This window comes from Geomesophilobacter sediminis, from assembly GCF_016458275.1.
Taxonomy (GTDB): Bacteria; Desulfobacterota; Desulfuromonadia; order Geobacterales; family Geobacteraceae; genus Geomesophilobacter; species Geomesophilobacter sediminis.
This window is the reverse complement of sequence record NZ_JAEMHM010000024.1, coordinates 1-101401: the sequence shown is the minus strand read 5'-3', so window position 1 is coordinate 101401 and position 101401 is coordinate 1. Positions and strand designations below refer to the sequence as shown.

Annotated in this window: 83 protein-coding genes; 14 read left to right on the top strand and 69 right to left on the bottom strand. The window is 61.2% G+C overall.

All coding sequences use genetic code 11. From position 1 onward, the window contains the following. Positions 1-47 precede the first annotated feature (47 nt). The 4 genes from JFN93_RS22600 to JFN93_RS22585 form a co-directional block, all read right to left on the bottom strand. Positions 48-305 carry a hypothetical protein gene (locus JFN93_RS22600; protein WP_199386650.1) on the bottom strand — a complete coding sequence of 86 codons (258 nt, stop codon included), beginning with the start codon at positions 303-305 and terminating at the stop codon, positions 48-50. 87 nt (positions 306-392) lie between these two features. Continuing rightward, positions 393-1193 (bottom strand): DUF2971 domain-containing protein, encoded by an 801-nt coding sequence (locus JFN93_RS22595; RefSeq protein WP_199386649.1) that lies wholly within the window; start codon positions 1191-1193, stop codon positions 393-395. Between the two features lie 85 nt (positions 1194-1278). Continuing rightward, positions 1279-1869 carry a hypothetical protein gene (locus JFN93_RS22590; RefSeq protein WP_199386648.1) on the bottom strand — a complete coding sequence of 197 codons (591 nt, stop codon included), beginning with the start codon at positions 1867-1869 and terminating at the stop codon, positions 1279-1281. Between the two features lie 49 nt (positions 1870-1918). Next, a complete protein-coding gene (locus JFN93_RS22585; RefSeq protein ID WP_199386647.1) occupies positions 1919-2848 on the bottom strand; it encodes a hypothetical protein in 930 nt (309 codons plus the stop codon). Positions 2849-3204: 356 nt separating this feature from the next. Between JFN93_RS22585 and JFN93_RS22580 the strand changes: the two genes are divergently transcribed. Next, complete coding sequence (locus tag JFN93_RS22580; RefSeq protein ID WP_236021913.1) at positions 3205-4233, top strand: transposase; 1029 nt, start codon at positions 3205-3207, stop codon at positions 4231-4233. Positions 4234-4371: 138 nt separating this feature from the next. Continuing rightward, positions 4372-4659, top strand: coding sequence for a hypothetical protein (locus tag JFN93_RS22575; RefSeq protein ID WP_199386646.1), 288 nt, complete (start codon positions 4372-4374; stop codon positions 4657-4659). Positions 4660-5653: 994 nt separating this feature from the next. Here JFN93_RS22575 and JFN93_RS22570 read toward each other — a convergent pair. From JFN93_RS22570 to JFN93_RS22560, 3 genes are all read right to left on the bottom strand, one after another. After that, positions 5654-6325 carry a fibronectin type III domain-containing protein gene (locus JFN93_RS22570; protein WP_199386645.1) on the bottom strand — a complete coding sequence of 224 codons (672 nt, stop codon included), beginning with the start codon at positions 6323-6325 and terminating at the stop codon, positions 5654-5656. Positions 6326-6477: 152 nt separating this feature from the next. Then, positions 6478-9009 carry a bifunctional aconitate hydratase 2/2-methylisocitrate dehydratase gene (gene acnB, locus JFN93_RS22565; protein WP_199386644.1) on the bottom strand — a complete coding sequence of 844 codons (2532 nt, stop codon included), beginning with the start codon at positions 9007-9009 and terminating at the stop codon, positions 6478-6480. A 246-nt stretch (positions 9010-9255) separates the two neighbouring features. Continuing rightward, positions 9256-9543, bottom strand: coding sequence for a hypothetical protein (locus JFN93_RS22560; RefSeq protein ID WP_199386643.1), 288 nt, complete (start codon positions 9541-9543; stop codon positions 9256-9258). Between the two features lie 309 nt (positions 9544-9852). Here JFN93_RS22560 and JFN93_RS22555 point away from each other — a divergent pair, with 309 nt between their 5' ends. Then, the gene (locus JFN93_RS22555) at positions 9853-10779 is read left to right on the top strand and encodes a pirin family protein (RefSeq protein ID WP_199386642.1); all 927 of its coding nucleotides are present in this window, start codon (positions 9853-9855) and stop codon (positions 10777-10779) included. A 132-nt stretch (positions 10780-10911) separates the two neighbouring features. Here the strand turns inward: JFN93_RS22555 and JFN93_RS22550 are convergent, their stop codons facing one another. The 3 genes from JFN93_RS22550 to JFN93_RS22540 form a co-directional block, all read right to left on the bottom strand. Beyond that, positions 10912-11229 (bottom strand): carboxymuconolactone decarboxylase family protein, encoded by a 318-nt coding sequence (locus JFN93_RS22550; RefSeq protein ID WP_199386641.1) that lies wholly within the window; start codon positions 11227-11229, stop codon positions 10912-10914. 193 nt (positions 11230-11422) lie between these two features. After that, positions 11423-13861, bottom strand: a complete 2439-nt coding sequence (gene ppk1 / locus JFN93_RS22545; protein ID WP_236021912.1) for a polyphosphate kinase 1 — start codon at positions 13859-13861, stop codon at positions 11423-11425. A 359-nt stretch (positions 13862-14220) separates the two neighbouring features. Further along, positions 14221-15852, bottom strand: coding sequence for a methyl-accepting chemotaxis protein (locus tag JFN93_RS22540; protein WP_236021911.1), 1632 nt, complete (start codon positions 15850-15852; stop codon positions 14221-14223). Positions 15853-16200: 348 nt separating this feature from the next. On the opposite strand from JFN93_RS22540, the gene JFN93_RS22535 reads away from it, so the two are divergent. Next, positions 16201-16362: a hypothetical protein gene (locus JFN93_RS22535; RefSeq protein ID WP_199386640.1), complete on the top strand. Its 162-nt coding sequence runs from the start codon at positions 16201-16203 to the stop codon at positions 16360-16362. A gap of 178 nt (positions 16363-16540) precedes the next feature. On the opposite strand, the gene JFN93_RS22530 is transcribed toward JFN93_RS22535, so the two are convergent. From JFN93_RS22530 to JFN93_RS22465, 14 genes are all read right to left on the bottom strand, one after another. Next, the gene (locus JFN93_RS22530; RefSeq protein WP_199386639.1) at positions 16541-16825 is read right to left on the bottom strand and encodes a hypothetical protein; all 285 of its coding nucleotides are present in this window, start codon (positions 16823-16825) and stop codon (positions 16541-16543) included. 19 nt (positions 16826-16844) lie between these two features. Then, the gene (locus JFN93_RS22525) at positions 16845-17564 is read right to left on the bottom strand and encodes a pyridoxine 5'-phosphate synthase (RefSeq protein WP_199386638.1); all 720 of its coding nucleotides are present in this window, start codon (positions 17562-17564) and stop codon (positions 16845-16847) included. Then, entirely contained in the window at positions 17564-18922 is a 1359-nt protein-coding gene (gene glmM, locus JFN93_RS22520; RefSeq protein ID WP_199386637.1) for a phosphoglucosamine mutase, read from the bottom strand. Before glmM ends, JFN93_RS22525 begins: the two co-directional genes overlap by 1 nt. A 183-nt stretch (positions 18923-19105) precedes the next feature. Next, the gene (locus JFN93_RS22515; RefSeq protein WP_199386636.1) at positions 19106-19498 is read right to left on the bottom strand and encodes a CdaR family protein; all 393 of its coding nucleotides are present in this window, start codon (positions 19496-19498) and stop codon (positions 19106-19108) included. Then, on the bottom strand, positions 19495-20253 hold the full coding sequence (gene cdaA, locus JFN93_RS22510) for a diadenylate cyclase CdaA (protein WP_199386635.1): 759 nt from the start codon (positions 20251-20253) through the stop codon (positions 19495-19497). The genes JFN93_RS22515 and cdaA overlap by 4 nt, the downstream gene beginning before the upstream one ends. 11 nt (positions 20254-20264) lie before the next feature. Beyond that, entirely contained in the window at positions 20265-21134 is an 870-nt protein-coding gene (gene folP / locus JFN93_RS22505; protein WP_199386634.1) for a dihydropteroate synthase, read from the bottom strand. Next, a complete protein-coding gene (gene ftsH, locus JFN93_RS22500; protein WP_236021910.1) occupies positions 21131-22969 on the bottom strand; it encodes an ATP-dependent zinc metalloprotease FtsH in 1839 nt (612 codons plus the stop codon). The genes folP and ftsH overlap by 4 nt, the downstream gene beginning before the upstream one ends. Positions 22970-23141: 172 nt before the next feature. Then, positions 23142-24704: a tRNA lysidine(34) synthetase TilS gene (gene tilS, locus JFN93_RS22495; RefSeq protein ID WP_199386632.1), complete on the bottom strand. Its 1563-nt coding sequence runs from the start codon at positions 24702-24704 to the stop codon at positions 23142-23144. Then, entirely contained in the window at positions 24640-25539 is a 900-nt protein-coding gene (locus JFN93_RS22490; protein ID WP_199386631.1) for an ATP-binding protein, read from the bottom strand. Before JFN93_RS22490 ends, tilS begins: the two co-directional genes overlap by 65 nt. Further along, complete coding sequence (locus tag JFN93_RS22485) at positions 25532-26047, bottom strand: hypothetical protein (protein ID WP_199386630.1); 516 nt, start codon at positions 26045-26047, stop codon at positions 25532-25534. Before JFN93_RS22485 ends, JFN93_RS22490 begins: the two co-directional genes overlap by 8 nt. A 25-nt stretch (positions 26048-26072) precedes the next feature. Next, on the bottom strand, positions 26073-26915 hold the full coding sequence (gene opp4C / locus JFN93_RS22480; protein WP_199386629.1) for an oligopeptide ABC transporter permease: 843 nt from the start codon (positions 26913-26915) through the stop codon (positions 26073-26075). Positions 26916-27000: 85 nt separating this feature from the next. After that, the gene (locus JFN93_RS22475) at positions 27001-27981 is read right to left on the bottom strand and encodes an ABC transporter permease (RefSeq protein WP_199386628.1); all 981 of its coding nucleotides are present in this window, start codon (positions 27979-27981) and stop codon (positions 27001-27003) included. Positions 27982-28255: 274 nt separating this feature from the next. Continuing rightward, positions 28256-29872: a peptide-binding protein gene (locus JFN93_RS22470; protein WP_199386627.1), complete on the bottom strand. Its 1617-nt coding sequence runs from the start codon at positions 29870-29872 to the stop codon at positions 28256-28258. Further along, a complete protein-coding gene (locus JFN93_RS22465) occupies positions 29869-31614 on the bottom strand; it encodes a tetratricopeptide repeat protein (protein ID WP_328754559.1) in 1746 nt (581 codons plus the stop codon). The genes JFN93_RS22470 and JFN93_RS22465 overlap by 4 nt, the downstream gene beginning before the upstream one ends. Positions 31615-31820: 206 nt before the next feature. Between JFN93_RS22465 and JFN93_RS22460 the strand changes: the two genes are divergently transcribed. The 5 genes from JFN93_RS22460 (at position 31821) to JFN93_RS22440 (ending at position 37729) form a co-directional block, all read left to right on the top strand. Next, complete coding sequence (locus tag JFN93_RS22460) at positions 31821-33371, top strand: bifunctional aminoglycoside phosphotransferase/ATP-binding protein (protein WP_199386626.1); 1551 nt, start codon at positions 31821-31823, stop codon at positions 33369-33371. Continuing rightward, a complete protein-coding gene (locus JFN93_RS22455) occupies positions 33368-33619 on the top strand; it encodes a hypothetical protein (protein ID WP_199386625.1) in 252 nt (83 codons plus the stop codon). The genes JFN93_RS22460 and JFN93_RS22455 overlap by 4 nt, the downstream gene beginning before the upstream one ends. Next, positions 33619-36867, top strand: coding sequence for a SpoIIE family protein phosphatase (locus JFN93_RS22450; RefSeq protein ID WP_199386624.1), 3249 nt, complete (start codon positions 33619-33621; stop codon positions 36865-36867). The genes JFN93_RS22455 and JFN93_RS22450 overlap by 1 nt, the downstream gene beginning before the upstream one ends. Positions 36868-36952: 85 nt before the next feature. Continuing rightward, on the top strand, positions 36953-37291 hold the full coding sequence (locus JFN93_RS22445; RefSeq protein WP_199386623.1) for an STAS domain-containing protein: 339 nt from the start codon (positions 36953-36955) through the stop codon (positions 37289-37291). A gap of 12 nt (positions 37292-37303) precedes the next feature. Continuing rightward, positions 37304-37729, top strand: coding sequence for an ATP-binding protein (locus JFN93_RS22440; protein WP_199386622.1), 426 nt, complete (start codon positions 37304-37306; stop codon positions 37727-37729). Here the strand turns inward: JFN93_RS22440 and lgt are convergent. From lgt to JFN93_RS22415, 5 genes are all read right to left on the bottom strand, one after another. Further along, positions 37722-38507 (bottom strand): prolipoprotein diacylglyceryl transferase, encoded by a 786-nt coding sequence (gene lgt, locus JFN93_RS22435; RefSeq protein ID WP_199386621.1) that lies wholly within the window; start codon positions 38505-38507, stop codon positions 37722-37724. The two genes, JFN93_RS22440 and lgt, sit on opposite strands and share 8 nt — an antisense overlap. Positions 38508-38779: 272 nt before the next feature. Next, a complete protein-coding gene (locus tag JFN93_RS22430) occupies positions 38780-39289 on the bottom strand; it encodes a DUF4124 domain-containing protein (protein ID WP_199386620.1) in 510 nt (169 codons plus the stop codon). A gap of 45 nt (positions 39290-39334) precedes the next feature. After that, positions 39335-39676, bottom strand: coding sequence for a histidine triad nucleotide-binding protein (locus tag JFN93_RS22425; RefSeq protein WP_199386619.1), 342 nt, complete (start codon positions 39674-39676; stop codon positions 39335-39337). A gap of 156 nt (positions 39677-39832) precedes the next feature. Further along, complete coding sequence (locus JFN93_RS22420; RefSeq protein WP_199386618.1) at positions 39833-40603, bottom strand: TlyA family RNA methyltransferase; 771 nt, start codon at positions 40601-40603, stop codon at positions 39833-39835. 1 nt (position 40604) lies between these two features. Further along, a complete protein-coding gene (locus JFN93_RS22415; protein ID WP_199386617.1) occupies positions 40605-42443 on the bottom strand; it encodes a UbiD family decarboxylase in 1839 nt (612 codons plus the stop codon). A gap of 429 nt (positions 42444-42872) precedes the next feature. Here JFN93_RS22415 and JFN93_RS22410 point away from each other — a divergent pair, with 429 nt between their 5' ends. Beyond that, positions 42873-45368 (top strand): PAS domain-containing sensor histidine kinase, encoded by a 2496-nt coding sequence (locus JFN93_RS22410; protein ID WP_199386616.1) that lies wholly within the window; start codon positions 42873-42875, stop codon positions 45366-45368. Between the two features lie 207 nt (positions 45369-45575). Next, on the top strand, positions 45576-46955 hold the full coding sequence (locus JFN93_RS22405; protein WP_199386615.1) for a sigma-54-dependent transcriptional regulator: 1380 nt from the start codon (positions 45576-45578) through the stop codon (positions 46953-46955). 236 nt (positions 46956-47191) lie between these two features. Here the strand turns inward: JFN93_RS22405 and JFN93_RS22400 are convergent, their stop codons facing one another. The 4 genes from JFN93_RS22400 to JFN93_RS22385 all read right to left on the bottom strand — a co-directional run bounded on the left by JFN93_RS22400 (position 47192) and on the right by JFN93_RS22385 (position 50662). Continuing rightward, positions 47192-47512, bottom strand: coding sequence for a hypothetical protein (locus JFN93_RS22400; protein WP_199386614.1), 321 nt, complete (start codon positions 47510-47512; stop codon positions 47192-47194). A gap of 34 nt (positions 47513-47546) precedes the next feature. Next, positions 47547-48902: a TRAP transporter large permease gene (locus JFN93_RS22395; RefSeq protein ID WP_236021909.1), complete on the bottom strand. Its 1356-nt coding sequence runs from the start codon at positions 48900-48902 to the stop codon at positions 47547-47549. 32 nt (positions 48903-48934) lie between these two features. Then, positions 48935-49585, bottom strand: coding sequence for a TRAP transporter small permease (locus tag JFN93_RS22390; protein ID WP_199386612.1), 651 nt, complete (start codon positions 49583-49585; stop codon positions 48935-48937). An 81-nt stretch (positions 49586-49666) separates the two neighbouring features. Beyond that, the gene (locus JFN93_RS22385; protein WP_199386611.1) at positions 49667-50662 is read right to left on the bottom strand and encodes a TRAP transporter substrate-binding protein; all 996 of its coding nucleotides are present in this window, start codon (positions 50660-50662) and stop codon (positions 49667-49669) included. 351 nt (positions 50663-51013) lie between these two features. Between JFN93_RS22385 and JFN93_RS22380 the strand changes: the two genes are divergently transcribed. Further along, positions 51014-52045, top strand: coding sequence for an aldo/keto reductase (locus tag JFN93_RS22380; protein WP_236021907.1), 1032 nt, complete (start codon positions 51014-51016; stop codon positions 52043-52045). 91 nt (positions 52046-52136) lie between these two features. On the opposite strand, the gene nifS is transcribed toward JFN93_RS22380, so the two are convergent. The 3 genes from nifS to JFN93_RS22365 form a co-directional block, all read right to left on the bottom strand. Then, positions 52137-53309, bottom strand: coding sequence for a cysteine desulfurase NifS (gene nifS, locus JFN93_RS22375; RefSeq protein ID WP_199386610.1), 1173 nt, complete (start codon positions 53307-53309; stop codon positions 52137-52139). Beyond that, the gene (nifU, locus tag JFN93_RS22370; protein ID WP_199386609.1) at positions 53306-54163 is read right to left on the bottom strand and encodes a Fe-S cluster assembly protein NifU; all 858 of its coding nucleotides are present in this window, start codon (positions 54161-54163) and stop codon (positions 53306-53308) included. The genes nifS and nifU overlap by 4 nt, the downstream gene beginning before the upstream one ends. A 676-nt stretch (positions 54164-54839) precedes the next feature. Further along, complete coding sequence (locus JFN93_RS22365) at positions 54840-56258, bottom strand: phosphoglucomutase/phosphomannomutase family protein (protein WP_199386608.1); 1419 nt, start codon at positions 56256-56258, stop codon at positions 54840-54842. Between the two features lie 243 nt (positions 56259-56501). Between JFN93_RS22365 and JFN93_RS22360 the strand changes: the two genes are divergently transcribed. Further along, complete coding sequence (locus tag JFN93_RS22360) at positions 56502-56795, top strand: PxxKW family cysteine-rich protein (RefSeq protein WP_199386607.1); 294 nt, start codon at positions 56502-56504, stop codon at positions 56793-56795. 216 nt (positions 56796-57011) lie between these two features. Further along, the gene (locus JFN93_RS22355) at positions 57012-57458 is read left to right on the top strand and encodes an NUDIX domain-containing protein (RefSeq protein WP_199386606.1); all 447 of its coding nucleotides are present in this window, start codon (positions 57012-57014) and stop codon (positions 57456-57458) included. A gap of 271 nt (positions 57459-57729) precedes the next feature. Here the strand turns inward: JFN93_RS22355 and JFN93_RS22350 are convergent, their stop codons facing one another. From JFN93_RS22350 to JFN93_RS22190, 33 genes are all read right to left on the bottom strand, one after another. After that, positions 57730-58557 (bottom strand): menaquinone biosynthetic enzyme MqnA/MqnD family protein, encoded by an 828-nt coding sequence (locus JFN93_RS22350; protein ID WP_199386605.1) that lies wholly within the window; start codon positions 58555-58557, stop codon positions 57730-57732. A gap of 77 nt (positions 58558-58634) precedes the next feature. Beyond that, positions 58635-59030 (bottom strand): glycine cleavage system protein GcvH, encoded by a 396-nt coding sequence (gene gcvH / locus JFN93_RS22345; protein ID WP_199386604.1) that lies wholly within the window; start codon positions 59028-59030, stop codon positions 58635-58637. A 2-nt stretch (positions 59031-59032) separates the two neighbouring features. Next, a complete protein-coding gene (gene accC / locus JFN93_RS22340) occupies positions 59033-60373 on the bottom strand; it encodes an acetyl-CoA carboxylase biotin carboxylase subunit (RefSeq protein WP_199386603.1) in 1341 nt (446 codons plus the stop codon). Positions 60374-60402: 29 nt separating this feature from the next. Beyond that, positions 60403-60879, bottom strand: coding sequence for an acetyl-CoA carboxylase biotin carboxyl carrier protein (gene accB, locus JFN93_RS22335; protein ID WP_199386602.1), 477 nt, complete (start codon positions 60877-60879; stop codon positions 60403-60405). A gap of 23 nt (positions 60880-60902) precedes the next feature. Continuing rightward, positions 60903-61970 carry a M24 family metallopeptidase gene (locus JFN93_RS22330; RefSeq protein WP_199386601.1) on the bottom strand — a complete coding sequence of 356 codons (1068 nt, stop codon included), beginning with the start codon at positions 61968-61970 and terminating at the stop codon, positions 60903-60905. A gap of 163 nt (positions 61971-62133) precedes the next feature. Continuing rightward, complete coding sequence (locus JFN93_RS22325) at positions 62134-62496, bottom strand: roadblock/LC7 domain-containing protein (RefSeq protein ID WP_199386600.1); 363 nt, start codon at positions 62494-62496, stop codon at positions 62134-62136. Further along, positions 62486-63487 carry a tetratricopeptide repeat protein gene (locus tag JFN93_RS22320; protein ID WP_199386599.1) on the bottom strand — a complete coding sequence of 334 codons (1002 nt, stop codon included), beginning with the start codon at positions 63485-63487 and terminating at the stop codon, positions 62486-62488. The genes JFN93_RS22325 and JFN93_RS22320 overlap by 11 nt, the downstream gene beginning before the upstream one ends. A 197-nt stretch (positions 63488-63684) precedes the next feature. Further along, the gene (gene aroB / locus JFN93_RS22315) at positions 63685-64770 is read right to left on the bottom strand and encodes a 3-dehydroquinate synthase (RefSeq protein WP_199386598.1); all 1086 of its coding nucleotides are present in this window, start codon (positions 64768-64770) and stop codon (positions 63685-63687) included. Between the two features lie 228 nt (positions 64771-64998). Beyond that, a complete protein-coding gene (gene aroC / locus JFN93_RS22310) occupies positions 64999-66183 on the bottom strand; it encodes a chorismate synthase (RefSeq protein WP_199386597.1) in 1185 nt (394 codons plus the stop codon). 274 nt (positions 66184-66457) lie between these two features. Next, entirely contained in the window at positions 66458-66760 is a 303-nt protein-coding gene (locus tag JFN93_RS22305) for a disulfide isomerase DsbC N-terminal domain-containing protein (RefSeq protein ID WP_199386596.1), read from the bottom strand. Positions 66761-66798: 38 nt separating this feature from the next. Then, positions 66799-72228 carry a beta strand repeat-containing protein gene (locus JFN93_RS22300; protein ID WP_199386595.1) on the bottom strand — a complete coding sequence of 1810 codons (5430 nt, stop codon included), beginning with the start codon at positions 72226-72228 and terminating at the stop codon, positions 66799-66801. Positions 72229-72313: 85 nt separating this feature from the next. Then, positions 72314-72865, bottom strand: coding sequence for a hypothetical protein (locus tag JFN93_RS22295; protein ID WP_199386594.1), 552 nt, complete (start codon positions 72863-72865; stop codon positions 72314-72316). Between the two features lie 15 nt (positions 72866-72880). Next, on the bottom strand, positions 72881-75889 hold the full coding sequence (gene pilQ, locus JFN93_RS22290; RefSeq protein ID WP_199386593.1) for a type IV pilus secretin family protein: 3009 nt from the start codon (positions 75887-75889) through the stop codon (positions 72881-72883). Positions 75890-75901: 12 nt separating this feature from the next. Beyond that, entirely contained in the window at positions 75902-76576 is a 675-nt protein-coding gene (locus JFN93_RS22285) for a pilus assembly protein PilP (protein ID WP_199386592.1), read from the bottom strand. Further along, entirely contained in the window at positions 76551-77156 is a 606-nt protein-coding gene (locus JFN93_RS22280; protein ID WP_199386591.1) for a type IV pilus inner membrane component PilO, read from the bottom strand. Before JFN93_RS22280 ends, JFN93_RS22285 begins: the two co-directional genes overlap by 26 nt. Before the next feature lie 17 nt (positions 77157-77173). Further along, positions 77174-77779 carry a PilN domain-containing protein gene (locus tag JFN93_RS22275; RefSeq protein WP_199386590.1) on the bottom strand — a complete coding sequence of 202 codons (606 nt, stop codon included), beginning with the start codon at positions 77777-77779 and terminating at the stop codon, positions 77174-77176. Then, a complete protein-coding gene (pilM, locus tag JFN93_RS22270; protein ID WP_199386589.1) occupies positions 77776-78828 on the bottom strand; it encodes a type IV pilus biogenesis protein PilM in 1053 nt (350 codons plus the stop codon). Before pilM ends, JFN93_RS22275 begins: the two co-directional genes overlap by 4 nt. A gap of 21 nt (positions 78829-78849) precedes the next feature. Continuing rightward, positions 78850-79056, bottom strand: a complete 207-nt coding sequence (locus tag JFN93_RS22265) for a helix-turn-helix transcriptional regulator (protein WP_199386588.1) — start codon at positions 79054-79056, stop codon at positions 78850-78852. Between the two features lie 217 nt (positions 79057-79273). Continuing rightward, positions 79274-79918 (bottom strand): pilus assembly PilX N-terminal domain-containing protein, encoded by a 645-nt coding sequence (locus tag JFN93_RS22260; protein WP_199386587.1) that lies wholly within the window; start codon positions 79916-79918, stop codon positions 79274-79276. An 8-nt stretch (positions 79919-79926) separates the two neighbouring features. Beyond that, positions 79927-81114: a prepilin-type N-terminal cleavage/methylation domain-containing protein gene (locus tag JFN93_RS22255; RefSeq protein ID WP_199386586.1), complete on the bottom strand. Its 1188-nt coding sequence runs from the start codon at positions 81112-81114 to the stop codon at positions 79927-79929. Further along, on the bottom strand, positions 81111-81509 hold the full coding sequence (locus JFN93_RS22250; RefSeq protein ID WP_199386585.1) for a type IV pilus modification PilV family protein: 399 nt from the start codon (positions 81507-81509) through the stop codon (positions 81111-81113). Before JFN93_RS22250 ends, JFN93_RS22255 begins: the two co-directional genes overlap by 4 nt. Then, positions 81484-81960, bottom strand: a complete 477-nt coding sequence (locus tag JFN93_RS22245) for a pilus assembly FimT family protein (RefSeq protein ID WP_199386584.1) — start codon at positions 81958-81960, stop codon at positions 81484-81486. Before JFN93_RS22245 ends, JFN93_RS22250 begins: the two co-directional genes overlap by 26 nt. Before the next feature lies 1 nt (position 81961). Continuing rightward, positions 81962-87499 (bottom strand): pilus assembly protein, encoded by a 5538-nt coding sequence (locus tag JFN93_RS22240; RefSeq protein ID WP_199386583.1) that lies wholly within the window; start codon positions 87497-87499, stop codon positions 81962-81964. Between the two features lie 282 nt (positions 87500-87781). Then, positions 87782-88399, bottom strand: a complete 618-nt coding sequence (locus tag JFN93_RS22235) for a pilus assembly protein PilX (RefSeq protein WP_199386582.1) — start codon at positions 88397-88399, stop codon at positions 87782-87784. A gap of 18 nt (positions 88400-88417) precedes the next feature. Further along, positions 88418-89689, bottom strand: a complete 1272-nt coding sequence (locus JFN93_RS22230; RefSeq protein ID WP_199386581.1) for a prepilin-type N-terminal cleavage/methylation domain-containing protein — start codon at positions 89687-89689, stop codon at positions 88418-88420. A gap of 2 nt (positions 89690-89691) precedes the next feature. Next, the gene (locus JFN93_RS22225; protein ID WP_328754558.1) at positions 89692-90105 is read right to left on the bottom strand and encodes a prepilin-type N-terminal cleavage/methylation domain-containing protein; all 414 of its coding nucleotides are present in this window, start codon (positions 90103-90105) and stop codon (positions 89692-89694) included. Continuing rightward, positions 90083-90562: a pilus assembly FimT family protein gene (locus JFN93_RS22220; protein ID WP_199386579.1), complete on the bottom strand. Its 480-nt coding sequence runs from the start codon at positions 90560-90562 to the stop codon at positions 90083-90085. Before JFN93_RS22220 ends, JFN93_RS22225 begins: the two co-directional genes overlap by 23 nt. Before the next feature lie 102 nt (positions 90563-90664). Next, complete coding sequence (locus JFN93_RS22215) at positions 90665-95461, bottom strand: Ig-like domain-containing protein (protein ID WP_199386578.1); 4797 nt, start codon at positions 95459-95461, stop codon at positions 90665-90667. Continuing rightward, positions 95458-95760, bottom strand: coding sequence for a hypothetical protein (locus JFN93_RS22210; RefSeq protein WP_199386577.1), 303 nt, complete (start codon positions 95758-95760; stop codon positions 95458-95460). Before JFN93_RS22210 ends, JFN93_RS22215 begins: the two co-directional genes overlap by 4 nt. Positions 95761-95773: 13 nt before the next feature. Continuing rightward, the gene (locus JFN93_RS22205; RefSeq protein ID WP_199386576.1) at positions 95774-96553 is read right to left on the bottom strand and encodes a DsbC family protein; all 780 of its coding nucleotides are present in this window, start codon (positions 96551-96553) and stop codon (positions 95774-95776) included. 248 nt (positions 96554-96801) lie between these two features. Next, positions 96802-98166, bottom strand: coding sequence for a sigma-54-dependent transcriptional regulator (locus tag JFN93_RS22200; RefSeq protein WP_199386575.1), 1365 nt, complete (start codon positions 98164-98166; stop codon positions 96802-96804). Positions 98167-98567: 401 nt separating this feature from the next. Further along, positions 98568-100061, bottom strand: coding sequence for a sensor histidine kinase (locus JFN93_RS22195; RefSeq protein ID WP_199386574.1), 1494 nt, complete (start codon positions 100059-100061; stop codon positions 98568-98570). 173 nt (positions 100062-100234) lie between these two features. Further along, the gene (locus JFN93_RS22190; RefSeq protein ID WP_215907839.1) at positions 100235-101014 is read right to left on the bottom strand and encodes a prepilin peptidase; all 780 of its coding nucleotides are present in this window, start codon (positions 101012-101014) and stop codon (positions 100235-100237) included. Positions 101015-101401 lie beyond the last annotated feature (387 nt).

Here is a 101401-nt window from a genome sequence, read left to right as displayed (position 1 = left end):
GCGGGATGCTCTATTTTGGGGGCGCTGCTCACCCCTATGCGAACGCCTCAGTTACCCACACATTCTGCGGAAGAACCAAAAAAAGTGGCTAGAGAAGACGCTACGAGGTGGCTATAGGCAGCGTCGCAGTATACGGTTGTGTAGACGTCCTCTCCGTACATCATTTCACCCAACTCGCCATACGCTGAGTAGTCCGTGGTTTTCAAAACATCAGATTTTTCCGCTGTGAAATTACTAGCGTTTTTCAAAAGCAATGATATGGCCTTGATATGCCCCATTGGGTCGTACGCGTGGTATTCGGTCATCATCCTCTCCTGATACTTAATGCCTGACGTGGCTCAGTACGGACAGGGCAAATCCGGTGCCACCCAAAGGGTCAATTCTTCCCAATACTAATCTTCGTCCAAAGCAACCCGTTTTAAGCTCCAGCTAGAGTCGCTAATGCTGCAACCAAAAACCCTGGTACCAGGTTGGTATCCAGTGACCATTGACACAAAGTTATCGCAGTGCTCCTCGCTTTCAAAGACATTTGTACGCAGTCCGGCATATACTTCTTTAATGGCACCATGCGGAAGTTTTAGGAGATAAAGGGGTCTTCCACACACATCGAGCTCGCTGAAAGACCCACTTAAAATGTTCTTATTTTTCTCAATTCCTTTCAGGCACTTTACAACTCTTACTTCCTCCTCATATGACCAACACATAGGCTTAAAAAGAAAGAGACGCTGTAGCCGCTCAAGATGTTCAGGTTGAAAATGAAAAGTTCCGCCTACTTCAAGAGTACTTTTTGGCTTACTCAATAATAAATTGGTTGGCTTTTTGTCTGTGTAAATTACACTGCCATATTGAACAGGAATGGTATTAATTTCTTCGGATGCAAATTCATTTATAGCTGAATCTATACCTATGACCATACCGGTATGGTTACCACAGTAATGTGCCCACATAAGTGGATTAAGTGGCTGCCTTGTTAAAGACAAGATACCGGTATTTCGCTTCCAGGTCATTTTCTTCCCCCAGATCTGGAGTCCATAAAATATGGAATGAATGGGGTCATTAGCCTTCTTTTCAGATGGATAAGCAGCTTCCAGCTCGAATGGATCATTAAAGTGATTCGGCTGCGAGAACCCGATTGAGTTATTTTGTAGGATTTTCAATCCGGACTCATACGACAGGTATTTATATAAAATCATAGACTCTCCGAGAAAAACGTCTGCCTGGTCGGCGGCTAGGGTCAGAGGCCCGCCCCTGTCACGCTTGGATTGCAAACGGGGCCTTTTATCCACCATATGGAGTTTTGAGAACCAAAAACTGAATCAGTGCAATTAAACAATAAACTGTGGCGCTCAGACTAACTAGCACCAGCAGACGAGCGAGGTTAATCTTCCACAAGCAGACATAGCGGGTCCACATCAGAGGCACATTCTGAGCTGTGCACTCAGCGCTGCGCACAACGAGCAATGCAGGTAGTTCCGCATTGATAGACATAACTTCTAGCCCGATTTCTTCTTTAGGTGACAGATTTTCAAAAATCAGCATGTGGCGACCATCCTGATCGTTCTTATGTTCATAATGACGGACCGGCCACAAATTAATATATTGAGGTTTCCAGTTGAAAACTAGCTCAACTTTATTGGCTGTCTCTCTCCCAGTATTTATGACTCTAATCGAAGCAGTGCAGACAGTTTGTGTTTGTTTCAGTATATGTTCTTGTGTATCAACTATAGGCTCTTGAACCAAAAAAGTAAATGAGTGCGGGCTAGCCCATATCAGTTTCGCCCTGGCTTTAATCCCTACATTGAGAAACCATGTTATGAATGGGACTAACAGCGAAACAATTTCTTTGCCGTATGTACGAATAAACTCCATTAGCTCTCCTTCTAGGTAATGTTTCCTAAAAGTAAGGTTCAATAAATAGTTATTCCTCGCCACCACCGTTTCTTTTCCACTTAGGTAGTGAACCGAAACGTTCTGCAACAAGGTCGCCCAGCAGTGCTCCGTAACTAGTTAAAATTCGAACGATATGGTCATATCTTTGAAGTAATATACTGTCATTCTTGCCTTTATCATTTTCCAGATCGGCGAGAAGAACCGAATGCTCCTCCTCGCCTGGAGCAATGACAAGATACGTTCTCAATTCAGCCCTGACATGCTCATTTGTTGCGATACCTGCTTTCTTACATAGCCTTTCTGTAAATAATTCAAAAAGGGTGCGCCCCTTTCTGTGCACTATGATGTGACGTAACAGCGCAATAAGAAGCAGCTCAAATTGCAACTTGAAGTTGCGGGGGTTGTTTCTTTCTATCTCGCTCAGAACGGGAAGTACACGCCGTAACTGCCTTATGGTTTCTTCTGCTTCAAAGGTTCTTGATACCTGCTTGAACCAATCAAGACTCTTACCGGCTACGTCACCAAGCGGTATCTTTCCATAATCTGAACATCTCCAACAGCCATTTTCATACTTTCCCAAAAGGGCGTACACTTCTTTAACGAAAACTTCGAATAGTTCGTAGACATTTACAATTTGCCAGCACACATGATAATTGAAGTTTTGACTTAGAGTAGTGAGTTGTCCCCTCCCAATACAAACGGCTCCGCTGAGTAAAAGACTAGCGGGATTATCAGTCCGCAAATCAACAGCAAGTAGATTTACTGCATTGAAAAAATGAGGAAAGGCTTCGCGACCACCATTCAATCTATCAAGAGCCTGTGCTGTCTCATTGTGGGCCTGGCGATAAGTGGTTGCCAGTTGCCTGACCTCCAAATCAGCCATAGCCGCCCCATTAAAAAAAGCTGACGTGATTTCATCTAATTCCTGCACAGCAGGGTGTAGTTTTTCTCCACCCACGACCATATCCCCCTTTAGAGTGGAACGCATTAGCAACCCATGTGCACCTGGGGCCTACCTTACCTCCATTACGAGGGACCCAGTCGATGCAATCATGCCGCTGACTCAAGAGCGTAAGGCATCAGAGGGGGTAAGCCCAAAGGCTCCCCAAAGGTGAATCTTGGCGCCATACATAAAAAGTCATCATCGGGCCACAGACCCCGCAACGGCACCCTGAGGCTTACCCCATGCCGGACTCTTCACCGCCCCGCACTCAGGAGCGCCAATGATACTCATGGCACTGAACAGGGTAAAAGGGCAGAGGGGGACGCTGGTTAGTTCGTTGAGTTACTCACCATGTATGGCATAATTAGACAATGCCAAGACTAGCCCGCCTAGATATCCCTGGGATCCTCCAGCACGTCATGGTCCGTGGAATCGAGAAAAGGGAAATTTTCATCGATGACCGCGACCGAACAGCTTTCGTAGACCGTCTCTCCCGCCTGCTTCTAAAGACAGGTACTGATTGCCTCGCCTGGAGCCTCCTTTCCAACCATGTCCACCTTCTTCTCCGTCCAACCAAGTTAAAGCTGGCCGACATGATGCGGCGGCTACTCACTGGCTACGCCGTTGTCTTCAACCTCCGACACCACCGCAGCGGTCATCTCTTCCAAAACCGTTACAAGTCAATCGTCTGCGATGAAGACACCTACCTTCTTGAATTGGTTCGGTACATACATCTCAATCCACTTCGTGCCGGCCTCGTCTCTTCAATGCGTCAGTTGGATGCCTACCAATGGAGCGGGCATTCAGTCATCCTCGGTCACAGTAAGCTTCTAGGCCAAGTGTCCGACGAGATCTTAGCCATGTTCGGCGCGCAAAAAGGGCGAGCCCGAAAGTTGTACCGCGCCTTTGTCGCCGATGGGATCGCCCTTGGGAGAAGGGACGAACTGGTTGGCGGAGGCTTGAAACGCCTTCTCAAACTTTCCGCCATGAACGGCTTCGAGACGTACGACGAAAGAATCCTAGGCAGCGGCGGCTTTGTTGAAGGAATCTGGCATGAATCCGAACCACCCCATACTGACGAACCCCTTTTGGCGCCCCCTATCCACGAGATTATAGAAAGGGTTGCGACCGTATTCGGAGTGGAATCGTCATCGCTTTGTCACGGAAGCAAGCAAACACGGATCTCCAAGGCCAGGTCACTTATCTGCTTCATCGCCCTCAAAAGGTTCGGGTACCGCGGCGTTGATATCTCAAAAATACTGGGCATCTCTCGGTCTGCAGTAATACTTGCCGCAGAAAGAGAGAGCACTCTCTCAACGACCATTAAGGCCGCCTTCGATCTATTTCCCGAAATGTATGACAAGGCCGCAGTTGCGAAATCCGAGACGGAAGGGAGTTGAACCGGTTCTCCTCAGACCAAGGGCGGCGCTGCTTTGATGATCATGGAGTTTCTCAAGCAACTTAACGAACTAACCAACGTCCCCCTCCCCTGAAGTGTCATAACTCCCCATGCCATAAAGTGACTGCTGGAGGCACCAATGCGCAGTGAATTCAATAAGGCGGAATTAAATGTCCTGAACAATTTGAAACAATACCGATACATTTCCATTGTTTGCATGATTGCATTCACAACAGGAATAATGTTTGCCATTTATTTTTCATTGTGTCCAGAAGCAACCTATGAATCAAGACACATAAACATGATAAGACTCAATGGCATGGTTATAATGCTTGGCTTATCATTTTTTCTTTTTACATGTATTAGAACCATAGAGAAACTTGAATCAGTTAATAAATCAGAAAAACATTCTCCGGAACCAGAATGAGGTCTAACAAGGCGGCAGCACGCAGCGCTTAGCTGGTGCGCCCCAACGACGTTAAAAAAGGAGGCATACCTTGCGACTATAGAAGACCTCGGTCGCCTTCGCCGGAACGCTGGTCGGATTCACAGCGGAATGGTGGTTGCAATCACGTCACTTCCTTCGGTCGGTTTCGCCTGTGTCTGGTCTTGACATATCAGCTTCATAAATCTTGTATTGAAGACATGGGACTATTCCACTCTTGCCGCCTTATAGCACAAAACAAATCATAATGAAATCAGCATGTTAATTGGTCAACATTATGGAACACTTACATAACAACAAGCACTGAGGACAGGGCCCAACGGGGTTCCTGGTTCCGGGCTCCTGGTAAAAGAAAAGGGGAAAGCCTGCTTCTCAGAAGCAGCCTATCCCCTTCTTTTCTTTGATATGGCGCGCCAGAAGAGATTCGAACCACAGATGCAATCTTGCGGGGGGGGAAATGACATCGTGCCGGGGAAGATGTCGTCTTGCAGGGGAGACATGACATCGGGCCAGGGGGAGACGTCATCTTGGTGGGCAGACATGACATCGGGCCGGGGCAAGATGTCATCTTTTGAGGAAAACATGACATCCGGCCGGGGGAAGACGTCATCTTGGTGGGCAGACATGATGCCGGGCCAGGGGAAGACGTCATCTTGTGGCGGAGACATGACATCGTGCCGGGGGAAGACGTCATCTCGGTGGGGAGACATTACCTCGGACCGGGGGAAGATGTCGTATTGCAGGGGAGACATGACATCGTGCCGCGGAAATACGTCATCTGCCCGGACAGACGATTACCTTGTGAAGGGCCGCCCCATCGTTGCAGTGACTTTGCATTTTGCCGTGGAGACGTCGCTTTGCTTGGAGGGAACCCGGCGAAAGCACGCAAGAACGCACCGGGAAGAGCCGAGCCCAGAAGAGGCCCTGACCAATGGTTCAGGGCCTCTTCCTCTACCAACGGAGCTGAAGACGCAACTCAGGGAGCTCTAAAGGTTATGATTGCCGACCAGGGGCTCTGCAGGTTTCCGGCGATACACATGACCCTGAAAAAGTAGAGGGTACCGGAGTCCAGACCGGAAACTTCCATATTTCGACAGTGATCGTAGGGTCCGACGAGCCACCAGTTGGCATCCACCGACGGGTCTCCTTTACAGACGCCCACCTGATAGATGTGGCTTTTGGGTACCTTGTTGGTGGTGATCAGGACGCAACCTGGTTTTCCGTTCTTCGCCGAAGGATTCTGCGGGGCGTAAAGTTCCGTCGTCACGGCACTGCTTCGGAGCCCCTTCTTTTTGGGCGGCAATCCGAGTCCCTCAAGGAGTGAGGGATCGTTCTCGACCACGGACCGGATCACGGCCCAGCGAATAATCGCGACGGGGTGCAACTCCGTGATCGGACGCAGCGCGTCTCGTTCGCTGATTTTGCCCCGGTCGCCACCTTCGGCCGCCTTGGTCGCGGCAATGTGGTTGAGGCCAATCTGCCTGAGTTCGGGCGGCTTGAGCAGTGGATACGGAATCGTACCCTCATCTTGATACTTCGGATGGACCTCCAGCGCATCGGCCAAGTTCACCACGAAATAGCCCAGTTCCAGGTGGGGCATTACCCGGACGTTTACCTGCGTGATATCGAGTTGCGGGTGATAGGGCATGGCGTACCTCCAGTCATGAAAAGGAAGGGTGGCGGCTCCGGAAAACGCACATTATTAAATACCAATCCTATCCCGTGTCAAGAAAGCAAAAAGCAAAAAGGCCCGCCGGGTTTTCCCGACGGGCCTTTTTGCTATGTATCTGCTGCTATCGGCTACTTGTACTCGGCCATCTCGTCGAACTGGAGGTACTTGTAGACGTTGGCCGCGTTGGGAGCGACCTTCTCCTGGTAGATGGCAAGGTACTCGGCCGGGGTCGGGAGCTTGCCGATGTTGGCAGCCACCGCGCCCAGTTCGGCGGAGCCGAGGAATACCTTGGCGCCGTTGCCGATACGGTCGTCGAAGTTACGGGTCGAGGTGGAGAACATGTTGACCCCGTCGGGCACGCGAGCCTGGTTACCCATGCAGAGCGAGCAGCCGGCGATCTCGATGCGGGCGCCGAAGGCGCTGTAGACCGAGAAGTACGCCTCGTCCTTGAGCTGCTGCTGGTCCATGCGGGTCGGCGGGCAGATCCAGGTGCGGACGTTCGGGTTGAACTTGCTCCCTTTCCAGATTTCGCCGGCGGCGCGGAAGTGGCCGATGTTGGTCATGCAGGAACCGAGGAAGACGTCGTTGATCGGGGTGCCGGCAACCTCGGAGAGGAGCTTGACGTCGTCCGGGTCGTTCGGGCAGGCCAGGATCGGCTCGGTGATTTCGGCGAGGTCGATCTCGATCACCGCGGCGTACTCGGCGTTGGCGTCGGCCGCGAGGAGTTTCGGGTTCTTCAGCCACTCGTTGACCGCATCGATGCGGTTCTGGAGGGTCTCGGCGTCCTGGTAGCCGTCGGCGATCATCTTCTTCATCAGCGCGACGTTGGAGCGGAGGTAGGTCGCAACGGACTTCTCGGAGAGCTTGATGCAGCCGGCGGCGGCGGAGCGCTCGGCGGCGGCGTCGGTCAGCTCGAAGGCCTGCTCGACGGAGAGTTCGGGGAGACCTTCCATCTCGAGGATGCGGCCGTTGAAGATGTTGACCTTGTTCTTCTTGGGCACGGTGAGGAGCCCCTGCTTGATGGCCCAGTAGGGGATCGCGTTCACGGCGTCACGCAGGGTGATGCCCGGGTTGAACTTCCCTTTGAAGCGGACCAGGACCGATTCCGGCATGTCGAGCGGCATGAAGCCGAGCGCACCGGCGAAGGCAACCAGACCGGAACCGGCCGGGAAGGAGATACCGATCGGGAAACGGGTGTGGGAGTCGCCGCCGGTCCCGACGGTGTCGGGGACGAGAAGGCGGTTCAGCCAGGAGTGGATGACGCCGTCGCCCGGCTTGAGCGGCACCCCGGCGCGCTCGATCATGAACTGCGGCAGGGTCTTGTGCATCTTCACGTCGGCCGGCTTCGGATAGGCGGCGGTGTGGCAGAAGGACTGCATGAACATCGGAGCCTGGAAGCGCAGGCAGGCGAGTTCCTTCAGCTCATCGGCGGTCATCGGGCCGGTGGTGTCCTGGGAACCGACGGTGGTCATCTTCGGCTCGCACGCGGTGCCCGGGAGGATACCGGCAACGCCGCAGGCCTGACCGACCATCTTCTGGGCCAGCGAGTAGCCCTGGCCCGCCTTGGGTACCGGGTTCACCGGGAGGGTGAAGACGGTGCTGGGAGCCAGACCGAGGGCCTTACGGGCACGATCGGTGAGGGCGCGGCCGATGATCAGCGGAATGCGGCCGCCGGCGCGGAACTCGTCGGACAGGGTGTTCGGGGCGATGGTGAAGGTGGAGAGCACCTCGCCCCCCTCGCTCTTGATCTCGCCCTTCTTGGTATCGATGACGATGACGTCGCCGGTCTTCATCTTGGTGACGTCGGTCTTGATCGGGAATGCCCCGGAGTCCTGCGCGGTATTGAAGAAGATCGGGGCGATGACGCCGCCGATGATGATGCCGTCGCGACGCTTGTTGGGGACCGCCGGGATGTCCTGGCCGATGTGCCAAAGGACGGAGTTGCAGGCGGACTTACGGGAAGAACCGGTGCCGACGACGTCGCCAACGAAGGCAACCTGGAACCCTTCGGCGCGGAACTTGGCGATGGTCGCGTTGCCGTCCGGGAAGCGGGTCTTGCCCATGGCGAGAGCGTGCAGCGGGATGTCCGGACGGCTCCAGGCGTCGCCCGCCGGGGAGAAGTCGTCGGTGTTGATCTCGCCGTCGACCTTGTAGACCTTGACCTTCACGGTCTCGGCGATGCCGGCGCGGGAGGTGAACCACTCGGCGTTGGCCCAGGACTCGACGACCTTCTTGGCCGAAGCGTTGGACTTGGAGAGTTCGAGGACGTCGTCGAAGGCGTCATAGACGAGGGTGGTGCCGGAGAGGGCCTTGACGGCCTCATCGGCCAGTTCGGCGTCTTTGAGCGCGGCGACGAGCGGAGCGACGTTGTAGCCGCCCAGCATGGTGCCGAGGATCTGGACCGCCTCTTTCTTGGAGACGAGCGGGGACTTCTTCTTGCCGGTGGTGATCTCGGCAAGGAAAGCAGCCTTTACTTCGGCGGCCGGATCGACGCCCGGGGAAACGCGCTCCTTGAGGAGCTCAAGAAGGAAGGCTTCTTTCCCGGCGGGGGGAGCCTCCAAAAGTTTGCAAAGGCCGGCGGTCTGCTCCGGATCGAGCGGCTTGGCGGGAATGCCCAGCGCTTTTCTTTCCGCTTCTTGTTTCAGATATGCTTCGATCATGTCCCCTCCTCGAGATTTTTTCCTGCTATTTGAGATAGTTATCAAGCAACCACTAAGGTAACCGCTCTCATTTAAACGGATACTGTATACAATTTTTGCCTTGACTTGTCAATGAAGATCGCGGGGGCGCCCAAGGGGCAAAAAAACAGACGGCGCCAGGAATATGGCGCCGTTTCTCACCTGGGGTGAGGCTGCTGCGGGCGTAGGTCCGGTTCCAGAGCGGGGAAAGGGAACCGGGGCAATCGGTCACTGCCCCAGTTTTTCCTTTTTTACGGTGGAATCGACGCTCCCGCAGATGATCTTCTTGCTCCCTTGCATGTCGGAATAGTGGTAGCCGGTGCCCAGGGTGGTCGGAGCACAGACGTACTCCGGGGCGTTGGCGTTCACCAGGCAGATGGCACAGGTCACCGTGGGGTGGTCGGTGACCTGCTCAACCGTCTTCGTCAGTCCCTTGCTGTGCAGACAGCAGACGTGCTGCTCGTGCTTTTCCGGGCTGGTGCACGTTTTGTCCGTTTCCGGTTTTACTGGGGTCATAGTCCTGTTCCCTCCTCATGCACAAATTGCAGCCTGGAGAACCCCGGCAGCGCTTCGCTCGCTGATCGCGCCAGCAATGGCGCTCCCACCGGGGAGGCGCTCGAGGGGACTGGCTCCGCAGGTGCCTGTCCCCCTTCTCCTCGGCGGTCCTCAAACTACCTTTCTGCCACCGTCCACTCTCATGCTAGACCTTTTGCGTTTTCATGTCACCTCTACCTAACCCGTTTCTGGCGCCCGATCCGCTTTCGGCTATACTATGCCGATCGTTTCTTTCCCGGTTTATTCATATCTCTGGTGGAGGATCTCAGGATGGACAGCAACAACGGCACCGTGCGCAGGATCAAGAAAGTCTGGCAAAGCAAACCGACCGTCGAGGGGGCCGGCGTGCACCTGAGAAGGGTCTTCGGCTACTACCAGGTCCCGGAACTGGATCCGTTCCTGCTTTTGGACGACTTCCATTCCTCCGACCCGGACGAGTACCTGGCCGGTTTCCCCTGGCATCCGCACCGCGGGATGGAAACCATCACCTACGTGCTGCACGGCGACGTCGAACACGGCGACAGCATGGGAAACCAGGGGGTGATCGCCACCGGCGACGTGCAGTGGATGACGGCCGGAAGCGGGATCATCCACCAGGAGATGCCCAAAGGGGACGAGACCGGCCTGATGTGGGGCTTTCAGCTGTGGGCGAACCTGCCGGCGTCGCACAAGATGATGGAACCGCGCTACCGCGGCATCATGAGCGAGCAGATTCCGGAGGTGCGCTTCGCCACCGGGGTGAGCGTCAAGGTCATCTGCGGGGAGGTCGGCGGCGTGAAGGGGCCGGTGCGGGACATCGTCACCGATCCGGAATACCTCGACGTGACCATTCCGGCGGAAACGACCTTCACCCATCCGATCCCCCGGGGCCACAAGGCTTTCGCCTACGTGTTCCAGGGGCACGGCTACTTCGACGCGGGGCGCGACCCTTTCGCCTACGAAGAGATCGGTCCGCGCTGGCTGGAGCTCAACAAAGACTGCCGGGTCCGGGCCCAGCATCTGGTGCTGTTCGACGACGGAGACCGGGTCCAGGTAACGACGGAGAACGAACCGGTCCGGTTCCTGCTGGTGTCGGGGCGCCCCATCGAGGAACCGGTGGCGTGGTACGGCCCGATCGTGATGAATACCCAGGAGGAGCTGCGCGAGGCGTTCGAGGAATACCGGGCCGGGACCTTCATCAAGCACCAAAGGGAATGACGGAAAGGGATCTCGTACGGATAACGGCACAACAAAACGGATAAAACCGCGTCGACGCCAAGGGTTTTCCCCTTAGAAACGACGAAGGTTTTATCCGTTTTTTTTCGGTGAAAATCGGTGGAGAGATACCGCCTAGGTCCTTTCGATCTCCTCGTCCACCCAGGAAAGGGCCGCGGCCATGATGGGAAAACCGACCGTGCCGGTGAGGGCGATTACCGCATGGCGGACCTCATCGGCGGTGGCCCCGGCCTCCAAGGCCCGGGCGGTATGGCTGTGCACCGAACCGTGGGAGCCGATGGCAGCGGCGGCGGCCAGTTGGATCAGGTGGATGGTTTTGTCGTTGAGAGGCCCCGCGCTGCGCGCCGCCGAATCCATCGCTTCGACCGCACCGATCAGCCCGGTATAACGTTCCTTGAGGTTCAAATAAAGCTGCGCCGGCATTTTCGCCATGGCCTACCTCCCTCATCCTGGAGTCCGTATCCGCCCGGAAAACGGCTTCAGGGAGTTTACCAAAGACCAAGGCGTCGCACACGGATAACGGTAAAAAGAACGAATAAAACCTCGTCGCTGCAGGGAGGGGGTCCCCTGAAACGACGAGGTTTTATCCGTTTTTCCGTGGGCCTCCGGGTGAGACGCCTTTTAGTTACTTCACCTTCTTTTTCTGCTTGAGCGACTCCTTCAGCCGCTTCTCCGCCTGCCCGATCAGGATCTGGTGGGTCCCCTCGGCGCTTTCGCCCTCGGCCGGCACCCGCTGCCGGTACGAGCCATCGGGAAGCATGTCCCACGCGGAGCGGCGGTCGGCGTCGTGAGCCTCGAAGATCCCCGCCAACTCCGCGCGCAATTCCGGGGCCGCCACCGGGCACAGGATCTCCACCCGCGCTTCGAGGTTCCGTTTCATGGCGTCGGCGGAGGAAATGAAGTACTCCTCGTCGCCGCCGTTTCTAAAGTAGTAGATCCGGGCATGCTCCAGAAACCGCCCCACCACGCTCACCACGCTGATGTTCTCGGAGAGCTTCGGGATCCCGGGCCGCAGCCGGCAGGTGTCGCGCACGTAGAGGCGCACCCGGACCCCGGCGATCGAGGCGCGGTAGAGTGCCTTCACGATGTCGCCATCCTCCAGCGCGTTCATCTTGAACCGGATCACCCCGCCCCCCCCTTGCTGCTGCAGCGCGATCTCCCGCTCGATCTTTTCCAGGAGGGCCTTTTTCAAAAAGCGCGGCGCGGTAACCAGGCACTGGTACTTGCGCTTGGCCATGAAGCCGGTGGTGAGGTAGTTGAAGAGTTCGGTGACGTCCTGTCCGACCGTCTCGTCGCTGGTCAGGATGCCGACATCGCTGTAGATCCGGGCCGTCTCGGCGTGGTAGTTCCCGGTCCCGATGTGGACGTAGCGGCGGATGCCGCGGTAGTCCTGCCGGACCACGAGGATCACCTTGCAATGCGTCTTCAGCCCGACCACCCCGTAGGTGACGTGGATCCCGGCTTCCTCCATCCTTTCGGCGAGCCGGATGTTGGTTGCCTCGTCGAACCGGGCCTTCAGTTCCACGACGACCGCCACCTGCTTGCCGTTTTGCGCCGCCAGGATCAGCGACTCGATGATCCGGCTCTGGCTGGAGGTCCGGTACAGGGTCATCTTGATGGCGCGCACCTTGGGATCGGTGGCCGCCTCGCGCAAAAACCGCTCCACCGAGGTGGAAAAGGAGACGTAGGGGTGCTGCAGCAAGATCGCCCCGGCGTCCCGGATGGTGTGGAAGATGTTGCGCGTGGTGAGGAGTTCGGGATGGTCGATCGGATGGTGCGGCGGTTCGTGCAGCCTCGGATAGTCGAGCCGGGCCAGCTCGAACAGGTCGCGCATGGCGAGCATCCCCGGCACCTCGAAGACGTCGTTTTCGTTGTCGAGCTCGAGCTCCGCGGCAAGCCGTCCCCGGTGCAGGTACTCCATCCCCGCGGCGACTTCCAGGCGGACGATGGGGGCGAATTTCCGCTCCTTGAGCTCGGACTCGATCATCGCCATCAGATCGTCCGCCTCCTCCTCGTCCTTTTCGGTATTGGCATTGCGGGTCACCCGGAAGATCTCGCAGGTGACGATGTGCATCCCCGGGAAGAGCATGTCGAGGTTGTGCATCATCACCTCTTCCAGGGGGACGAAACGGTCCCCCTTGCCGACCCGCAAAAACCGCGGCGTCCCCAGCCCCACCGGGACCTTGACCCGGGCCAGGGAGACCTCGCGGGCCTTGGGATAACGCAGCGAAACCAGCAGGTTGAGCGAGAGATTCGAAATGAACGGGAAGGGGTGCGCCGGGTCGATCGACTGCGGGGTGACCAGGGGGAAGATGTTCACATAGTAATAGTCCCGAAGCGCCTTCTTCTCTTTGGGGGTGAGGTCGGGGTAGCTCTCGATCACGATCCCCTTCGGCTCGAGAAGGGCCCGCAGCTTCGCGAAGATCTCCCGTTCCCGGAGGTGGATCTCCTTGATCTCGGCGTAGCACTCGGTCACCTGCTGGCGCGGCGAGCGGCCGTCCAGGGTGAGTTCGTTGAGACCGGCGCCGATCTGCTGTTTGAGGCCCCCGATCCGTTTCATGACGAACTCGTCGGAGTTGGCCCCGACGATGGCCAGAAATTTCAGCCGTTCCAAAAGCGGGGTCCGCTCGTCTTCGGCCTCGTGGAGCACGCGCCGGTTGAATTCGAGCCAGGTCAGCTCCCGGTTCAGATACCATTGATGCTCGTTCAGGTCCAATTCTTCGGCAGAGGGGGCCCCCTTCGTCACCTTGACCGCTTTGCGCCCGGGGAGTTTTCCTTTTGGCGCAGCCTTCTCCTTCTTCCCTTTTTGGGGGGTCCGACCGGCAGCAGGCACGATCTTGGCCGGGAGTACCACCGCGGCATCGGCAGCACCGGATTCAGGTACCTTCAAGTTGAATGCTTCCGTCTTTTCCATATCCACCACGAGGATGCCACTTTCGATCAGTATATTGGCAGGGTCGTTCTCACCGGCGGCATCGGCGGAGCCGGTACCCTCATTATCCGCACCGGCGGACGCACATTCTATCACGGCAAGGATACTCTTCGGCAGATTCGGTTCTATCATGAGTGTCCCCCAAACTATTTCAAAACAGATGTGATTATCCCACGACATCAGAATTGTGCAATTGGTCGATCCGTCTCTCTGTCTGAGAGACAACCGTTGAGGTGGCACAGTTACTGGATGTTATGCGTCAGAGTAACAGTGATCGCTTTAACTCATTGCATCATCGTTTTAATGATAGACCGGAATCCCGAGGTGCAGCAAGAAGGACTTTCCGGGAGGCACCAGATTTTACACGGTTGTAACAATGCAACCGGGTCCACGTAGCTACGGGCTTCCGGACAAAACAGGGCGGAAGGAAAGCCATCCCTCCCGCCCCGGTACACGCCGGCTGAAGCCGTCGCTTGCCAGCTACCGATCCCCTAGGTGAGCCGGAACTTGCTGACCAGCTGCCGCAGCTGCTCCGATTCGCGCGACAAGACGGAGGAAGCCTGCGCCGTCTCCGCAGCGCTTTGGGTGGTGACCTGAACCACCTGGGTGATCTGCTGGATGTTGGTCGTGATCTCGCTGGTGGTCGCCGTCTGCTGCTCCGCGGCGGTGGCGATCTGGTTCACCTGGGCGGTCACGTCCTCGATCTGGGTCAGGATCAGTTGCAGCGCGTCGCTGGAACGAAGCGACGACGCTGCCCCCCGTTCGACCTCGCTCACCCCCTCTTCCATCGCGGCCACGGCGTCCTTGGTCTGCTGCTGGATGGCCTTGATCATTTCGCCGATCTCCCGGGTGGCGCGGGTCGTCCTTTCCGCCAGGGCCCGCACCTCGTCGGCGACGACGGCAAAACCGCGTCCCTGCTCGCCGGCCCGGGCCGCCTCGATGGCCGCATTGAGCGCAAGGAGGTTGGTCTGGTCCGCGATGTCTTCGATGGTCCCGATGATGGCCCCGATCTGGTCGGAACGGGCTCCGAGGCTTTCCACGCTCTTGGCGACCACCCGCACCTGTTCGGCGATCCGTTCCATGCCGCTGATGGTCTCCTGCACCACCACGACCCCGGAACGCGCGGTTTCGCTGGCACGGTTGGAGGTCTCCGCCGCCATCAGGCAGTTCTGGGCGATGTCGCCGGAGGTTGCCGCCATCTCCTCGCTCGCGGTGGCCACCGTGCCGGTCTGGGAGGCGACCTCCCCCGCCCCGGCCGAGATCTGGTCGGCGGTCACGCTGAGCTGTTCCGATGAGGCGGCCACCCGGGTTGAGGTGTCGCTGATCCGGGAGATGGTCTCCCGCAGCCGTTCCGCCATCCTCCCGAAGGCGGTGGCAAGATGGGCGATTTCGTCGCGGCCGTTACTTTGGAAGGAGACGGTGAGATTCCCGTCGGCCAGCGCGTCCGCCTGCTGGGTCAACTGCTGCACCGGCGCGATGATGGAGCGGGAAATGGCGTAGCAGATCCCCAGCCCGGCGCCGCAGGTCAGGACCAGCAAGATGGCCAGGGTGATGATGATGTTCCTTCCCCGACCGGCCGCTTCGGAAACCAGTTGTTCGACGTCCTTGCGGTTTTTATCGGCGAGTTCGGTTGCCGCGGCCTCGGCAGCGTGCGAGGCGGGGTTCACACTCTCCAACTGGGCATTGGCAGCCTCGGTGTTGGCGATCTCCCCGCGTTCGATACGATGCAGCACCAGGTTGAAGCCGCTGTTGTATTCCTCGGAGTTTCGGGTGATGTTCCCATAAAGTTCCTTCTCCTTGGCGTCGGTGCAAAGCGGCGCCAGCTCGTCCAGCCCTTTGCGGTACTGCGCCAGACTTTCACCGTACTTGGTCCGATACGACCGCACCTTCTCCGGAGACTGCAGGTTCATCAGGATGTCCTTCTCGAAGCGCCGCAACAGGTTGAGGTTGGCCCGCGCCCGTTGCGAGGCCTCGACCGTTGCATACCCCTGCCCCACCGAGGCGTTTTGCCCCGACAGTTGCATAAGTCCCACGATCCCCCCGATACCCACCAGCAGCAGCAACACCAGCACCGTTCCGAACCCACCGAGCAACCGCGTCATGATCTTGAACTTGGAAAGCATGGTCCGTCCTCCTTTAGCCGATGATTGGATCAGCAAATGCCTGGTTTGTGCGTCGGGTCTCCCCCGAGAAAAACAATGGTGGGATTCTATCAGAGTTTTCTAATTTTTGTCCTATTGGGTCCCCGCTCCCTCCTCCTAAAGGCGTCGCGGTGGCGGGAGATTCTTTCGAGCTCGGTATGTGTTATATTCATGAGTAACAACGACATTGGGCAATAATCTGGAGGGTCCCGCGCGGGCCGTCAGAGCCCTGGCCACGGGGAAGGTTGCGTATCGTTTCTCAGCGCGACCTGGGGACCGTCAGCACTCGGGATCATGCGGGAAAGCCCGGGGAAACGAAGAGGTGCTCGAATGGGAAAAGAAGGAAAGACCCTCTGCAAGTGGGATAAGGACGACATCAAGGACGACTTCAAGGAGCTGAAGAAACTGGTGGCCGAGCCGCGGTATGTCTGTCGCAAGTGCGCCCGGGCGGCCAAAACCGACAAGGTGCTCTGCAAGCCGGAGGAACTGTAGCCTCCGCCCCGACCTCCCCAGCGGGGACTGGCTCCGCAGCTGCCTGTCCTCCCCGCTGAGGCGCACTACGTCGCGTTTGGTACCGCAACGCGACCTGCCCATTACCCAGCGGTTGAAACACAAAGAAGGCGGGAGCCAATGCCCCCGCCTTCCTTTTTTTCAGCAAAACGGAACCGTCTCAGCGGTCGGTGGACCCGCCCGATTCCTTGCGTTTTTTCTCTTCGGCCATCCGCTGTTCGTAGTTCTGGCGGATCCGCTGCTGTTCGGCCCAGTGCTTCTCCCAGTCCTTCTTCTTGACCAGGTGGAGGACGATGCTGCCAAGCATGATGCAGATCCCGTAGAAGATCGGCATGGTCATCCCGTCGACGATCCCCTCGATGATGCAGCCGACCCCGACCAGCAAGATAAAGGTCTCGACCCGGAATACCTTCGAAGCCAGCGACTTGTTCCCTTCCTCTTTCATCGACACCCCTTCGCCCTTTTCAGGCGTATCTTACCAGTTCGGACATGTCGCGGACCGCGCGGTCCAGCCCGACCAGGATGGCGCGGGACATGATCGAATGCCCGATGTTGAACTCTTCGATATCCCCGATTGCGGCGACCTTCTTCACGTTCACGTAGTTCAGACCGTGGCCGGCGTTGACGCCGAGATCGAGTTTGCGCGCCAGCTTCACCGCGTTCTCGATCTTGATCAGTTCCTGCTCCTCGGTCTTCCAGTCTTTGGCCTCGGAGAAGGCGCCGGTGTGGATCTCGATGTAATCGGCCCCTACCTTGTTGGCGGCCTTGATCTGGTCCGGATCGGGATCGATGAAGAGACTGACGATGATCCCGCCGTCCTGCAGCCTTTCCACCGCCTGCTTCACCGTCTCCATGTTGAGCCGCACGTCGAGCCCCCCTTCGGTGGTCAGCTCGGCCCGCTTCTCCGGAACCAGGGTGCAGCACTCCGGCTTCACCGAAAGCGCGATGTTCACCATCTCGTCGGTCGCCGCCATCTCCAGGTTGAGCTTGGTCTGCACGGTCTGGCGCAGGATCTTCAGGTCCCGGTCCTGGATGTGGCGCCGGTCCTCGCGCAGGTGGATGGTGATCCCGTCCGCCCCGGCCAGTTCCGCGATCGCGGCCGCGGCGACCGGGTCCGGCTCGGTCCCGCCGCGGGCCTGCCGCAGGGTCGCCACATGGTCGATGTTCACTCCCAGACGCGCCATTACTCGTTTCCTCCCAGGGCTCCGGAGACGGTGGAGGCGATCTGGTTGGCCCAGTCGTTGATCAGCCGCTCGTCCGGCCCCTCCAGCATGATGCGGAGCAGCGGTTCGGTGCCGGAATAGCGGATCAGCACCCTCCCCTCCCCTTTGAGCTTCTCTTCGACGTCGCGCACCAGCGAGGCGATCTCGGGAACCTGCATGATGTCGCTTCGCTGCGCCAGACGCACGTTGACCAGCACCTGCGGCAGCGGCGTCATCACCATGGCAAGCTCGGAGAGCCGCTTGTCGTACCGCTGCATGATGGCCAGGACCTGCAGCGCGGAGAGGATGCCGTCCCCGGTGGTGTTGTGGTCCAGGAAGATCATGTGACCGGACTGCTCGCCGCCCAGGTTGTAGCCGTTTTTCTGCATCTCCTCGACCACGTAGCGGTCGCCGACCGCGGTCCGGACCACGTGCCCGCCGGCCCGGTTCAGGGCGATTTCGAGCCCCATGTTGCTCATGACGGTCGCGACGAGGGTGTTCTGGTTCAGGATTCCCTGCTTCATCATGTGGGTGGCACAGATGGCCATGATGCGGTCTCCGTCCACCACGCTGCCGTACTCGTCGACGAAGATGACCCGATCGGCGTCACCGTCGAGCGCGATACCGAGGTCGGCGCCGTACTCCTTGACCGCGGCGCTCATCACCTCCGGGTGCAGCGAGCCGCAACCGGCATTGATGTTGGTACCGTTGGGCTTCACCCCGATGGCGATCACTTCGGCGCCCAACTCCTCGAACACGGCCGGGGCCACCTTGTAAGCGGCGCCGTTGGCGCAATCCAGGACGATCTTCAGACCGGAAAGGTCGAGGTCCTTCGGGAAGGCCCCTTTCAAAAAGACCACGTAGCGGCCGGCGGCGTCGTCGATGCGGTACGCCTTGCCGACTTCCTTGGCGGTGGGGCGGAAGTCGTCGATCCGCTTGGAGAAGATGAGCTCCTCCATCATCAACTCGACGTCGTCGGGAAGCTTGAACCCGTCCCGGGAGAAGAACTTGATCCCGTTGTCTTCGAAGGGGTTGTGGGAGGCGGAGATGACCACCCCCGCATCGGCGCGCATCGAGGAGGTGATGTTGGCGATCCCCGGGGTGGGGAGCGGGCCGACCTGGAGGACGTCCACCCCCATGGAACAGATGCCGGCAACCAGCGCATTCTCCAGCATGTAGCCGGAAAGGCGGGTGTCCTTGCCGATGACGATCCGGTGGCGGCGCTTGCCGTTACGGAAGATGTACGCGGCGGCACGGCCGATCTGCATCGCCATTTCCGCAGTCATGGGATAGACGTTGGCGATGCCTCGCACCCCGTCGGTTCCGAACAGTTTCTTCATATGGGCTCCTTCCAGGAAAAAATCTATGTATATGGTGCGACAGTAATATCGCCTGCGTGTTGCGGGGCGATGACATCTTTGTAAACCTGATCGTCCTGAGGCCCGGCTGATTCGGCAGGGGTGACATTCCGGCGGGGATCAAGATCTTTCGATAAGCAACGTAAGCCGCCCCCCTGTTGGCGCTCACTTCGTGGCTTGCGTTTGCAGCGTCACCGAAAACGACCCCGGGAATACCGTCTCAACCGTCAACTCGGGATCCAGTTTTACCAGGCGTTCCGGAGCCGCAAAGGTGGTCACGCCGGCGCCGGAGCGGGACAAATCGACCCTGTATACCGGGGCTTCGCCCAGCCTCGCGCGCAAGAGCACAATCCGCGGTCCGGAGACCTTCATCTCCAGGGTTTTGGGCGGCGGCGATCCCAGCGTCAATCCCGGTGCTATCCCTTCGACCTGTACCGGCACGGTAAGGGAAAGCTCGTCATGGCGTTCCAGCACCAGGGAAAACCAGAGCAGAAACGCCAAGACGACGCTCAACGCCCGCACCAGCAGGGTGTGGCTCTCTTTTCCGGACCGGCTCATTTAAGCCACCTCGGCTCGACGAGCCGCCGCAAAAGCTTCCCCAGCGCCGGCGGATCGAGGTTGTCGGTCTTTTTCCCCCCCACCACCAGCGATACGGTGCCGCTCTCTTCCGAGGCGACCACCACGACGGCGTCCACCAGCTCGGAAAGCCCCAGCGCCGCGCGGTGCCGCGTGCCCAGGTTCTTGTTCACCTCCGGGTTCTGGGTGAGCGGCAAAAAGCACCCGGCCTTGGTCAGTTTCCCCCGCTGGATGATCACCGCGCCGTCGTGGATCGGCGAGTACGGGAGGAAGATGGAGGAAATCAACTCGCTGGTGACCTTGGCATCGATGTCGGTACCCACGGCGAGGTAGGTATCGACCGGGATGCTCCGCTCGATGACGATCAGAGCGCCGATCCGTTTCTGGGCCAGGCTCGCCACCGCGAAGACCAGCTCGTCGATGACATCGGACATCGTTTCGTTCTTTTCGTGCTGGTGACGGGTCAGCACGGTGAAGGCCCGGCGGATATCGGTCTGGAAGATGACGGCAAGGACGACGACGGAGGAGGCGAGGAGCGCGTCGATCAGCAGGCGGGCGGCACTGAGGGCGAAAAACCGGGTCAGGAGGTGTCCGAGGAAGAGCAGGCAAAGAACGCCCAGGATGCGCTGCGCCATGACCCCCTTGACCAGGCGCGAGAGCCGGTAAACGACAAAAGCCGTCAAGGCCAGGTCCAGAAGGTCCTGCAACAAACCCCTATTTTGCAGGAGCTCCGTCATCGGCACCAGGGTCAGTCATTTCTCAGAGGTTCGGAAAGGGGGAGAATTGCCCGGGTCATGTCCGCCACGTCCCGCATCGCCCCGACGTCGTGCACCCGCACGATCGAAGCGCCGTTCATGATGGAGACGGCGACTACCGCGGCGGTTCCCATCACGCGATCATCGACCTTCTTGCCGGTAACCGTCCCGATGAATCCCTTGCGGGAGGGGCCGATCAGGATCGGGCACCCGAGGTCGAGAAACTCGCGAAGCCGGCGGATCAGCTCGAGGTTCCCCGCGCGATCCTTGGCAAAGCCGATCCCCGGGTCGACGACGATCCTTTTTCGGGGAAGCCCCGCGGCCACGGCGGTCTCGATGGACCGCCCCAGATATGCTTTCACCTCCCCGATCAGATCATCGTAGGAGGTGTCGCGCTGCATCTTATCTGGGGTACCGCGGGTGTGCATGACCACGAGCCCGGCATCGGCCTTCGCCACGGCCTGGGCCATGGCGGGATCGAAGGCGAGCCCGCTGACGTCGTTGACGATCTCGGCTCCGGCGGCGCAGGCGGCACGGGCCACCGCCCCCTTGTAGGTATCGACCGAAATGGGGACTTTGAGCCGGCCGGAAAGTGCCTCGACCACCGGGATCACCCGGTCCAGTTCCTCGGCCTCGCCCAAGGCGGGGGATCCGGGTCGGGTGCTCTCACCACCGATGTCGATGATGTCGGCACCCTCCCCTTCCATTTCCAAGGCCCGCTCCACGGCCCGCTCGATGGAAAAGAAGCGGTTCCCGTCCGAAAAGGAGTCCGGGGTGATGTTGAGGATACCCATCACCAGGGGGCGATCCAGCGGCAGGGTGCGCCGGGAAAGCTCCCAGGTGGGGGTGATCACGTGGGTCATGCCTCGGCGTGCCCTTCCGGGGCGAGATCGGTGCCGGCGATGATCCGGTCGACTTCATCGCCGGTCAGGTTCTCCTTCTCGATCAGGGCGAGGGAGATCTTGTGCAGGGAGTCGAGGTTGGACCTCAGCAGGTCGAGCACCCGAGCGTAGTTCTGCTCGACGATGCGGCGGATTTCGCCGTCGATCTCGACCGCGGTCTGCTCGCTGTAGTTCTTGTGGGTGGCCATCTCGCGGCCGAGGAAGATCTGCTCGTCCTTCTTGCCGAAGCTGACCGGACCGAGCTTCTCGCTCATCCCCCACTCGCAGACCATCTTGCGGGCGATCTCGGTGGCGCGCTCGATGTCGTTGCCGGCGCCGGTGGTCATGGAGTTGAAGATGATCTCTTCGGCGGCGCGGCCCCCCATGAGGACGGCGATCCGGTCCAGAAGCGAGGTCTTGGTGTAGCTGTGCTTGTCCTCGATCGGAAGCTGCATGGTCACGCCGAGGGCGCGGCCGCGCGGGATGATGGAGACCTTGTGCACCGGGTCGGTGCCCGGGATGAGCTTCGCGACGAGGGTGTGGCCCGCCTCGTGGTAGGCGGTGTTCTTCTTCTCCTCGTCGGAGATGACCATGGAGCGGCGCTCGACCCCCATGAGGACCTTGTCCTTGGCATCGTCGAAGTCGATCATCTCGACGAAGTTCTTCTCCTTGCGCGCGGCAAGGAGCGCCGCCTCGTTGACCACGTTGGAGAGGTCCGCACCGGAGAACCCGGGGGTCCCGCGGGCGACGACGCCGAGGTCGACGTCGGGGGAAAGCGGGGTCTTCTTGGCGTGCACCCGGAGGATCATCTCGCGCCCCTTCACGTCGGGACGGGGCACCACGACCTGGCGGTCGAAGCGGCCCGGACGGAGCAGCGCGGGGTCGAGGACGTCGGGGCGGTTGGTGGCCGCGATCAGGATGACCCCCTCGTTGGACTCGAAGCCGTCCATCTCGACCAGGAGCTGGTTCAGGGTCTGCTCGCGCTCGTCGTGACCGCCGCCCAGGCCGGCGCCGCGGTGACGGCCGACGGCGTCGATCTCGTCGATGAAGATGATGCAGGGCGCGCTCTTCTTGCCCTGGACGAACAGGTCGCGGACGCGGCTTGCGCCGACGCCGACGAACATTTCGACGAAGTCGGAACCGGAAATGGAGAAGAAGGGAACCCCGGCCTCGCCGGCGATGGCGCGGGCCAGAAGGGTTTTACCGGTACCCGGAGGGCCCATGAGGAGCACCCCTTTCGGGATCCGGCCACCCAGCTTGGTGAACTTCTTGGGGTCCTTCAAAAAGGCGATGATCTCTTCGAGCTCTTCCTTGGCCTCCTCGATGCCGGCCACGTCCTCGAAGGTCACCTTCCCCTGCGCCTCGGTCAGAAGCTTCGCGCGGCTCTTGCCGAAGGCCATCGCCTTGCCGCCGCCACCCTGCATCTGGCGCATGAAGAAGATCCAGACCGCCACCAGGAAGATGATCGGGAACCAGGAAACCAGCAGCGAGAACCAGGAGAAACGCTCCTCTTCCGGGCGCGCCGAAACCGCGATGTGCTTGGCGAGAAGGCGGTCGGTCAGGTTGGCGTCGGAGGGTTTGTAGGTCCTGAATTCCTTGCCGTCGGTGAACTTACCTATGATCTCGTTACCCTGGATGGTGACGGAACTGATAGGACGGGGCGTCTGTTTGACCTTGCCCGTATCAACCGCTTCAATGAAGTCACTGTAATCAAGCTTCTCCTGCGTCGGTTTCGGCTTGTTGAAGAGGTTGAACAGAAGGATCATCATCAAACTGATCACCAACCAGAGCGCCAGGTTTTTATAGAATTGGTTCAAGAGACCTCCCCTTTTAGTATCTAGCAACCTCGACATAGCGGCGTCTTTGTAACGCGCTGTCGGGGGCCTAAGCCTGGATTTTCCAATGCCGGATGGCAGTGCGAACGGCGCAGATGCAGCTTTTCGAATGGACTAAAAGCATTACCACAAAGGTGCCACCTTGACAAGTTCTTTAAGGATTCAAAGTTAATAACTCGACACGCACTACATCGCCCGTTTCCCCGGCAATTCGCGCGGTTTCTCCGAGCCGGATCCCCCCCACCCAGACGAGGTCGGCGCCGCTGAAAAGCAGGGGAACCAGGGGGCGCTCGCTGCGGGGGATTTTCCGGTCAATGAAAAGATCCTTCACCTTCTGCTCACCCTGCATTCCCAAGGGGCGGAAGCGGTCCCCGGGGCGAAATCCGCGCACTACCAGAGGAAATGGTACACCCTCCGGACTCATGAAAGCAATGTTGGCCGAAGGGGGGACCAGAGTGCCAGGGTGCGGCACGCGCTGCACCAGGAGGACCCGGCCGCCGGGAAGGGGGTAGCGACCTTCGGCAGGGACGGGGATGGACCAGGGAGAGAGGGGGGGGCTCCCCTGGGCTCTTCCTTTTGGCGTGGGCAGGTGGTGCCGGCGGTGTGCTTGCCATTCAGGGAGACCTTGGACAGGAACCCCATCCTCACCCGGTCCCTCCCCTTGAAGATGAGGGGACGCAGAGCCGACCGCGTCGCTGAAAAACCAAAGATCGGCGTAGCGACGGGTGGCGGTGATGCCGTCGGGAAGGTCGAGGCGGGCGCTCGGGGAAGGAGCGGTGAGCAGATTATCCACCGACTCCAGGTGGGTCAGGGCGATTCTGGAGAGATCGCCCTTCACGACGGCGATCGCGTGCCGGTAGAGCCGCAGCCGCAGGCCGCGCGGCTCGCGGGCTACCTCATCACCTTTCAGGACAACGCCTTCAGGGCATGCCGAGCCGTAGGCGGCGAACGCCCTTTCGGTCATCTGCTGCAACAGTTCCTCGTCCGCGGCGAGGATATCGGCGGTCGCGCAGAGGCGGTCGCAGACGGCCGGGTTGTAGCGCCGCAGCATGGGGATCAACTCGTGGCGGATGCTGTTTCTCAGATAGGCGGTGTCGTCGTTACTCTCGTCGTTACGCCAACTCAGCCCGCGGGCCTGAAGGTAGCGTTCCAGTTCCTCGCGCGAGATGCGGAGCAGGGGGCGCTTCAGGATTCCCTGGGCGACCGGGCGCATGGCGGTCAACCCGCTCCCCCCGGCCCCGCGCAGAAGCCGCATCAGCACCGTCTCGGCCTGGTCGTCGCGGTGGTGGGCCAAGGCGATACTGGTCGCGCCGTGGTCGGCGGCGACTTGTCGGAAGAAACCGTAGCGGACCTCGCGTCCGGCATCCTCCAGGGAGAGGCGCTGGTCGCGGGAAAAGCCGGCCACGTCGACGCGTTGGGCAATGAAGGGGAGACGGTAGGATGCGGCAAGGTCGGCGACGAAGGACTCGTCGCCGTCGGAGGCGGCGCCGCGCAGGGAGTGGTTGAGATGGGCTACGACGAGGGAGAGCGCGGGGCGGCGGCACCTGCTGAGCAGGTCGAGCAGGGCGACCGAATCGGCGCCGCCGGAAACCGCCGCAACGACGGTCTCACCCTCCCGGAAAAGGGAGCGATCGAGCTTCTTCAGGAGCGCCTCAGTCAGCGTTCCCTCCCAGAAGATGACGCCCGGCGAGATCGTCCACGAACTGCTTCGCGGCACGGCCGGAGCGCTGCCCCTTTTCGAGGGCCCAGATGATCGCCTGCTTGCGCAGGGTTTCCGGGTCGATGTCGAGCCCGGCGGCCTCGGCATAGCGCTCTACGATCATCAGGTAGGTCTGCTGATTGAACGGAGTGAAGGAGAGGTTCAGGCCGAAACGGTCGGCCAGAGCCAGCTTGTCGGAGACCGCCTCCTCGGGATGGATCTCGGCGCCCGGCTCGTTTCTCAGGTTGTCGGTCATCCGCTCCGGCATGAGGTGACGGCGGTTGGACGTCGCGTAGACCACGAGGTGATCGGGACGCGCCTCGAGCCCTCCATCCAGAAGGACCTTGAGTTCCTGGTACGAGGTGTCGCCTTCGGCAAAGGAGAGATCGTCGCAGAAGAGGATGAAACGGTAACCGGCGTGGCGGACCTGCGCCATGATCAGCGGCAGGTGCTTCAGATCGCTGCGCTGCACCTCGATGATGCGCAGCCCCTTGGCGCCGAACCGGGGGAGGAGCCCCTTGATGCAGGAGGACTTGCCGGTCCCCCGCTCCCCCCAAAGGAGCACGTTGTTCGCCGGGAACCCGGCGACGAACTGGGCGGTATTGCGCACCAGCGCTTCCTTGGCGTAGTCGACGCCGACCAGGGTGTCGAGGTCGAAAAGGTGCGGGTGGGTAATGGGAATCAGCGCGCCGCCCCTGCCCCGCCCTTCCCAGCGGAAGGCATAGTAGCGGTCGAAGATGACCGGATCGGGTGCGGTAACGGGGTCGACCCCGTCCAGGAGGTGCTCCACCCGCTGCAGGACCCGATCCAGGCGTTCAATGGTATAGGTAAAAGCCTGCGGCAACTCACTCATCTTTAAGGCTGCACTCCTTTTCCCAGGCATGATAGCCGTCGCCGGTGATGTCCCAGTACGATTCGATCCGCTCCGCGTAGTACGAGAGGTCGTTGCACTCATTTTCGATAGCCTGGAGGAACTTGAGGGAGATCAGCTGGTGCCCGTGCAGGAAACGGTAGAAAGCCCTGATTCCGGCGAGATACCCTTCGATCTCCGAGGCGAGCGGCTCCATGGTATTGGCGATGTACCAGTTGCCGGCGAACTGCCGGACGATGCCGGGGCGCTCGTCGAAGATGGAGCGCATCTTGATCGACACCACGAAGTCGCGGACGAAGAAATCCGCGGCGCCGGCGAGCTTGGTCGCCTCCTCGGGCGTCAGGCCGGCTTCCTGGCTTTCGGTATAGAAACGGTGTAAAAGATCGCTGCACAGCTTGTCCACCCGCAGTTCATCGTCGAGCGTGACCGGAACGAAGTCCCGCTTGTCAATCTTCAACTGATCGAATCCCTCTTCGCAAAACTCGCCCATGTAATATCACCTGCCTGTAATGTAGTTATTTTTTCTGTCTCGGATCCAGTGCGTCCCGAATCCCCTCCCCCACCAGGTTATAGGAAAGGACCGTCACCAGGATGGCCAGACCCGGGAAAAGGGAGAGCCACCAGGCGAACTCGATGTAGTCTTTGCCGGCGGTGAGGATGTTGCCCCAACTCGGCGTCGGCGGCTGTACCCCGATCCCCAAAAAGGAGAGCGCCGATTCGGTGAGGATGGCCCCGGCCACGCCGAGGGTTGCCGAAACCAGCACCGGGGAAAGCGCATTGGGGAGGATGTGCCGGAAGATGATCCTCAGGTCGGATGCCCCCAGCACCCGTGCGGCGAGGACGAAGTCCCGCCCCTTCAGCGAAAGGACCTCCGCCCGTACCAGGCGGGCCACCCCCATCCACCCGGTGAGGCCGATGATCATCATGATGTACCAGATGGACGGCTCCAGCATGGCGATGACCGCCAGGATCAGGAAGAAGGTCGGGAAGCAGAGCATGATATCGACCAGCCGCATCAGCAGGGAGTCGACCCACCCGCCGTAGAAACCGGCAACCAGCCCGATCACCGTTCCGACCACGACCGCGATCCCGACGGCGACAAAGCCTACCTTCAGCGAAACCTGGGCGCCGAAGACCACCCGGGTGAAGACGTCGCGCCCCAGTTCGTCGGTGCCGAACCAGTGGGTTCCCGAGGGGGGAAGGAGCACGTGCCAGGCATCGATCCGGTCCGGATTGAAGGGGGTAATCCACGGCGCGAACACGGAGAGCACGAACAGGACGATGACGAGCAAAAGCCCCGCCGCCGCCAGCCGGTTGTTCAGGAAACGCCTCCAGAAGTCTTTGTAGTATCCGCTCATAGTGAAGTCACTGTTGTTTGCGCCGGGGCCGATCGGACCGCCAATGGAAGGGGACTGGCTCCGCCAGCTGCCGGTCCCCCTTTCCTTACCCTTTCCCGTGCCTGATCCGCGGGTCGGCCACCGCGTAGCCCAGGTCGGCCAAAAGGTTCCCGACCAGGGTGAGGCAGGCGCCGATGACCAGGATCCCCAATACCAGCGGGTAGTCGCGCGCCATGACGCCTTGATAGAAAAGCTGCCCCATCCCCGGGATGGCAAAGATGGTCTCGAAGATGACGCTCCCCCCGATCAGCCCCGGCAGGGAAAACCCGAGCAGGGTGATGACCGGAAGGAGGGCGTTTTTCAGCGCATGCTTGTAAATGACCACCCGCTCCTTCACCCCTTTGGCGCGGGCGGTGGTGATGTAATCCTGGGAAAGGACCTCGACCATCGTGGAGCGCATGTAACGGGAAAGGCCGGCCAGGCTGCCGAAGGTGGCGATGGAGATCGGCAGGACCAGGTGCCGGGCCAGGTCGGCAAACCGGCCGAACCCGGAGAGCTTCTCGCTCCCCAGCGAATGGAGCCCGGATATCGGGAGCACCGGATGCAACACGCCGAAGAAGTACATGCAGAGCAGGGCCAGCCAGAAGGTCGGCACGGCAAAGCCGAGGAAGACGAACACGGAGATACCCCGATCCACCAGGGTGTCGCGGTGCACCGCGGCGATGATGCCGATCGGCAGCGCCAGCCCGAACTCCAGAATCAGCGCGATGACGTTGAGCGACAGGGTGATCGGAATCCGCTCGGAAATCTTGTCGATGACCGGCCGGTTGTCCGGCGCAAAGGAGCGTCCGAAGTCGAGCTTGGCCAGGTGGGATAGCCAACGGCCGTACTGGACGTAGAGCGGCTTGTCGAGCCCGTAGAACTCCCGCAGCCGCTGCCGCGCGGCCGCGGACACCTTCGGGTTCATCGCCGACTGCATCTCCACCGGTTCCCCCGGGGCCAGATGAATCACCACGAAGGTGATCAGCGTGATCCCGAGAAAGAGGGGGAAGAGCATCAGTATGCGTTTTACGAGGTACTGGAACATAAAACCCCGGGGCTCGGGACTGGGGGCTAGGGGCTAGGCTAACCCGCGATATTGATTCCCGAAATGGTGAAAGCGTCAGTATAGAACGAAATGCGGCAAAGGCCCAACTACATTTCACCGCGGAAAGGCAAATCCCCCCACCCCCCCTTTGCCAAAGGGGGGTGATGCGGGACCGAACAAGTCCCCCTTGGCAAGGGGGGGTGGTGCAGGACCGAACAAGTCCCCCTTTGCAAAGGGGGATTTAGGGGGATTTGCCTTGGTCCCTCCGCCAGCCTCAGTACCGCTGTTCCGCCTTGGGAACCCACCACTTGATCAGGTTGTGCATGATCCCGGCCGGGGCGGGCTCGATGCCACGGAAACGGGAGGATACCGCCGGCAGCGCGTCCGGTACGTACAAAAAGGTGTACGGCTGCTCGAAAGCCAGGATGTCCTGGATCTTGTAGTAGCATTCCCGCCGCTTGTTCTGGTCGAAGGTTCCCCTTCCCTCCACGATCAGCCGGTCGACTTCCGGATTTTTGAACCGGATGAAGTTCAGCTCCTTGGGCCCGGTCTTGGATGAGTGCCACACGTCGTAGAGGTCGGGATCCTGCCCGATGGTCCAGCCGAGCAGCACCGCCTCGAACCTTCCGGTGTCGATGAAGTTGGTCAGAAACGACGCCCATTCCAGCACCCGGATCTTCACGTCGATCCCGACCGCCTTCAGACGCTGCTGCATGATCTGGGCGGCCTTGATGCGCTGGTCGTTCCCCTGGTTGGTCAGGATCGTGAAGCTGAACCGCTTCCCGTCTTTCACCAGGATGCCGTCTTTCCCCATCACCCAACCGGCCTCCCGCAGAAGCTGCATCGCCCGCGCCGGGTTGTAGTCGAAATCGCGGATGTTCGGGTTCCAGGCCCAGGTCCCCGGCTTGTACGGCCCGCGGGCGACCTGCCCCATCCCGAAAAGCACCCCCTGGATGATCTCCTGCTTGTTGATCGCCGAGGTGATTGCCTGGCGCACCCGGCGGTCCTGGAACAGCGGGAGCCGCAGGTTATAGCCGAGATAGGTGTAGGCCGAGGCGGGATACCGGTACTTGTTGAAGCGGCTCAGGAATTCCGGCGTGTTGGTCTGGCGCTGGTACTGCACCGGCGACAGCCCCATCATGTCCAGGGTCCCCCCCTTGAGCTCCATGTACATCGTCGAGTTGTCGGGGATGATCCGGTAGATGTAGCGGTCGAGGTAGGGAGCCCCCTCCCAGTAGTCAGGGTTGGCATCGAGGGTGACCTTCTGCCCCGGGATCCACTCCTTGAAGATGAAAGGACCGGTCCCCACCGGTTTCCGCGAAAGCGGGCTCTTGGTGATGTCCTTTCCTTCCAGAAGATGGGCGGGGAGAACCGGCATCCCCCAGGAAGCCAGCGCCGGGGCGAACGGCTTGTCGTAGACCACCCGGAAGGTGTACGGATCGGGGGCCGACGCGCTTTTGACCTGTTTGAAGTCTTCGGCGTAGGCGGTGGGGGTTTTCGGGTCGATGGTGACCCGGTAGGTGTACATGACGTCGCGGGAGGTGAACGGGGCGCCGTCGTGCCACTTCACCCCCTTGCGCAGATGGAACGTGATGGTGAGGCCGTCCGGGGCTACCTCCCAGGACTGGGCCAGGTCCCCTTCCAGATTCAGGTTCTTGTCGTAGCGCACCAGACCGTCGTAGACCAGACCGCTGATGTCGCTTGAGGCACTGTCCGAGGAGAGGATCGGGATCAGGTTGGAGGGCTCGCCGATGCTCCCGGTCACCAGGGCATCGCCGTGGACCGGGGTGCCGGCCTGGGGCCGGGGTTTTACTACCGCGGCCGGCTCACGTTCCGTGCAGCCGGCCGAAAGGAGGAGGATCAGGAGGAAAAACCACCGGAATTGTTTCATTTATCGGCAGCCTCGATCCGGCAGCGGCGGATCTTGTCGGCAAGGTCTTTACGCTCGGGCTCCATCTGCTGCAGTCGTTTGTAGAGCGGGAGCGCCTTTTTGTAAGAGTGCTGGGCACAGTACGCGTCGGCCAGGTGCCCCAGGACCGTCGCATCGTCGTCGATGATCTCTACGGCCTTTTCCAGCTGATAGACCGCCTCTTCGTAGCGCTTCTGCTTGTAATAGGTCCACCCGAGGCTGTCGATGATGAATCCGTCGTCCGGGCGCAGCGCCACCGCCTTTTTGAGGTAGGCCTCCGCCTCGTCCAGGTTGATCCCCATCTCGGCATAGGTGTAGCCGATGTAGTTGAGCGCCTGCGGGTCGTCCGGGGTCGCCTCGAGCACCTTTTTCATCATGGCGATGGAGGTCTCGCGCATCCCGATCTTGTCGTAGAGAACGCCGAGCCGGAAGTTCACCCGCGGATCGGCCTGGAGCGACTTGTCGATGCCGGTGAGGACCTGGATCCCGTCGGAGTAGCGCTCCATCGACTCGTAGAGGCCGGCCAGCTGCAGGTAAGGCTCCGGCTTGAGCGGGTTGGCCGCAACCTCGTTCTTCAGCAGGGTGATGGCGCGCGCCGAGTCCCCCTTGTCCTTGTAAAGAAAGGCGAGATGGCCCACCGCGTCGGCATAGTAGCTGGAATCCTTGGGGATCTGGGAGAAGGTCTCGATGGCATGGGTGGCGTCACCCATCTCCTCGTAGGCGGAGCCCAGGTAGAAGCGGACCTGCTGCGCACCCGGCTCGTTTTTCAGGATCTCCTGGAAGGTGTCCACCGCCTCGTCGTAGCGCTCCAGCTCCAAAAGGAGCAGGCCGATCTTCCGGGAGTTCTCGACGCTCTCGGTCCCCTCCTGCTGCAGGAGCTCCAGCGCATCTTCCAGCTTTTTCTGCTGGATGTAGAGCTGGGCCAGATGCTGCACCACGGAGTTGTTGCCGGGGTTGTTCTCCAAAAGGGCCTTGTAGGTCTCGATGGCGTCGTCGATCAGCCCCTGGTTTTCCTGGGAAACCCCCATCTCGATCAGCGCCTGCTCGAAATCCGGCTTGAGCTCGACCGCCTTCTTGTAATAGCCGAGCGCCTCGCGCGGCAGCCGCATCTGGTCGTAGGTCTTGGCGAGGTAGTAGTAGCCGAGCGGCGAATCCGGGACCGCCTTCACCATCGCCTTGAGCGTATTGACCGCCTGCTCGTAATCGAAGATCTTGAGGTAATAGATGGCAACGTGGAGATAGACCTCCTCGCGGGTCGGGTCGAGCTCCATGACCTTCTTGAAATAAGGGATCGCCTCCTTCTCCTTCTGGGCGGCGATCAGGATGTTGCCGGCGAGCAGTTGGGCCTGCAGAAACTTCGGATCCAGCCTTATCGCCGTCTCGCACTCGGCGAGCGCTTCATCGGTCCGGTTCAGCTGGGCGTAAATCTGCGCGGCGGCCGTGTGCAGGAACGGGGAGGCGGGATCGGCGTCGATCGCACTTTTCAAAAGCGAGAGCGCCCCCTCGGCGTCGCCGGAGACGGCGCGCAGGTGCGACTCGGCGAAAAGGCTCATGGTGCGGGCTTCGGCAGAGACAGGGACCGGTTGAGCGAGATGCGGCGCATCCTCACTGGACACCGGCGTCGTGACATTGAGCGCACGATCGGTGGCACAGGCGGGAAGTACTGCAAACAACATGAGTAGGGGGAGATACTTCTTGATCATGGGGGTCCTGTCACTGCGCATTTACATTCCTTAACTAGCGGCGGCAAAGCCTAAAAAATCGCGACATCGCGAGGGTGTTATATCCCGCGAGATGACGCGATTTGGACAGCAGAAAAGCTAGCATAAATAGGTTACAGCGTCAAACAACATTTATCCGCTATGGCTGTTGCACCGCAATTGGGCTATGATAGTATTCTCAAGTGATATCGTCAGCTTAAAGGTACGCTATGACGCCCGAGCTTATCAAGGCACTCTTAAAACCCGCCGCTTACCTGGAGTCGACCGGGTCCGTCGTCCTGCGTCAAACCCATGTGTCATATCTGTTCCTGACCGACAGCTTCGTTTACAAAGTCAAAAAGCCCGTTAATTTCGGCTTTCTCAACTTTTCCACCGTGGACCGACGCCGCTTCTACTGTGAGGAGGAAGTCAGACTCAACAGCCGCCTTTCTCCTGAGCTTTACCTCGGCGTCGTCGAACTGAGGCAGGCCCCGGAGGGGGGCGCCTTCCACGGCAGCGGCGCGGTGATCGACTATGCGGTCAAGATGAAGCGGCTTCCGGAGGAGCGGATGCTGGCGCGCCTTCTGGAAGAAGGTGCGGTGGGCGCGGCGGACCTGGAGGCGATCGCCCGCACCCTCGGCGCGTTCCATCTGGAAGCGCGCCGCGGGCCGGAAATCGATGCCTGCGGGACCGTCGCCGCGGTCACCCGCAACTGGGAAGAGAACTTCCGCGAGGCGGCCCCCTTCGTCGGCACCACGCTGCCGCAAGGCGACCTCGCCGTGGTGCGCGGTTACGTGGACCGGTTCCTGCACGAAAGCGGCGCCCTGATCCAGGACCGCCTGCAGAAAGGGTTCGTCCGCGAATGCGACGGCGACGTCCACAGCGCCAACATCTGCCTCGCCGAACGGGTCTACATCTTCGACTGCATCGAGTTCAACGAGCGTTTTCGCTACAGCGACACCGCCGCCGACACCGCCTTTCTCCTGATGGACCTGGAGTTCTCCGGCCGCGCCGAGCTCGGGGCCCCCTTTCTCGCCACCTACCGCACGGTGACCGGCGACGACGTGCCGCCCCGGCTCCTCGACTTCTACCGCGCCTACCGTGCCTTCGTGCGGGGCAAGGTGGAGAGCCTGGAGGCCGGCGACCCCCAGGTGCCGCAGGCGCAGCGGGAAGAAGCGCGCTCCCGGGCCGAGCGTTATTTCCGTCTCTGCCGGGGGTATGCCCTGCGCAGCGCCCTCTCCCCCACCCTGGTCTTGACCTGCGGACTCATGGGGAGCGGCAAGAGCACCTTTGCGGCCGAGCTGGCCTTTGAGCTTGGCTGCGCGCTCTACCGGGGCGACGTCGTCCGCAAGGAGCTCTTTACCCCGAGGCGCGCCCCCGAGGCCTACGACGGCGGCATCTACACGCCGGAGTGCAACCGGGCCACCTACCGGGAACTCCTCAGCCGGGCGGAGCAGGCTCTCGCCCAAGGGCGTTCCGTTGTGGTAGACTCGACCTTCCGCCGCAAAAGCGACCGGCACACCTTCGCCGAACTGGCAAAGCGGCACGGGGCGCGCTGCGTCGTGGTGGAACTCACCTGCGACACCGAGACGGTGCGCCAGCGGCTTCTCGCCCGGGAAGGCAACCCCGACGAGGTCTCCGACGGTCGATGGGAGCTCTTCGCGGCGCAGCAGGCTGAATACGAAGCGCCGGAAACCGGCGAAGCGATTGCCGTCGACGGGGCGCTGCCGGTCCGCCAGGTGGTGGATGCCGCGCTCAGGAAAATGGGGCTGCTGCCATGATACGACGGCAACTGCGGGAACATATCAAACGCCAGCTGCGCCTCAAGGACACCTGGGTGATCCTTTTCGTGCTCGGCTTCATCATGATGAACTACCCGTTTCTGAGCATCTTCAACAAGCCGGTCCTGGTCCTGGACATCCCGCTTCTCTACCTCTATCTCACCCTGGGTTGGGTGATTTCCATCACCATCGCCTATCTTTTTGCACGCAGCATTGCCCACCGAAGCGACGACGAGGACCGTCACTGATGCTGAGCGTCGACCTCGTCTGGGGAACCGCCCTCCTCTACGTCGCCCTGTTGTTCCTGGTCGCCTACTATGCCACGGTGCGCCAGCGGGAGGGGCGCAGCATCACCCGCGGCGCCGGCATCTATTCCCTCTCCATCGCCGTCTATGCCACCTCCTGGACCTTCTACGGCGGGGTCGGCAAGGCCGCGACCACCGGCCTCGACTTCCTCCCCATCTACCTGGGCCCCACCCTCACCGCGTTTTCCTGGTGGTTTTTGCTGCGCAAGATGGTCCGCATCTCGAAAGAAAACAACATCACCTCCATCGCCGACTTCATCAGCTCCCGCTACGGACGCTCCCAATGGCTCGGGGGGCTGATCACCCTGATCACGGTCATCGGGATCATGCCGTACATCGCCCTGCAACTGCGGGCGGTCTCCACCTCGTTCACCATCATCACCGGCTACCGCGACTTCCACGTGGGGCTCATGGACCAGATCCTGCTACCCCTTCCCCACCCGGGGCTCTACTCGGCGCTGCTGCTGGGGGTCTTCGCGATGCTGTTCGGGGCGCGGCACCTGATCTCCGCCGAACGCCACGAGGGTCTTTTGGCGGCGATCGCGGTGGAATCGGTGGTGAAGCTCGCCGCACTGATCACGGTCGGCTTCTTCGTGACCTACGGGATCTTCGACGGGGTAGGCGACATCTTCACCCGGCTGCAACAAAAAGATCCCCTCCTTTTGCACCGGCTCACCACCTTGGGCTCCGACGGAACCAACTACGGCACCATGTTCACCATGCTCACCCTTTCCATGTGCGCGATCATGCTCCTGCCGCGCCAGTTCCAGGTGATGGTGCTGGAAAACGCCGACGAAAACCACGTCAACTCCGCCTCCTGGCAGTTCCCGGCCTACCTCTTCGCGATCAACTTCTTCGTGATGCCGATCGCCCTGGGGGGGCTCCTCTATACCGGGAAAAGCGCCGGCTCCGACTACTTCGTGCTCACCATCCCGCTCGAGGCCGGGCATCCTTGGCTCGCCCTGGTGGCCTTCCTCGGAGGGCTTTCCGCTTCGGCGGGGATGGTGATGGTGGAGTCGGTCGCGGTGGCGACCATGGTCTTAAACCACGTGGTGACCCCGATCGTGATCCGGTTCAAGCCGCGCAGCTTCTTCCCGGCCCTGCTCATCAACCTGAAGCGGGGCGGCATCTTCATGGTGGTCCTTTTGGGCTACTTCTACCAGTCCACCGTGGGCGAGAGCTTCATGCTGGCCAACATGGGGCTGATCTCCTTTTCCGCGGCCTCGCTCTTCGCGCCGGCGCTTCTGGGGGGGCTCTACTGGCCGCGCGGCAACAAGATCGGCGCCATCACCGGGCTCACCCTGGGATTTGCCGTCTGGTTCTACACGCTGCTCCTCCCCTCCCTGGTGCACGCCGGCTGGTGGGAATCGGAAATCCTCCTCTACGGTCCGTTCCACCTCACCTTCCTGAAACCGAACGCCCTGTTCGGTCTCTCCGGCCTGGACCCGCTCACCCACACCCTTTTTTGGAGCATGTTCCTGAACCTCACCGCCTACCTGGGACTTTCCATCGTCTTCGGGCAGAGCGAAAAGGAAAAGGAACAGGTGGAGCGCTTCGTGCGGGTGTTCGCCCCCACTCACGACCAGCCGCTTCATTTCGAGACCAAGCGTCTTTCCAAGCCGGTCACCATCATGCAGTTTGTGAACCTGATGTCGAAGTTCATCGGCGAGACCCCGGCGCACGCGGCGATTGCGGATTACCTGGGGGAAAAGGAGATCGACAGCCAGGGCGGGGTCTCCGAGTTCGAGCTGCCCAACCTGAAGCGCTTCGTGGAGAAGACCCTGGCCGCTTCGCTTGGGGGGGCCGCGGCGGGGGCGGTGGTGGAGAGCTACCTCTCCGACCTGGGGTCCAAGATGGAATCGGTGTACGACATCTTCTCGACGGTCCGCACCTCGCGCGACCAGAGCCGCGAGGCGCTTTTCGTGCGGCTGCGCGCCTCGGAGATCATGAACCGCTCGCTTGAGCTCGACATCATCATGGACGACCTGCTGGCCCTGCTCCTGAGGGAATTCAAGCTCGACCTCTGCGTGATCCGGCTCTTAAACGACGACGGGGTGCTCAAGGTGCGTGCCTACAAGGGGGAGACGGCGACCCGCATCACCACCGAGGACCGGCTCCTGGAGATCGACACCCACGTCGGCGAGGCCTTTTTGGGGAAGCGGAGCGAGATCGTCAACGACGCCTCCTTCATCACCAAGCCGACCTCGCGCGAGATCCTGGACCGGGAGGGGATCAAGTCCTTTGCCCACATCCCGATCGCCAGCGAGGGGATCCCCCCGGTCGGCATCCTCTCGGTCTTCTCCCGTTCCCTGGTGGGGCTTTTCACCGAGCAGTTCGTGGAACTTCTGGAAAGCCTCGCCGGGCAGCTCGCCCAGGCGGTGCGGATCGTGGCGGAGCGCGATGCCCGGGAGCGCGAGCGGCGCCAGAAGGAAGAAGCACTGTTGCAAAACGCCCGGGTGACCCGCGAGCTGGAGCTCGCCAAGCAGATCCAGCTCTCCCTGCTCCCGGAGGCGCCGCCGGACGTCCCGGGAGTGAGGCTTGCCTGCCGCTGCGTCCCGGCCACCCACGTCGGGGGGGATTACTACGATTTCTTCCCCGCCTCAAGCGGGGCGCTGGACTTGGTGATCGCGGACGTCTCCGGGCACAGCGTCGGGGCCGCGCTGATCATGGTAGAGACCCGCAGCGTGCTGCGCGCCCAGGTGCAGTCGGGAAAAACCAAGTCGCCGGCGGACACCCTCGCCCTGCTGAACCAGTTCCTCTACGACGACCTGAACCGGGCCGAGCTCTTCATCACCATGTTCTGTTGCCATTATCATCCGGAAACCCGGATCCTGAGCTATGCCAACGCCGGGCACACCCGTCCCATCCTCTTCAGGAAAGGGAGGATGCAGGAGCTGGATGCGGAGGGTCTGATTCTGGGGATCGAACACGAGGTGGTGTTTGAGGAGAAGCGGATGACGTTGGAGCCGGGAGACCTGGTGTTCATCTACACCGACGGCATCATCGAGGCGGAGGAGAAATCCGGCGAGCTTTTCGGGATCCCGAGGCTGAGCGCCCTGCTCTCCGGCATGGTTGACCGGGAGCCTCAGGAGATTGTGGATCGGGTCCTGTCCGAAGTTAACGCCTTTTCCGGCGGTCCTTTACAGGACGATGTTTCCATGATAGTCATGAAGGTGGCCAAATCGGGGTGAGACGATTTGGGTTAAAGGTTGATAATAGCGACTACTTCATGCACAATACTGGTAGCGCATCTTTTTAATTATAAAGGAGACGGCTATGAACCTTCAGAATGAAACCAGAAACGACGTCGTCATCATCTATGTCAAGGAGGAGCGTCTCGACGCACACAACTCTTCCGAATTAAAGAGCGCGGTGCAGAAACTTTTCGAAGATGGAAAGAAAAATGTGCTGGTCGACCTGAGGGACGTCCGGTTCATTGACAGTTCGGGACTCGGTGCGCTGGTCTCCGGATTCAAGAATGCCATCTCGCATCAGGGAAACCTGAAGCTCTCTTCGCTGCAGTCCCAGGTCAAGTCCATGTTCGAGCTGACCAGACTGCACCGGGTGTTCGAGATCTTTCCGTCGACCTCCGAAGCGATCGACAACTTTCAGTAAGCGAGGCGCTCGATGGCTGGAAACTCGATCGAGTTCGACATCAAGGTTCCGAACAAGACCCGGTACCTGAGCCTCATCGGCAAGATCGGCGAGGACATTGCGCGGGAGCTGGACCGTTACGGCGGCGACCGCGACACCCTCGCCTACCACTTGAATCTCGTCCTCACCGAGGCGATGGTGAATGCCATCAAGCACGCCGGGCCCAATGAGCCGGAAAAGCTGGTCCGGATCGTCATCTCCATCATCTCCGACGAGATGACCATCCGGGTCTACGACGACGGCCAGGGCTTCGACATCAACGAGATCCCGCCCCCCAATTTCGACGAGTTGGAAGACCGCGGCCGCGGCATCTTCCTGATCCGCTCCCTCATGGACTCCGTCTGCTACTGGAAAAGCCATCGGGAGAACGTCCTGGAAATGAAGAAGAAGCTTATCTAGGCTCCTCCCCCCGCTTCAGCCGATACAGCACCATTCCCAATCCGAGCACGAACATGGGGAGGCTCAAAAGCTGCCCCATGGAAAGCCCGTCCCACAGATAGCCGAGCTGCGCATCCGGCTCGCGCACGAACTCCACCAGAAAACGGAATAACCCATAACAGGCGATGAAGGCCCAGAACACCACCCCTTCCCGCTTCACGGTGCGCGAGATGGTGAAAAGCACCAGGAACATCACCGGCCCTTCCAGAAACGCTTCGTAGAGCTGGGAAGGATGGCGCGGCAGCGGGCCTCCGTTCGGGAACACCATCCCCCAGGGGACGTCGGTCACCCGGCCGTAGAGCTCGCCGTTGATGAAATTGCCGATCCGCCCCAGGAAAAGGCCGACCGGCCCGGCGACGAAGCCGACGTCGGCGATCTGGTAGAAGCGGATCTGGTGTTTCCGGATGTAGTAAAGGCCGGCGATGATCACCCCGGTGAGGCCGCCGTGAAACGACATCCCCCCCTCCCAGACCGCGAAGAGTTTCCCGGGATGGGCGATGTAGTAATCGAAGTTGTAGAAGAGGATGTAGCCGAGCCTGCCGCCGAGGATGACGCCGAGCGCCTCGATGAAGACCAGGTCCGCCACGTCGTCCTTGCTGAGTTTGATCCCCTTGCGCCGTACGCCGGAAAGGATGATGAAATAGGCAGAGATAAAGCCGAGGATATACATCAGGCCGTACCAGCGGAATTCGAGGGGCCCCAGCTTAAGGAAGACGGGGTTGATCTGAGGATAGGTCATGCGGACACGCTCCGGAAAAAGGATCACCTAACCTAGCAGCAAACGCCAGGGGTGTCAATTCAGTGGAAAGGAGACAGTGAACAGGAGACACAAAGAAGATGAGCTGATCAAACTGGCACCGGCTAAATCGCTCCCCCAACGGCCCCTCCCCTTCAAGCGGAGGGACAGGGTGAGGATGGGGTTTAGACCGATAGTGAATAAATCGAGACGGCCCGTGGAATTCCTTCCACGGGCCGTCTCGTTCCAGTTACGAGTTTTCTACGAAAAGCCTTTTACTGCCTGAAGTCCGCCGGCACCCCGGCCGCATCGGCCTCGGCGGTCAGCTCGTCCAGCCTTTTGCGCTTCCCCTGCATCCGGGCTTCGTCCTGTCTCAAGGAGTTCTGCAGGGTCAGGTACTCGGTCCGGCTCATCTTGGAGATGTCCTTCATCCGGGTCCCAATCTCGCGGACATCCTGCTCGGCAACCTTCAGCTCGCCCCTGGCCTGGGCGAAGTCGGCACGCCAGGTCTTTTCGTCCTTGCCGCCGTACAGCGTTTTCCTCTCCGGCTGCCGCTCGGAGGCCTTGGTGACGGGCGCTCCCTTGCCGGTGGATTCGGTAGTCTCGGTAATCTGCGGCGCACCGGTCTCGTCACCGATGACCCGCACCTTTTTCCGGTATTTCTTGGGGACCTTGCCGAGGTCTTCGGTGAAATTCACCGTTCCCTTGCTGTCGACCCATTCGTAGGTCGTGGCATAAACGGTGGCCGGAAGAAGAAGTAGCGGAATCAACAGGAGTTTTTTCATATCTCACCTCGCGAAGTGCTATGTTAGCGACCGCGCCGACAGGTGTCAACCCGGAGGCCAGGCAAAATGTCTGCCGCCGAGCAGATGAAAATGGATGTGCCACACCGATTGGCCGGCATTGGCGTTGTTGTTGTTCACGATCCTAAAGCCCCCTTCGGCGATGCCGCGCTCCCGGGCCAGCGTTGCGGCAGCGCGGTAGACGGCGCCCATGAGCAGGTCGTCCTCCGGGGTGAGATCCAGGGAATTCACCAGGTGCTTTCTGGGGATGACCAGGATGTGGGTCGGCGCCTGGGGATTGATGTCCTCGATGGCGAAGACGAGTTCGTCTTCGTAGACCTTCTTCACCGGGATCTCGCCCCTTTCCATCTTGCAGAAAAGACAATCCATTCGAACCTCCGTGATTACATGTTCTTACCGATGAATTTTCAGCGCCCCTCTTACCATTGCCAAGCCGGAGCTTTGGATGGGCGGATACGTTTCCAAGGTGGAGCTGGGGAACGAGTAGGAATTTTTTGAGATCGTTGCCCTGACGTCCCCTCCCCTTCAGGGGGAGGGACAGGGTGAGGATGGGTTTGCCGGTTTCCGCAGATGGATCAGGAACTCCTTGTTCCCCTTGGGTCCGGTGATCGGCGATTCGCAGACGCCGAGCACCTCCAGCCCCAGGCCGCGGGCCAGTTCGCTCACCGAGTCCACCACCTCGGCGTGCTTCTTCTCGTCCCGCACCACGCCCCCCTTCCCTACCTGCCCCCGTCCCACCTCGAACTGCGGCTTGATCAGGGCAACCACCTCGCCGCCGTCGCGGATCAGGCGCAGGGTCGGCGGCAGCACCTTGTCCAGCGAGATGAAAGAGGCATCGATCACCGCCAGGTCGGGGATCTCCGGCAAGGTCTCCGGCTCCAGGTAGCGGATGTTGGTTTTTTCCAGGTTCACCACCCGCGGGTCTTCCCGCAGCTTCCAGGCGAGCTGCCCGTAGCCGACGTCCACGGCGATGACCCCGCGTGCTCCGTTTTGCAGAAGGCAATCGGTGAAGCCGCCGGTCGAGGCTCCCACGTCCATGGCAAGCCGCCCGCTCACGTCGACCCCGAACGCCTCAAGCCCCTTGGCAAGCTTCAGGCCGCCCCGGCTGACATAGGGAAGCACCTCCCCCTTCAGGCGGATCTCCGCGGTCACCGGCACCATCAGCCCGGCCTTGTCGGCCAGGTGGTCATCCACCACCACCTGCCCCGCCATGATGAGCGCCTTCGCCTTCTCCCGGGAGGGAGCCAGCCCCCGCTCGAAAAGCAGCTTGTCGAGTCTGTCTTTCTCTGCCGCCATGCTAGATGATCCCGTGCAGCGGTCCGCCCGCGGCACCAAGCTGGTCGATCCGGCGCTCCACGTCCGGGTCCTCGATCAGCGGCGGGGCGTGGTGGGGCTTGATCCGCGCGTCGATGATCAGGGGTCCGGTGCAGCCCCATTTCTTGTCCTGGAAGCGTTCCCCGACCCCGTAAATGTCGCTGGCGGGGTCGGAACGGGTGAAGGTGACCCAGAGGAAGTTGTTGAGCGACGCGGCGGTGAAGCGGCTGTCGTCGCAGACGACCACGATCGGGAAGGCATCGAGTCCCGGCACCCCTTGCAGCGCCTCGCAGAGCCGCCCCATCACCTCGTTGTCGTCCTTGCGGCTCAGGCATTGGGGCCCCTTCACGGCGATGACCCCGGGGAGACAGATCGCCGGGGCGGAGAACCCTTCCGCCAGGCGCAGTCCGGCGGGAAGCTCCGTCCCCAGGGTGCGGCGTTTCGGTCCCACGGCGGCGAAGACCACCTTGGATCCTTCGTTGATGGTGCCCCCGGTGTAATCGAGGGTGTCCATGGTGGTCGCGGTCTGGAAATGCAGGTCGCGACGCAGGTCGATCCGCTCCAGAACATGGGCGAGGAAGGCCGGGATATCGTGGACATCGAGGTTGGGGGAATCCTCGTGCGCCGAAATCATCAGGTACTTGGCCAGGGAGAGCTGCCCCTGCCCGAGGATCGCGTTGGCAATGGTCAGAAGCTCCTGCGGCCGGCGCCGCTCCCCGTAGGGAACGTAACGCTCGCTGCCGATCGCCAGCAAAAGCGGGTGGACCCCGGCGGCATCGACGGCGTGCACCGCCTTGACCCCGGAGATGACCGTCGGGATGAGGGGACCGGTGAGCTCGTGGATGAACTCGCCGAAGGAGGTGTCCTCCTGGGGAGGCCGACCCACGGTGGTAAAGGGCCAGATGGCGCCTTCGCGATGGAAGACCTCTTCTACTTTCAGGACCGGGAATTGATGGGCCAGGCTGTAGTAGCCGAGGTGATCGCCAAAGGGGCCCTCCGGGAGGGTCTTGGACGGATCGACGGTCCCGCAGATGCAGAAATCGGCCTCGGCGGGGATCGGCAGGGCATCGCCCCGCTCCACCATCTCGATCCGGTGCCCCCCGAGCAGCCCGGCAAAGGAGAGCTCGGGCATCCCCTCGGGAAGCGGCATCACGGCGGCCACGGTCATCGACGGAGCCCCGCCGACGAAGACGTTGACCCGGAAAGGAGCGCCGGTGTCGATCGCCTCGGCGTGGTGAAAGCCGATCCCGCGGTGGATCTGGTAGTGCAGCCCGACCTCCTCGTTGGGGGAATACTCGCCGCCGGAAATCTGCACCCGGTACATCCCCAAGTTGGAATGGCGCACCCCGGGACGGTGCACGCTCTCGGAGTAAACCTGCGGCAAGGTGATGAAGGCACCGCCGTCATCGGGCCACGATTTCAACTGGGGAAGCTGGTCCAGCGTGGTGCGGTGGGCCAGGACGGGGCCGTCGCCGACCATCTTCGGGAGAAGATGCAGCGCGGCCGGAACTACCGAAAAGATGGCGGCCGGATCCTTCAAAAGATAGCGCGGGTCGATCTTGAGTTGCACCAGGCGCTCCACCGCCCGCAAGGTATCGCGGAAGATGTACCGGGTCCGCTCCAGGGTACCGAAAAGGTTCCCCAGCATCGGAAACGAGCCCCCTTTGACGCGGGTGAACAGCAGGGCCGGCCCACCGGCCTGGTAGACCCGGCGCTGGATCGAGCCGATCTCAAGCTCCGGCGAGAGCTCCTCATCGATCCGGATCAGCCTCCCCTGCCGTTCCAGGTCGGCTACGCACTGTTGTAAGTTCCTGTATCCCAAGAGGTTCCCCCCAAATTCATTTCGTCGCAGCCGGTGGCGGCCTGCGGGGCCGGACCGGCGTCGTAACGACCGATTATTCCTAACGCACGGACCGGGTCAAGTCAATCATAAAAGCGGCCGTAACATCAGCCGACCAACGGGGGACGGGCACCGCAGGTGCCTCTCCCCCTCTTCACGGGGTAGTTTGCCAAGAGCACGGGAAGCCTCAGGTTTCGCTTCTCAACGCGACCTGCGCAGCTGCCGTCAATCACGCCAATAACGGCGCGCCCACAAGAGCCGGCACGGTTCACTGTTATTTCCTGACTCCGTCCTGTATCAGCGTCTCCGAAATCAGTACCGTATATGAAATGAAAACTTGACCCTCTGTAACAATTCAGTGTACTCACACCTATGACTATGTTTGCTAACTGTCGGTAATCCAGGTACTCCATGCCGCGTCTGACCATCTTCAAGAAGATCCTGATCATCACGCTGCTTCTATCGCTGCTGCCGCTGCTGATCTCGTCGGCCGTGCTCCTCATCAACCTCCGGACGACCAATACGCACCTGTCGGCCGAGATCGCCGCCACCGACGACCTGCAAGCGTCGGAAACGCTTCAGATGCGGGCGCGGCAGGTGGCCCAGGACGTTGCGGACTTCCTGCATCAAAGCGAAAGCGACCTCCTCTTTCTATCCCGGTCCCATTTGGACCAACAATCCCTGTTGAACTTCTACGAAACCCGCCGCGCCGAAGTCTGGCAGCGCAACGGCAGCGCCTCGGCGACCCGGGAAAAGCGGGAGCTCGTCCCGATCTACAGCTCCATCGCCCTCATCGACCGCAACGGTCGGGAACGGGTGGTGATCCGGGCGGGGCGGTTCGTACCGGAAGCGCAGCTGCGCAACGTAGCCGACCCGCGCCAGACCGAATACCTGAGCGAGGACTACTTCGACCGGATCCGCCGGCTCAAGCGCGGTGCGATCTACGTCTCGCACCTCACCGGCTTCCATGTCTCCAAACAGGAGCAGCTGGCCGGGGCTTCCGACCCGGAAAACGCCTACGACGGCACCATCTACCGTGGCGTGATCCGTTTCGGCTCCCCCCTGTTCGACCGCAGGGGGGCCTTCGCCGGCATGGTGGTCCTCTCCCTGGACCACCGGCACCTCATGGAATTTACCCAGCACGTGGATCCCGGGCGCGGCTTCTCCACCATCTTCCCATCTTACAAAAGCGGCAACTACGCCTTTCTCTTCGACGACGAGGGGTGGATCATCACCCATCCCAAGTTCTGGGACATCCGCGGGGTGGACCGAAACGGCGTCCCCGTTCCCCCTTACACCGAGCACTCAAGCACCGTCGACATCGAAACCGGCCGCATCCCGTACAACCTCGACTATGCCGGATTCATCCACCCGAGCTACCCCAGGGTCGCCGACGCGGTGCGCCACCACCGGACCGGGTTTGTCGACATCACCAACGTGGGCGGCGCCAAGAAGATCATGGCGTACGCGCCGATCAACTACGATACCGGCGACTACCGTAAATATGGCGTCTTCGGCGGAGTCACCATCGGGTTCCAGGTGGACCAGTTCCACGACGCGGCACGCCGCGGCAGCCGCGTCATCGACAAGCAGCTCGGCAAGCATCGCACCACCAGCGCGATCATCATCTTCCTGTCCGCCCTGCTCTCCGGATTGTCCGCCTGGGCGCTTTCCCGTGGCATCAGCCGTCCGCTGCGCCAGTTGACCGAAGGGGCCCACCGGTTGGCCGCCGGGGACAGTCACGAACGCGTTTCGGTCACCTCCAACGACGAGATCGGCGAACTGGCGCAGACCTTCAACATGATGGCGGACGAACTGGAGCTCCGGAAGGAAAGCCTGCTGGCCACCCTCGAAGAGCTGCGGACCTCGCGCCAGGAGATCCTGGACGAGCGGAACTTCAAGACCAGCATCCTGGAGAGTATTTCCAGCTCCATCGTCACCTTCTCTCCCGACGGCGGCCTCACCTCGATCAACCGGACCGGGCGCAACTTTTTTGGGGCGGAGATCCCGTTGGATACGAATTTCCGTGCGGTCTTCGCCGGTTGGGGAAACCTGGGGGACCGGGTCGCGCATGCGCTGGAGACCCGTTCCGGCTATGGCCGCACGCCGCTCATGATCGAGCGCGGCGCCGAGATGATGTATTTCGAGCTCGGGCTCTTCCCGATCGGCGCCGATGGCACCCAAGGGCTCACCGTCACCATGCGCAACGAGACCGAACGCGAGAAGCTGCGCGAGGAGATGACCCGCCTGGACCGCCTGGCCTCCCTCGGCAAGCTCTCCGCCGGCATCGCCCACGAGGTGCGCAACCCGCTCACGGGGATCCTCCTTTTGCTCGACGATCTTCACGACCGCGCCGTCTCGGGCTCGCCGGACCAGGAGCTCCTGAAACGAGCCCTGGCGGAAATCGAGCGGGTGGAGCGGTTGGTGAACGCGCTTTTGAACTACTCTTCGCCGCCGCGGGCCGAACTGCGCCAGGCCGACCTGAACCTGGTGCTGAACGACACCCTGCTCCTGATGCGGCGTCAGTGCGAGCGCCAAAAGGTGCGGCTCTTCTTCGCCGAGACCCCGCTTCCCACCTTCCGTTTCGACCCGGAAAAGATCAAGCAGGCGGTAATGAATATCATCCGAAACGCGCAGGAGGTGCTTCCCAACGGGGGCGAGATCCGCATGGCCGCCGCTGCTGAGGAAGGATGCGTGCGGGTGGAAATCACCGACAACGGTCCGGGCATCGATGCGGCGGACCTGCCGCTCATCTTCGAACCGTTCTTCACCCGCAAAGGGGTGGGAACCGGGCTCGGCCTCTCCATCACCCAGCGGATCGTGGAGGAGCACCGCGGCACCATAGCGGTCAGCAGCACCCCGGGCGAGGGAACCCGCTTCACCATCCGCCTGCCGCTGCAGGAGTAGAGATCCGCCGAAGGTCAGGCGCCGGGAATGCCCCTCCACCAAGAGAGCGCCGAATTGCCTTCGCGCCAGGCATGGCGCTCCCACAGCGTTGGGGTCAGCCCGGACTTTTCGGCACCACGTTTGCATCTATTTTCCACCGTTTCCAACTACTTTCCGGGTTCCATCCCGCCACCACTTCCGGCTTTGCTTCTCAGCAGAAAGGAACGCATGGAAAAGATTCTCATCGTCGACGACGAAGCCTTCATCCGCGAGAACGTGGAGCGGATCCTGGGGGACGAAGGATTCCAGGTTTGCAGCGCCGCCACCGGCAGCGAGGCCCGCGACATCGTCGCCTCTGAAGAGATCGACCTGGCGCTGCTCGACCTGAACCTCGGCAACGAGGACGGTCTGGAGCTCCTCAAGTCGCTCAAGGAGATCGATCCCGAGCTCCTGGTGATCATCATCACCGGGTACGGATCGGTGGAAAGCGCCGTGGAATCCCTCAAGATGGGGGCCTTCCACTACATGAAGAAGCCCTTCAAATCCGACGCGCTCCGGCTCATCGTGAAGCTGGCGCTCAAGACCCAGACCCTTCGGCGGGAAGTCCGCAACCTGCGCCGCGCCGACGGTTTCCTCCCCGGGAGCGACCCGTTCATCGGTCGCAGCAAGGCATTTGAGGAGGTTGTCGCCCAGGTCCGGGAAATCGCCCGCATCCCCTCGACGGTGCTCATTACCGGCGAGTCGGGAACCGGCAAGGAACTGGTCGCCCGCGCCGTCCACAACCTGTCCGACCGCAAGGACGCGCCCTTCATCGCCATCAACTGCGCCTCCATGCCGGCGACCCTTTTGGAGAGCGAGCTTTTCGGCCATGAAAAAGGAGCCTTCACCGGTGCGATGAACCGGAAGTCCGGGCTGTTGGAGGAGGCGCAGCACGGCACGGTATTTCTGGATGAAATCGGCGAGATGGACATGGCGATGCAGGCGAAACTCTTGCGGGTGCTGCAGGAGCGGACCATCCGCCGGGTCGGGGGGGTGAAAGACCTCCCGATCGACGTCCGGGTCATCGCCGCTACCAACCGGAACCTGAAACGGCGCATCGAGGAAGGGAGTTTCCGCGAGGACCTTTTCTACCGGCTGAACGTCTTCCCGATCCACATCCCTCCGCTTCGGGACCGGATCGAGGACATCGCGCCGTTGGCGATGTTCTTCCTGGACCACTTCAGCCGCGCGTTCGGCCGCAATTTCCGTGAGGTTTCTCCGGAAGCCGCGACCCTGATGGTGCGCTACAGCTGGCCGGGAAACATCCGCGAGCTGCGCAACGCGATGGAACGGATCTGCATCATGCGTCCCGGTCCCACGCTGCTCCCGGAACACCTCCCCCAGGAGCTGCGGGAAACGGTCGCCGCCGAGCCGCCCCAGAGCGCCGAAGCGGCCCCCCTTGCCGCGCTTTCTCCGGAAATGGGTCTGGAGGAGGCGGTCTGCGCCCTGGAAAAAAACCTCATCATGCAGGCGCTCCAGAAAACCGGCGGCAACGTGTTGCAGACCGCGATCAACCTGAAGGTCCCCCGCGGCACGCTGCGTTACAAGATGGACAAGTACGGGCTGTGACCCGTCGGCCCCCTCCAGCGAGACTGGCGGATTTCCGCCACGAAGATGCCCGCTGAAACTGAAAATTGGTAGGCCCTAAAACTCCCCCCTTTGAAAAAAGGGGAGCGGGGGGGATTTGCTTCTAGCCATCTCGATGGGAAAGGCAATTCCCCCTGAGCCTTTCCAAAATTGTCACAAAGGAAAAGGGGTTGAGCCTTTGGGCCCAACCCCTTTTCATGTCTGAATCTCTTAACGTCTTACTGCTGAGCCGCGAGAACCGGCTCCTTCTTCCGGGAAAGCACCGCGGCCGCGGTCACCCCCCAGGGCCCTCCGATCAAAAGCATGCTGGCCAGGCTGGTGAAGATCCGCTCGATCCCGACCTGTTCCGCCAGATGGGCATGCAGGATGCCGGTAGCGACACCCAGCCGGACCGCCAGGGCAACGGCAGCCGGGACGCCGACCGTCGCCAGGCAGAAACGCCATTTACTCCCCCGCTCCAGCTTCAAGCGCCAGATCAGTATTGCGTGGCAGGCCGCGTTGAGTGCCACGATCAGGTAGATGAAGAGATGATTGGACATGATAAACCTCGTGCCGGCCGCAACGCGAACCGGCCTACATCATCCCCATGATCTTGGGGAGCCAGATGGAAAGCGACGGCCAGTAGGTGACGATGATCAGGAAGACGACCATCGTCCCCAACCAGGGTAGGACGGCCACCGTCAGTTCCGTGATGCTCAATTTGGAGATGCCGCTGGCGACGTACAGGTTCAGGCCGACCGGCGGGTGACACAGCCCGACCTCCATGTTGGCGTCGATGAGGATGCCGAAGTGAACCGGGTCGATCCCGAGCTTCATGGCCGCCGGGAAGAGGATCGGCGCGAAGATCAGGATGATCGAGGACGGCTCCATGACGTTACCGGCCAGCAGCAGCACCAGGTTGACGAAGATCAGAAACGTCACCACGCCCAGGTCCTTGCCCAGGATCCAGTCCGCCATCGCCTGCGGGATGTTCTCGTGCGACATGAGGAACGAGAAGAGCACCGCGTTGGTGATGATGTAGAGGAGCATCGCGCTCAGGTTGGCGGAAGCGAGCAGGACGCGGGGCACGTCCTTCATGCCGAGGTCCTTGTAGATGAAGACCGAGATGAAGAAGGCATACACCGCCGACATCGCGGCCGCCTCGGTGGCGGTAAAGATGCCGGAGTAGATCCCGCCGACGATGATGACGACGAGCATGAGACCCCAGACGCTGTCGCGGAACGCCTTGGCCCGCTGCCCCCAGGTGGCCTTCTCGAGACGGATGTAGTTACGTTTTTTGGAGATGTACCAGGTGACGATGCAGAGCATGATGGTGAGCAGGATCCCCGGGACCAGACCGGCGACGAACAGGGCGCCGATCGAGGTGTTGGTCGAGATCGCATAGATGACCTTGGGGATCGACGGCAGCATCAGGATCCCCAGCGAGCCGGCACAGACGATGACCCCGGCGCCGAACCGCATCGGGTAGCCGTGGCGCACCATGGCCGGCAGGATGATGGAGCCGATGGCGACGACGGTGGCGACGCTCGACCCGCAGACCAGGGCGAACATGGCACAGGCAAGAATCCCGGCCAGGGCCAGGCCGCCGTGCCAGTGCCCGATCATGCTGGTGGCGAAGTTGATCATCCGGCGGGCGACCCCGCCATGGGTCAGGAAGTTGCCGGCCAGGATGAAAAACGGGATCGCCATGATCTCGAACTTCTCGATCCCGGTGAAGAGCTTCAGGGCGACCGCCTCGATCGGGACGTTGGTCAGGAGATACAGGAAGGTGAGAACGGTAAGGCCCAGCGCGATGGAAACCGGAACGCCGGTCAGCATCAGGGTAAGCAACAGGGCGAAGACGATCCCGACGTTGCCGTAGTATACGGCGATGCCGCCGAACAGCATCCCCAGGCCGATCAACCATCCGGCGGCCTTGGGTTTACTCATCGGAGGTACGACATGAATTGCTTCCACGTGGCTCATTTTCCGGCACCTCCGGCAACGAGTTCGACTTCCGCCTTGGCGGTTACAGCTTCGGTCTCTTCCTCGAGACCTTCGACGTGGGCCTCGTTATGGCGCGGCAGCTCCCCGGTCCGGATGAAACGCCAGCCGACCTGCAGGAAACGGAAGCACATCAGGTACGAGCCGAGAGGTACGGCGGAGTAGACCACCCAGGTCGGCCATTCGAGGTCCGGGGTGATCGGTCCTTCCGGCAGCTCCCCGGTCGGGAGGCCGAAGCGGTGGAACACGGCGTAGTGCATGCCGTTTTCCCAGACGAAACGCCATCCAAGGGTCCCGATGATACCGGTGAAGAAGGCGCCGCAGACGATCGCCACCATCACCCCTTTCTTGCGCCAATCCACCGGGAGCCGGTTCACCAGCACGTCGACCCCGACGTGAATCCCGGAGCGGACCCCGTAGGCGGCGCCGAACTTCGCCATCCAGACGAACATGTAGATACAGAGTTCCTGGGCCCAGCTCAGGTTCAGGTTGATCAGCCAATCCTGAACCACGGGAATGGGAAATCCGGCGGCATAGCGATGGACGATCGAAACGAAAATGATGAGGGTTGCTGCCCCCATGAGGAAGGTGATGATCGCTTCCTCCAGATGATCGAGATACTTCATCATGGCGTCTTCTCCCGAAGGATTTTTTCTTGAAAAGGGGCCGCGGCATCGACGGCCGCGGCCCCTGCTTGCAACTTGGGACCGTTAGGGCTTGTAACCGGTATCTGCGTAAACTTCGCGGACGATGTCGGCACCGATGCGGGCCTGGTTTTCCCTGTGGGCCTTGTCCATCGCCTTTTTCCAGGCGGCGCGCTCCTGCGCGGTGAGGTAGATGATCTGGGAGCGGCCGGATTTCTTCACGCCGGCCAGTGCCTCGTCGTTATCCTTCTTGGCGACGTCGTTGGCGAACTTGGTGGCGTCCCTCATGCACCCTTCGAGGATGGTGCGGATGTCCTTCGGCAGGCTTTCCCAAAATTTCTTGTTCACGATGACGGCATAGCCGAGATAGCCGTGGTTGGAAACGGTTACGTACTTCTGAACCTCGTGCATTTTCTGGGTGTAGAGGTTGGAGGGGGGGTTCTCGGTGCCGTTCACGACGCCGGTCTGCAGCGCCTGGTAAACCTCGGAGAAGGCGAGGACCTGCGGAATGGAGCCTACGGCGCGCATCTGGGCGTCGAGCACCTTGGAGGACTGGATGCGCATCTTCAGGCCGCGGAAATCAGCTACGGTCCGGAGCGGCTTGTTGGCGCTCATCACCTTGAAGCCGTTGTCCCAGTAAGCAAGGCCCAGGATCCCCTTGGGCTCCAGTTTCTTGAGGAGCTTGGCGCCGACCGGCCCCTGAGTGACCTTGTGGAGGTCCTGGTAGTCGTTGAAGATGAACGGGAGGTCGAACACCTCGAATTCCTTCACTCCGAGCGGGGCGAACTTGGCCAGCGAGGGGGCGAGCATCTGGACGGCGCCCAGCTGCAGCGCTTCCATCTCTTCCTTGTCCTTGTAGAGCTGGCTGTTCGGATAAACCTCGATCTTTACCCTCCCTTTGGTGCGCTGCTCAGCAAGTTTCTTGAAGTAGTCGGCGGCCTGCCCTTTCGGGGTGTTCTGCGCCACGACGTGGCTGAACTTGATGACGATCGGCCCGGCGGCCAGCGCACTCGACGCGAAGGCGACCAAAAGGACTGCAGCAAGCAAAGCTTTCAGTTTCATGTTTCTCTCCTTTAGTGAATGATGGTGAGCCTTCCGGTAAGACATAATTTTAAGATGATGTTTTACGAGCAGGGAACGTGCCAACCAAGGTGCGGCGGCAGCGCCCCGAAATTCAATGAAAACCGCTTATCCCAAGAAGATATGCCGCCCGCTATTGGCCAAAATCAGCCAATCGTGTGGCGGTTTACCGCCACTCAAGATTAAGAACGAACGTCGTTATTCGTTACAGGTTCGGCGCGCGGCAGGATGCCTCAAACGATGTCCCACTCTTGACACATCAGTGCACGTTGTTAGCATCGACTAATTGTCCAGACCGACACTGCCTATTTCTCCTACTCAAAGGGAGGCGCCATGAACCATCCGATCCGCTACACTCGCCGCCAAGTTCTGACCACCGCCGCAGCGTTGACGGTCGTTTCGATGATCCCGAAGGGGGTGCTGGCCGCACTGCCCAAACGATCCATTCCGTACCGGATGCTTGGGAGCACCGGCGAGAAGGTATCCGCCATCGGTATCGGTGGCTACCACATCGGGCTGCCGACCGACGAAAAAGAAAGCATTGCCATCGTAAGGACCGCATTGGACAACGGGATCAACTTCCTGGACAACTGCTGGGATTACAACGGGGGAAAAAGCGAAGAGAGAATGGGAAAGGCGTTACGGGACGGTTACCGGAAAAAAGCCTTTTTGATGACCAAAATCGACGGCAGGGACAAGGCGACGGCAGCAAAACAGATCAACGACTCGTTGCGACGCCTGCAGACCGACCACATCGACCTTTTGCAGTTCCACGAGATCATCCGGATGCCCGATCCGGAGCGGATCTTTGCTCCCGGCGGAGCGCTGGAAGCCGTGTTGGAAGCGAAGCGGGCCGGTAAGGTCCGCTACATCGGTTTCACGGGGCACAAGAGTCCCGACATTCATCTGAAGATGTTGCACACGGCGGAGAAGCACAACTTCCGCTTCGACACCGTTCAGATGCCGCTCAACGTCATGGATTCCCACTATCACAGCTTCGAGAAGAAGGTCCTCCCGGTGTTGGTAAAGCAGCGGATCGGGGTGTTGGGGATGAAACCGATGGGGGCCGGGATCATTCTGAAGAGCAAGATGGTCACCCCGGTAGAGTGCCTGCACTACGCGATGAGCCTCCCCACCAGCGTGGTGATCACCGGATGCGACTCATTGGCGGTAGTGAAGCAGGCGATCGAGGCGGGGAGGAGCTTCCGCAAGTTGTCCCACGGGGAAATGGCTTCTCTTTTGACCCGGACCGCCAAGGTGGCGGCCGACGGGGAGTATGAAATGTACAAGACCAGCCACGACTTCGACGGCACCTACCACTCCCCCGAATGGCTGGGCCCGGGAGTATCCGGCGAGACCGGGTGAGGATGGGGTTTTCCTACCGCTAAACAAGAAAGGGGTTGAGCAAATTGCTCAACCCCTTTCTCATTTCATCCTATGTCTCGAACAGCCGTCGCTACTTCTTATCCAGGAACTCCCGCCCAAACGGGGACATCTCGCGCAGACGGCGGATGATCGGCGGCAGTTCGCGGACCACGGCGTCGATCTCTTCATCGGTGGTGAAACGCGAGAGGGAGAAGCGGATCGAGCCGTGGGCGCAGGTGAACGGTACCCCCATGGCGCGCAGCACGTGGGAGGGCTCCAGCGACCCGGAGGTGCAGGCGCTGCCGGAAGAAGCACAGATGCCCTTCTCGGAAAGGAGCAGAAGCACCCCCTCCCCTTCCACGAATTCCATCGCGATGGAAAGGGTGTTCGGGAGACGACTCGTCCCGCCGCCGTTGATCCTGGTGTTGGGAATTGCCGCGGTAAGCTCGGCCTGCAGACGATCCCTCATGGCGAGCACGCGGGTGTTCTCGTCATCCATGTGCTTCTGGGCGAGTTCACATGCCTTGCCCATCGCGATGATGGATGCGGTGTTCTCGGTCCCGGCCCGGCGGCCGCGCTCCTGGTGCCCGCCAACCAGCAGCGGACGGAACGGGGTTCCCCGTCTGACATACAGGACGCCGACGCCTTTCGGGGCGTGCAGTTTGTGCCCGGAGATCGAAAGCAGATCGATCGCCGACTCCGCCATGTTCAGCGGGATCTTGCCCACCGCCTGCACCGCATCGGTATGGAAGATCGCCCCCTTCGCCTTGACCATCTTCGCCGCTTCCTCGACCGGGAAAATGACGCCGGTCTCGTTGTTGGCATACATGATGGAGACAATCGCGGTGTCATCGTCCAGCGCGGCTTCGAGTTCCTTGAGGTCGAGCTGTCCCTCGCCGTCCACGTTCAATTCCGTCACGCGGTAGCCGCGGCGCGAGAGGTTACGGCACTGGGTCAGGACCGCCGGATGCTCCACCCGGGTGGTGATGATGTGCCGCTTCTCCGGGAAAACCTCCAGGGCGGAGCGGATGGCAGCATTATCGCTCTCGGTGCCGCAGGCGGTGAAGACGATTTCGTCGGGGAGCGCCCCCAAAAGCGAAGCCACACGGGCCCGCGCCTCGTCCACCTTTTTCTGCACCTGCCCACCGAAGAAGTGCATGGAACTCGGGTTGCCGTACAGGTCGCAAAAGTACGGACGCATCTCCTCGAAAACCAGCTCGTCTACCTTGGTGGTGGCGTTGTTGTCGAGATAGATTTCCTTCATCCCTGGACCTCCTGCACAACGATGTCTTCCGACACCATCTCGCGGAGTTTCTCCTGGACGAATTTCGCCGTGTGCCCCGAAGAGGCGCAGCCGGCGCAGGCTTTGCGGAAGGCGACCTGAACGGTGGCCCCGTCGATATCGATCAGCTCGAGGTCGCCGCCGTCAGCCCACAGCTGCGGCCGGATCTCGTTTTCCAGAGTTTCCTGGATGAGCTGCATCTTCTTCAGGTTGGTAAGCTTCGACGGACGCTGGGTGGCAACCGCCTTCTTCTCTTCGCCCATCACCTCGGCGATCAATTCCTTGATGCGCGGGATGCAGCCGCCGCAGGCGCCGCCGGCCTTGGTGAAATGGGTGACCTGCTCGGCGGTGTGCAGCTTGTTCGACGCGATGACCTTTTTGAGGAAGACGTCGGTCAGCCCGAAACACTTGCAGACGAGCTCACCTTCCATCGCCTCGTGATCATGGCCGTGCACCGGAGCGTCCACGCCGCGGTATTTGGCGATGGCAACTTCCAGCGCCTCCTGTCCCATGACCGAGCAGTGCATCTTTTCTTCGGGAAGACCGCCAAGGAAATCGGCGATCTGCTGATTGGTGACCTGAAGTGCCTCGTCGAGAGTCTTCCCTTTCACCATCTCAGTCAAAGCCGAGGAAGAGGCGATCGCAGAGCCGCAGCCGAAGGTCTGGAACTTCGCATCGACGATCCGCTCTTTCTTCTCATCCAGCTTGATGAAAAGCTTCAGAGCATCGCCGCACGCCAAGCTGCCGACCTCGCCGACCGCATCCGCATCAACTATCTCGCCAACATTCCTCGGGTTGAGGAAGTGTTCTTTCACCTTATCGGTATAGTCCCACATAGACCCTCCTGTAGATTTGTCCGCTTATCTTAGCGCAACGATTGTAGAAAGAGAACCCCCAACTTGCAAAAAACCCAAGCGCGGCAGTCAGCAAAGCACATTCAACGCTGAGACACCGACGTTGGATGCCCATGCTTAACCGCCGGTGGATCCTGGCACCCGCGGTGGATCCTTCCTTAACTGGTGCCTGGCACCGGCGATGGATTAACTGGTGCCTGGCACCGGCGGTGGTCCCCGCCTCCCCTTCCCGCCTTTCTGCAAACTCCGGTCCGCAGCCGAAAATTCGCGTCCTCATCAAACGTTACGATGACGAGAACCAAGCGGAATTGCATGAGTTTTTACTTCCGAATAAACCTGAAGCCGAGGCAAAACTACCGCCGCTGTCCGCTCAGGTTCGCTGGAGGGGCTCTTCGGCAAACGAAGGCCAAGTGCAAATATTAAGCAATTGGACAAAAATTATCCATAAAAAAAACCCGCGGCGTTTACCGGCAGTTCATGAATGCCTGCCGGTAAACGCCACGGGCTGTCTCTCGCCATTCAAAGGGAGGTAAGCTCCCTCTCCCTCCGGGAGAGGGGTGGGGTGAGGGAAGCAGCGACATCCGGTGCACCGGCCCTCACCCGGCCTCCGGCCACCCTCTCCCAGGGGAGAGGGGACTCCCGCTGTTAAACCGCGTTCCTACCCGACGATGAACTCCCGGCCTGCGGCGATCAGCGCCTCCAGGCGGTTTTCGCTGGAGGCCTCGCAGTAAAGCCGCACCACCGGCTCGGTTCCCGACTTGCGGAAAAGGAGCCAGCTGCCGTCTTCGAGGATGAACTTGTTGCCGTCGATGGTGATCTTCTCCTTAACCGGAACGCCGGCGAAACTCGACGGAGTCGCCGCGATCTTCTGCGGGAAGGCCGCCTCCAGTTGCTCGGACAGGGTGATGTTCACCCGCTTGGTAAGATACCGCCCTACCTGCTCGTAGAGACGCTCCAGGAGGGCCTTGACCGACATCCCTTCGTTGGCGACCATCTCTGCTACCAGCAGACAGGCCAGGATGCCGTCTTTTTCCGGCACGTGCCCCTGAATGCTGAGCCCGGCGCTCTCCTCGCCGCCGATAATGATTTTCCCCTGGCTGATCAGTTCGCCGATGTACTTGAATCCGACCGGGGTCTCGAACACCTCGATGCCGTGGTGCTTGGCGACGGCGTCGATGAGGTGGGAGGTGGCGACGCTGCGCCCGACCCCTCCTTTCATGCCGCGCACCCGGACCAGGTAATCGAGGAGCAGTGCAATGATATAGTTCGGCTCGATGAAGCTCCCGTCGCCGTCGACGATCCCGAAGCGGTCCGCGTCGCCGTCGGTGGCGATCCCGAGACGGATCTCCGGGTTCTCCTTGACGAGCTTGATGAAGTCCTGGATGTACTTCTCGGAGGGCTCGGGGGGAAAACCGCCGAAGTACGGGTCGCGGCGGTCGTTGATCTGGACCACCTTCACCCCGTGGGCCTCCAGCGGTTCGGCGAGATAGCCGCGGGCGGTTCCGTAGAGCGGATTTACCGCAAGGGTGCCGAGCTTCGCGATCGCCTTGAAATCCACCTTGTTGGCCAGATCGGCAAGGTAGGTCTCCATCGGGTCGATCTCTTCCAGGAGGCCGGTCTTGAAAGCCTCGTCCAGGGAGAGCTCCCGGTAGCAGACCTCGCCCATCATCTCGTTGGCGCGGCGCTCGATGTCGTTGGTGGTTTCCGGGAGGGCAGGACCGCCCCAGGATGGGGAAAATTTAATGCCGTTGTATTGTGGCGGGTTGTGACTCGCAGTAAAATTGATCGCTCCGGCCGTTTTCCGGCGCAGAATCTCGAAGGAAATCACCGGCGTAGGCGTGTCGCGGACACAGATGAAGGTCTTGATACCGGCCCCGGTTAGAACGCGGGCGCACTCCCGAGCGAACTGTTCCCCCATGAAACGGGAGTCATACCCGACAATAACCCCTTTGGAGGCTTCGCCAGAGGCCTTGAGATTGTCAGCAATCGCCTGGGTGACGACTTTGACGTTGTCAAAAATGAAGTCCTCACACAGAATGCCGCGCCAGCCAGAGGTGCCAAACGTAATTCGTTGCATAGTAACCCTCCTGAGAGATAGAAGTTGCCGCATTAAAGGGGAAAACGTGCTTTCTGCGCCGTGCCGGACGGAACATTTCCCTCAGAGCAGGCGTGGAAAATAATTAACAGAGGGTAATGCAAAGGGCTCTGAGAGTCAAGTGGAAGACTAAAAGAAAGGAGGTTTTTAGGTGTTGACTTTTTTCTTTCGAAATTGGTAGAGTGACTTGTATTCAGCAATTACGGGGAATTTAGAGGAGGTTTTATGCAGTGTCAAACAGTTCTTCCTGGTGCCGAGTGTACCTTCTGGGGAAAACAGGGTTGTGCGTTTACTGAGGGCTCTTGCCAGCCGATCGTCGAGAACTGTGAAGGTTGTGACAGGATCGTCGAGAGCAGCATCGGGAAGGTCTGTGGGGCCTATCCGGCTCCTGAGAAGAAGTGGGCTGCCGGTATCTGCAACTTTGCTACCCACGTCAAGGTCGACATCAAGACCGACGACGCGAAGATCAACCCGCTCAAGGCATCCAAGAAAGCCGCGGGCGCCAAGAAGAAAAAGTAGTCAAACCCCAAGTCTCACAGAGAAGGGAGGATGTTTCATCCTCCCTTTTTTGTTATCTGGACCCTTCTTCGGTAAAATCCCCTCCTTATAGTGTTGTGGGAGCGCCTATCCCTGCCGGGATTTGAATCGCGCCTGGAAAGGCGCTCCCACCGGTATTCACCACTCTACCTGAGTCAGTTCCCCAGCTTTATATCGTGAAATTCAAGGAGGCTTTCGATGCCATTTGAGTACATCGCCTGTCCCAACTGCGGCAGCAAGGTAAAGGAATACCGGAATCCCCTCCCCACCGTGGACATCATCATCGAGGTAGCGGGAGGCATCGTGCTGATCGAGAGGAAAAACGAGCCGTACGGGTGGGCCATACCGGGTGGGTTCGTCGACTACGGGGAGACGCTGGAAGCGGCGGCAACCCGGGAAAGCCAGGAGGAGACGGCACTGGAGGTGACAAACCTCAGGCTGCTGGGCTGCTACTCAGATCCCAAGCGCGACAAGCGCTGCCACACCATCTCGACCGTTTTTGTGGCCCAGGCCGACGGTACCCCCCAGGCGGGCGACGACGCCGCCGGTCTCGGCGTCTTCCCGATCGACGCCCTCCCCTCCCCGCTTTGCTTCGATCACGCGAAGATACTTGCCGACTATGCCGCAACAAAGAAGCGAGCCTAACACTGTAGGAGCGACATTCTTGTCGCGATTATCGGCCTGCCGGGCGCAGCATGCTGCGCCCCTACCTGCAACGAGCAGGTTCGTGGCATAAACAGGCGCCCCCGCCTCGCCCCCTGGTTCCCAAGCTAGAGTTCGGGAACCTTCCCACAAAAAAACAAAGCTCCAGCTTTGCACTATGCACAAGCTGGAACTCATTGAGAGATTACGTTCCCAAGGTAGACCTTGGGAACGAGCTGTTTTCATTGTTTCATTGTTCCATTGTCTCATTGTTTCATTGATCAAAGAACCTGATCTCCGGCTCGGCGGGTATCAGACCTAGTTCAAAAGCGTAGCGGAAGAAGGTCCGGGCGCCCTCCAGATGGGCCGTGGTCAGATCGTAGGAAATCGTCCGCCAGTAGTCCTCCAGCACCGCCGGCTCCATCCATTCGCGCTCTCCGCAATTCTCCGCAATCTCCCGATAATGGGCGTAGGCATATTCCTTGGCCCGCACCAGGTCCCCCGCCAGTTGGGCCAGATCCGCCGGCAGCCGTCGCACCGCCTCCCGTCTCACAATCCACAGCGCAAAGACAAAAGGAAGGCCGGTAAACTCGTACCAGAGCTCCCCCAGGTCGTACACCAGGTTCGAGCCGCGGCTGGCCGCCGCCTTCAGCGCGGCGTCGCCGATCACGCAGAGTGCCGGATACTGCTGCAGCGCATCGTCCGGGATGAGGCTGGTCCGTTCGAACGTGTTGGAGAACCCGTATTTCTTGGCCAGCAGCACCTTCAGGAGCCGTACCGAGGTATCGGACTCGGCGGTCAGACCGATGCAGGAACCATCAAGGGTTTCAATGGGGACCCGGGAATAGAGAAAGACGCTTTTCACCGCACCGATCGAGCTGATAGAGAGATTGGGGAGCAGGGAGTAATCCTGGTGGGAAAGCGCGTACTCGATGGAGGACGAGGGACTCAGATCGATTTCACCGGCACGGAGCATGGCATTGAGCCGAGACGGAACGCCGGTAACGAAATCGTACCGACTGCAATCGAAGTGCCCTTTGAGGGCGCTGAAAATCGGAGTGCAGTTGGCATAGTGAATGTGTCCGATCCGCAGGTGCTGCATTACAAATCCCCTTTCCCCAAAGCAAAAGGCGAGATTTACTCTCGCCTTTTGTCTGGTGCGACTTCTCAGGTTTTCGGTTAGTCTTCTTCGTCGGCGACCGACACGTATTCCTCGTAGGCGTCCGACGCCATCAGGAGGTTCAGCTCCTCCGGGTCGGCCATCTCCAGGACCACGAGCCACCCGGCATCATACGGGTCGTCGTTCACGAATTCGGGGGCATTCCCCAATTCGTGGTTCACCTCGAGCACCGTCCCGGACAGGGGCGCATACAACTCCGCTACGGTCTTTCTCGCTTCGATGGACCCGAAGGAGTCGTCCTGCTCCAGTTCGTCCCCGGTTTCGGGGAGCTCCACCGAGGAGATATTCCCCAGCTCGGCCTGTGCGTAATCGGTGATCCCGATGACGGCACGCTCGCCTTCAACCCGTACCCAGAAATGTTCCTTGCTGTACTTGAGCTCTTCAGGAAATTCCATAGCTACTCCAGAACCAGTCGTTCGATGAAGCCGGTATCGATGTTCCCTTCAATGAAGTCCTTGTTGGCCATGATCCGCTTGTGGAACGGGATGGTGGTCTTGATCCCGTCGACGATGTACTCGTCCAGCGCCCGGGCCATCCGCTTGATCGCCTCGTCGCGGGTGTCGGCGTGGACGATCAGCTTGGCGATCAGGGAGTCGTAGTGCGGCAACACACTGTAATTGGTGTAGACGAAAGAGTCAACCCTTACGCCGAGCCCGCCGGGGGTGTGGTAGTCGGTGATCTTGCCCGGAGACGGGGTGAACTTCACCGAGTCCTCGGCGTTGATCCGGCACTCGATGGCGTGCCCCTTGATCTGGATATCGTCCTGGGTGTAGCGGAGCTTGAGGCCGTAGGCGGAGCGGATCTGCTCCTTGACCACGTCGACGCCGGTCACCATTTCGGTTACCGGATGCTCGACCTGAACCCTGGTGTTCATCTCCATGAAGTAGAAGTTGTTGTTCTTGTCGACCAGAAACTCCATGGTGCCGACCGAGGAGTAGTTCACGGCCTTGGCGGCGGCAACCGCGGCGTCCCCCATCGCCTTGCGCAGCTCCGGGGTGGTGACGGTGGAGGGGGCCTCCTCGATCACCTTCTGGTGGCGGCGCTGGATCGAGCAGTCGCGCTCGCCCAAGTGGATCACGTTGCCGTGCTTGTCGGCCAGGATCTGGATCTCGACGTGGCGCGGCGATTCGCAGTAGCGCTCGATGTAGACCTCGGGGTTGCCGAAGCCGCTCTGGGCCTCGGCGCGGGCGGTGGCGAAGGCGTTGGGGAGCGCCGCCGGGGAGTGGACGATCTTCATTCCGCGCCCGCCGCCGCCGGCGGTCGCCTTGATGATGACCGGGAACCCGATCTCCTTGGCGACCTTGATCGCCTCGTTGACGTCGTGCACCCCCTCCTTGGTACCGGGGAGGATGGGGACGCCGACCTTGATCACCGCCTGGCGGGCGCTGATCTTGTCCCCCATGATCCGCATGCTTTCTGCGGTGGGGCCGATGAAGGTGATGCCGCAGTTCTCGCAGATCTCGGCGAACTGGGCGTTCTCGGAGAGAAAGCCGTAGCCGGGATGGATCGCCTCCGCGTCGGTCAGCTCGGCGGCGGAGATGATGGCGTTGATGTTCAGGTAGCTGGAGAGGCTCGGCGCGGGGCCGATGCAGACGCTCTCGTCGGCGAGCTTCACGTGGAGCGATTCGCTGTCCGGCTTGGAGTAGACGGCGACCGTCTTGATCCCCATCTCCTTGCAGGTCCTGATGATCCGGAGGGCGATCTCCCCCCGGTTGGCGATAAGTATTTTATGGAACATTTGGTCTCCGATGAAGGGGATTCGGGCTCCTAGCCCAGTTTTTCCACCACGAAGAGCGCGTCGCCGTACTCGACCGGCTCGGCGTTCTCCTTGCAGATCTTGACGATCTTGCAGCGGAACTCGGCTTCGATCTCATTCATGAGCTTCATCGCCTCGACGATGCAGAGGACTTCGCCCTTCTCGACCACCTTGCCGATCTCGACATACGGAGCGGCATCGGGAGCAGGAGCGCGATAGAAGGTACCGACGATCGGGGAGGTGATGACGTCACCTTCCTCTTTGGCCGCAGCCGGTGCTGCTGCCGCCGGAGCTGCAGCGGCCGCGGGAGCCACCGGCGCCGCCGGGGCGTAGGAGAACGGAACCGGCTGCTGCACCTGGAACTGCGGTGCCGCCACGGTGGTGCCACGCTTGATGACGATCTTGTCCTCAGCGTTCTCCAGCTCGAACTCGGTGATGTCGGTCTCGGTTACCATCTTGATCAGCGTCTTAAGGTCTTTTATATCCACCCTGCTCTCCTTTTTCCCTTTGATTAAAGTACCATGAGTTCCTTGGGAACCCTGGTAATGCGGCGCGCTTTGCCGCCTTCCACAACAACGGTGTCTTCGATGCGAACGCCCCCGAACCCGGGAATGTAGATCCCCGGCTCGATGGTGAAGACCATCCCCTCCTCCACCTTCGCGGTGGAGCGGAAAGAGACGGTCGGCGGTTCGTGTATGTCCAGGCCCACGCCGTGGCCGAGGCCGTGCCCGAAATATTTCCCGTAACCTTTTTCGTCGATGTAGCCGCGGGCCACCTCGTCGAGCTCCTTGAAGGTAAGCCCCGGCCGCACCGCGTCGATCGCCTTGTACTGGGCGGTGCGCACCACCTCATAGATCTCCCGCTGGCGGGGATCCGGCTCGCCGACGCAGACGGTGTGGGTCTCGTCGGAGCAGTAGCCGCGGTACATGGCACCGTAATCGAGGGTGACCAGCTCCCCTTTTTGGATCAGCTTTTCCGAGGCCTTGCCGTGCGGCAGCGCGCCGCGCTCGCCGGAGGCGACGATGAAGTCGAAGGATTTCCCCTCGGCCCCGCCGCGGCGCATGGCGCACTCAAGCGCCCAGGCCACGTCGCTTTCGCGCGCCCCGGGCTTCACCTCGGCTAACGTTTCCGTAAGTGCCGTCGAGGCAATCTGGGCCACCTTTTCCAGAAGCACCAGTTCCGCCGCGTCCTTGACACTCCGCAAACTGACCAGTTCCTTGTCCGCAGGGAGGAACCGGACCCCCGGCATCTTCTTGCCCATCTCCCTGTAGGTGGCGACGGTGGTGTGCACCGCCTCGAAGGCAACCTTCTTCGCCCCGCTCCCCAAAACGATCTCGCTCGCGCTGTCGAGCTTGATCGAGAACTCGACCACCCGAGCTCCGGATACTTCCTCGCCGGCTTGGGATGTGTAGCGGGAATCGGTGAGGAACCAACCTTCATTTTTGGAGAGGATCAGCAGGCCCTCGCTGCCGGTGAAACCACAAAGGTATCTGACGTTGCTGAGGTTTGAAACGATCAGAAGGTCGGCGCCTAAACGCTCGAGGCACCTCCTGGCCGCGGAGATTCTGTGTTCTAACATAAATACCGTCCCCATGACAATCAAATTTTCCAATGAGTGAAAGGAGCGTTCGCAGTAAGAATTTACAGTGGTTACGCTGTTTTTACTATCTATGAAACGATGGTTTCAGAAGACGGAATTTCTGTCAACAGGTCCGGAACATTTAGTCAACCGCGTCAAACGCCTAGTCCAGTTCTTCCCTCATTTTAATGGCAGCGCATTGCAGCAGATACCGTCCTTTTCCGACGTTTCCCGCGCCATCCAGGAGCAGGGCCACGAAGTAATCCTCATCCACCCGCCGCAGGACCACCCGCGACAGGTCGGTCGCTACCGTCACCTCCTGCAGGTTTCCCTCCTTGAGCGCCCCGACCGTCTCGTCCAAATCCTTGAGCAGCGCCCCGTACTCGGCCGAGATCTGCTGCAGGTCCAGGTTCGCCCCCTCGGCAAGATACTCGTCGACGGTGATCCCGTCAAAGCCCAGCATCACCGCGGCACGTGCGCCGCTGCATTTCTCAACCACCTCACGCAGGATATCTTTAAATGCCATGGCGCCTGCTCCTTATGTTGTCGAGCCACTGGGTAAGACGGTTGACGATCTCCTGGGTGGAACCCTGGTCCGTGGCGGGCGGTACGGCGGCCTCCCGGGCGCGGATCTCGATGATTTCCGCGGAACGCGAGAGGTACTTGGGGTTGCCGGGATCGGCAGCCAGAAGGTCGCGATAGACGTCGAGGGCCTTTTCGAGCAGCCCCTGCGTGACGTAGAGCTCCGCCATGGTCACGGTGGAAAGAGGATTTCTCGGCGCGGCAGGTGAAATCGAGGCGGCGGTTTTGCGGGTCGGGGACGGCTCGCGGGGAGCCTCGATCCCTTCGGTTACCGCGGCAGCGGGCTCGACCACGTGTTCATGCAACCCGGCCGGCTCCAGGTGAGCCCCCTTCTCCTCCAACTGCTCGAGGTCAAAGAGCCCCTCCAGTTCTTCCAGATCGTCGAGTGCGTCGATCACTTCGACCTCCTCCAATTCGACCAACTCCTCGACCAGGTCCAGGTCCTCAAACGAGCCGATCGGCTCCGACAACTCCTCCACCGGCTCTTCCGGCGCCACCGGTTGCGATCCCTTCGGCGGCGCGGCATCCAAAGATGCGAGCAGGAAGGAGACCTCGGGGTCGTCGGGAGCCTGCAGCAGCGCCCGTTCCAGCATTTGCTGCGCCTTTTCGATCTCGGCGTCGGCGGCGTAAATCCTCCCCAAAAGCTTCAGCGCCGTCACGTTTTCCGGCTCGACGGCCAGCACCCGCTCGAGCGCAGGTCGGGCCTCATCGACCAGCCCCCGGTCGTGCGCCACCTCCCCCAATACCAGGAGAGCCTCAACGGAATCGGGATGCCGGGCGCTCCCTTTCTGGGCCACCGAAACGGCATCGTCCAAAAGCCCGAGCCTCCGGTACACCTCGGCAAGTTTCAAAAAACACATCGAGGAGGGATTGGCGCTCAGTTCGTCCTCGTAGCGCTTGATATCGGTCCAGAAGGAAAGGCTGTCATCGACCATCTGTCGTTCTCCGTCGGTTCTGGATCATACCGGGCATTGCTGCCCCGAACCCGTCTCTTGAATGCGCGCGGTGGCTGCCTACTCTGGGGGCGCGCCTTTCCAGGCGCGAATCAACCGCAACCGTTGTTACCGCCTTCGGCGGATCGCCCCTGGAAAGGCGCTCCTATAGAACTCCACAACCGGCGCCGATCGACCTGTTACTGGATACCGCAGACCCTCAAAAGCGCCCCGATGTCCCGCACCCGCTCCATCTTGTAATGGCCGATCCCGGCATTGCAGATGAAGAGCAGCCCGCTCTGGCGCACCTTCTTGTCGTGCGACAGCACCTCCAGATAGGAGTCGGCCGGATAGACCGGAAGCTGGCGCGGCAGCCCCAGCCGGGTAACCAGCGCCTCGATACGGGCGCAATCGTCGTCGTTGCAAAACCCGAACTCGCGGGAAATCCGCGCGGCCTGGATCATCCCGATGGCAACGGCCTCGCCGTGCAGGAACGCGCCGTACCCGGTGAGCGTTTCCACCGCATGGCCCAGGGTATGGCCGTAATTCAATACCGCGCGCACGCCCCCTTCCCGCTCGTCCTCGGAGACCACCCGCGCCTTGATGGCACAGGAACAGGCAACGGCACGAATCAGGGCCGCCTTGTCCCGGTCCAGCAGGGGACCGGCGTTTTCCTCAAGAAAGGTGAAAAATTCCCCGTCGAGCACCGCGCCGTACTTGATGATTTCGCCCAAACCACTCAGGTATTCCCGCTCCGGAAGCGTGTCCAGGGTGGCGACGTCGATCAGGACCGCCTTCGGCTGGTAGAAGGCCCCGATCAGGTTCTTGCCCCGTTCGTGGTTGATCCCGGTCTTGCCGCCGACGCTGGAGTCGACCTGGGAAAGGAGCGTAGTCGGGACCTGGACGAAGGGAATGCCCCGCAGATAGGTAGCCGCGGCGTAACCGGCCATGTCGCCGATCACCCCGCCCCCCAAGGCGATGAGGAACGAGCCGCGGTCGAGGCCGCCTTCAATGAGGCCGTCGTAGATGAGGTTGAGGGTGGCGCTGTTCTTATACGATTCCCCATCGGGAAGTTCGATCAGAAGCGGGCGGAAGCCGGCAGCCTGCAGGGAAACCCGCACCCGGTCATAGTAAAGGGGAGCGACCGTGGAGTTGGAAACAACGGCGACGGTTCCGGAAAGCCCGAGGCTTTGGCAAAGCTCGCCGATGGTATCAAGGATATTGGCGCCCAGGGTGATCTTATAGCTGCGGTCACCAAGAGCTACATCGATGGTTTCTACAGTCACTGGTACCTCTTCTTTCATAAAAAAGGCCTCAACTACGAGGCCGGAGAATATCATACACCATGCTTTGAATCAATTACCGATCATGTGAAGGTGTTTACGGTAGTTAGTTGCCTCTCTGTGGATGCCTTGTCCTCTTACCCGTCAATGTCGCTCCTACCGGCAATTCCCCGAATCGGCCACCTATAGCTGGCAGGTCGCGTTCAGAAACGAAACGCGACGTCCATCCTTTTAATATTCCCTCAGATACTCCAGATAGGATGCGTAGTTCCGGGAGGTCTCCGCGATGGAGTCGCCACCGAACTTCTCCATGAAGGCGTTGGCAATCTCGATGGCAACCACGGTTTCGGCAACGACGGATGCCGCCGGCACCGCACAGACGTCGGAGCGCTCCACGGTCGCCTCGTACGCTTCCTTGGTCACGATGTCCACCGACTTGAGCGGCGTGTAGAGCGTCGGGATCGGTTTCATGGCGCCGCGCACCACGAGCTCCTCGCCGTTGCTGATCCCCCCTTCGAGCCCGCCGGCGTTGTTGCCGGTCCGGTAGAAGCCGGTCGGATTCCCCGGCGTCCCCTTCCGCGCCGCATCGTAGAAGATCTCGTCGTGGACCTTGGAACCGGGAGTGCGGGCGGCCTCGAAACCGGCGCCGATCTCCACCCCCTTGAAGGCCTGGATACTCATCACCGCGGCGGCAAGACGTGCGTCGAGCCGGCGGTCCCACTGGACGTGGCTTCCCAGGCCGATGGGAACGCCGGTAACCCGGACTTCGACGACACCGCCCAGAGTGTTCCCCTCGGAGTGGGCCCAGTCGATCATGGCGATCATGTCCTTTTCGGCGGCCGGATCATAGGTATAAAGCGGGGACGCCGCCACCAGCTTTTTCAGCTCTTCGGCGGAAACGTTCGGGCGCGTGGCCTTTACCCCACCGAGTTCGACGACGCAGCCGTCGACGCGGATCCCGAAAGCGGCGAGGTAGGCCTTGGCAAGGGCGCCGACCGCCACCCGGACGCCGGTCTCGCGGGCGCTGGAGCGCTCCAGGATGTTGCGGACGTCGCGGTGATTGTATTTGAGAGCGCCGGGAAGATCGGCATGACCGGGGCGGGCGCGGGTTACCGCGATGCTCTCGTCGCGATGCTCCTCGTACGGCGACATCTTCTCATCCCAGTTCGCCCAGTCGTGGTTTTCCACCACGAGCGTGATCGGGGACCCCAGCGTCTCACCCCAGCGGACCCCGGAAAGAAGCCGGACCCGGTCGGTCTCGATCTTCATCCGGTCGCCCCTGCCGTAGCCACCCTGTCTCCGGATCAGATCCTGGTTGATCTGCTCTTCGGTCAATTTGAGACCCGCCGGGATCCCTTCCACTATCGCGGTCAATTGCGGTCCGTGCGACTCCCCCGCAGTCAGATATCTGAACATGCCCTCTCCTTATCTTGCTTGACTTACATTGAAACGACACCCATCACCGCCCGGTAACCCTGTCAGCACAAGAGCCGCGAGGCCGGCAACAGGCATCGCCGGATAATAACAGCATTTTTCCCGGTAGGCAAAAAATATCGCAGGGGGAAAAGCAATGCCAGCCTGGGGCGGTTAATCCCGCGATTACCTACCTCTTCGAGGGACCCAAACCCACAAAAAGCAAAAGCCAGGATTTACCTGGCTTTTGCTTTCGAACTAACTGCCGGAAGTGGCCCTATTTCGTTTGATACTTGGTGACCGTCTCCCTAGTAAGGTTTTTCTTGGTGTCCACTTCCATCAGGCTTCCCGAAAGGACGTACTTGGCCTTTTTGTCCATGTAGATCACCATCGGCTGGTTGCCGGCTTTGATTACCACCTCGACAAGCCCGGGGACCTGGCTGACCGCACGCACGTCAACCACCTGAAAATCTACTGGAATCAGCTTTTTCATCGACTCCTTGACCTGCTCCTTGGAAGGAGCGGAGGAGCATCCAGCCAGCAAAACAAACACCAGCATTGCAAGGTACTTCTTGGTCATAACATCGACTCCTTTTCGGGAAGATGGGCCACCACTGCTCAGGCGGTCACCCTCTGGTCCCGGACGGCTGCCCTGGCGCGCCGTTTCATCCTAAGGAAGGCATAGATCGGAAGCGCAAGCAGGGCCAACGGATACTTCACAGCGACGATGAGCGGCGTCAGCGCCCAGCGGGTCAGGAGCCGGAGCACGGGGTGCTCGTAGATGAAATCGGCGATCGGCGGGCTGTTCCGGTAGTAGAAGGCAACAAAGGCACGGCCCGGAGCCGATTTCAGAAGAACGTGGTCGCGGAAGTCGCGCAGCACCTTGACGTGCGGGTCCAGGTAGCTCCCGAAAGCCGCGGTCGCGATGAAGCAGCCACTCTTGCCGCCGGCCGAGGGAACCGTGGTGGTCGTGGTGCCACCGTTGCCGGGGGTGACGGTGGAGGTGGTGCCCACGACAATCGGATCCTGGATCGATCCGGCGGTCGGGTCGGAATCCCAGGTGTCATTGTCGGTCACGGCGAAGGTAACCGTGTTGCCGCTGCTGGAAACCGGGGTGACCTGGGTCCAGGTGTTGTTGACCACGCGGTAATAAACCGGGTTGGCAGGGAGAGCCTGGAAGGTGATGTCGACGTTGACCGTCCCGCCCGGGGTTACGTTGTCGACCCGGAAGGAGACTGCGTTGGTTGAGGTGAACCCGCTCGGTTTGGTCGAGGTGTTCAGGAGCGGTGCGGTAGTGGCCATGGTTGAGGAGGAGACGCTGCCCGTGTAACCGGTAGACATCGCGGCCGTCGCGGTGGAACCGGTCCCAACTACCGGGAAAGTGTATTTGGCCCCGCTCAGCGTGTTGATCGTGAGCGTCCCGCTGTAGGCCTGGTTTGCCGTCGGGGAGAACGATATCGGAAGCAGGAGGTTCGCGCCGACGCCGAGCGAGTACTGGGTCGGAATGGGCGCGGTGAAGCCTGGATCGCTGAAACTGTAGTCGGTGATGGTTATGGACGAGGTGCCGCCGTTGTGCAGATAGACGGTACGCATCGTCTTCGAGCCGCCGGTCAGGACACTCCCGAAGCTGAGGTAATTGACCTGGTTGGTCCCGTCGGTGAAGGTGACCGAACCGGTGTTGGTGGTCGTGGTGTTAACAAAGATGTCCAGCAGCTTGGTAGCGGTGAGGTGGTTGGCGTCGGTAACTTGAGCGACAAAGTAGTAATCACCGGCCCCACTGGCGGATCCGCTGATGATGCCGGTAGCCGAATCAAGAGCGAGCCCCGGGGGGAGCGAACCGGAGGCGATGGACCAGACATACGGCTTGCTCCCGCCACCGGCCTGGAGGGTGTAGGTGTAGCTTGCGCCCCCCGTTGCAGCATCCGGGGCAGTCGTGGTGATGGTCGGGGTAGTAGAGGTGGTCACGTTGATGGTATACGGCTGCGACGCGGTCTGGCCCTGGTGGTCGGTGACCAAAACGGTGAAGTTTGAGACCCCCTGGGTATCGGGGGTACCGGTAATAGCACCGGTCACCGGGTCGATCGTGAGGCCGTGCGGCAACGAGCCGGTGGATACCGTCCAGACGAAAGGTCCGGTGCCGCCGGTAATGGTTGGGGAGACGGAATAGGCGGTGTTGACCACGGCGGCAGGAAGTCCGGTGGTCTGGAAGGACATTGGGGAGAGAACTTTCAGATTGAAGAGCTTCTTCGCGGTGAGCCCGTTGGAATCGGTGACCTGGACTACGAAACTGTAATTGCCGGCGCCGGTCGGTGTACCGGAGATGGTGCCGCCACCGGAGAAGGTGCTGCTGGTGGCGTCGAGCCCGGCAGGGACGGTGCCGCTGGTTATCGACCAGGTGTACGGTGCGACGCCGCCGGTCTCATCGAGGGTGACCGTCACCGGGGTGTTGACGGTCATGTTGGCGATGGATGAGGTGCTGATTTTGAAATCGGTGGTGGCACCCTGGAGGTTGATGGTTTGGGCCCCGTTGGTGGCATCGCTGGTCACGTTGAAGCTGGAAGTGAAGGTCCCGGTGTCGGTTGCGGAGGGTGCGAAGGTCACCAGCACCTGAAGGCTTGCGTTCGGCAGCAGGGTAATCGGGGTCGCCCCGATGAAAACGGGGGTGAACTGGGTGACCGCCGGCAGCGAGATATTGGAGATCGTCAGCTTGGAATTGCCGGTGTTGGTGAGGGTAACCGACAAGGTCTTGCTACTGCCGGAGGCGATCAGTCCGAAGTCCAACGCGCCCGGCGAGACGGTGAGAACGCCGCCGGCTCCGACGCCGGTGAGGTTGACGACCTGGGTGCCGCCGTTGGTCTGGATGGTCAGGGTGCCGGTATAGGTTGCAAGAGCGGTGGGCGCAAAGCGAACAGTAACCGTGGCTTTACCACCCGCCGTGACCGTTTGCACCGGCGGGCCCTGGACGGAAAATGCCGAGGATCCGCCTATGGTGAAGCTGTTGACGGTTAAGTCCGTGTTTCCGCTGTTGCCCAAGGTGAAGGTCAGATCCTTGGTGCCGTTAGGAATTGCCACCGCCCCGAAATCGAGCGTAGATGTTGAAACAGTGGCATTGGGCTGGATGCCGGTGCCGGTCAGGTCGACGACGGCATTCCAGGAACTGTTGTTGGTGATGATGTTGATCTGTGAGTTGATTCCGGAGAAGCTGCCAGCCTGGGTCGGGGAGAAGCGCACCCCGAGGGTCATCGAATCGCCAGGCTGGAGGGTAGTCGGGAGGGACGGCCCCGAAACGATGCTGTAGGGTGCCGCGAATCCGGAGAGGCTGCTGATGGTGATCGGCGCGGTTCCGGTGTTCGACACCGTCATGAACTGATCACTGTTGCTCCCTACCGGTACGTTGCCGAAAGCCAGGGAGGAGTGCCCGGGGGCAGTCTGGGAGCTCAAGGTCAACTGTCCGGAAACCGCAACAGCATTGAGGCTGATGATCTTGGTGGACTCGGCATCGGAGCTCACCGTGAAACTGGAGTTGAAGGTAAGGCTCGTCGCACTGCCGAGATCGGCAGTGGTCGGATGGAAAAGTACCGTGTACACGACCTCCCCGCCCGGCGGCAGCACTGCGGAGTTTTGCGGCGTGACACTGAACGAGCCAAGGGTCGGCGAAGAGACGTTGGTGATGGTAAGGGTGGTATCACCGGTGTTCTTGATCTTGAACGATTTGGACGCGTAGGTCCCGACCGTGACGGTGCCGAAATCCAAAACCGGCGGGATCAGCGGCGAGTTGTCCAGGTACAGCACGGTCAGCTGCGGCTGGCCGAGGCTGAAGAGCTGGCCGTAGAGGTCGGAGCCGGTGACGGCGGTGTTGCGCGCGTCTTTCCAGATGGCGAGGAACTGGTGCAGGTCGTTGTCGTAGGCGACCGAGGGATTCAACTGGCTGCCCGGCGCCACGGTGATGGCGTAGTTTGCGCCGCGCAACGACCCCTCAGTGTCGACGAACTGCCCGAAGATGTCGAGGTTTTCCGTGGAGGTCTGGCTGTTGCGCCCGTCCTGCCAGGCGACGAAGTGGCGCTGGTTGACGGCGTCATAGCTGACCGCTGGGCTGGTCTGGTTAGTGGCGGCCACGTTCGCGTCGAGGGTGCCGTCTCCGTTGTAATCCTGGTAGCCGACGAAGATGTTGTTGCCGTAGAGGCCGGCACCGGAACTCACCAGCTGGCCCCATATCTTGTGCGTCTTTCCGTCGCGCATGTCCTCCCACACGGTCAGGAACCGTTTGGCGATCGGGTCAAAACCGATCGACGGGTTGTTTGACTGTGCCGTAGTGTTTCCGTTGTCGAGGTATTTGGAGTAGATGACCCCCTGTGGCACTTCCTTTTCAAACAGGGCATAGGCGTGAGACTGGCCGTTTTCGTAATTGGCTTCACTGTGGGTGAACTTCACCTGCTCGCCGGCGTCACAGTTGAAGTTACTGTTGGAATCGGTACAGGCGACGCTCAAGGTCGCCTTTCTCCGGATACCGTCCCAGGCCATCAGGATCTCCGGCGAGGTGGAATCGGCAGCGAGGGCTATATTGGTGACCTGAATGAAAAACTCGTATTCGGCAGAACCAATTGTGGTGCTGGACTTATCCTCACTGATGGTTCGGTTGGTCGAGGTCAGCTGGTTTCGGATGATGTCCGCGCCGGTGAGCCCGGTTTCGCTCGTGGTAAAGGCGAGATCGGTCCCCTGCAGCACCGCGTAAGCCGGATAGGTATTATCCCCGACGTAAGTCCTGATGAAGCCGTTCGCGTTACGCGGCCCCGGGAAGAAAAGCTCATCGTAGAAGTTTTGCAGCAGCCGCGACTCTACCCAGGCGATCCAGAAGCGATCCCGCACCGGATCGTAAACCACCTTGGGTCCTTTGCGTGAGAGCAGCCCATCGGTGGGATCGGGGATCACGGCGGAGTCGTAAGTCGTGTCGACGTAGGTCCACGTGGCGATGATTTGGGCGTTTTTCGCCGGAGCGGCATCGTACGTCAGCGAGACAATGCCGGACGTATAGTCGATGGAGCCATGCCCGCCGGCGAAGCCCGGTGCCTGCAGCGCTCCGGAGCCGTTGTCGGTCAGGGTCACCCCACCCAGCCCGACCGTCACGATAACCGTGCCGGACGTCACCGCCGGGGTAATGAACCCAGTGAAGGTGGCGGTAGTACCGTCACCGGTACCAAGCAGCTTGGTGGCACCGGCGTGCGTGGTGTACGTGGGAACGACGGCGTGGGTCGAGGGAAAGTTGAAGTTGATGGGGGTACCGTCGGAAGGGGCCTGGGGCGTGTAACTGTTATCGGTGCTGGCCGGGATCTTCGTGTTGGGGATCGTCGCGAAGTAGACGTATCCGTAATTGACAGAAGCGACCACCTGGGAGCTGTACTTCATCACCGAGCCGAAGGTTACCGACAGGGCACCGGTAGCGTAGTTGATGGTACCAGTCGCCCCGTTGGGGCCACTCAGGTTGCCGGCCCCGTCATCGGTAACAGCAACGTCACCGGTAACCGTGAGGTAGCCGGGGTGAGCCTGCAGACCGGCCAGGACGGCGCCGGTAAGGGTCCCGGTAAAGGTCTTGTGATCGGCAGTGGTAGTGATCGCCTGCGACGCGCTGGTTCCCCGGGCGTCCTGCCAGGTGATCACCAGCTTGTGATCGGTCCCGTTCGTGGCCGGATCGTGCCGGTAAGCGACCTGCGGCACCGTCTGGTTCTGCTGTGCCTGGGTGATGGGGAAGGCAGCGCCCAGCGCGGAACCGTCCGGTTTGAGAAATTGCCCGTAGATGTCGGACCCGCTGGTGAGCCGGTTACGGTAATCCTCCCAGACGCTGAAGTACACCTTCTTGTCCGGTATGTAGATGACCTGGGGATTCTGCTGATCATCCGTGGCATTGGAAACGATCAACGCAGAGGAGATCGTCTTGAAGGTCCTCTTGCCGGGACCGGAACCGGTAGCCTGGTCCGGACGGCCGGTACAACCGGCAAAGACAGAAAGCAGGAGCGCCAAGACGGCGAGGACGCCAACTGCACGGTTTTTCATGCTAAACCTCCGAAACAGGTGCAAAGCTCTTTGCAAAGCTAAAAAACAGGTTCCAGCCGATCGAAACGGGCGGGAGAGGCGGACGTTAGAGACCGTTGGTGTAGGTCACATTGGTGCGGGCCTGGAAGCTGCCGTTGGTTCCCCCAAACTCGGTACCGAAGAAGGTGACGATTGCTTCGTAACTGTAGCTATTGGGGGTGCCACTCTGCATCTTGGCATCGGCCTTCTCGATCGCGGTTGTGGTCGGGGAAGTAAGATAGATCTGCGCTGGCTGGGTCCCCCCCCCGGCAGGCAACAACAGCGCCAGACCTCCTCCGGAGGGGTCGGTGATGGCGGGGCCCCCGTTGAGGGGCACGTAGGTGACGGTGTAGCCGGTAATGGAGATAGGCTGTGCGGTAATCGTAGTCGAGGTCGGACTGGTGAGCGGGGTCGAGGTGATGGTCACCGAAAGTGCGACATCGGTGGGCAGCGGCGACTGTAAGACGTTGACAGGAACCAGCGGGGTGAGGATGGACGCGCTCACCGTGGCCGTCTTGAAAACGGCGACGCTGGGTCCGGGGTTGGTGTCACCGCAGGAAGCAAGCATGACAAGAGCTGCCAGGCAGGAAGCAGCGCGCAGGAGTTTTTTTATATTCACAGGGGAGCTCCTCGACTAGCTTACGATCTTCGGGGTGATGAAGATCAAAAGCTCGGTCTTTGACTTGATCTTGGTATTGGACTTGAACAGCCACCCCAGAAGCGGGATGTCCATGAGGAACGGGACGCCGGTGTCGGTTTCGGTGTCGCTGTCCTGGTAGATGCCGCCGATGACGGTGGTCTCGCCGTTGGCGACCAGAAGCTCGGTGGTCGCTTCCTTCTTGTTGATCGGCGGCGGGGTCCCGGTTCCCGGGGAGTTGTTGCTCGCCTTGATCTTCATGCTGACGGCGCCATCGGAGGTGATGTGCGGCGTGACCTCCAGGGTGAGCGCTGCCTCGACGAATTCGGTCTTGGTACCTTCGGCGGAGGTGGTCTGGTAGGGGATCGACTGCCCCTGGGAGATCTTCGCCGCCTTGTTGTTGAGGGTGACCACCTTCGGTGTCGAGATGACCTTCACCTGCCCGACCGTCGCCGCGGCGGAAAGCCGCATGTCAAGCTGCACGTTGCTGGTGAGCTTGCCGAACGACATCCCCAGGGCGATGCCGCCGGTGCCGGTGGCGCCGGGAGGAGAAGTGGAGACGACGCCGCCAAAGCCGGTATCGACGGTGTTGATGTTGGCAAAGGGCGCGTTGGCATCGCGGTAGCGCAGCCCCCACTGAACCCCGAGATCCCGGGTGAAGGTCGAGCTCGCCTCGACGATGCGCGCCTCGATCATGACCTGTTTCTCGGGGAGGTCGATGTTTTTGAGCAGGTTACGCATGTCGTCCAGGGCGGGCTGGATGTCCTTCACGATGAGCCGGCTGGTCCGCTCGTCGACCGAGATCTTGCCGCGCGCGGTCTTCACCGACTCGAACTGCTTCTGCACGTCGCCCACCGAGGCGTAGTTCACCTCGAAGACCATGGTCTTGAGCTCCATGGCGCTCTCCGCGGCCGCCTTGGCGGCCCGCTCTTCCTCGGCCTGGTTCTTCATCCGGGAGCGCGGCTTGATCTGGACGATGTTCCCCTCGCGCTGCATCCCGAGATCCTTGGCGTCGAGGATGACGTCGAGCGCCTGGTCCCACGGGACGTTGACCAGCTTCAGGCTGATGGTCCCGGTGACGTCGTCGGAGATGAGGAAATTCAGGTTACTCACCTCGGCGATGAGTTGGAAGATCTTGCGCACGTCGGCATCGGAGAATTCGAGGGTGACCCGCCGTCCCTTGTAGAGCTTTTTCGGGGTTTGCGACGAAGGGAGCTCGATGATCCCCTCTTCCGGACGCGGGACGATCTCTTCATCAATGGCCGTGGCACCGGGGGCCGCCTTGGCGGCAGCAGCGCGGCCGACGGTGCCCGAGGCGATGCGGGGCGCGGCGACCGGGGGCGCGATCGGGCGGGGAACTTCGCGGTTCTTGATGTCCCACACCAGGAGGTCACCCTCGCGGCGCAAGGTGGAGGGCGGATTTCCCTTCACCTTCACCAGGAACTTGGCCACGTAGCCCCCCTTGGTCTTCACCTGGTAAGGGGTGACCGAGACGACCTGGGAGCCGAACGCGGAGGTGTCGAGGGCCCGCTGCAGCTTCTTGGGGAGCTGGCAGTTGCGGACCGAAAGGGAAAGCCCCTGGGGACCGTGCACCGGCTTGCCGGGCAGGCACTCGGGATCGAGCTTCATCAAGATGCGGGAGAAACCGTCGACGACCTTGAAATCGACCGACTCCAGCATTCCGCGGGAACGGGAGGCGGGGCGGGCCCGTTCTTTGACGGGCGCCGGTTCCGGAACCGCAGCCGGTTCCGATACGGCGGGAGCGGCGGCAGCGGCGGCAAGCTTGGAGGAGACGGCGGCCTGGGCCGCCTCGGCGGCAGCGGGCTGGGTGGAGGCGGTGGCCACTGCGGCCGGAGGGAGCGCGGCATTGGTCGATACGCTCACCTCGGCGGCCGGGGCGGCAGCGGCGGCAACCGGAGGGGTTACCGGTGCCGGCTTGGTCCCCACCCCTTTGAGGCGGATCTTCAACCCGTTTTCGGTCTTCACCACGTCGTACGGGGGGAGGGTTTCCTGGGAGGCGTCGAGCACGACCCTAAGCTTGTCCGGTGTGGTACCGATGCGGGCATTGGCGACGCCCAGCTCCCCGATGGGAACGACCTTGCCGCCGACGGCGTTGCGGGTCCCGAAGACATCGAGGACGATCCGGTCCGGCTTGGTGAGCTTGAAGCTGTTGAAAGTCTCCGGGTGCCCCTGAAAGGTGAGTTCCACACCGTCGGAAACCGGAGTGACCATGGTGAGGGCGCGTCCCTGGGCCGGTTCGGGCTTTGCCTCCGGCTCGGGTTTCGCCTCCGCTTTGGGCGCCGGTTCCGGCTTTGCTTCCGGCTGGGGCTGTTGGGCAACCGCCTCGGCCTTGGGCGCATTCGCCTCGGCAGCCGCCGGAGCAGCCGCGGGAACGGCCGTTTCGGCCGGTTTCGCCTCCTCAACAGCCTTGGCCTGCGCCTCGGCAGCTTTCGGTGCGGCGGGGACCTCAGCCTTGGCTTCCGGCGCCGCCGGTGCGGCAGCCGCCGCGGCCGGTGCCGGGGATGCCTGGGGAGCGGCCGTCTTCACCTCCCCTTCCGGCTTATTCAGCGAGATGAAGAGCGCCATCTTGTCCGCGGGATCGGTGCTGACCGCAAACTCGGTGTCCTTGTTCAGGGAGAGCTCCACCCGGGTCAACACCCCGCCACCGACTTCCTGACGGCTGACGTCGACCTTCTTGATGTTGCCGGAGGGGGAGAGGACCGGGGAGCCGACCGAACCGGGCTCGGTCTGGGAAAGGTCCACCACCACCCGCGGCGGGTCCGCCTCCTTGTAGGAGGTGTAGGTGAACGGTTTGTCGCTGGTCAGTACGATCCGGGTGCGGGTGTCCTCATCGAGAACCCGCAGGGATTGCAGGGTGGCGCGGGGCGAGGTCATCTGAGCGGATTCGCCGACCGGGGACATCCTCTTCACGCAGCCGGGAACGATCGCCAGCAGGAAGATCAGGGCGATGGCCTGACGGAGGGATTTGCTCGGGCTTATTCTCATCTGAAACGCTCCTTACCTTTTCTTGGCCAGCGTAAGCACGATTTTTCGCTTCTTCACGTGACCCCTTCCTTCTTTGAACGATTCCACGACCTCGACCCCCGAGGCGCTGATCCTTGTGATACGCCCTTCGTTGCTCCCCAGCGGCATCCCCACCTGGACCACGTACCCTTTCCCGGCCGGGTCCACCACCAGCGCCTTGTTTTCCCTGAGTCCCGCGATGATCCCGACTACCCGGAACTTGCTCACGTCGTAGCTTTGGATCGGAAGGAGGTCACCTTCCCTTCTCGGGGCGGTCTGGGGAGTCGCCTGCTCCACCTTGGCCTGCGGCGGCGGTTCCACCATGAAGGGTTTGAAAGGGTCGACGCGGTTTTTGAAGCTGAGCTGGGTCCCCGCGACCGGGTGGCGCACCGCGGAACTCGCCTGTCCCTGCAGGGCGGCTGGTGCGGGAGTGGTCGCGGCGCTGGGTGCGGACGCAGCCCCTGGAGCAGCCCCGGGCGCAGTTTGCGGCGCGGTAACGGGCGGGACCGCCGGCTGAGGCGAACGGGGCGCGCTCGCCTGGGGCGGCCGGTGCGGCATCGGGGTGAGCTGCTTGGGCTCCTCCTTCTTCTTGCACCCGGCAGTCGCCGCAACGGCAAGCGCCAAAGCAAGCAGCAGGACCGTGCTATTTCGGAGCGGGTTTCTTTTCATCCTTGGTCTCTTTTTTATCCAGGAAGCGGAAGGTCGTGGCCAGGCAAGTAACCTTCAACGTGGTTTTTCCCCCGCTGCTCTTGATGTCGGAGAAGTTCACGTTGTTGATGTTGACAATCCTGGGGAGATTGGACACGGCGACGAAGAAGTCGGCGACGCTGTAAAAGTTCCCCGAAACGGAGATGTCCACCGGTACCGCGGCATAGAACTCCTTGGGCTCCTCGGGACGCGGCTTGAAAAGGAGAAAGTCGAGTCCCGCCCCTTTGCCGAGGCTGGAGATGCTGGTCAAAAGCGACGGGATCTCCTTGGAGTTGGGAAGTTCGGTAAGCGCGCTGTCCAGGTCTTTCTTGAGCTGGTCGAACTCGCGCTTGTAACGGGGCAGGTTGTTGGCGATCTCCCGGTTTTTCTGGATCTGCTTGTCAAGGTCTTCCAGCTTCCCCTTGAGCTGACTCAGCTCTTCCATGCGCGGCTTGTAGAAAAGGTAAAAGAAGAGCGCCCCCTCGAGAATGAGGATCAGCACCAGCAGGGCAACCTTCTGCCGGGTCGGGAGCTTGAGGATTTTCTCTATCTGCGGGTCCATTACATCCCTCGCTCGGGTTACGGCTTGCCGGCGTTACCCTCGGGCTTGCCGGCCCCCTCGGGTTTCCCGTTGGTGTCGGGCTTTTTCGTGGCGATGACGAAGGAAAGATCGAACTTCTTCCCCTTGACCCCGCCGAATTCCGCCTGTTCCGACACCTGCAGCTCCACGTTGCTGAAGGCGCCGGAGTTCTGCAGGTTGCGCATGAACTGGGCGATCAGGTCCTCGCTGAAGGCCATGCCGGAAACGGTGACGTTCGGGCCGTTCTCGGTGTACCGGGTCAGCCACAGCTTTTCGGGAACCGCGTCGGAGAGGGCCGCCAGGCGGTTGGCCGGTCCGATCTTCTCCTTGCGCAGCTGGTTTAGGACGTCGAGCTTCTTCTTCACCTCGGCCTGCAGCTTCTTCAGGTTGTCGATCGCCCCGATCTTCGACTTGAGCGCCTTGAGTTCGTTCTCGTCGCTGTCGATCTGCTGCTTGGCGGTGGCGATCTTGGTGACGGTCAGAAAGTACAGGGCGCCGGCGACGACCAGAACCCCGACCACCGAGAGGACCAGGATGGAGATCTGCTGCCGTACCGTCTCTTTCTTCTTGGAAGCCCGCAGGGGCAAGAGGTTGATGCGTATCATTTGTCCCCGGCCCTCCTCGTCGCGAGCCCCGTGGCAACCGCCACCAGGGGACCGATCTCCCTGAGGTAGTCGGGGTCGAAGTCTTTCTCGTTCGCGGTGACCTTGTGGAACGGGTTGAGGATCTCCACGGGGAGGGCGAGTTTTTGCTGCACGGTCTCCACCAAAAGGGCGGCCTTGGCGGTCCCGCCGCTCAGGTAGACCTTGGCGATCCGCTCCTCGCCGGCGGTGGAGTTGTAAAACTCGAGCGAGCGGCGCATCTCCTGGGCCAGCGAGTCGTTCACCCGCTGGAAGACCCCCACCAGGCGCTCATCGTTGGAGTTGGCCGCGGTGAGCTTGAGGTGCTCGGCCTCCTCGCGATTGAGGGCGAACTGCTTCTGGATCTCCTCGGTGTAGAGGTTTCCGCCCATCTGCACGTCGCGGGTGAAAAGCGAGACCCCACCCTTCACGATGTTGAGGTTCATGATGCTCGCGCCGACGTTCACCAGCGCGACCACCTCGGCGGGGTCCGGCTCATAATTGGTTTCGAAGGCGTTTTGCACGGCGAAGGAGTCGACGTCGACCACGACGAGCTTCAGCCCCGCCTCGGCGAAGACCGAGAGGTAGTCGTTGATGATCTCCTTCTTGCTGGCCACCAAAAGGACGTTCATCTTCGAGGGATCCTGCTCGTCGGGGGAGAGGATCTCGAAGTCGACGTTGACGTCGTTGATGTCGAAGGGGATGTACTGCTCCGCCTCCCAGTGAATCTGGTCCTCGAGCTCCTCGGCCCCCATCAGGGGAAGCGAGATCTTGCGGATGATGACCGCGTTGCCCGAGATGGAGCAGACGGCGTCCTTGGCGCGCACCCCGAGGCTTTCCACCAGCCCCTTGACGGTAGCCACTATGGACGGGGTATCCATCAGGGTGTTGTCGACGATCGCCTCGCCGGGAAGCGGCAGGATTCCCACATTGAGAAGCTGGTAGCCCCCCTTCGACTCGCGCAGCTGTACCAGCTTCACCGCGCTCGAGCCGATGTCGATCCCCACTACATCCTTTTTCCTCAGGAAGAGCATGGTTTGGTCCTGTTCTGGGGTCTAGTCCTGGAACACCCGATTCTTTTCGGCAAGAGAGAACCCCAGCGCAAGTAAAATTTTGCGTTTGGTCTCCATCCGGCACTCCTCGCCCCGCTCGATACGGTCGATGGTGATCGGGGACACTCCGGCCAGCCGTGCCAGCTCGGCCTTGCTGATCAGGCGCTCCTCGCGCAGCTTCTTTACGCAGTTTGTGATGGATGGCGTCATGTTCCTCACCTGGTCTCCGCGGATTTTCGGTGAGAGTTGCATCATTTGGAAAGAATTGTCAAGAAATTATTGTCAGTTATATATAGTTATAGGTATTTTATACTAACAGAGCCAAATTCATGACACAGTTAAAGACATAGGTTTAGATGGTACCAACAAAAAAAGGGGTTGCAAAAAAATTTCACAGCCCCTTCCTTTGCCAAAATGGGCCCTGCGCCTAATAGGAATAGAGCACCGAAAGCCTTGCCTTTTCCCGGGTTTGGTCCTGCCGTTGCCCGAACACCGAGATGCTGAAGAGAGCGGGGATGTGCACCGGGTGCACCCCCTCCTCGTTCCCCGCCACCGAGCTCCCCTGGTCCAACAGATCGATGGCGTAGCGGTCCGAGTTCCCCGGCACCGTGTCCACGATCTTGGTGGAGATGGTGAAGCCGGAGTTAGCGTCGGTCCCCTTGAGGGTGAAGACCAGGTCCGGGTGGTCCCAGGCGTAAGGGGTCTGGTTGGCCTGGCTGCAGGAGCTCCACTGGCCGGTGGGGAGGTTCATCTTGGCGGTGAGGCAGTCCACCGAGACGGCTCCGATCTGGAGCCCGATGTTGGAGAACCGGCTCTGCAGGTCGGTGGCGATCAGGGTCGCGGCATCGGTCTTCAACATGAGCTGGGGGAGGATCTCCTGGCCGAGCGCCTCCACCCCCCCCTGGGTCGCCGCGAGCACGCTCCGGTAGCGTTTCTGGGTCGCCGAGACGTGGGTCCCCATGAGGACGGAGTAGATGAGCGCGGTGGAGATCACCAAAGCCAGCGTGGTCAGCATCAAGGCGGTGATCAGGGCGGCACCCTTTTGGTTGTCGAGCGGTGCGGGCAGCGGCATGGCGTGTCCTAGTTCAGGTTCTTCGGGTTCACTACGATGGTGTAGACCTTCCAGCGGTAGTGCTTCCAGCAGTCGGGCTGCCGCGCGGGGCATTTGGCGCCGATCACCGCCGGGAGGTCGAAGAGACTTCCGTGCCCGAACTCCCCCACCGGGACCGTCGATTTCGGGTAGACGTAGTCCCGGTCCATCTTCCCCTCGTGGGCCAGCACGTAGACCCGGACCTCCCGGACCTGGTCCCGGATGTCCCGGGCGGTAGCCGCGGCGGCGGAAAAGCCGGTGACCTTGTCGTCGTGCAAATCGATCGTTCCGTTCAGGCGCGAGTCCTGGGTGAAGCCGTAGACCACCTGCAGGTCCGCCACGCACTCCAAAAGGGGCAGGGTCTGGAAACTCCCGCCCGGGTTGAGGATCCCCTTGTAGAGCACGGCGGTCTGGGGGGCACAGCGGCTGTTGATGTCATCGGGGCGGAAAAGGTAGTAGTCGGCACGGTTGAACGGTGCCGCCGGATCCGAGCTGCTGTCGCCGTCGAGGAGGCCGTAGACGAGGTAGTTGTCGTTGAGCGCCTTGGGCAAAAAGGCGGGCGAGTTCTGGACCAGGTGCCCCAGGCTGTCGAAGGGGAAAAAAAACTGCGCGCCGTTCATGACCAGTTCCCTGGTCCCCACCCCGCTCCGCGTCGTGGCATTGAGCGCGATGGCCTTGTCCAACGATCCCAGGCGCAGGTCGGTATCCCCGTTCTTGGTGGCACGCACCACCGGACCATAGGTCATATAGCTGGTCTTTCGGGAGGCGTCGCTGCTGCCAAGGGCGCTCCCCTTCAGTACCAGGTAGTCGGAGTGGTTGAAGCCGACATTGTCACCGGAGACGATCGCCCTGGGGGAGTGGTTCGGCGCGTCGTTGTAGGGGGCGGGATCGGGTGGCTTGTTGGTGCCAGAAACGGACGCTGCCTCGCTGTAGACGATGTCGTTCTGGAAGGACCAGGGAAGCCCGAACCCGGCGAGTTCCAGGTCGGCCCGCAGCACCTCCAGGCCGATCAGCCCCTCGATCTCGGTCTCGGAGGAGCGGATGGTCTGCCCCGAGGTCAGCACGATCCGGTTGAAGGAGGCGGTGGTCAAGGTGAGCACGATCCCGAAGATCACCAGCACCACCAGCAGTTCCGCCAGGGTGTATCCCTTTTCCGTGGCCAGCGGTCGCGCGTTCATCTGCGCAGCACCGAGCTTATGGCATGGGAGCTGTGCAGCCCCTTGTAGCTCCAGTCAACGGTGACGGTCAGCCTGCGGGCGGAGCCGTCGTCGGGAGTGCTGATCGGCTCCCAGTCCTTGGTCACCTGGAACGGCTTTTCGATCCCCCGGATGGTGCGGGTCGTCCCGCCAACGTAGCGTCCCGTAGCCAGGCTCGTCGAGTACATCCGGAAGTGGTTCAGCTGCTCTTCGGCCAAGGAAACGGCCTCGTCGCGGAGCTTGTTCTTGAGGTCGTGGTCGATGGCGACGTTGACCGACTGGAGCATCCCCAACAGGCCGATCATCATGATCACCACGGCGGCAAGGACCTCGATGAGGGTGAACCCGGCACTATTTGAGGTCGATGTAGTCTTCATTGCAGTCCTTTCCCGGTTGCCGCTTGCCGATCGAGATCCGGGTGGGGGAGATGATCACGCTGTCCACGCTCCCGGTCCCGCCCTGGTCTTCGATGCAGATATCTCCTTTGAGGTTGGCCATCCCGCGCTGGTCGAACTTGATCTGGGATGCGCCGTAACTGAGCTTTACGCTCACCGGAAAGGCGAGCCGCGTGGTGCGCGGCGTGTCGTCGGCGACGTTGGAAGAATAGACGTGGAAATGGTCCGGCGCGAACCGCACCAGGACCTCCCGCTGCTGGGTCACCGCGTAGATCCGGGCCCGCATCAGCTCCGCCCGCAGGCTCCGGGTCTGCTGGTCGCTTTTGTAGCGCTGCAGGTACTCCCGGTATTTTATGGTGGCGAAGCTCCCCAGTAGGGTCGTGATCGCCAGGACGACCAGGATCTCGATCAAGCTAAAGCCGCTCCGGTCCATGTCAGCGCTCCTGGATGTGCAGGATCTTCTTCACCGGTTTCAGACCGGCGTTGGTGACGATCTTGAGCCCGCCGGGCCTCCCTTCGATCGCCCCTCCCCGCCTTCCCCCCTTGTCGGTGAAGGAGCTCCCCAGGCCGATTTCCTGCATCCCCCCGGACGACTGGCGCACCAGCGCCTTGCCGTTCACCCGGACCGTCCCCCCCGGGGCGGCGAGGCTCGCCCCGCTGTCGTAGCGCACCCCCCAGAGGTAGGAAGTCCCCTCGGGGTGGCAGAGGTCGGTGGAGGGTTGGTAGGTGGTGAAGTAAACCGCGCCGTTGGTCATCGAGGTGGGGTCGACCACCACCCGTTCCGCCCCGGAATTGGCGTCAGCCGGATCGAGGGTGATGTACCAGCCGCGCGAACCGAGGGGGAGCCCGTTCGGGTCGTAGCTCCCATCCGAGGTCTTGTTGGTGAGGCTATTCGTGAAGTCCGAAATGGTGTTGGCACAGGTGGCGGCGCTGAAGGTGTTGTCGGCCGTGTAACAGGAGGCATCCTCGCGCACCCCGAAGATCGCCCGCTGGGAATTCATGTCGTCCTGGCCGTAGAAGTAACGGCCGGTGCCGAAGAAAAGCCAGAGCTTCTGATGGGCCCGGTCCTGGAGCTTGACCACCGCGGTGGTGACCGGCCCGATGCCGTCGATGACCATGCTGGTCTTCCATCGGGACGGGTCCGTGGGGTCCTCCCCGGTCACGACCCGCAGCACCCCTCCCCCCCAACTCCCGTCGTCGTTGTTTTTGGTGTACCCGAGGTAGAGGGCGTCGTCCTGGTAGTAGCCGGTGGCGGACGGGTTCCACTTGTCGACGTCGATCCCGGCCCCGGTGATGGTTCCCCCGAAGGCGTTGCCGATGCCGGTGTCGATGACCCAGTAGTTGGTCCCGCGCACCAGGGGGGGCACGGCGTTCAGGTCAACCACGAAGATCTTGAGGTTTTGCCCGGAACTCCCCTTGAACTGGCAGAGGCTTCCGTCGACGGGGCCGGTCGGCCCGGAGGCGAAGACGGCATACCAATGGCCGTTGCGGCTGTTATCCGGCGTGCCGTCGGCCCGACGCGCCGCCAGCCGGACGATGGCGGCCCCGGAGGTGGAAAAGCCGAGATCGGGATCCGAAAGTTCCCAGAGGAGCCGGGGCGGGGACGCGGAAGATCGCGCACCGGAGACCGGGTCGAAGCTCTGGTCGGTTACGTCCAGAGCGAAATAGGAGGACAGTCCGGCATCGGCAACCGGTGCCTTGACGCAGGTGCCGCTGTCGGCGATGGCGTCCTTGCAGGAGTCCCCCAGGGGACGCGAGGCGCCCCCCAGTCCCATCCCGCCAACGAGGACGGTGCGCCAGCTGGAACTTGCCGGCACGTTTCCGCTGGTGGTCAGCGTCTGCTTGGGGCAGTCCCAGTATGCGGAGCGGCTGCAGCTCCCGGCGGGATCTCCGATGGCGGCATCGACCAGGGTGATGCCGCCGTCGACGAAGCTCAGGTGCGGGTACTGCACGTCCGCCAGGTACTTGAGGTACGGCAGGGCGTTTTTGGGGATGAAGGCCCATTCCTCCCGCCCCAGGTCCGCCCCGGTAAGGGTCGCCTTGGTCGGTTCGGACCCGGAGGAGTTGAGCATCCCCAGTTGAAAAGCGTGCAGCATCCCGTCGTTGGCCCCGACGTAGACCATGCCCCGGTGCAGGTAATCGGGGAGATCGGTGAAGCCGTTGCCGCCGAAGAGGTTGCCGTAGCTTTGGTCCGCATAGCCGCGCGAGGGGGCGAGATGGTAGCTGTTCAGGGGGGCGGTGGACTGCACCCGGGGCGTCGACGAGACGATGTCGCCGAGCTTCCAGACCTTGGCGGCGCCCCCCAGCAGGGGATACGCGATGGTCCGGTTGCGGTACTGGGGAAAGTCGTAGCCGCGGACGTAGGAGATGATGTTGCGCGCCTCCGGCTCATCCGTCGCCTGCAGCACTCCCCGGATCGCCGGCTGGGTGACGTCGAGCGCGGTGAAGTCGGTGACCGTTCTCCCGTCGGTCTGGGTATAGATCCTGCGATCCGCGGCATCACGCTGCCACAGCTTGGTTCCGGCGCGCCACAGACTCTGTACCGCCTCGGGGGTCACCGTCTGGGGCGGCCCGGAGCCGCCGGAGAGGGTCGCCTGCAGGACCCGGTCCGCGCTGGTGCCGGGTGCGTAGGAATACTGGACCACGTGGTTGGCGGCAAGGTTCAGGGTGTGCTGTATCCCGCCGGAATAGCCGGCATCGTCGCGCACCGTGCTCCCCTCCCCTGCCGTTCCGATGAACGAATCGATGTAATACCAAAGCCCCTGCATCTCCCCGATCCAGGAGGCCGAGGTAGCGCCGTTGTCGAAGCTGACCTGCGGGTAGAAGAATTCCTGCAGGAACACCGAACCGTTGCCGCGTCCCGAAGAGAGGACGGTCGCGTCGGTCCCGGTCTTGCTCCCGGCGGCGATCTGGGTCAGGACGTTGCGGAAGGCGTTGTACAGGGTGGCCGGATCGGCGGCGTTCACCACCTTCTCGTGCCCGGTGGGGTCGACCGAATTCTGGAGCAGGTTGACCGGATCGCAGTCCCCGGGCGCGCCGGTCGCCGTGCCGGTGAAGATGGCATGGGTGGCGATGAACTCGCTGTTCTTGCTCGGGGGGTCACCGGAAGCGGAGGCGGTGCTGAAGGTCTTTATGTTGCGATTTTTCGCCAGCCAGGCGAGGACCCGGAGGCTGCGGCTCCCCGAATAGGCGGGACAGCTGTTGCCCGCGTCATAGCCGCTTTGCCCGCCGCTGGGGGCGGCATACACCGACGCGAGCTGCTCCATGCTTGGGTTCTGGTCCGCGGTGGACATGCCGTCGGTGACGATCAGGATGTGATTCTTCTGGCAGTCCGAGCCGGAGGGAGGACGGGTCGCCTCCCATGCCACCTCGGTCCCGGGCTGCGGGATCCTCAGGTCGGTCCGGTTGGCGAAATACCCGATGGCGTTGTAGAAGGACTCGGCGATCGGGGTCCAGGTGGTGGCGGTGATCCCGTCGATGGCCGACACCAAGCCGCTGCTCGAGTGGTCGCCCACCTCTTCGCCCACGTAGGAGATCACCCGGCCCCCGTCCCGAAGCGGGTCCTCCAGACACGTCTCGCCGGTTACGCAATCGGAGTCGAGGAGGCAGAAGCGATGGGTCCCTTCCCCGGATTGGTTGCGGCAGGACTTGGTGGCGCAGGGGATCGGGCCACCGGTAGAGCTGCATTCCGAGGCGCTTCCCGTGTGGTTGAACACCATCACCCCCAGGTTCATCGTGTCGGAGAATTCCTGGATGATCCCCCGTGACAGGGCAGGGAGCGGCAGGCGCACCATGAAGGTCCCGGAGGCGGGACCAAGGCTCGCGACGCCGGCATCGACGAAGAACGAAGGGATGTTGGCCTGGGTTCCGCTCATGAATAAGGCAGCGGATGGATCTTGCACATAGCCGGTGACCACCCCGCGGCAGTAATCGTCGGCTTCCCTGACGGTGCAGGGCCGGTCAAAAAAATTGCTGGAGTAACAGCTGCCGAAGAAACCGGTGGTGTTCCCGTTGCTCAATTGATGGGTCATGGCGGCGCCGCAGACCCCGTCGTCGAGCCGCGAGGTGGACACCTGGGAAGTGTCGCTTCCGTAAATCGCCTGATACCTCTGGTAACAGTCATTCTCCAGGACAGGCACATCCGCTAAGGGAAAGGCGGTGTTGGTTGCGAGCGCGCTGTAGCAGTCCGCGATCACGATGTCGTAGATGCTCCCTTTGCTGGGGACGGAGAGCCCGTGGATGAGCTCCGTGCTGTTGTTGAAGCAGGCATCGAGGTCCGTTTTCAGTTGCGTGCTCCCTCCCCGCAACCAGTCGGCGCCAAGCGCACGGCAGGCCGCTTTCAGGGCGCCGTCGTAGATCTCGATCCGGGTGGCACCGGCACCGCCATAGGAGTAGTCATTTTCCGCGGCGGCGGGTCCGCGCACCGCGAAGGTGATGCCGCTCACGGCACCGATCACCTTGACGAAACGCTTTCCCTGGCAGCCGCGCGATTCGCCCTGGAGCAGCCCGGTGGCCGCATCCCACTTCCCCCCGGTCAGGACGTATTTCTCGACGTCGAGCTTGGACATGGCAAGCCAGTTCAGAAAATTGCCCCGGGCAATGAAATTGTCCACCGTCCTCGGCGCGATTGAGCCGCTCAGGTTGAGGCAGAGGTAGGAGGTGGCGGCGGCCCCACAGGAGCCGGTTACCGCATCGACGGCGACAAACGCCCCTTTGGAGATGTCGTAGCGGTAAAGCTGCACCGGGTCGAAATACCCGACGTACGTCGCGGACTCGCTGAAGCTGTCGTCGTAGCAGTAACTGCCGGGATCGGGATCGGCGTAGGCGAGATCCGCCATGCTGGAGGAGTTGTCGAGGAGCAGCAGGACGTTGGGCTTGGCCGACGCCACGTAGGGAGGAACGGTGCAGTAGCTGTGCATGGTCGGGCCGGATTTCAGGAAGTCGGCCTTGATCCAGTGGTTGTCGCTCACGTTGGCAAAGGTGTATGAGCTGATCGCACCGCGCGGGATGCCGTCCACGGTGGCCCCGCTGTTGACGTACCCGCCCCCCGGCGTGATGGTGAATTTCTGGCTCTGCCCCGAGATCACCTGCACGGTTCCCATCGGATCGATGCTCCCCCCGGTTCCCGCTGATGCCGATATGTTGTAGGCGGGAGCGAAGGTGACCTCGATCGTGTGATTGCTGGTGAGGGGGGCGGGGAAGGTATAGGTGGGCGGCGTGCCCTGGGTCCAGGGGACCGAAACGTTGTCGACCCGCACACCCTTCACCCCGTATCCGAGGTTGGGTTTGAGAGCGAAGACAGCTGGAGCGGTCGACGGATAGGATCCCGGTCCCGACGGGGAAATGGTGCCGTAAGCGGGGGTACTGACCGTTGCGGTGATGGAATAGTACTTGGTAAAGGTACCGACGACCGTGGTGGCACTTTGCACCGGCCCCACCAGGCAGGTGTGGTTTTGAAAACCAGCGAAAGCCGTACTCGGGGTCACCGAGCATCCGGTAGCCCGATAGGTGGGGTCGGTCGCAGCGAAACCGTACTTTTTCGACCCGCCGGCTGACACCTGCTCGGTTACGGTGGCACTCCCGTTCACCGATCCTACCGCAGGGTCGCAGGTCACCGTGACGGGATAGGTGGTGGTGGGAGGGGTGGAAAACCTGACGCTCAGGCTGCCGTTGGTGCCTACGCTCACCACCCAAATGGGAAGCCATATGGGCAACGGCCCGTTCGCGTAGGTGATGAGAGTACCGAGGGCTGTGTTCGCCTGAATGCTGAACGTGTAGGGTCCGGAACCGTTAACCGTACACGAAGGGGGGCTTACGGGTAGCCCGCGGTAATAAACCGTGCCCAGAGAAGGATCGAAGTCGAGGTAAACCTTGGCGGCAAGGGACTCCGAGCAAAGGATGGCGATGACCAGGGCAGCCCCCGGCAGCACCCCAGGGTGGAAGATCTTTTTCAAGGCCCCAAGACGTCTCACGGCGGCGCACCTCGTCAGCTGGGAGAAGGTAATCGCTTCACGGGGACAAAATTACAAGGCCCCAATGATAGCACCCCAACCACAAAGGTAAAGACGGACCAGGTACTGCGGGGAAACAGGACCGGGATATCCGCCAAAGGCTGGAACCTGGTTCAGGCGAGACCGGAGGCGGGTGCTAAGCGGTGCCACTACGATGGCAGGGAGGGGTAAAAGGGGAGCAATGCAGGCGGTAGGGATCAGAGCGAGCCCGGGGCCCGCGCAGCGGGGCGCGGGCCCGACGGCTCAGTAGGCGTACAAAACGGTGAGGGCAGCCTTCTCCTGGGGATTGCTGGCGCTCTCCCCTTCGGTTTCGATCCGGTAGAGGGCCGGCAGGTGCTTGGGCGAAATCCCGGAGCCGACGCCGCCGGTAACCGCGGCACCGCTGTCCAGATCGAGCCCCGAGGTGTCCGAGTTGCCGGGGGTGGTGTCGACGATCTTGGCGTAGACCTTGTAGCCGGGACCGCTCTTGGCGGGGAGCGTGAAGGTGACGTCCGGGCTCACCTTGGGGTCGGCGTTGGTGCTGTTGGCGCCGCAAACCGCGCTCCAGGTCCCGGACGGCTGGGTGAGCTTTTGGGTGATGCAGGGATTGGAAACCATATTGAGACTCAGGCCCGCGTACTGGCTGGTCAGGGTAGTTTTCGGGTCGGCCGACGTGATCATCAGCGGAATCAGTTCCTTGGCGAGCAGCTGCACCCCGCCGTGGGATGCTTCCAGCGAGTTCTTGTACCGCTTGTGCGCACCCGACACCTTGGTCTGCGCCGAGATCATGTACAAAAGCGCCATGATGATCCCCAGCGAGATGAGCGTCAGCATCAGCGATGTCACCAAAGCAATGCCTTTTTCGTTTTTGAGCGCTTTCATGGCTTAATCGCAGTCCTCTTACTGGTTCAGGTTCTTCGGCCGGGTTACCAGGGTGTACACCTTCCACCGGTACTTCTTCCAGTCGGTGCCGAAAAGGCTGGCGAGCTCGGCGGTCGAGAGGGTCCTGCCGGAAGTCGGGCGCAACGGGTCCCCCACATGTATCGTGTCGTTGGGATAGGTGTAGTTGCGGTCCTTTTTCCCCTCGTGCGTCAGGATGTAGATCTTCATGGTCTTGACGTGGTCGCGGATGTCGGAGGCATACAGTGCGCTTGCGCTTCCCGGGGTGAGGATGGTCGCGTCCTTGTTGGCGACGTTGCCGTCGTTGTTAGCGTCGTAGTCGAACTCCACCTGCAGGTCCGCCACGCAGTCCAGCACCGGGTTGGGGGTCCCGAACCCGCCGGTATCCTGGCTTACCACCGCCTTGTACAGAATCCCGGTCCCGGGGTTGCAGTATCCCGGCATGCCGGTGGCCGGCCGCCGCACGTAGTAGTCGGTACGGTTGTAGGGCATGCGCAGGACGCCGGTACTGCTGTTGCGGATCCCGTAAGCGACGACGATCTGGGAGGGGTCCGCGGGCTTGAAGGCGGCCCCGGCGGGAAGCACCCCGGGGGAGGCAACGGTCACCTCGAACTCGTTGCCGTTCATCAGCAGGATCTTGTCCGGTCTGCCGTCGCTGGTGAAGGTAGAGCTCAGCGTGATGATGCGGTCGTTGGCGGAGAAATCGTCGGTGGCACTCCACTTGGCAAGGTACTTGGTCCACTGCCGGAGATAACTCTGGTTTTCCTGGGTCACCGGGTTCGCCGAGTAGTTGACGTAGGTCCATTTGCGCGCCGATTTATCCAAAGAAGCCATGGAAGAGCGGATCACCAGGTAATCCGGCCCCCCCGCCGCGTTGACCACGGCGGCGCCGTTCACCTCCTGGGTCGCGGTCCCGGCGGAATAGGCCTGGATGTTGGTGGAGCTGACCGCATTGAGCGTGGTGGGGTCGAAGCCTAGGGCGGTGGAGTTGGCGGCAACGTCGAGCTCCACGTTTCTCGTGGCGTTGCGGAACTGGATCGTTCCGGAGTAGCTCTGGAAACGCCAGGGGAGCCCGTAGCCGGCATGCTCCACGTCGTAGCGCAGAAGCTCCAGCCCGGCCACCCCCTCGATGTTGCTTTCCGCCGATTTCATCTGCTGCCCCGAGATGGAGAGCACCCTCTGAAAGGCGTAGGTCCCCATGATCATGACGATGACGAAGATCCCCATGGCAACGACGATTTCGATGAGCGTGAACCCTTTATTGTTGCGCATGTTCAGTTCCCGGTGGCGAAGGAGCGCATCGCCTCTACCTCGTGAGAATAGCCATTCTGTTTGTATTTCCAGGTGACGGTTACCCGGTACTGGAAGCTGGTGCTGCTAAAGGGCGAGGTCTCACGGGTGACCCCGAACTTCAGCCCGGTTCCCCGGGTGAGGCTCGCGGTGGAAAAGGAGTCGAACGGGGAAAAGCCCGCGGTGGTGGAGATCGCCGACTGCGGTTTGGTCATCAGGTCCGCCATCTGCTTTTCGGCGACCAGTACCGCCTCGTCCCGAAGCTGGTTCTTCATGTTCGCCGCTGTCGCGAGTCCCGCCACCTGCAAGAGCCCCAAAAGGCTGATCAGGATGAGCGCCATCGCGACCACGACCTCGATCAGGGTAAACCCCGCGTTACTGGATGACGATGTTGGCACTGTCGCAGGATGTTCCGGCATTTCGTTTCCCCGTATGGATGCGCGTTGTGGAAAGGAGGATGCTGTCGATGGCGCCCTCGTTGGTGCTCGGCTCGATGCAGATACTGGCATTGGTAATCCCGTCGATGATCCCGCGGGTGGTGAAGATGAGGGGATCGGTGGTCCCGCCGGTGCTGACGCTGTAGCGCAAGGTCCGATTCAGCACCGGAGTCGGCGTCACGACGGCAGAGGAGTAGACCGCGAGGGCGTTGGCCGTGATCTTGACCGCCACGTCCTTCTTCTTGAAAAGGGCCTGGGTCCGCGCCTGGGTCAGGTCACCGGTCATGATCCGCACCTGCTGCTCGATGAGCGCCTTGGTGTTCATGCGGCGAAACTGCATGGTGGCGAGCGAAAAGAGAATCGCCGCGACCGCCACCACCATCACCAGTTCCACCAAGGTAAAGCCGTTTCTTTGCATAGTCACTCGCTTGGCGAGGGAATGCCCCCCCTACCCTGTGCCGACGGCAAAAATAGCCTGCCGCCGTCCTCGACCCCAGCCCCCGGATCCCCGACCCCGCAGTTAATGTTCCTGTATGTGCAGGATCTTCTTGAGCGGTTTCAGGTTGCTGAACGAGACGATCGGCGGCGGGTCGCTGGGGGGCTTGCCGGTCATCGGTGTGGACATCCTGCGGTACGACTTGTCGGTAAAGGCCGAGGAAAGGGTGATCTGCTCGAAGCTCCCGGTGGAAACCTGCACCAGGGCTTTCCCCCGTAGTGCCGCTGCCGTCGCCTGGCCCCCGGTATCGTACTTGGTCGCCCACATGTAGGAAGTCCCCCCGTAGGTGCAGACGTCCGAAGTCGGTTTGAAGGTGGTGAAGAACACCGCCCCGTTGGTCAGCGCCACCGGGTCCGTGACCACCCGCTCGGCCCCGAAGTTGTTGGTGGTGTCCTGCGGGTCGAGGTCGACGTACCACCCTTTGCCGATGGTGGAGCCGATGGTGTCCTGGTTGGTCAGGTCGGACAGGGCGAGCTTGGTGGTGCAGGTCGGGTTGAGGGTGTTGCTCGCCGTGTAGCAGGGCTCCTTCAGCCCGCCGATGAGCCGCTGGCTGGCGGCGTCGTCCAGGTTGTAGAAATAGCGCCCGGTGCCGAAGTACAGCCAGAGGTTGTGGTTCTGGTAGTCCTGGAGCCGGGCGATGTTGGTGGTGACCGGACCGATGCCGTCGATCACCTTGGAAAGCTTCCAGGTGGTCGGGTCGGGGTTTTCTCCGGTCATCAGGCGCAGGATCCCGCCGCCGGTCCAGGTGGTGCCGGAGAGCTGGGTATAGCCGAAGTAGACCGCGTCATCCTGGTAGTACCCGGCCGCCTGGGTATTGCGCCGGTCGGCGTCGATGACCCCGTTGGTGATCGTCCCGGCGAAGGCGTTGGCGAGCTTGGTGCCGTCGGCCAGGGTGTCGATGGTGGCGGCGACGGTGCCGGTGGCGAGATCCAGTACGTAGACGGTCAGGTTCTGCGAGGAGGTCCCCTGGAACTGGTGCGCCGTGGTATCGATGGGGCCGGTCGGGCCGGAGGCGATGACGGCGAACCACCGCCCGTTCTTGGTCGTGTCCGGGGTGACCCCGTCGGCCTTCTTGGCGCTGATCTTGACGATGGCGGTACCGGAGGTGGAGAAGCCGAGCCCCGGTCCGCCGAACTCCCAAAGCAGGGACGGGGAGTTGGGATTCGTGATGTCGAGGGCGAAGTAGGAAGAGTAGCCTACCCCCTGGGTATTGTTGGCCGGATCGAGAATCGGCGTCTCGACGCAGCTGGTCCCTTTGCACCCGGTCCCGTTCAGCTTGGACGCACCGCCGAGCCCCATGCTCCCGATCAGGACGGTCCGCCAGTTGCTCCCGTTGGTCATGTCCTTGGCGCAGTTCCAGTAGTTGGTTTCGGTGCAGCCGGACGGCTTGCCGATGCTCACGTCGTTAAGGACCGTGGTCCCGTCCACGAAATAGAGATGGTTGTAGTTGGGATCGGAGAGATAGCGCAGGTACGGCAGCGCGTTCTTCGGGATGTAGGTCCAGACCTCCTGCCCCAGACCGGTACCGGAAAGGGTCGCCTTCTTGTCCCCGGATGCGGTCACGTCGAGGGTCCCGAGCTTAAAGGCGTGCAACATGCCGTCGTTCGCTCCCACGTAGACCATCCCCCGGTTGGCATAGGCGGAGGAATAGATGTAGCCGGTCCTTTTGCTGTCGTTGCCGTAGGAGGTGTCGCCGTAGCCCGAGGTGGGGGCGACGTTGTAGGCGTTCAGCCGGACCGACGACTGCAGCCTCGGGGTCGAGGCGACGATGTCGCCGAGCTTCCACACCCCGCTCACCCCCCCGATGGTGACGGTGCGGTTGCGGTAGCCGCTCTGGTCGTTCCCGTTGACGTAGGAGACGATCTTGTCCGCCTCGGTCTTGTTCGCCGCCTGGAGCAGGGACTGCACCGTGGCCGTGGAGGTGTCCAGCCCGGTGAAGCTGGTGAGCGTTCCGGAGAGCTGGGTGTACATGGTCCGGGGGGAGGCAGAGATGTCCCGGTTCCACAGAAGGTTCCCCGCGCGCCAGATGCTCAGCACCTGGTCCGAGGTGACCTGGTCAACGAAGGTGTACTGGTCGGGGACCCCGTCCCCGTTGGTGTCGACATCCGGCTGTCCGTCCCCTTTGAGGTCGTTGTACCGCTTCACCAGGACCTGCTGTTGGGTCGGGTCGTAGTAGAAGTTGACCACCCGGTCCTTGGAAAGGTTCAGATAGTGCGGCGGATCGGGGGTGCCGGCGACGTAGTCGGTGTCCTCGCGCACGGTGGAGTTGTTGATGAAGGGGTCGATGTAGTACCAGAGGCTGTGCATCTCGCCGGTCCAGTCGACCACGGTCGAGTCCTCGTAGTACTTGCGCGGGAAGAAGACCGCCTGCACGATGTTGGCGCCGGTCCCCTCGCTGTTGCTCAAGATGGACGCCGCGGTACCCGAAGCGGTCCGGGCCAAAATGCTGTTGAAGGCGGCCTCGAGCGAGCCCTCCAGCGCGGTCCCGCTGCTCGCTTCGTAGTAGGTGTCGGGTACGCCGTCGCCGTCTTTGTCCCACTTGGAAGTGCTGTCCGGCTTGCCGGTGGCGTTGAAGTCGTCAAAGCCGCCGTACTTCGCGGTTTTCATCAGAAGGTCCCGGCCGACCGGAGAGTCGTCGAAGGCAAAGACGGTGTAGATGGTGAGGTTCTGCTTTCCGGCGAGGTCGCTGCGCAGGTCGGTGTTGTGGGCATAGTAGGCGACCCCTTCGAGGTAATAGGTTCCGAGGTCGGTATTGGCCAGGGTGGCGTACTGGCTGGAGTACCCCTCCTGGGAGGCGATGCTGTCCATCCAGGTCTTCACGTTGAAGTTGGCGTCGGTGACCTTGGTTCCCCCGCTGAAGGCGGTGCCGGGAACGTTCTCGTCCTTGGTGGACTCGCCGTCGGTGAGGATCAGCACGAAGTTCTTCTGGCACTTGTACTGGATCGGGTCGTGGCCGGAGTAGGTCCCGCCGTTGTACGCGCTCGAGGTGGCCTGGAAGTAGCGGGTCGCCTCATAGAGGCTTTCCGCCAGCGGAGTCCAGGTAGAGGGGTTGGCAGCCTCGATCTTGGTGATCAGGTCGGTACCGGTGTTGCCGACGTAGGCGACGATGTTCCCGCCGTCGCGGACACTGTTGGTGTTGTTCTCGTAACGGTAGCCGTCGTTGAAGATCTCGATCCCGAAGTTGATCCGGTCCGAGTAGCGGAGCACGAGTCCGTCCTGCGGCGGCTGGTTTCCGACGTAGACCTGCAGGTTGTAGGTGGTCCCGTGGGTGGAGTCGTAGATCTGTTCGGTCGAGTGTCCCGCGGATACGGTGTACCTGACGTTGGCGTAGCTTTTGTAGAAGTCGCGGTCCGGGTCCTCGGTCGGGATCAGGAAGTTGGCGGTGTTCGCCGAGCGGGGCTGGGTCTTGCCTCCGACGAGCACCTTGCGGATGACGTCCACCCGGCGCATGGTGAGCCAGTTCAGGAAATTGCCCGACCAAAACGACGTGTTGTCCTGGGCTTTGGTGGAATCGATCTGGAAGTACCCGCCGGAGCTCGTGCTGTACGAGTACATCTTGGTGCTGTCGAAATAGCCGTAGTAGGAGTTACCCGGCATGTAGCTCGTGTCGTAGGAGCTGTTGCCCGCCCCCGCAGCCTTGTAGGCGAACTCGTACATGCTCCCTGAGTTGTCGACGATCAGAAGGACGTTTGGTTTGAGCGAGGACCCCGCGTTGGTTACGTAAGGGGGAACCTGGCAGTAATCGTTGAGCGGGGGGACCACCGCCGCGGGCTTCGTGGTGAAGGTCCAGGTTTTGCTCGAGGCAAGGGAGTTGCCGGCCAAGTCCTTTACCGCCGTGCTGATGGTTACCGTGTAGTTGGTGCCGTTGGCGAGCGGGGAGGACGGGGTGAAGGTCGCCGTGAAGGTGGTGGGATCGTACGCCACGGTTCCGGTCACCCCACCACTCACGGTGAAGGAGCTGGTGGTTAGGGTTGTGCTGGTGATTCCCTCGCTGAAGGTGGCAGTAATCGCGGCACTGGGATCAACCGAAGTGGCCCCCGCGATCGGGCTCACGCTGGTCACCGTGGGGGGGGTGACATCGGCAGCCTGAGTCTTGAAGGTGTAGGTATAGGTTTGGGCGAGGGCGTTACCGGCGGCGTCTTTCACGCCGGAGACCGTGACGGTGTAGGTGGTGTTGGCGGCGAGGTTGGAGTTCGGGACGAAGGTCGCCACCTTGCCGGTGCCATCGAGGGAGACCGTGCCAGTTACCCCGCCACTCACCCTAATGTTGCTGGTGTTGATGGTGGAAGCCATCATCACCTCGCTGAAGGCGATCCCGACCTGGGCGGTCAGCGCCACACCGGTGGCCCCGGAGACCGGTGAGGTCGATGTCACCGTGGGGGGGGTGGTGTCGGTCACCGGCTTGTCCATCGTGGTGAAGCTCCAGCTGTAGTTGTCCAGGGTGCTGGTCCCCATCTGGTACCCGAAAAGGTCCTTGACGCGGTAGTTGATGGTGATCGTGTAGGTGGTGCTGTACTGCAGCGTCGAGCTGAGCGAAAGCAGCGCGTAATCGCCCCAGGAGAAATCGAGCATGCTGACCGTGTAGGAGACGCTGCCGCTAGTGGCACTGACGCTGATCCTCCCGGCGTTGGTGCCGGTAAACGAGCTCGCGTCCATCGTGTTTTCGTTGAACTCGGCGAGGAAGTAGGTCACCGCGGTCGGATCGACACCGGTCGCGCCGTTGGCGGGAGAGGTCCAGATGACCGAAGGGGCGGCTTGGGCGGAAAGCGCCGAGCCGGCGAGGATGAAAGCTGCCAGCACCGCGATCAGGATGCTTTTCATTTGGGGGCCTCCAGGATGAAGATGGCGTCCGCCGCGCCGTCTTTGGGAGCAACCCGGACCTTCGTGTGCGGCACAAGGTGGCGCACCGGCACCGGCATGCTCCCGCTGAAGAACCTGGTATTTTGCCGGGACCAGCCGAAGCGGCGCTTCTCGCCGCTTTTTTTCTCGACGGTCAGGTGGCTTTTATCCATGGAAACAATGCTCCCCACCACCTCTTCTTCGGCGAAGCCCGTCGCTGCGAATCCGAAGACCGAAACCAGCAGAGATACCGCAACCAGATACGCTCCAGCACCTTTCATAACCGCACCCCGCTTACTTGCCGCCCAAAAGCTGTTCCAGCTCCCGGGCCGGTCTTACCCCCGGCAGGATCTTCCCATCGGGCAGGATCACCGTCGGCGTCGAGTTGATACCGTACGTTTCGGCAAATTTCATCGTTTCATCAACACCTTTTTTACCGTCACGGGCACCCGGGGCGGGGAATTTCTCCCCGGCAAACGAGCGCTCCAAAAGGGCCAGCGATCCCTCTCCCAAAATCACCCGCGCCTTGTCGTAGGCGTGCGGATGCATCTTGAGCGGATAGAGCTTGATGTAGATCGCCACCTCGGGATCCTGCTCCACCAGCTTTTTCAACTCGGCATGGAGCATCTTGCAGTAGGGGCATTCCGGATCGGTAAAAACGAAAAGCCGCTTTTTCCCGTTGGGGTTCCCCATCAGGAGCGAATCCTTGGTCGGGACCAGGTTCGGGTCCAGCCGCTCGACCTTCTTGCGGGGCTCGGCAGCGGGGCCCGCCGGTTTCAGCGTGGCGATGTCGAAGATCTGCCCGGCGATCAGGTTCTTCTTGCCGTAATCGACGAAGACGACCCCGGTCTGGCCGTTACGCTCCACCTCGACCTCGAACAGCCCCCGCACCTGGGCGGGTTTGACCGCTTTCACCTGCCCCAGGTCCTTGAGCAGGGCGGCCGCCTCCTGGTTGGACAAAGAGTGGCAGGAGGCGCATTCGCCGCCGCAGCCGCTGCCGGAATTCATCGCGAAGGCAGGGGACCCAAGGGAAATGACACAGAGCACGACCAGCAAACGTACCGCAATCGACATCCTTAACCTCTTAAATCGTTTAGTACTCCCTCTCCCTCCGGGAGAGGGTTGGGGTGAGGGAAACGGCCACCCTCTCCCAAAGGGCGAGGGTTACGTAAAACTCCAGCAACAGCCGTGCCGACTCATGAGCCGGTAACAGTGCGGTCAAAATGCCGGTATTTCCAACAGTTGCCACACAATAGCATCGGAGGCAAGCCGAGTTCAACTATGAAATAGTTGCAGACCCCCCCGATAAACTACGCAATTTTTTACTCAATACCGTAGGCCTTCAACTTGTACAGCAGGGCCCGGTGGCTGATTTCCAAAAGCCGCGCCGCCTTGGTGCGGTTGCCGCCGGTCTTCTCCAGGGCCCGGGTGATCAGGGTCCGCTCCAGCGCCTCGCTCCCCGTCTTGATGGAAAGAGAGTCGTCGCCTGCCGGCAGGCGCCGCTCCATCCCCACGGTTCGGCGCACCACCTCGGGGAGGCAGGCCAGGGTCAGGACGTGCTCCTCGCAAAGCACCAAGCCGCGCTCGATACAGTTCTTAAGTTCCCTCACGTTTCCCGGCCAGCGGTAATGGACCATCGCCCGCAGCGCCTCGGGGCTGGGACGCACCCCGTTGATGCCCATTTTCTTCCCTTCGCTTTCCAGGAAGTGGTCCACGAGCAGCGGAACGTCTTCCAGCCGCTCCCGAAGCGGCGGCAGCGTCACCGTGAAGACGTTGAGCCGGAAGAAAAGCTCCTCGCGAAACCGTCCGGCGGCGACCTCGGCGGTGAGGTCCCGGGAGGTCGCGGAAATGACCCGGACGTCGACCCGGCGCGAGCTCCCGCCCCCTACCCTGCGGATTTCCTCGTCCTCCAGCACCCGCAGCAGCTTCACCTGAAGGGGAAGGGGCAGCTCCCCGATCTCGTCGAGAAAGAGGGTGCCGCCGTTGGCGGTCTCGAAGAGCCCGGCCTTGTCGCTGCTGGCATCGGTGAAGGCCCCCTTTACGTGGCCGAAGAGTTCGCTCTCCAAAAGGGGCTCCGGAATCGCGCCGCAGTTGACCGCGATAAACGGCGCGTCTTTCCGGGCACCGTGGTAATGCAAAGCGCGAGCGATGAGCTCCTTCCCCGTTCCCGACTCGCCGTGGATCAGGACGGTGGTCTTGTAGTCGGCGAGCTTCCGGGTCTGCCGGAAAATTTCGTTCATCTTGTGGCTGCGGCTGACGATCTCGCCGAAGCCGGGCGCCGCCTGCTCGCGCAGCAGCCGGTTTTCCGCCTTGAGCCGCTCCCGTTCCTCCGCTTTTTTGAGCACCAGGGAGATCTCGTCGGCGTTGAACGGCTTGGAAATGTAATCGTAGGCGCCGAGCTTCATGCAGTCGATCGCATCATCCACCGATCCGTAGGCGGACATCATGATGACGGTCTCGGCCAGTCCCGCCTCGGTGCAGCCACGGAGAAAGCCGCGCCCGTCGAGCACCGGCATCTTGATGTCGCAAAGGATGAAGGCATACGAGCCGCGGGTCGCCATCTCCAGCGCCTGGGCGCCGTCGGCAGCCGTATCCACCTGGTACCCCTGCTTTTTCAGCATGGCCTGGAGCATGTGGCGCAGGTTTTCCTCGTCGTCCACGACGAGTATTTTCTTTTTATCGGACATACCGTCAACCTTGCGAGGACCCTGTCGCATCCCGAACCTGCAACCGCTCCCCCCCGGTCACTGGCAACCGGGGATGATTGGGCAGGCTTCTTTTGAGGATAGTTCCGTGAATTACCTCGGAGCGTAGAGTGATTTACTCCGAGCGAAAAGTAATTCACTACGAGCCCGAAGTAAAATTACCCGACCGAAAAACAATTTGTTCCGAGCATGAAGTAATTTACTCCGAGCCGGAAGCAATTTACTTCGAAAGCGAAGTAATTTACTCCGAGGATGAAGTAACGTACTTCACGCGTGGGATACATTGTTTCGAGCGTGAAGTACGTTATTTCCCGCAAAGAGTAAAATCACTTCGGCATGATGTAACTTACGTCGAGCGATGTAGGCATGATACTTGCCCGGTTTCAACGGCAAAACTGAACCTGAGGTGAACCGATACGTGACGACGCCGGCAACCGCACCACGAACCTGCTCCCCTTGCCCACCTGACTCTCCACAGTAATCCTCCCGCCGCAGGAATCGGCAATCCGAGCCGCAATTGCCAGACCTAAACCGGTTCCCTTCCCCGGCTCCTTGGTGGTGAAGAACGGGTCGAAGACCAGCGGCAACTTTTCGGCCGAGATCCCCGCACCGCTGTCGATTACTTCGAGCAGTACCTCGTCCCCCTCGCGACGCCCCTTCAGTTGCAGATCGCCCCCGTCGGGCATGGCATCGCGGGCGTTCATGATCAGGTTGATCAGGAGCTGCTCCAGTTGGTAGGGATCGGCCTGGACCGTAGGAAGCTCCGGCTCCGCCTCGATCAAGACGTCGAGTCGTTTGAGAACGCCTTGCGCGTCCAGGAGTTCGACCGTCTTCTCCATGAGCGGCAGCAGCTCGACCGCCTCGGCAACAGACTGCCTGGGCCGAGCGTAATCGAGCAGCCCGCGCACGATCCGGTCGATCCGGCTCGATTCCGCGGTGATCCGGCGCAGATAATCCGATTTCTCGGCATCGCCGGCCAGATCGTCGGCCAAAAGCTCGGTGTAGCCCATGATCGCCGCCAGCGGAGTTCCGATTTCGTGGGCCATCCCTGCGGCGATCAGCCCCACCGATGCCATCTTCTCGGAACGGATCGTCTCGCTGCGCGCGGCGACGAGATCGCTGTTGGCCCGGTTCAGCGAAGCAACCTTTTCGTCCACCTCGACCCGTTTCTGGCGCAGGGCCAGCACCATGGCGTTGAAGGAATCGGAAAGCTCCGCGATCTCCGTACTTCCCGGGACATGCACCGTCTCTTCGAGATCCCCCGCGGCAATCCGCCGCGTGGCCGCCACCAGCTTGCGTACCGGGATGACCACGCTGCGGGTGAGCAGAAACGACCCTAAGACCAGGAGCAGGAGAAAGTCGAGGATGAAGTAGGCGAGAAACAGGTGGCGCGACTCGCGCAGCCGCTCCTGCTCCGGAGCAAGCGAGAGGGTCAGGCGGCCGGCGCCGACGATCCCGGTCCCGTCATTGACCGCAAGGTAGCGATTGACGAACCGGCCGTCACTGGAGACGTGGAAGCCCCCCTTCCCTCCCCTGAGGACGATGTCGAGCTCAGGGTCAGTGGCCGCCGAGTGTGCGGTGCCGAAAACGGTACGGCCGGAACGATCGATGACGGAGAAACCGGCAAACCCTTTTTCGGAGGCGAGGAGCTGGAGGTAACGCGCGGCCGCCGAGCCCGGTTCCGGAGCAGCGAGAGGCCGAGGGAGCAGTTCGACCGCAGCCGACAGGAGGAGTCGGGCCTGTTCCCCTTTCTGAGCGATGAGATCATTTTCGGCGGTCTTGAACGAGATAAGCGACAGCAGTATCCACGTCAAAACCAGCAGACAGCTCAGCACAGATAGTATGTAGAAGTTCAGGCTGAAGCGGAAAGCTTTCATAGAACCCTCAATTGACAATTGACAATGGACAATTGACAACGAGAAGCAGAAAGAGAAAACGCCGGGGACTTTTCAACCTTAGCTGTGACGATCTTGCTGCTGTCTGAAAAAATCATTGTCAATTGTCAATTGTCCATTGTCAATTCGCCTTCCCCTCCATTGTCAATTGACTCTTAGCGCCCAAGGTTGAGATACCAGTGGATCAACGCCCTGCCGAAGAAGATGTAGAGTATCGCCGCGCCGGCCAGAAACGGGCCGAATGGTATCGCCAGCTTTGAGTCCTTCTTTTGAATCAGCATCACCGTGATACCGATGACCGAACCGACCAGCGACGAGGCGAAGATAATGAAAGGCACCGCCTGCCAGCCGAAGAAGGCTCCCATCATCGCCAAAAGTTTGATGTCGCCGCCCCCCATCCCCTCTTTCTTGGCGAGGAACTGGTAGCCGTATGCCACGAGCAGCAGGCTTCCCCCCCCCGCAACAATCCCGATCAGCGAGTTGAGCCAGCCGAGGCTCGGGATGAAGAAGGAAACGATGAAGCCGATGACGATACCGGGAAGGGTGATCGAGTCCGGGATGATCTGGTGTTCCAGGTCGATGAAGGTAATGACGACCATGGCGCAACAGAAAACGAAGAGGACGATGAAAGGAAAACCGGGGCCGAACTTGAGATAAAGAAGCAGCGTGAGCACGCCGTTCAGCAATTCAACCAGCGGGTATTGGATGGAGATCGGTTCGCCGCAGCGGCGGCACTTTCCGCGCAGGGAAAGATAGCTGAGGATGGGGATGTTGTCGTACCAGCGGATGACATAGTCGCAGCGGGTACAGTGGGAGGGAGGGAAGACGACTGACTCCCCTTTCGGGAGTCGGAAGATGCAGACATTGAGAAAGGATCCGACGACGGCTCCGAAGAGAAACGCGAACACGCTCAAGACAATGTGCGGTGAAATCAATAGAGTTCCTCAATTTTGGTCAGGTTTGAGAAAAAGGCGAGAAAGATTGGTGCATCGACCGGAAGACAGAAGCGTTGACAGTATACAGAGGTACGAAATTTTTTCATAGTACAAATGGGCGGAAAGAGTCCGGTGAGATGCCAATACCCATCGCCAACCAGGTCGCCAAACCCGGTGGGGGCGCCATTCCTGGCGTGATTAACAGCGGCCTCCATCACCGCCTGCGGCGGTTCGCGCCTGGAAAGGCGCTCCCACAGTGAAACAGCCGACCCTTGCTGTGGGAGCGACATTCCTGTCGCGATTAACAGCAGCCTCTATCACCGCCTGCGGCGGTTCGCGCCTGGAAAGGCGCTCCCACAGTGAAAGCAGCCGAACCTTGCGGTAGGA

Excerpts from the sequence above, each read along its gene's own strand:
- aroC (WP_199386597.1), bottom strand. The coding sequence starts at position 66,183 with ATGTTCAGATATCTGACTGCGGGGGAGTCGCACGGACCGCAATTGACC.
- JFN93_RS22425 (WP_199386619.1), bottom strand. The coding sequence starts at position 39,676 with ATGGATTGTCTTTTCTGCAAGATGGAAAGGGGCGAGATCCCGGTGAAG.
- JFN93_RS22455 (WP_199386625.1), top strand. The coding sequence starts at position 33,368 with ATGATACGACGGCAACTGCGGGAACATATCAAACGCCAGCTGCGCCTC.
- JFN93_RS22460 (WP_199386626.1), top strand. The coding sequence starts at position 31,821 with ATGACGCCCGAGCTTATCAAGGCACTCTTAAAACCCGCCGCTTACCTG.
- JFN93_RS22575 (WP_199386646.1), top strand. The coding sequence starts at position 4,372 with ATGCGCAGTGAATTCAATAAGGCGGAATTAAATGTCCTGAACAATTTG.
- JFN93_RS22210 (WP_199386577.1), bottom strand. The coding sequence starts at position 95,760 with ATGAAAGGTGCTGGAGCGTATCTGGTTGCGGTATCTCTGCTGGTTTCG.
- JFN93_RS22540 (WP_236021911.1), bottom strand. The coding sequence starts at position 15,852 with ATGCTTTCCAAGTTCAAGATCATGACGCGGTTGCTCGGTGGGTTCGGA.
- pilQ (WP_199386593.1), bottom strand. The coding sequence starts at position 75,889 with ATGAGAATAAGCCCGAGCAAATCCCTCCGTCAGGCCATCGCCCTGATC.
- JFN93_RS22220 (WP_199386579.1), bottom strand. The coding sequence starts at position 90,562 with ATGCAAAGAAACGGCTTTACCTTGGTGGAACTGGTGATGGTGGTGGCG.
- JFN93_RS22580 (WP_236021913.1), top strand. The coding sequence starts at position 3,205 with ATGCCAAGACTAGCCCGCCTAGATATCCCTGGGATCCTCCAGCACGTC.
- JFN93_RS22285 (WP_199386592.1), bottom strand. The coding sequence starts at position 76,576 with ATGAAAAGAAACCCGCTCCGAAATAGCACGGTCCTGCTGCTTGCTTTG.
- JFN93_RS22430 (WP_199386620.1), bottom strand. The coding sequence starts at position 39,289 with ATGAAAAAACTCCTGTTGATTCCGCTACTTCTTCTTCCGGCCACCGTT.
- JFN93_RS22555 (WP_199386642.1), top strand. The coding sequence starts at position 9,853 with ATGGACAGCAACAACGGCACCGTGCGCAGGATCAAGAAAGTCTGGCAA.
- JFN93_RS22525 (WP_199386638.1), bottom strand. The coding sequence starts at position 17,564 with ATGGCGCGTCTGGGAGTGAACATCGACCATGTGGCGACCCTGCGGCAG.
- JFN93_RS22235 (WP_199386582.1), bottom strand. The coding sequence starts at position 88,399 with ATGAAAGCGCTCAAAAACGAAAAAGGCATTGCTTTGGTGACATCGCTG.
- JFN93_RS22365 (WP_199386608.1), bottom strand. The coding sequence starts at position 56,258 with ATGCAACGAATTACGTTTGGCACCTCTGGCTGGCGCGGCATTCTGTGT.
- JFN93_RS22395 (WP_236021909.1), bottom strand. The coding sequence starts at position 48,902 with ATGAGTAAACCCAAGGCCGCCGGATGGTTGATCGGCCTGGGGATGCTG.
- acnB (WP_199386644.1), bottom strand. The coding sequence starts at position 9,009 with ATGATCGAAGCATATCTGAAACAAGAAGCGGAAAGAAAAGCGCTGGGC.
- JFN93_RS22410 (WP_199386616.1), top strand. The coding sequence starts at position 42,873 with ATGCCGCGTCTGACCATCTTCAAGAAGATCCTGATCATCACGCTGCTT.
- JFN93_RS22420 (WP_199386618.1), bottom strand. The coding sequence starts at position 40,603 with ATGGCGGCAGAGAAAGACAGACTCGACAAGCTGCTTTTCGAGCGGGGG.
- gcvH (WP_199386604.1), bottom strand. The coding sequence starts at position 59,030 with ATGGAATTTCCTGAAGAGCTCAAGTACAGCAAGGAACATTTCTGGGTA.
- JFN93_RS22475 (WP_199386628.1), bottom strand. The coding sequence starts at position 27,981 with ATGTTCCAGTACCTCGTAAAACGCATACTGATGCTCTTCCCCCTCTTT.
- JFN93_RS22550 (WP_199386641.1), bottom strand. The coding sequence starts at position 11,229 with ATGGCGAAAATGCCGGCGCAGCTTTATTTGAACCTCAAGGAACGTTAT.
- JFN93_RS22250 (WP_199386585.1), bottom strand. The coding sequence starts at position 81,509 with ATGAAGACTACATCGACCTCAAATAGTGCCGGGTTCACCCTCATCGAG.
- JFN93_RS22360 (WP_199386607.1), top strand. The coding sequence starts at position 56,502 with ATGCAGTGTCAAACAGTTCTTCCTGGTGCCGAGTGTACCTTCTGGGGA.
- JFN93_RS22450 (WP_199386624.1), top strand. The coding sequence starts at position 33,619 with ATGCTGAGCGTCGACCTCGTCTGGGGAACCGCCCTCCTCTACGTCGCC.
- JFN93_RS22400 (WP_199386614.1), bottom strand. The coding sequence starts at position 47,512 with ATGTCCAATCATCTCTTCATCTACCTGATCGTGGCACTCAACGCGGCC.
- lgt (WP_199386621.1), bottom strand. The coding sequence starts at position 38,507 with ATGACCTATCCTCAGATCAACCCCGTCTTCCTTAAGCTGGGGCCCCTC.
- JFN93_RS22590 (WP_199386648.1), bottom strand. The coding sequence starts at position 1,869 with ATGGAGTTTATTCGTACATACGGCAAAGAAATTGTTTCGCTGTTAGTC.
- JFN93_RS22485 (WP_199386630.1), bottom strand. The coding sequence starts at position 26,047 with ATGGGCGAGTTTTGCGAAGAGGGATTCGATCAGTTGAAGATTGACAAG.
- JFN93_RS22205 (WP_199386576.1), bottom strand. The coding sequence starts at position 96,553 with ATGTCGATTGCGGTACGTTTGCTGGTCGTGCTCTGTGTCATTTCCCTT.
- JFN93_RS22245 (WP_199386584.1), bottom strand. The coding sequence starts at position 81,960 with ATGGACCGGAGCGGCTTTAGCTTGATCGAGATCCTGGTCGTCCTGGCG.
- JFN93_RS22570 (WP_199386645.1), bottom strand. The coding sequence starts at position 6,325 with ATGCCCTATCACCCGCAACTCGATATCACGCAGGTAAACGTCCGGGTA.
- JFN93_RS22195 (WP_199386574.1), bottom strand. The coding sequence starts at position 100,061 with ATGAAAGCTTTCCGCTTCAGCCTGAACTTCTACATACTATCTGTGCTG.
- opp4C (WP_199386629.1), bottom strand. The coding sequence starts at position 26,915 with ATGAGCGGATACTACAAAGACTTCTGGAGGCGTTTCCTGAACAACCGG.
- JFN93_RS22535 (WP_199386640.1), top strand. The coding sequence starts at position 16,201 with ATGGGAAAAGAAGGAAAGACCCTCTGCAAGTGGGATAAGGACGACATC.
- JFN93_RS22515 (WP_199386636.1), bottom strand. The coding sequence starts at position 19,498 with ATGAGCCGGTCCGGAAAAGAGAGCCACACCCTGCTGGTGCGGGCGTTG.
- JFN93_RS22465 (WP_328754559.1), bottom strand. The coding sequence starts at position 31,614 with ATGCGCAGTGACAGGACCCCCATGATCAAGAAGTATCTCCCCCTACTC.
- JFN93_RS22330 (WP_199386601.1), bottom strand. The coding sequence starts at position 61,970 with ATGTTAGAACACAGAATCTCCGCGGCCAGGAGGTGCCTCGAGCGTTTA.
- JFN93_RS22275 (WP_199386590.1), bottom strand. The coding sequence starts at position 77,779 with ATGATACGCATCAACCTCTTGCCCCTGCGGGCTTCCAAGAAGAAAGAG.
- JFN93_RS22215 (WP_199386578.1), bottom strand. The coding sequence starts at position 95,461 with ATGAAAAGCATCCTGATCGCGGTGCTGGCAGCTTTCATCCTCGCCGGC.
- JFN93_RS22260 (WP_199386587.1), bottom strand. The coding sequence starts at position 79,918 with ATGCCGCTGCCCGCACCGCTCGACAACCAAAAGGGTGCCGCCCTGATC.
- JFN93_RS22390 (WP_199386612.1), bottom strand. The coding sequence starts at position 49,585 with ATGATGAAGTATCTCGATCATCTGGAGGAAGCGATCATCACCTTCCTC.
- JFN93_RS22530 (WP_199386639.1), bottom strand. The coding sequence starts at position 16,825 with ATGAAAGAGGAAGGGAACAAGTCGCTGGCTTCGAAGGTATTCCGGGTC.
- JFN93_RS22600 (WP_199386650.1), bottom strand. The coding sequence starts at position 305 with ATGACCGAATACCACGCGTACGACCCAATGGGGCATATCAAGGCCATA.
- nifS (WP_199386610.1), bottom strand. The coding sequence starts at position 53,309 with ATGAAGGAAATCTATCTCGACAACAACGCCACCACCAAGGTAGACGAG.
- glmM (WP_199386637.1), bottom strand. The coding sequence starts at position 18,922 with ATGAAGAAACTGTTCGGAACCGACGGGGTGCGAGGCATCGCCAACGTC.
- JFN93_RS22380 (WP_236021907.1), top strand. The coding sequence starts at position 51,014 with ATGAACCATCCGATCCGCTACACTCGCCGCCAAGTTCTGACCACCGCC.
- JFN93_RS22230 (WP_199386581.1), bottom strand. The coding sequence starts at position 89,689 with ATGCGCAACAATAAAGGGTTCACGCTCATCGAAATCGTCGTTGCCATG.
- JFN93_RS22595 (WP_199386649.1), bottom strand. The coding sequence starts at position 1,193 with ATGATTTTATATAAATACCTGTCGTATGAGTCCGGATTGAAAATCCTA.
- JFN93_RS22350 (WP_199386605.1), bottom strand. The coding sequence starts at position 58,557 with ATGCAGCACCTGCGGATCGGACACATTCACTATGCCAACTGCACTCCG.
- pilM (WP_199386589.1), bottom strand. The coding sequence starts at position 78,828 with ATGCTCTTCCTGAGGAAAAAGGATGTAGTGGGGATCGACATCGGCTCG.
- JFN93_RS22255 (WP_199386586.1), bottom strand. The coding sequence starts at position 81,114 with ATGAACGCGCGACCGCTGGCCACGGAAAAGGGATACACCCTGGCGGAA.
- folP (WP_199386634.1), bottom strand. The coding sequence starts at position 21,134 with ATGACCCACGTGATCACCCCCACCTGGGAGCTTTCCCGGCGCACCCTG.
- ppk1 (WP_236021912.1), bottom strand. The coding sequence starts at position 13,861 with ATGATAGAACCGAATCTGCCGAAGAGTATCCTTGCCGTGATAGAATGT.
- JFN93_RS22470 (WP_199386627.1), bottom strand. The coding sequence starts at position 29,872 with ATGAAACAATTCCGGTGGTTTTTCCTCCTGATCCTCCTCCTTTCGGCC.
- JFN93_RS22560 (WP_199386643.1), bottom strand. The coding sequence starts at position 9,543 with ATGACCCCAGTAAAACCGGAAACGGACAAAACGTGCACCAGCCCGGAA.
- JFN93_RS22405 (WP_199386615.1), top strand. The coding sequence starts at position 45,576 with ATGGAAAAGATTCTCATCGTCGACGACGAAGCCTTCATCCGCGAGAAC.
- JFN93_RS22280 (WP_199386591.1), bottom strand. The coding sequence starts at position 77,156 with ATGGACCCGCAGATAGAGAAAATCCTCAAGCTCCCGACCCGGCAGAAG.
- JFN93_RS22320 (WP_199386599.1), bottom strand. The coding sequence starts at position 63,487 with ATGGTCGATGACAGCCTTTCCTTCTGGACCGATATCAAGCGCTACGAG.
- JFN93_RS22490 (WP_199386631.1), bottom strand. The coding sequence starts at position 25,539 with ATGAGTGAGTTGCCGCAGGCTTTTACCTATACCATTGAACGCCTGGAT.
- JFN93_RS22355 (WP_199386606.1), top strand. The coding sequence starts at position 57,012 with ATGCCATTTGAGTACATCGCCTGTCCCAACTGCGGCAGCAAGGTAAAG.
- JFN93_RS22305 (WP_199386596.1), bottom strand. The coding sequence starts at position 66,760 with ATGACCAAGAAGTACCTTGCAATGCTGGTGTTTGTTTTGCTGGCTGGA.
- JFN93_RS22445 (WP_199386623.1), top strand. The coding sequence starts at position 36,953 with ATGAACCTTCAGAATGAAACCAGAAACGACGTCGTCATCATCTATGTC.
- nifU (WP_199386609.1), bottom strand. The coding sequence starts at position 54,163 with ATGTGGGACTATACCGATAAGGTGAAAGAACACTTCCTCAACCCGAGG.
- JFN93_RS22200 (WP_199386575.1), bottom strand. The coding sequence starts at position 98,166 with ATGTCCGATAAAAAGAAAATACTCGTCGTGGACGACGAGGAAAACCTG.
- cdaA (WP_199386635.1), bottom strand. The coding sequence starts at position 20,253 with ATGACGGAGCTCCTGCAAAATAGGGGTTTGTTGCAGGACCTTCTGGAC.
- JFN93_RS22325 (WP_199386600.1), bottom strand. The coding sequence starts at position 62,496 with ATGGCATTTAAAGATATCCTGCGTGAGGTGGTTGAGAAATGCAGCGGC.
- JFN93_RS22265 (WP_199386588.1), bottom strand. The coding sequence starts at position 79,056 with ATGACGCCATCCATCACAAACTGCGTAAAGAAGCTGCGCGAGGAGCGC.
- accC (WP_199386603.1), bottom strand. The coding sequence starts at position 60,373 with ATGTTCCATAAAATACTTATCGCCAACCGGGGGGAGATCGCCCTCCGG.
- JFN93_RS22440 (WP_199386622.1), top strand. The coding sequence starts at position 37,304 with ATGGCTGGAAACTCGATCGAGTTCGACATCAAGGTTCCGAACAAGACC.
- JFN93_RS22300 (WP_199386595.1), bottom strand. The coding sequence starts at position 72,228 with ATGAAAAACCGTGCAGTTGGCGTCCTCGCCGTCTTGGCGCTCCTGCTT.
- JFN93_RS22385 (WP_199386611.1), bottom strand. The coding sequence starts at position 50,662 with ATGAAACTGAAAGCTTTGCTTGCTGCAGTCCTTTTGGTCGCCTTCGCG.